Source organism: Yeosuana marina (assembly GCF_011762485.1).
Taxonomy (GTDB): domain Bacteria; phylum Bacteroidota; class Bacteroidia; order Flavobacteriales; family Flavobacteriaceae; genus Yeosuana; species Yeosuana marina.
The window spans coordinates 1-115,343 of the sequence record NZ_JAAKGI010000007.1 but is presented as its reverse complement, the minus strand read 5'-3'; the positions used below and the strand labels follow the sequence as shown (position 1 = coordinate 115,343).

Genomic DNA, 115,343 nt, shown 5'->3' with positions numbered 1-115,343 from the left:
TATTGGATTATCTCTCTTTGCAATATTTAGAGATATTCTAAATTAGAATTTGATATTTATTTCTTAAATTGTATAAGACTTTTTTTAGACTGAAAAGACACTCAAATTCAATCTATTAAATAAAAAATAGTAAAAGATGAAACAGATTAATTTTACTTTAAATGGTAAGCCCGTTTCTTTAGAATTGCAAGGCCAAGAGTCTTTACTAACGGTGATTAGAATATATTTAGAACAAACAGGTACCAAATATGGTTGTGGTTTGGGAGAATGTGGTGCATGTACAGTATTAATCGATAATGAAGCGGTACGTTCGTGTATGATACTTGCAGAGGATATAGAAGGGAAAGAAATTATATCGATAGAAGGATTAAGTTCCGATGGAGAATTACACCCCATACAGAAAGCATTTATTTCTCATGATGCCTTGCAATGTGGTTTTTGCACTTCTGGAATGATTATGAATGCCTACGGTTTTCTGTTGCAAAACCCAAATCCAAGTAGGGAAAAAATTATAGTAGGAATGGAATCCAATTTATGCAGATGTGGTGCTTACAATCGTATTGTTGATGCTATCGAAACAGCAGGAAAAGAAATGCCTAAAAAAGTAAAATTATGAAATCAGCGATAAAAAGCGAAGCTGCATACAGCAGAAGAAGATTTATAAAAAATTTAGGTGGTGGTGTGGTGGTTGTGTTTTGTTTAGGTGAAGTGTCCTTTAGCTCCCTTTTTGCTCAAGATGGTCAGCCACTTGAAGAACTTGATTTCAATGCCTACCTACGAGTTAAAGAAGATGGAAGAATAGACTGTTTTACTGGTAAAATTGAAATGGGACAAGGAATTATTACATCATTGGCACAGGTAGTGGCAGAGGAATTGGAAGTTTCAATTTACGATGTGGATATGATTATGGGCGATACAGAATTGTGCCCTTATGATGCTGGTACTTGGGGATCTCTAACCACACGTTTTATAGATCCAGTGTTGAGAGCTGCCGCTGCAGAAGCACGGGAAGTATTATTGGATCTTGCTGCAGAACATTTTGGTATGAACAAGACGTCACTAGAGGTCATACAAGGGGTCGTTTCAGTAAAGAATGATTCCTCTAAAAAAATAACATATGCAGAATTGAGCAAAGGCAAAAAAATAGTTCGAAGTTTGACCAAGAAACCTGAATTAAAAAAAGCCAAAGATTTTAAGTTAATTGGTAAACCTATTAGAAGTCTAGATGCAGAAGCAAAAGTTACGGGAAAAGCCAAATATTCAGGAGATATCTTTTTACCTGGAATGGTACATGCAACTATTGTGCGACCAGAAGTATTTGGTTCTAAAAAAGTAAAAGTAGATGCTTCAAAATTATCTGATTTTGCTGGAGTGCAGTTGGTTGAAAAAGACGATTTAGTAGCAGTAGTACATAGTGATCCAGAAGTATCGCAACGAGCGGCTAAAAGTATTAAAATAGCATGGGAGGCTCCAATAGCTAAAGCAAACCAAGAAACCATATTTCAATATTTAGAAGATACTATTCAAGACAACAAAGTATTTGAAAGTGAAGGGAGTTTACAATTAGGGGAAGAAACATCAAAAGTTTACCGTAAAGCAACCTACCACGATGGGTATAAGGCACATGCATCTATCGAAACTCATGTGGCTACCTGTTATTTTGAAGGGGATAAAGTCACTATATGGGCTTCCACGCAAAGTCCGTTTGGTACCCGATCTTCTGTAGCGAAAGCATTGCAAATGCCTTTAGAAAAAGTACATGTGAAGCAAATATTTTTGGGCGGTGGTTTTGGTGGAAAATCAAACAGCCAACAATCTATTGAAGCGGCTACTATAGCGAAGTTATGCGGTAAACCGGTGCAGTTGGTGTGGAGTCGAAAAGAAGAGTTTATGTATGATAATTTCCGTACTGCAGCAGTCGTAAAAGTTGCAGGAGGCACAGATAACAATGGGAAATTAAAAGTTTGGGATTTTGATATTTATTGTGCTGGAACGAGGGGTACAGAATTGTTTTATGCCATTCCAAATAAACGAATTAGATCATTTAATCAAGCCGGTGTACATCCGTTTGGAACAGGTGCTTGGAGAGCTCCTGGAAATAACACGACCACTTTTGCGCGAGAATCCCACATCGATGTGGTGGCACATGCAGCTGGAATGAATCCTTTAGATTTCCGATTGAACAATCTGGAAAATAAAGAAATGATTGCAACATTGCAACTGGCTGCTAAAACGTTTGGATATGACAAAGAAAAAAAACCAGGCCATGGCTATGGTATTGCTCTCGGACAAGATGCTGGCACTTTGGTGGCAATGATTGCAGAAGTATTTGTTGATAAAGAGACAGGAGAAGTACAACCTATTAGGATTGTTTGTTCACAGGATATGGGACAAGTAGTAAATCCGCATGGAGCTACCTTGCAAACCGAAGGAGGAATTACAATGGGTATAGGATATGCTTTATATGAAGAAATAGAGTTTAACGGAGGCGAAATGAAAACCACTAATTTTAATCGATATGAAATTACACGGTTTTCAAAAACACCAAAAATTGAATGTGTCTTCATCGATAAAATGGATGCCAAACCACAAGGTGGAGGTGAGCCAGCCATTATTTGTGTAGGTGCGGCAATTGCGAATGCTATTTTTGACGCTTGTGGTGCAAGGGTATATCGTATGCCAATCACACCAGAAAGAATATTGGACGCACTGTCATAAGTCTAAAGGGAACCGTTATATATCAAAACAAGCTTCCTATTTATTTCTAAACAAAAATAATAGATCCTACAGGAGTAGATCCCTAGCTTTTTATTTTGTAATGATTAGAATGATTAGTGTAAAAATTTGTTTTTAATGTGGCTCAAACGTTGTTAGCCTTTGTATGTCTTAAATATTAATCTCTTTCCGTTATTATGATTTAGAGATAAGATTATTTTAAAACATCCGTCACTTTTCCATATAAACGAAGAAACCACCAGAGGCAAACTGTCCATTCCTGACTCTAACTACCAATTGATTCTTTCCTTTTTTAAGGAAAATGTTCTTTTGCCGGCCTTTATGTTGAGGATTTTTCCAGAAATCATACCAGGCATTCCAATCATTATCTTTTGAAATATAGCCATCCCTATAAACTCTTCCTGAATCTTTTCCATTCAAATAGAGTGCCAACTCATCTGTTGTTGTAAAGTGCAATGTCACAGTTTTATCTTTTTCAGCATCTAAAAATGTACGAAAATAAGCAACCGTGTTTTCTCCTTGATATTCAGTTATTCTACCCGTAATTAATGCGCCTCTTGCATCTGTTTTAAAATTTTCCCAAGTAATGCTTTCCCCATTTATATCCAATGAAACATCATCATCATCATTTACAGCTTGTTCAATTACCAAATTAGGCTTTGTTAAAGGTCCAAACGCTTCCCATTTTGTTATTAATGAATCTGGTTCATATCTAATAGCAGGAACATTTTGTCCCTTATAATTAAACTGTTTAATTGATGTTACTTTGATATCGTCAATCCATACTCCTCCGCCAGTAACTCTCGGCTGAAACCCTATTTTACCTGATTTTAGTTCAAAGAGATCAAAGGTTATTTTAGGCCTTTTCATATCATTAATGTATAAATGACAGGTTTCGTTGATGACTTCCATTTTAAACGTATGCCATTTCCCAATTTTAATAGCCTGATCTTCTTTTAGATTTATTTTATACTCTTCGTATAAAAGTCGAGAAACATTCCCATCTCTCCAAGGATTTGCTCTTATATAACTTCCATTTCCTTTGACGTACAAAAGACCAAAGTCTTCCCTTTTAGTTGTTTTTTTATAATTATAAATAAAGCCCAAATAGTTATGCTCATTTTTAGGAAATAGCATTTTTCCTTCTACTCTTAATGCACCCCATTGATTGGAATTCTTGATTAAAGCCGAAACATTACTATTAGGTGTCAATGCAAGAACCTTTCCCTGATTAGGATCTTGAGAATCAATTATTTTTACCGATGTAGAATTATTTAATTCCCAGCCTGAAAGATTTCCTTCAGAATTATCTTTAAACATTATTTGAGCAGAGCAAATTATCGGTAAAAATACAATTACTATAAGGGTTCTAGCTTTTAATATCGTCATGTTTTTCTATTCAATTTTAATACGGTTGAATTCAAGTTAACGGTTTAGTAAATGAGGCGTTGTAACCTGAAGGATGCTATGATTTCGTATACATTGTTATAAAGCGTATCATTCCAGTTTTGCAATTAAACCCCAACCGTTTGCTTTATCTATAACAACACAGTGAATTTTATTTGCTCCTTTTTCAAGCGGCAGGTATAATTTATTAGTATTAATGTCAATATGCCCCATGTATTGTATACCTTTGGCTCTAAAGGCATTATTACCTTTAAAAATCGCTTTGCCGTTTAAATAGACAATTATTCTGTCACTATAATCAAACGAAAAAAGTTTTGTTTCGTTATTGCTGGTATATACTGTTGTAGATGCAACAATATAGTCCTCTACATTCTGTTCAAAGTTACCAGAAGAAGACTTTTTTATGTATTTTGAAATAGGTAAAAGACCTGACGCTTCAGTTTCAACCGTGATGTATTCTTCCTTTAAAAAGTTTTCAAAATGTAACTCTTCTGATTTGTAAGGTTTTGATTTCGTGATTTCCCATTTCTTTATAATAGTAGAATCAATAGGAATATTGCTATCTTTTTTGGTGTTTTCCACTGCATCCTTGGGCGTAAATCTAAAGTTTGAAAACCTATTTGAGAACAAAGTAAAAAGTCCAATTTCTCCACTATTTTGGTCCGTTCTTAGTTTGTCTATAGTCATGATTTTTTCATCGTTTACAAAAACCTCGGCACTTTTGTTGTTTACCTCAATTCGCAAGCTATTCCATCCATTCTTTTTGAATGAAACCATTGCTTGGTATTCTCTAAATAATTGCCAATTCGACTCATTATTAAAAATGGGGGTATATTGAACTGCATCTACTTGGTTCGATTTATGAAGTCTCATATATACCTCTTCCATATTGTTATTTTGCTTTCTGAAAGTAATACCTGCAAAACTTCTGTTTGAGTTGGCGTACACATCTACTTCAATGGTTCCGTTTGTAAATTTATGATTTTTCACTGTGACCCTTCCACCATTTAGAAGTAGGGTTTCCCTATTATCAAATCTTTGAAATATAGCTTCTGGTGAAACATTCCATTTAGAAGCGACCATGTCGATTTTTGTTTCGGAACTTTGAGCGATAGATAGTTGAAAACTTAATACAGCAATGATCGAATAAATAGTTTTTGTCATGATTTTGAGTTTTTATTCATTTACAAAAAAAACGATTTAATAACTTTATTATCGTATCACTTTATCAATAATTAATATCATTTTGGTAAATTTCCCTGTACTTGGAAGGGTTGACTCCTTCCATTTTTATAAAAAACCTTGTCAAATTATTAGGTTCACTGAAATTTAAGTCATGTGCTATTTCGGATATTGTTTTATGAGAATAGCGGAGTTCCGTTTTTATCTCAAGTAGTAGTCTGTTGTTGATAATTTCTTTTGTAGTGTGTCTAGTATGCTCTTTTACTATTGCATTAAGCTGATGACGGTTTACATGTAATAAATTACAATATTCTTCTACCGAATGCGAATTGCGAATATTCAGTTCAAGTAGTTCCTTAAATTTATAAATTATTGAATTTGATTGTGTATTGGGTGAAATGTTGTACCACTTTGAATACAATCGATTAAGCTTTGATAAAGAGAAATATAGAAGAGAACGTAATATATGAGGACTATCATTTTGATAATTTTTTATCTCAGCGATAATTTCATTTAAAGCCAATTGTATGATATTGTAATCTTCATTTTCCAGTCGCAAATATTGAGGGTGTTGAGAATTATAAAAGTATTGCAGCCGGTAAGTGAACAATTTATCATCAAAGAAATCTGATAAAAAGTCATTTTGAAAAACGAGGTGAAAACCTTTAACGCCATTTAGAGGAATTTTACAACATTTTTTTTGAAAAGGACAAATGAAGAAAAAGCTGTTCTCACGAACTTCTAATAACTGTCCGTTTAATTCAATTGTTCCACTTGCTTTTTGAAAAATCATAATTTCGAAAAAATCACATGTATGCGGAGTAGGATCAAAAAAAACGTTTGGATTATTTTCAAACCTGTGCAAATCCATCAACAGTTCAAAGCCGTACTTTCTTTTTTCAAAAATAAATTTCCTCAAAGTTTAGTTTTATTTTGTCTGTTTTGTAGTTGGCCACAACTTAGGTATATAGTTACTAGGAATTATATCTTCTATATGTGTCCTAAGATAATAATTCTTTAGCTACTTAAAGGTATTTGTGGGAACTCGACTTTATACTTTTAATATTTTGGTAGAAATTGGTCTATTAATCAAACCTAAAAAGCAATAAGGTAACTGAACTATGCGCTTTTAAGTGCTATTTGAATAATGGTCAAAAACGAAAACACCTAAGAGACATAAATGTAGAATTACCGACCGATTATCAGAAAAGCTAAAGAACAACGATTAAAAAGGTGTTATCTTTACGTATAGTGAAATTATATTTTCTAACCTAATTTACCAGAATATGCTACAAAATGTTTTATTAGAACGCGAAATATACGCATCAGAAGAACATAAAATGATGCAAAAAATGATTCAAGATTTCATCAATAATGAAATTATTGATTACGTAGATCAATGGGAAAAAGATGGCATGGTGAGTCGGGAAATCTGGGAACGTGCCGGAGCATTAGGTTTACTTTGTATTGATATTCCCGAACAATATGGTGGTAGCGGTTTAGATTTTAGCTATAACGCCTTATTTATTGAAGAAATGGCAAAAGAAGGAATTAATGGTCCGGGTTTTTCATTGCATTCAGATATAGTTGCCCCTTATATCTTAAAGTATGGTACAGAAGCTCAAAAGCAAAAATATCTTCCATTAATGGCAACTGGAAAAATGATTACATCCCTTGGTATGACTGAACCAAACTGTGGCAGTGATCTTCAAGCCATCCAAACATCCGCTGTAGATAAAGGAGACTATTATTTGGTAAATGGACAAAAAACCTTTATCACTAATGGTTATATGAGTGATATGTCCATAGTAGCGGTAAAAACCAATTCTGGAACAGAAAAAGAAGGTGTGTCTTTATTGATTATGGAAAGTATCTCAGAAGGTTTTGAAAAAGGAATCCCTTTTAAAAAAATAGGAATGAAAGCTCAGGACACCTGTGAATTATTTTTTGATAATGTAAAAGTTCCGAAAGAAAATTTATTAGGAGAAGAAGGGTTAGGTTTTAAAATTATGATGAAAGAATTGCCTAGAGAACGCTTGTCAGTAGCTCTTAATGCAATTGGCGGGGCGGAAGGAGCTATAGAGAAAACTATTGAATACACATCTACAAGAACCGCCTTTAATCAACCTATTGCTGGATTTCAAAACACACAATTTAAGCTTGCCGAATGTGCTACACAATTACAAGTCCATCAGGCTTTTATAGATCGTTGTACGCAATTATTATCAGACCATAAACTAACTGCAGAAAGTGCCTCTATGGCAAAGTATTCTGCTACAGACATGCACGGCAAGGTAGTAGATGAATGCCTGCAATTATTTGGTGGTTATGGTTATATGTGGGATTTTCCAATTGCCCGTATGTATGCCGATAATAGGGTAGCCAGAATTTATGCAGGCACTAATGAGATTATGAAGTTGTTGATAGCTCGTGGGTTGTTTAAAGAATTGTTTCAACAAATGAAAGCAAAGCAAAAAAAATAATGTCATAACAAAAGATATTTGTACCTGAGCTTAAGTCAAGTCTGCTTAGCTAAACTTGTATATTTGAAGATGTTATTATTAATAATATATGGTGGAAATATTGTATATTAGTTAATCAATAGTTTCAAAATAGTTTTATTATGGTCGCAATAATTATCTTATTAGGTATTGGTTTACTCTTTGTTTTATTCCTTGTTAGTATTTTCAATCGTTTTGCTAAAAACAGGAATTTGGTAAAAGATGCTTGGAGCAATATTGATGTCGCTTTAAAACGACGCTATGATTTAATTCCTAATTTAGTTGAAACCGTTAAAGGCTATGCTAAACATGAAAAATCTACTTTTGAAGCTGTAATCAATGCCAGAAATGCAGCCATGCAAGTACCAACGGGAGATATTAATGCCCAGATAAAAGCAGAAAACCAACTGCAGCAAAGTCTACGCAGTATTTTTGCTTTAGGTGAAGCTTATCCAGATTTAAAAGCCAATACGAATTTTCTTGATTTACAGGAAAAACTAAATACCATTGAAGAAAATTTAGAACGTAGCCGTCGATATTATAACGGATCGGTACGTGAAAATAATACCTATGGAGAAAGTATCCCGGGTGTTTTGTTTGCCAATATGTTTAAATATCAACATTTCGACTTTTTTGAAGCCGATGAAACCAGCAGAGCTAATGTTAAGGTAGATTTTTCATAATGAAGCGTTTACGTCTTTTTATGCTCACACTCTTTGTTATTTGCAAAGGGTATTCTCAAGATTTTACTGTAACTAATTATAGTGTAGACATTACAATTAATGAGAAGGGATATTTCGATGTCGATGAAAATTACGATCTTAACTTTGAAACCTATAAACACGGCATTTATAGAACTATACTTACTGAATACAACCTTACCAATTCAAACGGAACACAGGAAAAAAGGAAAATAGAAATCGATCATATAAAGGTACCTAACTATAAGTTTGATGCGCCGTTCGGATTCATACAAAAGCTATCCAAAAAAATTGACATCAAAATAGGGGATAAGAACAGAACCTTAATTGGGCCACAACATTATGAAATTAAATACCGTGTTAATAATGCCTTTCTTTTTGAACAATCTCAAATTCGTTTTTATTGGAATATAAAACCAGACGGATGGACTGCAAATTTTCATAAAGTCAGCTTTAAAATTGAGGTGCCTGATAACGTACAACTTAGTAAAGAAAACTGTTTTGTATATTCTGGCGATGCCGATAATACAAATATCAGCACTGACTTTGATTTTCATTTTGAAAATAATGTATTGATTGGTACCAGTAAGAACGACTTTGTATCTTACCCCGGTCAAAGTGTGACGGTTTTAATAAACTTGCCTTTAAATTCTATAAGTGAAATAAAACCTCTGTGGCCTTTTTGGGATCAATATGGATGGGTGTTTTTAATTGGGGCCCTGATAGCTTCGTTTTACGCTGTATGGGATAAATATGGTAAGGATCAAAGAGTCATAGCCACTACAAGTTATTATGCGCCAAATAATATAGATCCTGCAATGGCTGGTTTTTTAATTAATGATATGGAAGATACATCTGATCTAATTTCTTTAATACCTTATTGGGGTTCAAAAGGCTATATAAGAATAGAGGAGATTAAAAAGAAATGGCTTTTTGGTGCAAAGGACACAAAAATTATTAAGCTAAAACCGTTGCCTGATGATTCTCCTTCGTATGAATTGAAAATATTTAATGGCCTTTTTGCTAATAATTCAAGTGCCCAAAATGAAGAAGTTTTGGTAAGTAGCCTTAAAGATACATTTTATACCACTATGGCAAGTGCTGCCAAACTTTTAAAAGAAAATGCTCAGTCTTATTATGAGGCTAAATCTAAAAAAGTACAAACCATAACTTATGTTGTATTAATGCTATTAACCATACTATTAACCTTTGTCTCTTTGACTTTTTGGGGATTAATAGCTGCAATTGTTTCATTTGTTTCCTGTGTTATATTACTGTTTGTAAATTTCTATATGATAAAAAAGAATGCTGTTGGCAATCAATTAATGTCAGAATTAAAGGGGTTTAAACGATTCATTAAAGTTGCCGAAGAAAATAAGATAAAAATGCTATTAAAAGACGATCCCGGTTATTTTGAAAATACTATGGGTTATGCACTAGCCTTTGGTTTATTTGAAAAATGGGCCCGAAAATTTGAAGCATTAAATGTAAAGCCTCCAAATTGGTACACTTCTACTGGAAATAATGCGCTTACTATGCACAACTTCTCGCGTTCATTTTCAAACACCATTGAAGGAACACAATCTAATATGGTAAGTTCTCCAAAAAGTAGCGGCGGTTCTGGTGGTGGTTCATCTGGCGGTGGCTTTGGCGGTGGCGGTGGTGGTAGCTGGTAAACTTGATTTATGGGACAATAGAATTAAAAAACATACGATTAAAATGATAATGGAGTGTACTTTATTGAATATTTTAAATTCAAAATATTTAATGATGAAGTGTTTTTTTAAATTCCGATTAATAGTTGACTAAAACAGAATACAAAAAACTTCAACTACTATTTAAATCAAATAGCGAAGAAAAATCTATATGTTACATAAAAGAAATCACCGTTAAACCGAGCCTGATATAAATTCTAAAAAACTACAATATTGATACATTAATTGACTCTGCTAATGTGACTGAGAGCTATGTCGGACTCATGCATTTTATTAGAGTACACTCTTTTAGCACCTTGAATAGTTAGATACATTTTATTTCCTGATTCAGAACTTTTATTAAAGAAAATTACTAAAGTGCCTTGCTTTTCTATGTCTCCACGAACATGATATGTGTTCTCCAAAACATCTTTCATGATAAGATATTTACCTAACTCCGATTCATCTTCTCCAATAGAAAATAATTTCATAGCATTAATGTCACCTTCTGTATTTTGGAATTTGATTTCTAATTCTTTATAAAAATCATCAAAACTAATGGAAACGTCTTTTCCAAAGAGTACTTTTTTTAATTCTTTTCCTTGGTTATTTAGCAACCCAACATAAATGCCATCAGATTGATATTCAGCGATGTATCTGTTAGATTGAGAGTGTAGGTAATTAAATGTTAAGAATAATGCAATTAGTAAAAGGTAATTTTTCATAATATCAGTTTTTCTATATAGTTGCATAGAGGGATAACACTATATGATTAATACTAAAATAGATACGTCTATTATTAAATTCTAAACGAACTGTTATAAATTCTATAGATAAACTAAAGGTGTATCTTACAGCGTTTCAGTACGTTTATGTCCGAAATGTACTTAAAATATCAAGTGGATTTATCTTAGTACTATGGTTTTCGTTCAAGTGATGAAAATAAACGATGAGTATTTTTTAGGTTTTCATTTCATCGTGAAAATGTGCATAAAAAATTAGTTGAGAGGAAGTTGGATAATGTTATATAAGAATAGCATTTAGAATGCAAATAAAAGAATTTTGCTAAGAAGATTTGATAAGTGAGCCTATTGTATTGGAGTGTGAGAAGTCGGATTAAATTGCTTTCAGCACTGCGATTGCGTACAATTTTCTATCAAGGCATCCAAAAAATTAAAGTGGGCCAAAACCTTTTCATACCAATGAAGCTCTTATTGACTATACCGCTTTGTTATCAACAGTATGAATTTTTAAGTTAATAATTTAAAGTTGTTCGATTCGAGTAAATCTAATGTGTTTTTACTAATAAATTTGCTTGTGTTTAAAGTTGTTTTTTTCCTTGGAGTTCAATTTTAGCATAAATTGGAGAATTTCCTTCTTCGTTTTGCTTATCTGTTTTAAGATAGAAAAATGTTTTAATCATAATATTACAGTTTTAAATTTTTGTAAAATTATCAGTAAAACATGAGGATTACGAGGAATTCCCAAGGATTCCATATTACATTTAGTTAACCTGTTTTTCTCAATTTCAAGGGTAACCTATAGGATAACCTAACTTTGATATATAATATGTATTTTGACTATATACCAAAACATTCTAATTACCAGCATTGAACAACAATTCGTTGATAGTCGTTTTTATTTTTTCTTCATCAGGGTTCAGTTCTGTTTGTTTTGTTTCGGTAGGAACATTTTTAGATAACTTGGAAATGTCTTTTTCTTGTTTACAACTTAAAACAGATTTACCAATTGCGATAAATGATAATATTAAATATCTAAATTTTCTATTCATAGATTGGTTTTCTTTAATTGCTGCCAACGGTTTTATACTTCTTTGTTATGTGCTGGCATTACTTTATCAAAATTCAAATTATCCTTTTCTATATTTTCTGTAAGTAGTATTATTCTCCATTTTATTCTAAAAGTTGGGTTCTATTTTGATATTATATTTTGTTAAAAGTCCAACTACAGTATCTAAAGTAAATTTTGCTCCTTTAATTTTATTGTTTTCAGGGTCAATTGTAAAGTTAGAAGAACTTCTGAAATCAGCATTTTGTAAGTCTGTATTTTTGAATATTGCATTTTGTAAATCACAATCGTCAAAAACGGATGAACTCAAATCACATTCAGTAAAATCGACTTCTTGAAGTTTGGTTTTGTTAAATGAAATTTTTGAAAGTTTTCGTTTAAAAAATGACGAATGATTTAATTGGCATTTGTTAACTTTTATTAAAAATCCAAAGTTGTTACATTTATCGAATTGTAAACCTAACATTTTACAATCTTTAAAAAGTACATTTTGAAACCCTGTTTGTAAAATATGAGCTGTACTTAAATTACAGTCATAAAATTCGCAGTCTATAAACCTAATTTTAGACAAATCAGAATTCGAGAAATTACAATTTAAAAAAGTGCATAATTCATATTCGCCTTTTTCAAGTCTATTTTCCGAAAAGTCTCTTTTTTTAAATGTTTTTTCTTCTATAAATTGTTCTGACATTTATTCTCGATGTTTTTGTCACGCTTGCACATAATGTGATTGTCTAAAGAAAGTTGCGTGTTTGTGAGCGAGGATTTTCCGAAGGAAAATAAGTAGCTAGCAAATGAGCAATTAACTTTGGTTTAGCTAAAACTAGCAATTTTTTTTATACGGCTTGTTATGCGTTCGTTTTTTATTCCTTAATTAAATGAGGCTCTATCAAATCCAACAGTGTCTCTATACAATTGAGGAGATACTTCGGCATTTTTCTTGAAAAACCTACTAAAGTAATATTCATCATTATAGCCTAGTTCAAATGCTATTTCTTTTACAGTTTTGTTAGTTAAATAGAGTTCTCTTTTAGCTTCTATAATTATACGTTCAGAAATTAAATCGGTTAGTGTTTTGTTAAAGTGCGCTTTGGTTAACTTGGTAAGAGCTTTGGGTGTTATTGCAAGCATATCAGCATATTCACTGGCAGAGTGTTTGGTTTTATAATGTGTTTCAATGTAGTTTTTTAAATTTTGAAGTATAAACGGTTCTTCAGTATCACTACTTTCTTTTTGTAGTTCAGACTGTTGTTCGGTTTTTAACCTTGAGGCAGTAATCAAAAATATCTTTAAGTAAGAAACTAACAGCTCATATTGCGCTAAAGCAGGATTTTGCATTTCAGTTTTAATTTGTTCTACTACCATATTAAAATTGGCTTGCGCTTTAGCACCTACCTCTACCAAAGGAGGATTGTAAATATTATTGAACAATACGCCATGGCAAGCAACTTCTTTATGGTGTTTATGAATACAAAAGAAATCTGGATGAAAATTTATCACCAATCCACTTAAAGGACTGTTACTTTCAAGTAAAAAAGGTTGATGAGGTGAAAACGACAGCAAGGTGTTTGATGTAAACGTATACGTATTAAAATCGGCTCTTATGATTCCGCTGCCTTGTTGTATCCAAATAAGGGAGTAATAGTTATGTTTGTCTATATGGTCAAAAGGATTGTTACGTTCAAAATAACATAGTTTGAATGCTAAATTTCCTGTTTGTGGATTTGTGAGTGTAAAACTATCTCTTTGTTCCATAATTGTTTTGCTTTTGGTTGCTAATGTATCTTTAAAATTACTCTATCTATTATTTGTTTTGCTGTGCTAATATGTGAAAGATCTTTGTAAAGCTTGCCATTTTTTCCTGAATGATGTCCATGACCTATAAGTTGCATTATTTTATACATATTGTCTTTAATGTTTTGAGGCGATACTGCTGCTGTATAAATTAAAGATGGTTGACCTACTTGACCAGAACCAGAATATATTTCATCATCAGGGAATTTATCTTTGGTGTAATAGCTATTCCAGTCATAAGATTGATTGACTTCTAGCATGACGTTATAATGTTTTAAACTATTCATGTCGCTTTTAGATTTAATGATAAAATTTCCAGTTGGCGTTGCGCCTGAAACAGCATCAAGATCTGTAGCGTTAATAAGTGGCACATATAAACCATCAGGCGCTTTTATACCGCGTTTATGAGACCAATATGGTAAAGTTTCTGGACGCCTTTTTACAGCAGATTGCCATTTGCCGTCAACGTTTTTACCAAAATCAAATGTGCTGGATGCTATCACTCTAGAAATATAAAGTGTTTCCATATAATTACCAAGACTATCTTCTAACCATATTGCAAACAAAGGATATTGAAAAGCATCACCTTTTTTTAATTCTACTTCAAAATGTTGCTGTCCATTAGCATCAGGTAGTTTTATTATTTCATACTCAAAATGTGTTTTCTCTTTACCTAGCTTTTGATTCCTTAACTGATTGCCAAAATTATATACGCCATTTAATATTGGAACATTAAAATACAGGCCAAAAGCGAGTGCTACAATAATGCTAAAAATCAATGGCGCTTGAAGTTTTTGAAAACGTGGTTTTCTATTTCCCGTGATATAGTTAAAGAGTGGTTTTTTGTTATTGATTATATGGAATACCATGGCTAATACAAACAAGAAACCAAAAACAGTATGCAAAGAAGCAAGACCTTTACTAAATGGCACGAGGTACATTGCCATTCCGGAACCTAATAAAACAACAAGTATAATAATTAATATATTTCCTATAAGCCTTCTATTCATTGTGCTGTTGGGTGTTAATTTTTATAAACGTCTGTTGCTTTCTTCAATTTTTAAATCATTTATGCTTGCGTAACGCTTTTGCATAAGCCCATTTTCGTCAAATTCCCAAAGTTCATTTCCATAGGCTCGATACCATTGGTCGTCATTGTCTTGAAATTCATACTCAAATCTTACAGCCATTCTGTTTTCTTTAAAGCCCCAAAGTTCTTTTTTTAGTTTGTAATGTCTTTCGTTATTCCATTTTTCGGTTAAAAACTCAACAATTTCTGCTCTTCCGTTAATAAATTGTGTTCTATTTCGCCATTCAGAATTTACAGTATATGCTTTGGATACTTTAACAGGATCTTTAGAGTTCCAAGAATCTTCAGCCATTTGAACTTTTAATTTTGCTGTTTCTTCATTAAATGGCGGCACTGGGTGTTTTATTTCTGTTTTCATTTCTACTAATGTTTTATTAACAACCTTTTTCATTGTGTTTTTTAAAATGAAAAAGGTTGTTTGTGTAATAATGGGTTTGCTTTAATTATCATCAGGCTTTAATAGTGGCTTTACTGCTTAATTCTTGTTGTTGAAACTTGTGGATAAAGAACCATAAAGGCACACCGTAAGCTAAATGTCTCACCATTGAAAGTATTGGTAGCATGGCACCAGCTTCTAAACCAGCAACGCCAGCACCTAAAAGCGGAAACATAAAAAACCAAACGAGTGCTATGGTTTCTGCAATTACAAATATTTGAGCTCTTAACCAATTAGGACCAATTAATGAAGGTGCTATTCCTGCATATAAAACGGCTAGTAATATACCGTTAGAGTAATGGCCAAAAACGCCATATGCTAATCCTAATCCTGTTTTTTCTCCTATTATTCCGGCAATATCCCACCATGTTCCGGTGAATAAAGTCCTGTCAAATCAAATGCTAAAGTGCCTGTAATACCAGCTATAATGGCATTTCGCCAATTAATACTATGTGTTTTCATTGTGTTTTTTTTTGAATGTAATTAAATACTTTCAGCAATTGGAAAGTCTACAGGTACTTTAGTTAAGTTGTGTAAATAGTTCATTGCTGTTTTATCACTTACCTGAAGTATAACATCTACAAGATTTTCTTTGGTGTAACCTTGAGCAAAGAAATCAGCAACACTTTCATTACTAGCGTTTCCTCTGTTTTCAGTGATATCAGCTGCTAATTGCACTAAAGCGTTTAGTTTAGCATTATCACTTGTTCCTTTTCTAATATCAAGTAATTGTTCGTCGCTAAATCCATTCATTTTACCAAGTACTAAATGAGCACTTTGGCAATACACACATTCGTTTACCTGACTTACAATAAGGTTTACAGCTTCTTTTTCTTTGTTGTTTAAAGACGTTTTAGCGTTTTGGTAGTCTAAAAAGCGTTTTAAACCATTGTCAGAATATGCTATTGTAGCATAAAGATTTGGGACAAAGCCTAGAGCTTTGTTTAAATTGTCAAAAATTTCTTGATTGTTTTGTGATACTTCTTCTCGTGTAGGAACTTTAAATTCCGTTGCAGTTAAATTTTCCATTTTTTTATATTTTAAATTGTTTGTCATTATTGACTCTGCAAATTTGAAGAAGAAAGCAATATGTTAAAATGGACAATTTTCGTTAATGGATGGATGATTTTCTTGAAGAGGATTAAATGACGCATAACGTGATTGTATAAGAATAGTGCGGTTTTTTGTGCGAGAATTTTCCTTCGGAAAATCAGAAGCAAGCAAAACGCACTAACCTTTGATTAAGCACTAAACTAAACATTATTTTTATACGGCTTGTTGTGGTGTCGTATTTTTATTCATTAAACTCTTTCGGATATTCAACCATTCCATTTACTCCTTTCAGTCCATTTTCTACTAATTCAATTACCATACAATTCTCTTTCGGAACTTCAAATGGCAATTCTATTCCGTACTTATCCACTTGTTCATATCCGAATTTTGGATAGTATTTTTCGTGTCCTAAAAGAACGATTGATTTGTACCCTAATTCTTTTGCCTTTTTGTGCGATTCAAGTATTAGTTTGCCACCAATTCCTTTTCCTTGAAATTCAGGTAATACAGAAACAGGTGCCAACGCCAATGAATCGAATTCAGTAGACTCATTCTTGATTTTAAGTTTCGTCAATAGAATATGTCCAACTACATTTCCATCAATTTCTGCTACTATTGATAGTTGAGGAATGAAAGCGTCCGATTTTCTTAATCGTTCGACTAAAAACTGTTCAGTGTGGTCTGCAAATTCAGCGTTTTTAAAAGCACTTTCAATTACGTTGAAGACTTCTTTGTAGTCGTTTCTAGTTTCTTGACGTATTATCATTTCCGTTTTTATATGCACCACAACGGTTTCGGCTCGTATGTTTACAAAGCCTTAATTAATTAGCTTAAAAATAGTAAATTTATGACTAATAATACAAGCAAAATAGAAGGGATAGAGAGGTCTCGGCTATGGTTTCGTTGCGGAATGGTTCGGCAGAACTATTTCGCCGTAAACCAAAGTTAGCAAATACGCTGGAATTTCCGAGAGGAAATTCCGCCGCAATTAACTGTAGGCGTTGTTAGCCTTTCGTTATTTTATTTCATTTTCAATCAACTCAATAATAGATTCCAAATCCTTCATTAACGGTTCGTAATGTGCTTTTTCCATTGCGTTAGTTGTTAGAATAAACATCAAGATATTATTTTCGAACTTTCTTGATTTTAATAGATCCAGATTGCTAACACTTTGCTCCATTTTTTGTAAACCTATTTCTTGGCTTATACCGGTTAGGTCAAATATGGTTCTTAAACTGTTTTCATTTGTTCTAAAAATATCAAGAACTTTTTCTCTTTGAATTCCAAGTTCGCTTTCCTGCTTTGAGACATCTTCTATAGTTGAAATCCAATTTGTTAATTTTATTCTTAAGGTCGTATTTGAAATATCTTTTAAACTTCCAGAGCTTATCATTTCGCTTAAAAGTGAGTTGTTAGGATTAAAAGAAATATCAGAGGAAAATGTATTGAGCAATAATTCAGAAAATTGTTTTTCGGATGGTGATTCATTTTTATTAGAAATATCTTCTAATAACTTTTTTGCTCCGTAGAAATTACTCTTGTTTATTTTAATCAATTCACTTAATTTAAATTTGCTTGTTTGAAATTCTGCTTTTAAACCATTCAAATAAGTTTGCTCTTTTTTCTGAATAACTCTATTTTGATTGCTGTTATTGATGGCAAGTGCAATTAAAATTCCAATAACAACAAGAATAATCTCTCCGATTGCATAAATCAGATAATTACTGAATTTATTTTCAATCAGCATTTTTTGTCTAATTTTTCTAAAAAATTTTATCATTGGTCAATGGTTGGTCATAATGAAGGCTAACATGATTGTATAATAATAGGGCAGTTTTGTGTTCGAGGATTTTCCGAAGGAAAATCAGAAGCTAGCAAAACGCACTAACCTTTGATTAAGCATTAAATTACGCATTATTTTTATACGTCTTTGTTGTACCACGTATTTATTTAGTTTTTAGTCTCAATTTCATTAAAAAACTTAATTAATTTTTCTACCGTCAAACCCTGTTGTTTGGTTAAATCAATTTCGGCAGTATTGTCCGTTAACAATTTCCCTAAATACCCAAATTGAGAATGATTTCCACCTTTAATTTCTATTAAGTTGGTGTTTTTTGGCAACTTATTTTTATTTTCCATCACTTCTGAAACACTCGCTAATCCGTCCAATTCTCCGTAAAGTTTTATAGTAGGCAAAATTCTGTTCGATAAATCAAAATCTCTCGGATGAGAAGTTCCTAATAAGAAAAGTCCCTGCATCAAATCGGGATTTTCATAAACGAATTGAGATGCCATTTTTGCTCCTTGTGAATGTCCGCCAATTATATATTTTCCATTTTTTAGGTCGAACATAGTCTCAATTTTTTTATAATCCCATTGAGGCATTCTCCAATTCATTTTTATAAGGTGACAGGTAAATCCATTTTCGGCAATTTTTCGGCAAAGTGGTGCATATGCCTTTGGGTCCGTCAACCCTCCTTGAAAGAATATAATTTCGTTTTGATTTTTTGAATTATTTGCTAAAAACATAATTTCATCATTCGAATTTTCTACGTATACTTTATTGTCGTTTTTAAAAGTGTCTTCTGGTAAATTCCGTGATTGATAAGTTGTCCATTGCCAAATGAAAAATATAGTAACTAGGCTAAACCAAATTAACCTGAAGATATTTCGCTTTTTTATTTTCATAAGTTTACATTAACAAAGCCATTCCTATACCAATTAGCAATAAAGATGCAATTAATAATGTTTGCAATGATTTTGTTTTTCCTTTTTTTGAAAGCCAAATTCCTAACATAATTTCGTTTTTTTTGATTAGTATTCCTTTTTTTATATGTGGCACAACGGCAGTATGTCTCAAAACTACCAATTGGAATTTAAAAATAGATTAAAAAGTGAAATACCCTAGGTTTTGAGAAAGTCTGACGGTCTTGTGTATGAAACGTAGCGCATAAATAAACGCTAACTTTTCGGATTTAGCACGAGCCGAATTTTTAATTTTTATGTTTAATTTTCTTTTCTAAATATAACCAAATTAAAAATTTAGCGTACTTGATAAATATACAAAAACTTTTCGGAAAGCCTTTAATAGATATGTTTTTTACACTGTGTTATCATTAGTTATTTATCATTTCTTCAGCATTAGTGTTTTTCGGGTTTAGTTCTAAAGATTTCTGATAGTTAGTTTTTGATAATTCAAACTGATTATTTAAAAAATAACTTTCCGCTAAACTATCATATGCATTCGCAGAATTTGGATGTTCTTGAATATTTAATTCAAAAATTTTAATGGCATAGTCGATGTTCTTTTATTGGATAGGGCGGACAAATTGAGCCACCCTCGGCGGGTCAAACTGAGCATAGTAAACTAAGTGCTCAAAATCGATTCATTTGTGGTTAAATTTACTGTTATTTTTTTAATTTTTTACGCATCGATTCTCCTTTAATATCGATACGGTGAGCTGTATGAACAAGCCGATCCAAAATAGCATCAGCAATAGTTTGTTCTCCTATGAGTTGATGCCAGGTCTCTACCGGTAATTGCGAGGCAATAATGGTGCTGTGTTTACCATGCCTGTCCTCAATGATTTCCATTAAGGTATGTCGATTAATAGTATCCAGTACTTTAAGTCCAAAGTCGTCCAAGATCAAAAGATCTTGTTTTTCCAGTTTACTAATCAGTTTTAAATAGGAACCATCCGCCTTAGAGGTTTTTAATACACTTTTTGATGTTTTGTAGAAACTAAAAAGTCCCGTAAACATAGTGTTTACAGGACTTTGGTGGAAATTGAATAAATTTAAGCGGAGAAAGAGGGATTCGAACCCCCGGAGGTGTGACCCTCAACAGTTTTCAAGACTGCCGCATTCGACCACTCTGCCATTTCTCCTGTAGTGTCTCTTCAGGTTTGTCCTGATTGCGGGTGCAAATATAGAAACCTTTTTTGTATCTAAAAAACCTTTTTTCTTTTTTTTATTTTCTTCTTTTAAATTCATTTTTAGACTGTATTTTTGTAATATGGAACATTGGTATTACTATGTGCTTTTAGTGGTAGTAGGCATTGTAGTCGGAATTATTAATACCATGAGTGGTGGTGGGTCTTTACTAACGCTTCCGGTACTCATTTTTATTGGTTTGCCTTCCAATGTTGCTAATGGCACCAACCGAATTGCGATTGTTATACAATCTATTTTTAATATTGCAGGATATCAAAGCAAGAAGGCTATTGATAAGTCTTGGTTTCCCATTTATTTGTCCATTTCAGCGACTATAGGTGCAATTATTGGCGCTAAATTGGCCATTGATATAAAGGGAGAGTTGTTTAATAAAATATTAGCGGTTGTTATGGTGACGGTTGTTGGATTTATGGTTTTTAGACCTAAACAGAATTTTTCTCAATTGGCTGATAGGATTACGGGCAAGTATTTAAAATATAGTGTCATTGCTTTTTTCTTTATTGGTATTTATGGCGGATTTATTCAAGCGGGCACAGGTATATTTATTTTATTATTATTGTCTTCAATAAATCATTTAACCTTAATTAAATCGAATATTATAAAAGTAATTGTTATGTTTATTTATACATTGGCAGCACTTTTTATGTTTGGAATGAATTTAAAGTTAGACTGGATTGCTGGATTAACATTAGCATCAGGGCAAGCAGTAGGTGGTTGGTTTACCAGCAGATGGTCCGTAAATAAAGGGGATGGCATTGTAAAAGTATTTTTAGTAATCATGGTTATTGGTATGGCCATAAAATTATGGTTCTTTTAAAAAAATAGTATGGGTAAAATTATAGAGCATTTAAATTGGCGTTATGCCACAAAAAAGTTTGATTCATCAAAAAAACTTTCAAAAAATAAAATTGATATTATAAAAGAGGCTTTTAATCTCACGGCGACGTCTTTCGGGCTTCAAACAATAAGTTTGGTAATCGTCTCGAATGATGATTTGAAAGCGTCTTTGGTTCCTCATGCTTACTATCAGAATCAAGTGTCAGAAGCTTCACACTTATTGGTAATTTGTATTCAGGATGATATTTCAGATTCCGATGTAAATTTGTATTTTGATTCGGTAAAAAACATCAGAAATACTCCAGAAAACATTTTAAATCCATTCAGAAAAAATTTATTAAAAACAATGCAAGGTAAATCTGTTGAAAATCGTCAGTTATGGTCTAAAAATCAAGCCTATATTGCGCTTGGAAATTTAATGACTGTCTGTGCTGTTGAAGGTATCGATTCTTGTCCTATGGAAGGGTTTATTCCAGAAAAGTATGATGAAGTTTTAGAATTGAATAAAAAGGGACTTAAATCGGTGTTACTTTTACCTATTGGATATCGCGCAGACGACGATATGTTTGCGACCTTAAAAAAGGTTAGAAAACCGTTAAACGAAACAATTATAGAAATTAAATAATATTATGCCAGGATTTGAATTATTTGGAGAAACAGAACGTAATGAAGTAAATGATGTATTAAAAAGTGGCGTATTAATGCGTTATGGTTTTGACGGTATGCGGAATGGCCATTGGAAGGCAAAGGATTTAGAAATGGAACTTCAAAATCAGTTTGAAGTAAAATATGCACAATTAGTAAGTAGTGGCACAGCAGCGGTATCCATGTCTTTAGCTATAGCTGGAGTTGGAGCGGGCAATGAGGTAATTATGCCATGCTTTACGTTTGTTGCCAGTTTTGAAGCTATTATGATGCTGGGAGCTATTCCAATATTAGTTGATATTGATGACACGTTAACTTTAGATATAGAAGAAGTTAAAAAAGCGATTACCCCAAAAACCAAGGCTATTATGCCGGTGCATATGTGTGGTAGTATGGCAAATTTACAAGCGTTAAAAACTATTTGTGATGACCATAATCTCGTGTTAGTTGAAGATGCTTGTCAGGCTATCGGAGGAACATATCAAGGGAAAGCCTTAGGAAGTTATGGCGATGTTGGTAGCTTTTCTTTCGATTTTGTAAAAACAATTACCTGTGGTGAGGGTGGTGCTATTATTACCAATAATGATAAATATGCTCAATTTGCTGATCATTATTCAGATCACGGGCACGATCATGTAGGGAACGATAGGGGTGCAGAAACACATCCGTTTTTAGGATATAATTTTAGGATATCAGAACTTAATGCAGCTGTTGGTTTAGCGCAAGTGAGACGATTAAATGATTTTATTGCTATTCAAAAAAAGCATTATACCATTTTAAGGGATGCTTTATCTGATATTCCAGAGGTTGTATTTAGAACCGTTCCAGAAGGAGGTGAAGAAAACTATTCGTTTTTAAATTTCTTTTTACCAAATTTAGAGGTGACCCAAGTCGTATCAAAGGCTTTTAAAGAAGAAGGTATAGATGGATGCTTTCATTATTATAATAACAATTGGCACTATATTAAAGAATGGAATCATCTAAAAAATTTGAAAACACTTTATCCAGTTTCAGAAGAAATGAAAAAAGGTTTAGAGTATCTAAAAACTAAATCTTTTGAAAAGTCTGATTATTATATAGGTCGTAACTTATCTTGTTTAATAAAACTTTCATGGACAGAAGCAGAAGTCAAGGAAAGAGCAGATAAAATGGTGAACGTAATAAAAACTGTATTAAATTCTTAATAATTCACATAATCAACAATTTCTAACCCATAACCAATTAAACCAATACGCCTGGTTTGTTTAGAATTTGTAATTAATCGTAATTTATGGATGTTAAGATCGTGAAGTATTTGTGCTCCAATTCCAAAATCTCTAGTATCCATATTAATTCTCGGTGCTTTAGATATTGTGTTGGAGATTTGATTTTGTCTTAAAAAATCCAATCGGTTTAGTATATCCATAGATTGTGATTCTTGATTTATAAAGATAATAGCGCCTTTGCCTTCATCATTAATCACTTTAAACATCGCATCAAGTTGTTCGTCAACGTCATTGGTAAGTGTTCCCAAAATATCATTGTTAACTAAAGTTGAATTTATTCGTGTAAGAACAGATTCACTATCTTTCCATTGTCCTTTGGTAAGCGCTATATGAATTTGGTCATTAGTTGTTTGCTTATAAGCTCTCAATCTAAAACTTCCAAAGCGCGTTTCAATTTGAAAATCTTGTTTTTTCTCAATTAAAGAATCGTGTTGCATTCTGTACGCGATTAAATCTTCAATAGAAACAATTTTAAGATCCAGCTTTTTAGCAACTTCAACAAGTTCAGGAAGTCTAGCCATGGTGCCGTCTTCATTCATGATTTCAACAATAACACCAGCAGGTTTTAAACCCGCTAATCTTGCAAAATCAATAGCAGCTTCTGTATGCCCTGTTCGTCTTAAAACTCCTCCTTCTTTGGCTACTAATGGGAAGATATGACCTGGACGAGATAGTTCAAATGGTTTTGTATTAGGGTTAATAAGAGCTTTTACAGTTTCAGCTCTATCGCTAGCAGAAATACCTGTGGTAACACTACCTCCTCTTAAATCTACAGATACAGTAAAAGCTGTTTCCATATGGTCGGTATTATTACTCACCATCATATTAAGATTCAACTCTTCACATCTGTTTTCTGTTAAGGGAACACAAATAAGCCCTCTACCGTGGGTTGCCATAAAGTTTATCATTTGTGGTGTTACTTTATCAGCAGCAGCTACAAAATCGCCTTCATTCTCTCTATTTTCATCATCTACAACAATAATAACTTTACCATTTCTAATGTCACTAATAGCTTCATGAATGGTATTAAGTTTAAATTGTTTTTTTTGAGTTGGTGTTTTCATTTCTGTTATCATGATGCAAAGATATTGCTTATTTTATACTATCGATACAATTTTGTTTTAAGTCATCGCTAATTTTTCTTTTTAAAAGAAAATAGGATAGAAAATATATGGGCAAACCTAGTATGATTAATATTACGTTCGGTTTTCTTTTTGGCTTTTTAATGGTATTGTAAAATGAGGATATATTGAGGTAGCCTTTTATGTAATATATGACATATAAAAATAGAGAGATAATCCCAATTTGTACAGATGCAGAAGCTAAAGATGGTAGTTTATTATTTTTAAGAACAAAAAATAAAATAATTAGAATAGCTCCAATAGAATAAAGGATTATTGAGAATTTTGAATGATCAATAAAATCGTCGCTAATTTTTTTTGAATTAACATACTCTTCTTTTATTTCAATATGTTCTTTGCGAATAGCTTCTAAATCTAAACCTCTAAAGTTTAAAATTTTAATTGCTTCGTATTTTATTTCTGAAGTATGACCCAGTTCTTCATAATTTTTTATGACTTCAAATAGTTTGTCGTTTGTAAATGATATTAAAAACTTGTAATCTAAAGCTTCTTTATCTTTAATACCAAATAATTTTTTAATGGGTTCAACAAAGTTACCAAAGCCAAATAACCCTTTGTCTTCAGTAGCTCTTTTAGTTAGAAAAAAGCCCAGGGGTAGCATGATTAATGTTGAAAACCAGGTTGCTATTACAGGATTTAAACCGCCACTTTTCGCACTATTTGTCGCAAAAATACCTATAAAGTGATACGTTAAAAATAGTAAAATAGCAATAACCATAGGCAATCCAATACCTCCTTTTCGTATTAAGGCGCCAAGAGGAGCACCAACAAAAAATAAAATAATACAAGCAAAACCTAAGGCAAGCTTTTCGTGTAATGCGATGATGTGTTTATTAAAATTACTTTCTGACAGTTTAAAGGTGTTTTCCCTTCTCGTGATGTCTAAATTTGAACTTTTAATAGAATTTGTTGCAATTCGTAATATTTGAGATTTATTTTGAGTTTCAAAAAGATCTAAAATATTTCCGAAATACATAGAATCATTTTTTGTAGTATCAACTTCTTTTAATATCGGCTTGTTTGACTTTTGTTTTAATGAAGGGGTTATACTGCGGTTATACAATCTTTCAGAAAAATCCTTGTATTCTTTATCATATTGTTGCGATAATGAATCAAGTGTGTAATTCAAATCGCTAATATTAAGCATGTTGTACTTATTTGTGATAGACTTATCATCTAAATCATCTTCATTATTAAGAGACGATATATCAATGTTAATTATATATTTGTCAAATTTACTTTTTGCAAAAGGTACTTTTTTCCTTGCAGCGATACTTTTTGGGTGCATATCACTATAATAATTACCATCAAAAAGTACAAGTTTCATAACGCTTGAGGTATCGGCTGAAATAAGTTCACCTGTTTTTGATTTGATGGTTGTTGCATTGATTAGGCCATCATCTCCTTTGATATGAATAATGACATCTTTTAGGTTAATTGTGTGAATAGCAATATTATTAACATAACGATCTGGACTCTCACTTTTATCATTAAATTTAATATTGTAGTTTGTTTTGGGTATTTTATTGAATTGGTCTTTAGCAAGTAACATAGCAGGTTTTTTTTTGGCTATATTGGTTCTTAGGTTAAACGAGTTGTACTCCGCCCAAGGAATGACATTATTAGAAAAGAAAAATATCATAATTCCTAAAATAACAATAAAAATACTTAATCCAGACATGGCTCTCATTAGTGAGATTCCTGTGGATTTCATGGCAGCAAATTCATAGTTTTCAGCAAAATCTCCAAATACCATTATTGATGATAACAAAATGGTTAGAGGTAATACCAACGGAATAAGCTTTGGCATGAAATAAATTAAGAATTTAAAAATGATCATAATATCCAAGTCCTTTCCAGCTAGTTCACGTATGTATAGCCAAATGGTCTGTAATACAAAAATCAGCATGAGTATTAAAAACACGCTGATAAAAGTTTTAAGGTAGGAGGTTAGTATGTAACGGTCTAATATTTTCAAGTGCTACCTAATCTAGTTTATTTATGTAATAATCTTTGTATTTAGCAGCGTCAAAGTTAAATAAGGTTTTTGATAAAGGCTCATTTGTTTTAAAAGAATTCACAGTAAGCGTTGTTTTAGTGCCGTTTTTTCCTATTTGAATCAAATTATAGATATGCTTTGTTTGCGAATCTATTCCTAGTAGAATATATTTTATATCGGAATTAGAATCAATGGGAATTAATTTTACATATTGAATTTTTCTTCCTTTCACATCTTGAATGATATCCATACTACTTGTATACCCATTTTCATAAAAAGACAACATTTTACTCGGCGCTACAATATCGTCATCGTCGTCGTGTTTTGTTGAAATGGTGACTTCTTCATCTTCAGGACTTATGTTATAAAGAGTTTTTCCATCAAATATACGTGTTATACCAAGAATGTTTAACTTATATTTATCTCCTTCTAAAACAACATCACCTCTTGTTTCTTGTTTTATATTTTCCTCAGTGTTTTCAAGTACATATTTAAAGTCGATAGATATATTTTCATAACTATTAACTTTATCAGAGACTTCTTTTAACAATGTTTTTCCACTTTTTTGAGCAAAACTGTTAATGCTAAGTAATACAATGAATGATACTATTAAATGCTTCATTTTTGATTTAAATTATTTTATACGTTTTCGTTTTTTAATAGATTATCTAATGATGTTAAATCTGGCACCAATACCTGTCTTGCTTTGCTACCTTCAAAAGGACCAACAATCCCAGCGGCTTCCAATTGATCAATCAATCGTCCGGCTCTATTATATCCTAATTTAAGTTTTCGTTGTAATAATGATGCAGACCCTTGTTGGGCAGTTACAATAACTTCTGCAGCTTCCCTAAATAGTTTGTCTCTTTCTGAGATATCTATATCAAGACTTGTGCCGCTTTCTTCACCAACATATTCTGGCAAAATAAATGCTTCTGGATAGGCCTTTTGAGAGCCAATAAATTCCGTTATTTTTTCAATTTCTGGTGTGTCAACAAATGCACATTGTACACGAATTAAATCGTTACCTTGTGTAAATAGCATATCACCTCGTCCAATAAGTTGATCGGCGCCAGAGCCATCTAAAATGGTTCGTGAATCTATTTTAGAAGTTACTCTAAAAGCAATTCGAGCAGGGAAATTAGCCTTAATAATACCTGTTATTACGTTAACAGATGGACGTTGTGTGGCTATGATTAAATGGATACCAATGGCACGCGCCAATTGTGCTAAACGGGCAATAGGAGTTTCTACTTCTTTACCGGCGGTCATAATCAAATCGGCAAATTCATCAATTACTAAAACTATGTATGGTAAAAATTGATGACCATCGTTTGGGTTTAGTTTTCGTGCTTTAAACTTCACATTATATTCGGCAATATTTCGGCATAATGCGTTTTTAAGTAGCTCATAGCGATTATCCATTTCAATACATAATGAATTCAATGTATTGATTACTTTGGTGTTATCTGTTATGATAGCATCCTCGCTATCCGGCAATTTTGCGAGATAATGACGTTCAATTTTATTAAAAAGTGTTAACTCTACTTTTTTAGGATCTACTAAAACAAATTTAACTTCAGCAGGATGTTTTTTATATAGAAGTGAAGTCAAAACTGCATTTAAACCCACCGATTTTCCTTGCCCTGTAGCACCAGCCATCAATAAGTGCGGCATTTTAGCAAGATCGACTACAAATGTTTCGTTACTAATTGTTTTTCCTAAGGCAACAGGTAATTGCATTTCAGAACCTTGAAACTTTTTAGAGGCAATAACAGAACGCATAGAAACAATAGTGGCATTTTTATTAGGAACTTCTATACCAATGGTTCCTTTTCCAGGAATTGGCGCAATAATACGTATTCCTAAGGCAGAAAGCGATAAAGCAATGTCATCTTCTAAATTCTTAATTTTTGAGATTCTTACACCAGCATTGGGCACAATTTCGTAAAGAGTTACAGTTGGCCCTATGGTTGCTTTAATACTTGCAATACCAATATTATAATTGTTTAAGGTTTCAACAATTTTATTTTTGTTATTTTCTAATTCCTCTTGATTTATGGTAATACCCTCAGAATCGTATTTTTTTAGTAAATCTAGATGCGGAAATTGATAGTTACCTAATTCTAAAGTAGGATCGAATAGTCCATAGTCTTCAACCAATTTATTTGCTAGATTATCCGTTTCAGAAAGTTCTTCAGCTACTTTTTCAACAATCATTTCTAAGTCATCATCTTCTTCTTCCTCCTCAACTGGTTTTATTTCTACTTTTAAATCGGTTTTTGGTTTAGATTCTTTCTTTTTGTCTTGAGAAGAGTCGTCAAGAGAAATTTCGTAAGCAGATTTGATAGCTTCAGCTTCTAAAGATAAATCGTTATCTAAAGCAATATTGTATTCTTCATTATCAGTATCAAATTCATTTTTGATGTCCTTTTTAGCCGATTTAAACAATCTTGTAAAACTATCTGTTGTAATTTTAAAACGAACAGCAAGAAAGGTAATCAAAAGAAAAAGAAGTAAAAATGACGTTCCAATTTTTCCTAAATAATCTTGTAAAAAGGTATTGCTTTCAAAACCAATGGTGCCACCAAGCGTATCATTATAAGAAGTGAAAAAACCAAAAAAAACAGATAACCAAATAATAGTTAGAATACCCCAAAACCAATGTTTTCTCAATTTAGCTTTATTAGTGTCTAAAAGAACATAAACTCCAGAAAGCATAATTAAACCTGAAAAAATAAAAGACGATATGCCGAATCCGCGCTGGATAAAAAAGTTACTTAACCACGCACCAGATTTGTTCAACCAATTGCCGGCTTTTATTTTTCTTGATGTAAAATTAGAAAGGGTACTTTGGTCTATATCTCCTGTAAAGAAAAAAGAAACAAATGCAATACAAAGTAAAATACCAAAAATGACTAAAAAACTACCCAAAATTAATTTTTGTTGGTTGGATAGTTTTAAGCTAAATGGTTTCTTTTTTTCTTTTGGAGTCTTACTAGTTCTCGTTTTCTTCTTCGCCATTAATGCGCTGTTATTTTAAACAAAAATACAAATTACTAGCATTAACGAAACTTTATTTTAAAAAATTGCAGAACTAGTTGTTTGTGAGCAATTAATAAAAATGGCATTGAGAGGATTTTATGTTTTATAATACTAAAAAAGTTTAATAATTTTTGGAATATATATGATTAAGCCAATAATAATAGCCGTAAGCGACGTTATTAAAACGGCACCAGCAGCAATATCTTTTATAAGACCAATTTTGTTATGTTTTTCTGGATGTATAAAATCGGCCATTTTTTCAATAGCTGTATTTATTCCTTCCGTGCCCATCACCAATCCTATAACAAGAAACTGAAGCATCCATTCTATATTTGAAATATTAAAATAGAAACCCATTGCTGTAACGAAAACAGAAATTGCAATTTGGATTTTAATATTTGTTTCTGTTTTTAGAAGGCAAACAACTCCTTTAAAGGCAAATCCTATACTTTTTAATCGATTGATAAAAAAGGATTCCTTTTCATTCATATGTTATCGGTACTATGCTTACGCTTACTTTAAAGCTTCTAATGCAGCAGAATAATTGGGTTCATCGACTGTTTCACTTACTTGTTCTGTATAAGTAATAACACCATTTTCGTTAATTACAACCACAGATCTTGAAAGTAATGCTTCTAAAGGCCCTGTAATAAAATCAACGCCATATGTTTTTCCAAAGCTTCCATCTTTATAATCAGATAAGCTAATAACATTGTCTAAACCTTCAGCGCCACAAAAGCGGCTATGAGCAAATGGTAAGTCTTTAGATATACAAATTACTTTAGTGTCTTTAAGTTCACTAGCTTCTTTATTAAACTGTCTTACAGATTGCGCACAAGTTCCTGTATCAATACTTGGGAAAATATTGAGTACTATTTTGCTGCCTTTAAAATTGCTTAAAGTTTTTGTGGATAAATCTGTTCCTGTTAATTTAAAATCAGGTGCAGTAGTACCAACTTTAGGTAGGTTTCCTGATGTTTCAATTGCGTTTCCTTTAAGAGTTACTGTTGCCATAATAATATATTATATAGCTGTAAAAATATGAATAAATCGCAAATGTTTTAAGTATTGACCAAACGAATATCTTTTTTTTGACTAGTTTTTGTTATTAAGGGTATTCTTTTTTAGTTAAAGTTATGATAAACTGTTATTTTGTTTAATAAATCATTATATTTGTTAAACAAAATATATAAGCTATGAAAAAAGAAAAATTATTTAAAGCAGTTCTTATTGCTTTTACTTTAGTTGCAAGCAACTCTTTGTTTGCTCAAACAAAAAACATTGTTGAAACTGCTATGACTTCACAAGATCATACGACTCTTGTTGCAGCAGTTAAAGCTGCTGACTTAGTAGGGGTATTGTCAAGTGACGGACCTTTTACTGTATTTGCACCTACCAATGAAGCATTTGCTAATCTACCAGAAGGAACATTAGATTCGTTACTAAAACCAGAAAATAAGGCTACACTGCAAGCTATTTTGAAATATCACGTAGTGTCAGGAAAATTTATGGCTGCAGATGTTATTGATTTAATTAATAAGAACGATGGAAAGGCAACCATTAAAACAGTTAATGGTGAAAGTTTAACCGCATGGATGAAAGATGGAGCTGTTTATATCAAGGACGCAAAAGGCAATTCGGCAAAAGTTACAACGGCAGATTTAGATACGACTAATGGCGTAATTCATGTTATTAATTCTGTATTATTGCCCATGTAATTGAGCAATGTAACAATTGTTTGATTAAAAAAACCTCTTCATTACGAAGAGGTTTTTGATTTTTATAACTTAAAACTTAAGTATCAATTGGTCTTATAACCCATTTCATAAAACTATATAGAATGTTATTTTTTTTATAAAATTTGATTCTATTCTTTCTTTTGATAAGTAATTCTTAACTTTAGTAATTAAGAATTAAGACACTATATATTTAAGATTATGAACGATTCAAAAAAAGGAAAATGTCCTGTAATGCACGGGGGAAACACTACTACAGAAAAGTCCGTTATGGATTGGTGGCCTAATGCATTAAATCTTGACATTTTACATCAGCACGACACAAAAACCAACCCATTAGGGAAAGGGTTTGATTATCGAGAGGAATTAAAAAAATTAGATGTTGAAGCTCTTAAAAAAGATCTTCATAATTTAATGACAGATAGCCAAGATTGGTGGCCTGCAGATTGGGGTCACTATGGCGGATTGATGATTCGTATGGCTTGGCACGCTGCAGGATCTTACAGGATTTCAGATGGACGTGGAGGCGGAGGTACAGGAAACCAACGTTTTGCACCACTTAATTCATGGCCAGATAATGTAAGTTTAGATAAAGCAAGACGATTACTTTGGCCAATCAAGAAAAAATATGGGAACAAAGTTAGTTGGGCAGATTTAATCATTTTAGCAGGAACTATTGCTTATGAAAGTATGGGCTTAAAAACCTATGGATTTGCTTTTGGACGTGAAGATATTTGGGGTCCCGAAAAAGACACCTATTGGGGGGCGGAAAAGGAATGGTTGGCTCCGAGTGACGAACGTTATGAAAATGTAGATAATCCAGAATCGATGGAAAATCCATTGGCAGCTGTACAAATGGGATTAATTTATGTAAATCCTGAAGGTGTAAATGGTAAGCCGGATCCATTGAAAACCGGAGCTCAAGTGCGTGAAACCTTTAAACGTATGGCTATGAATGATGAAGAGACTGTAGCTTTAACAGCTGGAGGTCATACGGTAGGAAAGACTCATGGTAATGGTGATGCCAGTATTTTAGGACCTGCGCCTGAATCAGCCCCAGTAGAAGAACAAGGACTTGGATGGGTAAATCCAACAAGAACTGGGAAAGGACGTGATACAGTTACCAGTGGATTAGAAGGTGCCTGGACAACACACCCTACTAAATGGGATAATGGCTTTTTTAAAATGTTGTTTAATCATGAGTGGGAATTGCGTAAAAGTCCGGCAGGTGCTTGGCAATGGGAGCCGGTAAACATTAAAGAAGAAGATAGGCCAGTAGATGTGGAAGATATGACTACACGTCATAATCCAATGATGACCGATGCAGATATGGCGATGAAAGTGGATCCTATTTATAAAGAGATTTCTTTGAAGTTCATGAATGATTTTGATGCGTTTTCTGAAGCTTTTGCACGGGCATGGTTTAAGTTAACACATCGAGATATGGGGCCAAAAGAACGCTACTTCGGGCCAGACGCACCGAAAGACAATTTAATATGGCAAGATCCAGTTCCAACTGGTAGGAAAGATTATGACATAGAAGCAGTAAAAGCAAAAATAACAAATTCTGGTTTGAGTATTTCGGAAATGGTTTCTACTGCTTGGGACAGTGCAAGAACGTTTAGAGGATCTGATTTTAGAGGAGGTGCCAATGGTGCACGAATTCGTTTAGCACCTCAAAAAGACTGGGAAGGAAATGAACCCAAAAGATTATCAAAAGTATTATCTATTCTTGAGCCCATTGCAACTAAGTTTGGAATTAGTGTTGCAGATACTATAGTTTTGGCAGGAAATATAGGAGTAGAACAAGCAGCTAAAAATGCAGGTTTCGATATTACGGTTCCCTTTGCCCCTGGTCGTGGTGATGCTACTCATGAAATGACAGATGCCGAATCTTTTGAACCACTAGAGCCTTTAGCTGATGGTTACAGAAATTGGCAGAAAAAAGATTATGTGGTAAGTTCGGAAGAATTAATGCTTGACCGCACTCAATTAATGGGACTCACAGCACCAGAAATGACGGTGTTAGTTGGAGGTATGCGTATGATGGATACCAATTATGGTGGCACAAAGCATGGCGTGTTTACAGAGAATAGGGGAGCGTTAACGAATGATTTTTTTGTAAATCTGACTGATATGAATTATAAATGGAAACCAACTGGAAATGGTCTTTATGAAATTTGTAATCGAAAAACAGGTGAAGTAAAATGGACGGCAACAAGAATAGACCTTGTGTTTGGTTCTAATTCTATTTTACGTGCATATGCCGAGGTCTATGCTCAAGACGACAGTAAAGAGAAATTTGTCAACGACTTCGTAAATGCTTGGGTGAAAGTGATGAATTCAGATAGATATGATTTAGCTTAAAAAATTCTGAGACATATATTAAAAGAAAAGCCACTTTTCAAAAACTGAAAAGTGGCTTTTTTTATATTAATTAAATATTATTTGTCTATTGATCCTAATACTCGTTTCATAAACGTATTAAGAGCTTCCTTTTTAGGAGTACCATCTTTAATCATTTTATTAACTTCAACAGCACCATATAAATTGGAAATAAGCTCGCCAATAACATCTAATTCTTCATCTTTTAATGACGGAACTTCTGTTAATGCTTCAAGAGTTTCTATAGTTTCTATAATAAAATCTTCATCGTTTTCTTCTATAAATTGAGTAAGATGTTTAATAACAGGTAATTTCATAATACGTTGTTGTTATTGCTTATAAGGTGTTTTTAAGATAAGTTTTGATTAAAAAACCCCATCAACCAATTCTTTTAAAACTTCAAATTTGTTGGTTTGAACCTGATTTACAAAAGTTCCGTTTTTAAAGGTAGCAAACGTTGGTAAATTATCAACGGTTGCCATTTTACGTGATTCTGGAAATTTTTCAGCATCAACAATTAAGAAACTTGCATCTTCATGTTCTGATGCTAACTTTTTGAATTTTGGTTTCATAATTCTGCAGTTACCACACCAGCTAGCAGCATATTGCACGACTACAACATCATTTGATGAAACTAATTCATTTAAATTATCTTGATTTAATTCTTGAAACATAATTATTATTTTTTATGGTTACGAGTTATACGATAAAGAAGCAATCTTTATGTCTTTTTAAAAGATTGCTTCATTTTACATATTCATAACAATTTTTAGTGCGTAGCTAAATATGCAGCAGTTCCTTTAGCGTTTGCAGCCATAGCATCTTTACCTTCTTCCCAGTTTGCAGGACAAACTTCACCATTTTTTTGAACGTGTGTTAAGGCGTCAATGATACGTAAAAACTCATTTACATTTCTACCAATTGGCATATTATTGATGCCTTCATGTTGAACAACACCATCTTCGTCAATAATGTAAGTAGCTCTATATGTTACATTGTCACCTTCAACAGTTACAACACCAGTTTCTTCATTGTATTGCTCATTAGTAATATCTAAAATACCTAATGTAGACGCTAAATTTCTGTTTGAATCAGCTAAGATTGGATACGTAACACCTTCAATACCACCATTATCTTTAGGGGTATTTAACCAAGCGAAGTGAACTTCTGGAGTATCACAAGATGCGCCAATTATAATTGTGTTACGTTTTTCAAACTCGCTCATTGCTGATTGAAATGCGTGCAATTCAGTTGGACAAACAAATGTGAAATCTTTTGGATACCAAAATAAGATTACTTTTTTATTGTTGTTAACAGCTTCTTCTAGAACGTTTACTTTAAAAGTATCACCCATTTCGTTCATTGCGTCAACGTTTAAATTTGGAAATTTTTTTCCTACAAATGCCATGTGTTTTTATATTTAATTGTTAATAATTTTCGACAACGCAAATATAATATACAATGCAAAATTTTAACTTATAGAAAATTTTTAATTCTTATATTATTATAGTTTTTAATTATGACAATCTGTTTTTTGGATAATTTAATTCTATTTAGAAGTGAGTTTTCTGATTTTTATATTAAAATAAGCGAAGATTAATGTCATTATCGGACTTATTAAGTTGAAAAAAGCATAGTAAACATATTCCCCAGTACCAACGCCTAATGTTTTAGATTGATAGGCGCCTCCAGTATTCCAAGGGAATAAAATAGACGTTACAGTTCCAGAATCTTCTAGAGTTCTACTTAAGTTTTCGGGAGCAAGACCTTTGTCTTTAAAGGCTTTTTGATACATTTTTCCTGGAACTACAATGGCTAAGTATTGGTCACTTGCCGTTCCGTTAAAGAAAATACATGTAAATGTTGTACTTGCAAATAGCCCAAATGTAGATTTTGCGATTTTTAATATGCTATCACTTATTTTTTGTAAGGCACCAATTTCTTGCATGATACCACCGAAAAACATAGCACACAGAATAAGCCAGATAGTTGATAACATTCCACTCATTCCACCAGAAGAAAATAATTCGTTTTCATCTAAAATAGCATTTCCGGACGGTATATATATACTGTTGGTCATGGCGTTCATAACTCCTTTATAAGCCGAATTAAAATTAAAAGTATCACTTTCTGCTACTTTCATTATAATTTCTGGTTGGAAAATAACAGCAAAAATCCCAGCTAAAATGGTTCCGATAAACAGAGCAGTTAAAGGTTTAGCTTTTCTAACAATTAAAACTATAACGACAATAGGAACTATAAAAAGCAACGGTGTTATGTTAAACGTATTTTGAATACTGTTAATTAGTGCAAAGTTGTCCTGCAGTTCTGCAGCTTCATGTTGAAATCCTAAGACAAGAAAAATAATAAGTGTAATTATTATAGTAGGTATAGTGGTGTATGCCATGTATTTTACATGTGTAAAAACATCGGTTCCAGCCATGGCCGGTGCTAAATTTGTTGTGTCACTTAAAGGAGACATTTTATCGCCAAAATAAGCTCCCGATAAGACAGCGCCAGCTATCATCCCTAACGGAAATCCTAATGCTTTTCCTATCCCCATGAGTGCAATACCAATTGTTGCAGTTGTAGTCCATGAACTTCCTGTAGCCAATGAAATAATACAGCAAATAACTAATGCCGCAGCTAAAAAGAACGTAGGATTTAAAATTTTAAGCCCATAAAAAATCATGGTAGGTATAATACCACTTATTAGCCATGTGCCAGCCAATGCGCCTACCATCAATAAAATAAAAATGGCAGAACCAGTTGACTTTACGTTGTCAACAACGGCTTCAAGCATATCGCTGTAACTTATGTTTTTTATAAATCCAATAACGGCAGCAACGACACCAGCAAAAATTAAGGCAAATTGATTAGGTCCGCTGGTAGCATCATCTTTATAAATATATACGTTATACGCTAATAAAATAACTAATACAATAATCGGGATAAATGCTTCCCATAAGCGAAGTCTTTTGTTTTTATGAAGTTTTATATTGTCTGTTTTGATGTCGAGAATATCATTCTTTTTTTGCATTGGAATTTTTTTTCAGGTTGTAATGTTACGCTTTTAGAATAAAAATAGCAAATACAAAAAAAGCCAAAATGAATATTTTGGCTTTAAATAATATTTATTAAGAAAGTTTTTTTAGCTCAAAATATGAAGTTGCTTCATGCACTGGTTCATCATTTGATACGTTCTTTCTATATCATCATCTAATCCAATAGAAAATCGTATTAAACCGTCGCTTAATCCCATTTCTTTTTGTTCTTCTTCAGGAATTTCACTTGATGTTGAACTTCCTGGAGCACTAAATAATGTTTTGTAAAAACCTAAACTTACCGCTAGATAACCAAGATTGTTGTTTTGCATCAGTTCCATAAGCTCATTGGCTTTATCTAAACTACCAACATCGATAGTCATCATTCCACCAAAACCAAACTCATCATTTATCATGCGTTTGTAAAGGTCATTCGAGGGATGCGATTCTAAACCAGGATACACAGTTTTTAAACCATCTTGTTCAAATTTTTCAGCTAAATATTTGGCATTTTTACTGTGTTGTTTTACACGTAAATGCAACGTCCTTAAGTTTTTCATAATAGAGGCTGCTCTTAAACTATCCATGGTTGAACCTAGTAACATACAGGCACCATCATTGACACTTCGTAATTGATTGATAAATTCTGTAGTGCTGCAAATAACACCACCAACAGTGTCATTAGTGCCGTTAATAAACTTAGTTAGACTATGGATGACCACATCGGCTCCTAATTTTGCTGGAGATAATGTTAATGGAGAAAACGTATTATCTACGACTAATTTTATATGATGTTTTTTAGCAATTTTTGACAGTTCAGCAATGTTGGCAATTTCTAATAAAGGATTACTAACAGATTCGCAATAAATCATCTTTGTGTTCTTGGTAATAGCAGCTTCTACAACCTCTGGTTTTGTAATATCTACAAAAGAGGTATTAATATTAAGTCGTGGCGCAAAGTTTTTCAAAAACGCATAGGTTCCGCCATAAATGGTTCTGCTACTCACCATATGGTCGCCTGCACCACAAATTTGAAACATAACAGGAGTAATAGCTCCCATACCAGATGCCGTTACATGAGCCATCTCAGTTCCTTCCATGGCAGCAATAGCTTCACCTAAATATAAATTACTAGGCGATGAATGTCTGGAATATAAATAACAACCTTCTGCCTTACCTTCAAACGTGTCGAACATTTTTTTAGCAGATAAGAATGTGTACGTGGCCGAATCTGAAATTGATGGATTAACACCACCAAATTCGCCAAAGTGTTGTAGATCCTGAATATTATTTGCGGGTTTAAAAGACATAGTTTTAAGTTTTGAATTCAATCAAATATCAATAAATTTAGATTAAAATACAATAGATAGTCTTATATTTAGATAATAAAACTATATATTAGCATTTTTATAGATTATAAATAATAAATAGTCCGTTTTATCGTTTTATTAATGAAAATTTTTCAACTATGGTATTAGATGCAATTGATGCGCAATTATTAGGCTATTTACAGCAGGACTCTAAACAAACTAACAAGGAACTGTCTAACAAACTTAACCTTTCGGTAACGGCTGTTTATGAGCGAATTAAAAAGCTTGAAAAAGGAGGCGTCATTAATAAATATGTTGCCTTAGTTAAAAAGGAACAGATAGACAAAGCCTTTGTGGCATTTTGCCATATTAAACTTATTCAGCATACGCAGGAGTATGTGGTTAAATTTGAAAAGGAAGTTGCTACTATTAATGAGGTGTTAGAGTGTTATCATATTAGTGGCGATTACGACTATTTATTAAAAGTATTGGTTAAGGATATGCACGCTTTTAGAGAATTTATGGTTAATAAATTAACAAGCATTAATCATATTGGGAGTACGCATAGTATGTTTGTAATTAATGAAGTAAAGCACACTACAGCAATAACTATTTGATATGTTATCAAGAAATTATAAAGGTATTGAGTTAGGCATTATTTTTTTTATATTACCAATAAGTTTTGCTTTTCCGTTTTCTATTTGGATAAAGTTGAGCATTGGTTTTATAGGATTTATTTATATCCTATATATGTTGCTAAAAGTTGAGCATAATACATTTAAAATAGCTCCTAATTTAAATTGGAAAGTGTTTTGGAAAGAGACTATTATAAAACTTTTAATCATTTCTGTGTTAACGAGTCTTTTTGTTTGGTTAACCAATAAAGATGCGCTTTTCAATGTGTTAATCAATAAACCAAAGTTGTGGGTTTTTATTGTATTTATTTACAGCGTTTTTTCAGTGTATCCTCAAGAATTAATTTACAGAACATTTTTCTTTCAACGCTATGAGTCATTATTTAAAAGTAAAAACCAGTTACTATTTTTAAACGCTATTGTGTTTTCATTAGGCCATATTTTTTTTAGAAACACTCTCGTTCTTGTGTTAACATTTTTGGGAGGTTTATTGTTCGCGTTCACTTATAATAAAACAAAATCGACACTTTTAGTTTCAATAGAACATGCCATTTACGGAAGTTGGTTGTTTACGGTGGGTATGGGAGCTATGTTGGGATTTCCAAGTTAGTCTTCTTTAGGTCTTTTTATCTAATGTTTTTTATTATTTTTATGAAGAAATAATTACCAAATTAGACAATGAAAAAAACGAGTTTATTTTTATTAGGAATTATTATAGGTGCTTTTGCAACTTATTTTTTTTGTCCCAGACAAGTTGATACACATGTTGAAAAAATTGTAAAACCAAAAGGGGTAATTAATCAAGAAACTGCTAAAGAATTAAATGCAAATTGGACCCTCCATAGAAAACAGGCAGTAGATTCTGCAGCCCAAAAGCAAGGGAGAAAAAAAGATGATCGTTCTGTATGGTGGTCTTTAGAAGATGTAGAAAATTATTTAGCTTATGCTAAAAACCAAGCGGATAGTTTAGGCTATGACATGAATGGTATTCGCGTTTATCTTGGTGTTTACGGAAAAAACGCGGGGCAAGCTAAAAAAGATTTAACAACTATGTTTTTGGTTCCAACGGGTAAAATTTCTAAGTCTCAAGCGAGTAGTATTATATTATCTTTTTCAGACAGTGATTTACCAATCGACCCTCTAAATGATGGTACAGGTGGATCAGACGGTTATCCACAATAAAACTAATGGGCGAGTTTTTACAGAAAAATTATTCATTACTTATAGGCCTTCTTGAGTTTATAGCTGCTGTAACTGGATTATTAGTTTATAAAAAATTCAAACTAACTAATGCTAAATATTTTATTTGGTTTTTAGTCTATATAAATGTTTGTGAATTTATTGCCACTTATAACTCATTTATTCAAGACGGTAAATTTCTAAATTTTCTTAAAGGTACAATCATTGAAAAAAATTATTGGTGGTCAACGTTATTCTGGAAAATTGGAGCCATTGTTTTTTTTGCTTTTTATTATAACAAAATATTAGAAAATAAGAAGTTTAAAAAAATCATTAACATAAGTACTACAGGTTTTATAATTTTCTCAGTTATTTATATTTTATCGCATTGGCGGGCATTTTTTAACACCTTTTTTCCTATAATAAGCGTATTAGGTGCTATTGTTATTTTTTTATGTACCGTTTTTTATTTTATTGAACTTTTAAACAATGATAAATTGTTAATCTTTTATAAGTCTATAAATTTTTATATCAGTGTAGCTATTTTTATCTGGTGGTTTATTATAACTCCCATAGTATTTTATGATAATTATTCAGCTTATAAAGTAGGTGTTTATGAAAGAGATTGGGCTTATATTGAATTAAGAAGGTATATCTATATATTTTCAAATATATTTATGTATTCAACTTTTGTTTTTGCTTTAATATTTTGTGAACCAGAAGAAGACATGTTGATTTAAAATAGCAATGGAGGAGTTTTTTAGACAGAACTATCTAATTTTAACCTATAGTACTGAGATTTTAGCGACCCTCACAGGTATAATATGCTATAAAAAGTACAAGTTTTCGAATGCAAAGTATTTCATTTGGTTTTTAGCCTACCTTGTGATATGTGAATTTTTAGGGGGATATACTCGATTTGTTCGTGATGATAGATTTTTAAATTTTCTTAAAGGAAGTCTAATTGAAAAAAACTATTGGTGGTCAACGCTATATTGGAAGGTTGGTGCTATTATGTTTTTTGCTTTTTATTATCGAAAAATTATAAGAACAAAATCTTTTAGTGAAATTCTAAAATATGTTAGTTATAGTTTTTTTGCTTTTTCAATGATATATATTTTATGGCATTGGCAAGAATTTTTTGTAAGTTTCTTTCCCATATTAAGTGTTTTAGGTTCGATAGTCGTTTTTTTATGTTCTGTTTTTTATTTTATAGAAGTTCTACAAAGTGATAACATTTTAACCTTTTATAAATCATTAAACTTCTATATTAGTGCAGCAATTTTTATTTGGTGGCTCATTATTACTCCCATAGTTTTCTATGACAACTATTCTGCTTATGAAGTCGATGTTTATGTGAGAGATTGGGACTATATTGAGTTAAGAAAACTCATTTACTTATCAGCAAACATTTTTATGTATTCAACATTTACTTTTGCTTTAATATTTTGTAAACCACAATTAAAAAATGATTAACTTTTTATATCTGTTTTTAACTCAATCAAAGTTGGTTTCAACAGCGTCAGAACGCTATTTGTTAGTGTATATGATTGCTGTTTTAGTAATTATTACCTCTTTGGTTATTATTTTCTTTATTGTCTTTCAAAAACGAAAAAACAAACTACTACTTGATAAAATTAAACAACAACAGATTTTTGAAGAAGAAATAGCGCAAGCACAAACAGAAATTCAAGAGCAAACCTTAAAGAATATAGGCTGGGAATTACACGATAATGTGGGGCAATTATTAGCTTTTGCCAGTATGCAATTAAGTATTTTAAAAATGCAAGTATCTGATGATGTAAAAGATAAATTTAAAGATACGTCTGAGGCCCTTAAAGAAAGCTTGAAAGAAGTTCGGTCGTTATCAAGGTCTTTAAATAATGAAGTGGTTTTGAATATTGGTTTTGAAAAATCAATCAAAAATGAATTAGACCGATTAAAGAAAATGAAATTTGCTTCGGCAAAAATGAAGGTTAAGGGAGACAAAGTAGATTTTCATAATAAGAAAGATGAAATTATTATTTTTAGAATCATTCAAGAATTTTTATCTAATTCTGTAAAATATTCTGAAGCCAAACATCTTAAAATAGATCTTGAATATACGTCAGATTTATTGAAAATTATGGCGTCAGATGATGGAAAAGGATTTAACACAGATACCGTCGATAAGGGTTCCGGATTATTAAATATGAAAAGTAGAGCCGATTTAATTAAGGCTAAATTAAATGTGATTTCTAAACCAAATGAAGGTGTTCAGTTACTAATTGAATATCCTTTTAATAAGAACTAAAAATATTTCAGAAAAAACTTCGCAAGTTTTGTTTTGCCTCTGTAAGGAGCATAACGCATAGGAACATCTAACCAAGTTCCTCTTTTTACCACTGGTTTTTTATGTGAAAATGTATAAAACGTGTGTTTTCCGTGATAGGCGCCTAGTCCGCTAGAACCAACACCACCAAAAGGAAGTTTAGGATTTGCAAACTGCACAATCGTATCGTTAATAGCACCACCACCAAACGAATAGGTGGATATCATTTTATTCGCAAATGTTTTGTTATTACTGAAAACATATAATGACAGTGGTTTGTTATAGGTTCTGATGATTTTATTAATGTCGTCTTCGTTGGAATAACTCAAAATTGGTAAGATAGGCCCGAAAATTTCATCTTTCATAACCTCACTATCTGTACTTGGCTCATCAATTACAGTAGGAGCGATGAATAAATCGTCTTCATTAGTTTCTCCACCAATAACTATATGTTCATTATCTAGCATGTTAGCTAAACGCTTAAAATTTCCAGTATTAATAATTCTAGCAAAGTCTTCAGATTCTTCTGGGTTTTTGGAATAAAACAGTTCTATTTCGTCACGAAGCGCCTTTGTAAATTCTTGTTTTACAGAGTTGTGAATCAATATATAATCTGGTGCAATACAGGTTTGACCTGCATTTAAAAATTTGCCCCAAGCTATGCGTTTTGCAGCCAGTTTTATGTTTGCCGATTCATCAATAATACAAGGATTTTTTCCACCTAATTCTAAAGTAGTTGGTGTTAAATAGTTTGCAGCTGCTTGTGCTACAATTTTGCCAACCTTTACACTTCCGGTAAAGAAAATATAATCCCAGTGCTGTTTCAGTAATTCCTGAGCAATTTTAGCATCACCTTGAACGATAGCAACGTAATTTTCGTTAAACACATTTTGAATAATGGTTTCAATGATTTTGGAGGTATTTGGTGTTAACTCACTGGGTTTTAAAACGACCGTATTTCCTGCGGCGATAGCACCAATAACAGGTAAGATTGCTAATAGATACGGGTAATTCCAAGGTGCCATAACCAACACGGTTCCGTAGGGTTCGTAATAAATTTTATCAGTTGATGGAAAATTTAAAAGTGAAGGAAACACGCGTTTTGGTTTCGCCCAAGCGTTTAATTTTTTTAAAGTTAAATCAAGTTCGGAAAGGACGATGGCTGTTTCAGATAAAACCGATTCAAATTTTGGTTTTTTAAAATCAGCATACAAGGCATCAATAATGTGTTCTTCTTGATTAATAAGTTCAGATTTTAAACGCAATAGCATCGTTTTTCTGAAGGCTAAAGATTTAGTTTTTTCAGTTAAAAAATAAGTTTTTTGATTATTTACAAGCTTTGAAAACATAGACGATGGATTATCGTAAAGCTACGAAAAAATTATAAGCAAGCATCCCAAATAACATCATTTGGAAGTGGAGCGGTAATTTCTATGGGTTCGTTTTTTACCGGATGTATAAACGATATATGTCTAGCGTGCAGATGAATACTAGCATCATCATTACTTCGGTTAAAACCATATTTTAAATCGCCTTTAATTGGAGAGCCAATATTTGCTAGTTGCGCACGTATTTGATGATGTCTACCAGTTTCTAAAGTGACTTCAAGTAGGTAATAATTATTGAGTTCTTTCAAAAGATTATAATGAAGAATGGCTTTTTTAGCGTCTTTAACTTCTTTATTGTAAACGTAAGATTTATTGTTTTTGGGATTCTTCTTTAACCAATCAAATAAGGTGTCTTTCTCTTTTTTTGGTCTATTTTTTACAATGGCCCAATAGGTTTTGGTAATGTCTTTTGAAACAAAAAGTGCATTAAGTCTTGGTAAAACCTTACTTGTTTTTGCAAAAATAACTAAGCCCGTTGTTGGTCTGTCTAATCTGTGAACAACACCTAAATAGACATTGCCAGGTTTGTTATATTTATCTTTGATATAAGATTTGACAACCTCACTTAAAGGTTTATCACCTGTTTTATCCCCTTGAACTATATCGCCAGCCCGCTTATTAACAACAATAATATGGTTGTCTTCAAAGAGTACTTGAAGGTTGATTTTATTGGAAAATATTTTTTCAGCCACTAATTCACGAATATTTTTGACTAACTAGTATTGTTCCGAATCACTAGGGAAGTCCTTGCTTTTTACATCGGTTACATATTGAGAGATGGCATCCGTCATTTCTTCATATAAATTCATATAACGTCTTAAAAAACGTGGATTGAATTCATGTGTCATACCCAACATATCGTGAAGCACCAAAACTTGACCATCAACACCATTTCCCGCACCAATACCTATAATAGGAATACTGACACTTTCCGCTACTTCTTTAGCTAACTTGGCAGGAATTTTTTCCAATACAATAGCAAAACAGCCAATGCGTTCCAGCATTTTAGCATCTTTAATTAAGTCTGCTGCTTCTTGTTCTTCTTTAGCACGAACCGTATAGGTGCCGAATTTATAAATTGACTGTGGTGTTAGTCCTAAATGTCCCATTACAGGAATACCAGCATTTAAAATACGTTTTATAGATTCTTTGATTTCTTTTCCACCTTCCATTTTAACCGAATGGGCTCTGCTTTCTTTCATGATTCTTATCGCAGAGCGCAGGGCTTCTTTTGGGTCGCTTTGGTAACTTCCAAAAGGCAAATCAACAACAACTAAAGCACGGTCTATAGCGCGTACCACAGAAGAGGCATGATAGATCATTTGGTCTAATGTGATAGGCAATGTTGTTTCATGCCCCGCCATTACATTACTAGCAGAATCACCCACAAGAATAACATCGATGCCAGCACCATCAACAATTTTCGCCATGGAATAATCATAAGCAGTTAACATCGATATTTTTTCGCCATTGGCTTTCATATCAACCAATGTTTTTACGGTAATTCGTTTGTATTCTTTTTTAGCTACAGACATAATTTGTTTGTTATAAGAATGTAAAAGTACTAAATATTATGAAGGTAGAAATAATGTTAAACATTTCTTTAAGGCTATTTGAAGTGCTTCATTTAGAATAGAAAAGAAATTAAATTAACAATCTGATAAATGCACGCCAACAGCCAAACCACCCTCCGAGGTTTCTTTGTATTTAGAATTCATGTCTTTGGCGGTTTCCCACATGGTAGCAACCACTTTATCTAGAGGAACTTTTACATTTTCAGGATGTGTGTCTAGTGCGAGTTCTGCAGCATGAATGGCTTTAATAGCACCCATAGAATTACGCTCGATACAAGGTACTTGAACCAAGCCACCAATAGGATCGCAGGTTAAACCTAAATGGTGTTCCATGGCAATTTCGGCAGCCATTAATACTTGCTCTGTGGTACCACCAAGTAATTCGGTTAAAGCACCAGCAGCCATGGCTGATGATACACCAATTTCTGCTTGGCAACCACCCATTGCAGCCGATATGGTAGCACCTTTTTTGAAAATACTCCCAATTTCGCCAGCAACGAGTAAGAATCTTTTAATGTGACTAAAATTAGCCTCGTGATTTTCAATAACCATATAGTACATTAAAACCGCAGGAATAACGCCAGCACTTCCATTTGTTGGAGCTGTGACAACACGTCCTAAAGAAGCATTAACCTCATTAACACTCAATGCAAAACAACTTACCCATTTTAATATTTGTCTGAACTTTACTTCTGTGTTTCGAATGCTTTCTAACCATTCTTGAGGATTGCTATATGGTAAATCACTGATTAGGGTTTTGTGAATGTCGTTAGCACGCCTTCTTACGTTTAATCCGCCAGGTAGATTTCCTTCGGTATGGCAGCCTATGTACATACATTCTAGCATGGTGATCCAAATACGCTGCAATTCGTAGTCGATGGTTTCGATGGAGCGAATCGACTTTTCGTTTTCTAATACAATATCTGAAATAGACATATTTTGCTCTTTACAATATGCCAAAAGTTCGGTTCCTAATTTTATAGGATACGGAAAAGTGTTGTTAAAAATCTCTTTATTTCGTTTTGAATTTTTTCGTTCTTCTTTCACCACAAAACCACCGCCGATAGAGTAGAAGGTTGATTTTTTATTTTTGCCATTGATGCAAGCTGTAAATATTAAACCATTGGCATGAAAGGGCAAAAATTTTCTATTAAAGACAATGTTTTTTTCAGGATTAAAATCAATGACTTTCTCGTTATTAAAAACAATGGTTTTATTGGTTTTAATAGTAGTAATAATATCATTAATTGATTCTACAGGAACGGTTTCGGGGTTAGCACCACTTAAACCAAGTAGAATAGCTAAATCTGTTGCATGACCTTTTCCTGTTAGCGATAGTGACCCATATAAATTTACTTGAATGCTTTCAACATCGTTAAAAATCTTAGCAGTTTTTAATTCTTTTATCCATCGTTCTGCTGCGCGCCAAGGACCTAATGTATGCGAGCTAGAAGGCCCAATACCTATTTTAAGCATGTCGAAAACAGAAATACACTCCATAAAAGAAACTTAAAGTTCGAAACAAATATAGAGTGTTTTTTTGTTGATTGTAATTCTTTTGGTTTAATAGTTTGTTGAATATTGAACGGTTTACGCCTCTGCGCAAGGGATAGCAGCGGAAAGCCCACAGCAACGTGATTGTTATCGGGTTTGCGAGGACTTGTAGCGTATAGCCCGACCCGACAGGGTTGCGCCATAATTCGCTTTAATTATATAGAAATTTCAAGATTAATATGACACTGTGTCATGCTTTTTGGGTTGGCATAATCATTGACTTTAACACCATGAATTTAAAAATGAACTTTCAACACAATAAAAAATAAATTATGAGTAAAATTATTGGAATAGATTTAGGAACAACCAACTCTTGCGTTTCTGTAATGGAAGGTAACGAACCTGTTGTTATCCCAAATGCAGAAGGTAAACGTACCACACCGTCTGTAATCGCCTTTGTAGAAGGTGGCGAAATTAAAGTTGGTGATCCTGCGAAACGTCAAGCGGTGACAAATCCAACAAAAACGGTTTCATCTATTAAACGCTTTATGGGAAATAAATATTCTGAATCGAAAAACGAAGCAGAACGTGTACCATATAAAGTTGTAAAAGGAGATAACGATACGCCACGAGTTGATATTGATGGTCGTTTATATACGCCACAAGAATTATCGGCTATGATTCTTCAAAAAATGAAGAAAACAGCTGAAGATTATTTAGGAACCACTGTAAGTGAAGCGGTTATCACTGTACCAGCTTATTTTAACGATTCTCAGCGTCAAGCAACCAAAGAAGCCGGAGAAATTGCAGGTTTAAAAGTTAGAAGAATTATAAACGAGCCTACTGCAGCGGCATTGGCTTATGGATTAGATAAAAAAGGAAAAGACCAGAAAATAGTGGTATTTGACTTTGGTGGAGGAACACATGATGTGTCTATACTTGAATTAGGTGATGGTGTATTTGAAGTATTGTCTACCGATGGAGATACACACTTAGGTGGTGATGATGTTGATGAAAAAATCATTAATTGGTTAGCTGACGAGTTTAAAGCTGAAGAAGATATGGACTTACGTAAAGACCCAATGTCTTTACAACGTTTAAAAGAAGCTGCTGAAAAAGCTAAGATTGAATTATCATCTTCTAGTCAAACAGAAATTAATTTACCATATATTACAGCAACTGCTAGCGGTCCAAAACACTTAGTAAGAACGTTGACAAAAGCTAAGTTTGAGCAATTAATTGACGATTTAGTAAAACGTACTATTGCACCATGTGAGTCGGCTTTAAAATCAGCAGGATTATCAAAAAGTGATATCGATGAGATTATTTTAGTTGGTGGTTCAACACGTATCCCAGCAGTTCAAGCAGCTGTTGAGAAATTCTTTGGAAAAGCGCCAAGTAAAGGAGTGAATCCAGATGAAGTTGTATCATTAGGAGCTGGAATTCAAGGAGGTGTGTTAACAGGCGATGTTAAAGATGTATTGCTTTTAGATGTAACACCATTATCTCTTGGTATTGAAACTATGGGTAATGTAATGACCAAGCTTATTGAAGCGAACACTACGATTCCAACTAAAAAATCGCAAGTATTCTCAACAGCAGCCGATAATCAGCCATCAGTAGAAATTCACGTATTGCAAGGTGAACGAGCTATGGCAGGCGATAATAAAACAATTGGTCGTTTCCATTTAGATGGTATTCCACCAGCAAGACGAGGAACACCACAAATTGAAGTAACGTTTGACATTGATGCTAATGGTATTATACATGTAACAGCTACAGATAAAGCAACAAATAAAACACAAGATATTCGTATTGAAGCATCTTCTGGTTTAACCGAAGAGGAAATCAAAAAAATGAAAGCAGATGCTGAAGCGAATGCCGAAGCTGATAAACAAGCTAAAGAAAAAGCTGAAAAATTAAATGCTGCCGATGCGATGATTTTCCAAACAGAAAGTCAGTTAAAAGAATTTGGTGAGAAATTATCTGATGATAAAAAGAAACCAATTGAAGAGGCCTTAGAAGAATTGAAAAAAGCTTACGAAACTAAAGATGTTGCTGTTATTGAGCCAGCTTTAGAGAAAATAAACGAAGCTTGGAAAGTTGCTTCTGAAGAAATGTATAAGGCACAAGCCGAAGCACAACAAGGTGGTGCAGAAGCAGGTCCTGATGCAAGTCAAAACGGACAATCAGCAGATGAAAGCAGTGATGTTGAAGACGTAGACTTCGAAGAAGTTAAATAACAGTTTATTTGTTCTGAACATATGTTTCAGAATCTCAATAAAAAAACGCAACTAATTTTAGTTGCGTTTTTTTATGTTTGAGTTTTAAAAATTTATAGGAACAGACCTTTTTCGTCCGTTTTTATATTCAATACTTTATCCTCATTTTCTAATCTAATTTTATACAGTTTTTTAGTTAAACCTTTATCGCAATGAAAACTAACGAGGTAGGTGTTTCCTGCAATTGACCAATTGGGATAATTAGTGGCAATATTTTGTAAAACTTCTAACGGTAATCTAATATTTTCATATTTTTCAAATGTTCTTAGTATTTTTCCTTCGTTATTAAAAGCTGCAACAATGCGTCCTTCAGGAATATAGAAAGACACACAATACTCACCATTGTCATCAACAAACACATCGGTATTATCCTCATTACAAGCTAAAAGTTTGTCGACTAACTTCTTAACCGGAACAGCAGCCTCTTCAGATTGGGTGGCATTTAAATATTTGTAATTTACTGAAAGCTCAACTTCTGATAGTTCTATTGTTTGAGCATTGATTTGAGTGGTTAATCCAAAAAGAAATAAACCTAAAAGTATTTTTTTCATTTTACAATTTGTTGTTTAATAGGTATAAAATTAACTATGCATGCATAATAAAAAAATGATAAAAGTCATATTATCAATGATTTAAGTGGTTTTAAATAGTGTGAATATATAATATATTGATTATCAGTTATTATGCATGCATAATAACTGATAATATGTTTTGATTCTAAACTAATTGAAGAAAAATCGAATATGAATTTAAACCCTTTTTTGATTTAATTAAAAACAGTGTCTTTATTAAAAGTTGTTTTTATGTAAAAACATTTTATTTATAACTATCGAGTGTGGAAATGTTAGAGCCGCAATAAAAGAAAATAATATTGCATAAAGGGATTGTTGATTTTTAAAAATAAAAACAACAATTGCAAGCCCTAATAGGGATATTAACCAATACGGAAAAGCTTTTTTAGTATAGCGTATAACGTGTTCTTTTTTAAAACTTCCATAAATAAAAGTTATCTGTTCAAATAATGAAGGTATACTATGCCAAAAAATAAAATACATCGTAAATCCCCAAATAAGAGTAGATACTTTAAACACAACTGAAAAGACCAATAAATAAAACAATTCTTTGAGGTAAATAGATTTAAAAGTTTCAGATTTGTAAATAAGATTTATGGATAAAAGTATTAGGATAGCGGCTGTTATTATAAAACTATATACTATAAAATCTTTGGTAAGGGTATAATTTGCAATAGATTTAATTACATCTATGACTTCTTGTGAATTAAAAACAAATAACAACATTAAGACAAAAAGACCATAAAAAAAATAATATAATTTATTGAATGATTTAAGGTTATTAGATATTTTATGTTCCCAGTGCTGTTCTCCAAAATGAAAAGCACTTGAAAATATAAAAAGAATTAGTGCTATTAAAGGCATAAAATAAAAAATGCAAACAGCAGTAAAAACAGATATTACATAAATAACTACAATTTTTAAAATAGGATAATGAGTTTTTTTATTGGATATGTTTTCAATTAATAAAATATCGTTTGAGCCATGTAAAATACCAAAAGAAAAGATCAAAATAAAGCCTAAAGCTATTTCATAATTTTTTGGAATGCTAGAGTTTAACCATAAGCCTAGAAAACTTAGCACAATTGATAAATTATATATTTTTTCCATGATTACTTAGGATATTGCCATTTCAGATAAAAATTTTTTGATAAAAATATAATTAATAGTTTAATTATTTGTAGTTTTGTTTAATAAAAATAAAAAATAATTAAACAAAATTCTATGAAAACCATTTTACTTTTTTCCGGGGTGGTATCTAAATTAGACCCCACAGACTACACAGGATTTACTTTTTTTGTAGGTTCTATGGCTATGATGGCTGCATCAGCTTTTTTCTTTTTATCATTAAATCAATTTGATAAAAAATGGAGAACATCAGTATTAGTTTCTGGACTAATAACTTTTATTGCGGCTGTGCATTATTTCTACATGAGAGATTATTGGGAAACTAATATGGAATCTCCAACATTTTTCAGATATGTAGACTGGATATTAACTGTTCCCTTAATGTGTGTTGAATTTTATCTAATCCTTAAAGTAGCAGGAGCAAAAACGTCTTTATTATGGAGATTAATTGTGCTATCGGTAGTTATGCTAGTTACAGGCTACTTCGGAGAGGCTGTATTTCCAAACCAAGCTGCGCTTTGGGGAGCAATCTCAGGTGTTGCTTACTTTGTAATTGTCTATGATATTTGGTTGGGTACTGCAAAAAAATTAGCTGTTGAAGCTGGAGGTGATGTTTTAAAAGCTCATAAAATTTTATGTTGGTTTGTTTTAGTTGGTTGGGCAATTTATCCTCTAGGTTATATGTTAGGAACCAATGGTTGGTATACAAACATTATAGGATCTGGAAGTGTTGATGTTGCATATAACATTGCTGATGCCATAAATAAAATAGGCTTTGGGTTAGTTGTCTATACATTAGCCGTTAAAAAGAATGAAATTCTTAATTAGTTAGTTAAAAAAATCACTCAGTTAAAGCGTAGTTATATAACTACGCTTTTTTTATTCACTATTATAAACTATGTGTACTGAATAAATTAATATTTATATTTGTTAAAATATGTTTTAACTATGCAGACTGTACTATCCCAAATTCTTAAAATAAATCACCCAATCATTCAAGCTCCTATGTTTTTAGTTTCTAATACAGCGATGGTAATAGAAGCCATGAAAGGAGGTATTGGGGGTTGTATACCAGCATTAAACTATAGAACGCTTGAAGAATTGCGAGCTGCATTGAAAGAGTTAAAAGCAGCTAAGGTTGAAGGAGGTGCTTTTGGTTTTAACTTGATTGTCAATAAGTCAAACCTTAAATATAAAGGACAATTAGAAGTTATTTGTGAAGAAGGCTGCGATTTTATTATTACCTCTTTAGGAAGTCCCGAAGAAACTATAAGACAAGCCCATAAAGCCGGTATTAAAGTGTTTTGTGATGTTGTCGATTTAAAATTTGCTCAAAAAGTTGAACATCTTGGTGCAGATGCTATAATAGCTGTCAATAATGAAGCAGGAGGACACCGAGGCAGTAAGAATCCAAAAGAACTTATAAAAGACCTAGTTTCTAATTGTAAAATTCCTGTAATATCAGCAGGTGGTGTTGGCTGTAAAGCAGATATAGATAGAATGTTAAGTTATGGGGCTGCTGGGGTTTCAGTTGGAAGTCCGTTTATTGCTTCTATTGAGGCAAATGTTACAGATGAATACAAACAGGCTTGTGTCGATTATGGCGCAAAAGATATTGTGGTGACCGAGCGAATTTCTGGAACCCCATGTACCGTAATAAATACACCCTATGTTCAAAAAATTGGAACCAAACAAACTTGGTTAGAAACTATTTTAAATAAAAATAAAACGCTTAAAAAGTGGGTGAAAATGATTCGATTTTCGATAGGCATGAAAGCTACTCAAAATGCGGCAACCAAAGTAACTTATAAAACTGTATGGGTGGCTGGCCCCAGTATTGAGCATACAAATGCTATATTGCCTACCAAAGATATTATCAAAAATCTTACTGAGTAAAATCCATTAAACCGATAGTCATAAAATTTATATTATTTTTTGAGTAGTTCAAAAATGTTGAAATAAGTATACCTTTTTGAACGTTTCTTTAAGGATTTTTTTTCTATTCAATCCTTAATATAAATAATCATGCATTTTTTTAAAATAACCTTGAAAAGATATTCATATCTCCCATATAAAAAATATATTTACAGTTTTCAATGATAAAAAATATATTTCTAACTAAAACTATTATAAACTAAGATTATGAATTCTGAAAATTCACCTACCAAATGGGGCCAATTTATTCCTTTAGCCACTGTTTTCTTTTTTTGGGGATTTGTTGCTGCAAGTAATGATATTCTTATCCCTGTATTTAAAAAAGCATTTGATTTAACCCAAGGCGAAAGCCAATTAGTTTCTTTTGCGTTTTACATAGCATATACCGTTGGATCCCTTATTTATATGGGAATTTCTATTTTAATTAAAAAGGATATTGTCAATACCATAGGTTATAAAAATGGTTTGGTGTTAGGACTTGGTATTTCAGCTTTAGGAACCTTATTGTTTTATCCAGCAGCCAACACAGGCTCTTTTGCTCTTATGTTGTCGGGTTTGTTTATAGTAGCTTTAGGGTTTTCATTACAGCAAACAGTTGCCAATCCATTAGCTATTGCGCTTGGTCCAATTTCAACAGGGTCTCAACGTTTAACATTAGCTGGAGGTATTAATAATTTTGGTACAACTATAGGACCTCTTATTGTGAGTTTCGCGATTTTTGGAACACCTCTTGCAGGAGCCGCTTCCAACATGAGTATTGAAAGTGTAAAGATTCCTTATTTGGTGCTTGGTTTAGCCTTCTTACTTGTTGCTGTTTTATTAAAATTTTCATCTTTGCCAGATAAACCCAAAATGATTGCAGAAGAGGAGGGTAGCACTAAAGAGAAAGCTAAAACATCAGCATTAAAATACCCTCAGTTGGTTTTAGGAATGATAGGTATTTTTGTATATGTAGGTGTTGAGGTATCTACCGCAAGTAATTTACCAGCCTATATGGAGCATAACTTGAATTTTGCAATTTCTGATATTGCACCTTATATTTCATTGTATTGGGCCAGTTTAATGATTGGTCGTTGGACAGGTGCTGTTGAAGCCTTTACCGGTGATGTCAATCTGCGAAAAATATTACGCTTTGTAGCACCATATCTTGCCTTTGGTGTATTTTTAGCTGTCAATGCTATAGCAAAACACGACTTAACTCCTTTTTATATTTATGCCCTAGTAATTTTAGTGTTAATTGCCGCGGACATTGCAAGTAAAGGAAATCCTGCCCGTATGCTATTGATATTTTCTCTTTTAGGAATTCTAGCTTTGGCAATAGGAATGACTACTGATGGAATGGTTAGTGTATATGCGTTTACAAGCGTTGGGTTATTCTGTAGTACCTTATGGCCTTGTATTTTTACGTTAGCCGTTAGTGGTTTGGGTAATAATACAAGTCAAGGAAGTAGTTTTTTAATTATGATGATTATGGGTGGTGGTGTTATAAGTGTATTACAAGGCTTAGTTTCTGAAAGTATAGGAATCCAAGCAAGTTATATAGTAGGAGTACTTTGTTTTGCTTATTTAGCTTTTTATGCATGGAGAGTTAAAGGTATTTTAAAAGCACAAGGTATTAGCTTTGATGAAAAGATAGCTGGAGGACATTAAAAATTTTATTTAGTTGATATAAAGAAAATCCTAATGTCTTTCATTGGGATTTTTTTATAATGAGCTATAACTTTTATAAATAGAAAACGATTAACTATTATGAGGTATTTTAAATTATTTTTATTAAGCATTATTTTACTTTTTATTAATCAGAATTTATATGCTCAAGATTGGGCGAATATGAACAAGTTTCAAAAGGCAAATACGGAATTAATGAATTCAAATATTACAGGAAATAGAGTTGTGTTTATGGGGAACTCCATAACTGAAGGATGGTCAGTTCATCATCCTGAATTTTTTAAAAACGAAGCATATATAAACAGAGGGATAAGTGGACAAACAACCCCGCAAATGTTGTTACGTTTTAGACAAGATGTTATTGATTTAAACCCCTCTGCTGTCGTTATTTTGGCAGGAATCAATGATATAGCCCAAAATACAGGACCAATTTCTATAGAAATGATTTTCGGTAATATTAAATCTATGGTAGAGCTGGCTAGAGTAAACCATATAAAAGTGATATTGTGTTCGGTACTTCCAGCGAATTCTTTTCCTTGGAGACCAAGTATAATGCCTACAGAAAAAATAATTAAACTTAACGATCTTTTAAAATCATATGCTTTAGCCAACAATATTATTTACGTAGACTACTTTTCGGCTATGGCAGATGCATCTAATGGGTTAAAAAAAGAATTAGGAATTGATACTGTACACCCAAACAAAGAAGGGTATTTAGTAATGGAACCACTGTTAGAGGAAGCTTTAAAAAAAGTTTTAAATTAAAAATATATAAGTTGCTAAAAATTAGTTGTTTTTATAGCATACCATTCTTCTTTTAAAATGCCATAACAACAGGTATTCCGTTTAAAGCCATCTTTTAAATATACGTTTTTACGTAAAACACCTTCCAATGTGGCACCAAGTTTTTCAACCGCTTTTTTGGAGCGAATATTGCGTTCGTCAATTCTAAATTCTACCTTTTCAAAGTTTAAGGTTTCAAAAGCATATTCTAACATTAAAAATTTTATTTGTTTATTTAACCCAGTTCCTTGAAATTCTCTGCCAATCCAAGTGGAACCTATTTCTAAAACTTTATAGTTCCAATTCATATTCATATACCGAGAACTTCCTGCATAAGTGTTTTTTACTTTATCGAAAATAATGAAAGGAATAGCTGTTTTATGGTAATAGTGATCTACCGCAATTTCAACATAGTTTTTTAATTTTTCAGGTGATGAAATATCACTTGGCGAATATTGCACCAAGTTTTCTTGTTGCGCTATGGGCAACAAATGCTTGTAATTACTTAAATCCAATAAGGATAGTTTTACACGCTCATTTTCTAAAGCAGGAGGTTTCATGGTTCTATAATATGATTAATAATCTCTTTATTTACATTATGGTTTCCTTCAAAAGGAACGATTTTTACATTATCGCCAAATAATTCCTGAGCTCTATTTGTTTCATAGATCATTCTGTCGTTGTCTAAATACTCATCGTTTATTCCATAAATCAGCTGCACTTTTGTTGTTCCTCTTAAAAACTCAAAATCATTTTTTGTTAATTCTTTTGGGATGCCGCCAGACATCAATATGAGTTGATGGCATAACAATTGTTGTTGTGCTACATAGCGCATTGCTACAGAAACACCTTGTGAATAGCCTAAAACAATTAATTGATAATCTTTTGGTAATGACTCTGCTTTAAACACAGCATCAAAATAACGCATGATGTTTTCAGTCTCTGATTCAGTTTCTTCTTTTGTGAGCCAACTGGCACCTACATGTTTAAAGTTAGGAGAAATATAATATTTGCTTGGCGCTTGTGGTGCAATAATATAGTGTTCCTCAGGGTTTAATACATCAAAATATTTTAAGAAATAACGACTTAAATACCCCATACCATGACAAACAAACCAGATATATTTTGTTTTGCTGGTTAACGTATTTAAGGTTGAATAGGTATTGGTAACTTGAAACGATATTTCTCTTTCAGTTGAATTCATTTTAAGCTTTGGTTTTGTACTTTTACAGTTCGACTTTAAAAATACATTTTTTCTATGCAATTAACTAAAGAAGCTGTTTTAGCTCAAGCAAATTTAGTGAGTAAAAACACCTTAATGGAAACCTTAGATATTGAAATGATAGACTATGGAAATGATTTTTTGATAGCCAGAATGCCAGTAACACCAAAAGTGCATCAACCAGACGGTGTTCTTCATGGAGGAGCTACTGCTGCTTTAGCAGAAAGTGTAGGTAGTTTTGCATCTCATATTTTTATTGATACAGAAGAATTTTTTGTTCGAGGTATAGAAATTACAGCAAACCATTTAAAAAGTGTTACAAAAGGTTTTGTCTATGCAAAAGCAACTTTTTTGCATAAAGGAAAAACCACACAATTATTAGATATTAGAGTGACTGATGACGACGATAATTTAATCTCTATCTGTAGATTATCAACCATTTCATTACCCAAAAAGAAATAGATTTGACTACTTCAGACCAGTTTTTTGAAACCATTCAAAAACACTATAACCAGCAATTACCATTTGTAGCCTATAGAAAACCAAATTCTTCTACAGTTAAGGGATTATTACAATCAGACAAGAAACTGCATTATGTTGAGGATTATAAAACATCTGGTTTTGTTTTTGCACCGTTTGATGACAGTCAAAATAGTGTTTTAATTCCTTTAGAAAATTCTGAATCTATTGAAATTAACAATTATACGCGTACAAATAAGACAGCTGTAAGAAATGACTATTTTTCCGTTGCTAATAAAGAAAAGCAACAACATATTAATTTAGTAGAAAAAGGGGTTAAAGCCATTGAAAAGGGTGCGTTTCATAAAGTAGTTTTATCACGACAAGAAACGGTAAAACTTTCTGAGTTTAATCTTTTTCAAACCTTTGAAAAGCTACTCGTAAATTACCCATCGGCCTTTGTATATTGTTGGTATCATCCCAAAATTGGGTTATGGCTAGGTGCTACTCCAGAAACGTTAATGAAAATTGAAGGCAATCATTTTTCAATGATGGCATTAGCTGGAACTCAAGAATATAGTGGACATATGGATGTTGATTGGAAAGATAAAGAACGAGCAGAACAGCAAATAGTAACAGATTTTATTATAGAAAACTTAAAACCGTTTGTTGAAAATTTAAAAATTTCAGATGTTGAAACAGTAAAAGCTGGAAATTTATTGCATTTAAGAACCATGATTTCGGCTAATTTAAAGTTAGAGCATTTTAATTTAAAAGACCTTATTTCTAGGTTACATCCAACGCCAGCAGTCTGTGGTCTTCCTAAAATGGCAGCAAAAGAGTTTATTTTAGAACAAGAACAATATAGCCGCGAGTTTTACTCAGGATACTTAGGAGAACTTAATTACGATTCCATACTAAAACCGAGATCTAGTAAACGGAATATTGAGAACAGAGCATATGCAATTACCAAAAAAAGTACACAACTCTATGTTAACTTACGCTGCATGCAAATTAAAGACCAAAGCGCTCTTATTTATGTAGGTGGAGGCATTACAAAAGCTTCTAATACAGAATCTGAGTTGGAGGAAACTATTAAAAAAGCACAAACTATGAAATCGGTTTTAAAATAAAATAGCTATTTATTTTAATTAATCTCTTTCAGCAATTCTTTAACGGCAGCTTCAATCTGGTCGTCTATCCCATTGGTTATATCATCAAAATTATTTTTAACTAGAATATCAGGTTCTAATTCTTTGTTTTCTAACACATCACCAACAATATCAGTCACCTGCATATTCGGAATACCAAAAACAATTCCATTTTGAATACGTTCCCACCAAACAAAACTGCAGGTTCCTGGAACTGGCATACCTACCAGTTTTCCTATTTTCAAATCTTTGTAGCCAACTGGTGTACAATGTGCATCAGAATAATTAGACTCGCCAACAAGCATAATACTTGGTTTTGTCCAACGCCGTTGTGATTCGATTCCAACTATCTTTCCAGCATTTTTAAATTCCATATATTTTGTACCACTTAAAAAGGTGGTGATATCATCAACAAGATCGCCACCTCCATTAAATCGGGTGTCAACTACAAGAGCTTTTTTATTAACTTCTTCTCCCATAACCTCCTCAAGAAACTCTCTAAAGCTTCCATCACTCATACTTCTTATGTGCATATAACCAATTTGATTATCAGATAATTGATGGACTAAATTACGATTTTTACGGATCCAACGTTGGTATCTTAATTCATTTTCTTCATTAATTGAAATAGGTTTTACGAGCTCTTTCCATCGTTTACTTGTTGCCGGATTATAAAAAGAAATTATAGTTGGCACATGGGCTTTTCTGTTTAGTAAGGTGTAATAGTTCATTTTAGGCGTAATGGTAACATTGTCAATAGCTTCAATAACGACCCCAGAAACGACTTCTTCTTTTCCTTGGATTAACGGACTACCTTCCATAATCTCTGCTATTTTAATACCGTTACCCATATAATTTTCTTCAGTAAAAATTCCCAAAGATGCTGTTTCGTCTCCCTTTTCATTTTTTTCTTTAAATCGAGCTCCAGTATGGGACGCATTGAGTTCTCCAAGTAATTCACCCAACACATCTTTAAAATCTATATCATTATTGATATTTGGCACAAACTTCTTATAATTTTTAGAAAGCTCCTTCCAAGGTGCTCCATGTAGATTGGGGTCTAAAAACTTTTTCTCAACCTGACGCGTTACATGATCCATAAGGTACAAACGTTCAGCAGTTAGATTAAAGGGCATTTCAGCTTGTAACCCAACAGGTTTATTTTTTTTAGTTTTTAAATCGACATTGCTTATTTTGCCATCACTTAAAACAAATATGTTTTCATCATTTTTATCAAATTCAATACTTCCACCATCTCCAAATTGACCTAAAGATTTTATTTCTTTAGAATTTAAATCGAGTTGCCATAAGTCAGCTTTGTCCGACGCTTTGCCTAAGTAGTATAAGTATTTTGATTTACTGTCTATCAGAAAATCAGTGAGACGCGTTGAAAACAGAGAAAGTTTTTCTTTTCGTTTATCCAATCTATTAAATTCAATTGTAATGGACTTTGTTTTTTCTTTGAGTTTTTCTTCATCCGTTTTAGCGTTTTTGTCATCTTCTTTTTTATCCGTATCTTCTTCTTTATCATCTTTAAAAAGAAAGAATTCATCCTTACTTAACTTGAATTCGTCATAGGCTTTTTGTGTTAAAAACACGCCGTATATATCCAGTTCAGAAGGACCGGTTTTGGCAACACTGTGCATACCATTTCTATCCGAAGACCAGTATAAAATGGTTCCATCTGGCGACCATTTTGGAGATGAATCGTCAAATCCGCTTTTAGAAACGTTAACTAGTTTGTTTTTTCCTTTGGAATCTATAATACCAATTTCTCCATGCCAATATTGGTCAGGATAAAAAGTGATTGCTAACCATTGACCGTCTGGGCTCCATTGAAAATCTTGATCCCCATCTTGATAAGAAAAATGTTTTTCCCCGTTATGAATGGTTGTTATGGCTTTAGTTTTTAAATTGATGGTCTTAAGCTTTATTCGTTCTTCAATAAAGGCTATTTCTTCTCCAGTAGGTGAAAATTTTGGTTGAAATGTTTCAAATTCATTGGCCAACAAAACATCTTCTTTTAGTTCTATGGCATTAGTAAAATAGTTGTCATCTTTATTGGGGATAGTTTGTGTGTATAGATTCCAACTGTTGTTTCGTTCTCCTGCATAAACAATGGTTCTTCCATCTGGACTTATATCAATGCTTCGCTCTTGTTCAGGGGTATTGGTTAATCTACGTGTTAGATTTCCTTCAACGGTAGTTACGAAAACATCACCTCTATATATAAAAATCAGCTCTTTTTCGTTTGGAGAGGTTTTAAATTCGCTAACATCACCATTAACAAATAGCAATTCATTTTGTAAGATAGATTCATCACCTCCAATAGTAAAACTAACTAGTTTTGGTTCCTCATTCTCTTTTTGAGTATAAATTTTCCCATTATAATTATAGCATAAAATTTGATTGTTAGAAATTGATAACTGCCTAACAGGATTCGTTTTAAAATTTGAAATTTGGGTTACAATGTTTGGATTTGAAAATGAAGATTTCTGCACATTAAAACTTCCAGAGGCTTCTGATAAGTAGTAAAAGGTATCGTCTTTTCCAAAAACAGGGTTTCTGTTTTCGCCTTTGTACCCTGAAATTTTTTGATAATTTCCAGAAGTCTTTTTTATCCAAATATCCCTCGTTACTGATGATGTATGATGTTTTCTCCACTGGTCTTCATAGCCTTTAATTTCCTCGAATAGAATATCTCCTTTGGTATTGTTTTTAGCCTCGTAAGCAGGAATGCTTAAAAGTTGTGTAGGCATATTTGGATTTAGTGATACACTATATAATTCGCCTAGTTGATGAAATAATAAAGAGTTTTGAGCGTCTAAACGAATTGAGTTAAACCAAACGGCATCATCATTATTTGAGAAATCTGTTGGCCAGTCATCGGCTGAGTGAAATGTTAATCTGTTAACGTTTGTACCAACAGACGACATGACAAACACATCAAAATTTCCATATCTATTTGATGCAAAGGCTATTTTGGAACCATCATGAGACCAAACGGGTTTTGTATCGTAAGCGCTATGTGTGGTTAGTCTTTTAGCAGTTCCGCCATTAGTTGGAACTACATAAATATCGGCATTAAAGGTAAATGCAATTTGACTTCCATCTGGGGAAATACAGGTGTTTCTAATCCATAGATTTTCATCTGTTTGAGAGAAAGAATCATTAAAAGATAAACAGCATACTAAACATAAGAGAGTTAATAATTTCATGTGAATAAAATTTATTTTCAGTCTTACAATTTAGGAAATATATTTCTTTAATTTTTTTAAATGAAGTTGAATTACTATTCTTTAATTTTGCTTTCTGAAGCACATAAAATTTGGTAACTTTGAACCATATGAAATACCCTAAAATTCCTCTCGCTCAAACGGTGATTCAACTGTGCAAGGCAAAAAAAATAGAGCATATTGTAATTTCTCCTGGAAGTAGAAATGCCCCATTGACCATTGGATTTACGAATGATGATTTTTTTAAATGCTATAGTATTGTTGATGAACGTTGTGCTGGTTTCTTTGCATTGGGGATAGCCCAGCAATTAAACCATCCAGTAGCATTAGTATGCACTTCTGGTAGTGCCTTACTTAATTATTATCCTGCAATTTCAGAAGCCTTTTATAGTGACATTCCATTAGTAGTATTGTCTGCAGATAGACCAAAACATTTAATTGATATAGGCGATGGGCAAACAATCAACCAAAAGTTTGTGTTTGCAAACCATATTTTACATTCGGCAAATCTTAAGTTAGATTTAAAAGATGAAAATAACATTCCGATTACTGAAGATTTGCCCATTATGAAGACCATTGAAGGTAAATTGGAGCGCTTTTTAGGATTTCAAAAAGATATTCAAGAACATAATGAATTTGAAATAAATACAGCTATTAATATAGCAAATACCAATAGCGGACCAGTACATATAAATATTCCTTTTGATGAACCACTTTATGAGACTGTTGATAAGCTAAGTGTGGCACCTAAAGTTATTGATGTTACCACTAAATCTAAGGACATAGAAGCTTATACGCTTCAGGAGTGTTTGGAATATTGGAATTCATCTTCAAAGAAAATGATTTTAGTAGGCGTTAACGGCCCTCGCAAAATAGAACAAAAATGGTTGGAAGAACTCTCTAAAGACGATAGTGTAATTGTTTTAACAGAAACAACTTCTAATTTACATCATTCTACTTTTTTTCCTAGTATAGATCAGCTTATAGCCCCCTTGTCAGTAGAAGAACATAAACAATTACAACCCGATATTTTGTTGACGTTTGGTGGTTTAATTGTCTCAAAAAAAATAAAAGCTTTTTTGAGAAAATTTCAACCTAAACACCATTGGCATGTTGATAAAAAACGAGCTAATAACACGTTTTTTTGTTTAAGTATTCATATTGAAGCAACGCCTAATCAATTTTTTGAAAACTTATTGCCAAAAATCACTCATTATGTAAAGAGTGATTATAAAGACACTTGGTCTTTGGTTAAAGAAAACCGATTAGAAAAACATGCTTTGTATTTAAAACAAATACCATATTCCGATTTTAAAGTGTTTGATTTGGTGTTAAAATCTATTCCAGACAACTCTGTTTTACAAGTAAGCAATAGCTCAGCAATTAGATATACTCAATTGTTTAATCTTAACAAAACGCTTGAAGTTTATTGTAATAGAGGCACAAGCGGTATAGATGGTAGTACAAGTACATCTGTAGGTTGTGCTGTTGTTAATGAAAATCCAACCGTTTTTATTACGGGTGATTTAAGCTTTTTATATGATAGTAATGGTTTGTGGAATAATTACATTCCTAAAAATTTCAGAATTATTGTGATTAATAATCAAGGAGGAGGAATTTTTAGAATACTTCCAGGACAAAAAAACACAGAAAATTTCGATAAATTCTTTGAAACTAAACATAACTTAAATGCCAAATATTTAAGTAAAATGTATGGTTTTGAATATACTAGTGCTACTTCAGAAAAGCAGATTAAAAATAAATTAGAAGTATTTTATAATGCCTCTGAAGGACCAAAACTACTTGAAATTTTTACGCCTAGAATCATAAATGATGATATTCTTTTGAAATATTTTGAATTTATAGCGTAAATGATTTAAAAAGTATGTGACTTTTAGTGTAATTTGTGTCTTAATTAATATCTTTAGAACGCAAAAATTTAACATAAAATAAACAAAAACCTTTAATTATGAGTAAAAGAGATGAATTAATTGCAAAATATGCTGCCGATTTAAAAGACAAATGCGGTGTTTCAGCAGACATGGATTTATTAACTAAAGTAACCATTGGTTGCGGACCATCAATTTACAATGCAGATGCTGCAACTGTTTCAGGTTCAGATGAGTCTGAATTAGCAACAGTTAAAAATAATTTCTTAATTAAAAAATTAGGTTTAAAAGACGGACCAGAACTAGATAAAGGTTTAGATTCAGTGATGGAAACTTACGGAAAGTCTAACAGAAATAAATACAGAGCGGTGGTTTATTATTTACTAACAAAACATTTTAAAAAAGAATCTGTTTATTAATAACCCATTAATTATAGTATCATTTTAAAGCGTTGCAATATTGCAGCGCTTTTTTATTTAAAAAAGGCTAATATCATTACCTTTGCAGCATGATACATTTAGGAAAAACAAATACTTTAGAGATTATAAGAGAAGCAGTACAAGGACTTTATATTGCCGATGAAGAGGGGAATGAAGTGTTGTTGCCAAACAGATATGTTCCCGAAAATTTTAAAATTTGGGAAAAAATAGATGTTTTTGTATATCTTGATAATGAAGAACGACCGGTTGCAACTACAGACAAACCCTATATTCAACTTGATGATTTTGCTGTGTTACGTTGTAATCAAGTCACCGATTATGGGGCTTTTTTAGATTGGGGATTGGTAAAAGAATTATTTTGTCCGTTTAAAGAACAAGCCTTTAAAATGAAACCTGGAGGTTGGTATCTGGTCTATTGTTATATCGATGAAAAAACGAATAGGTTAGTGGCTTCGAGCAAAACAAATCGGTTTTTAGATAATAGAGAACTTACGGTAAAAGAGTTTGATAAGGTTGAATTAATAGTCTCGCACCCTTCTGATATTGGTATGAATGTAATTGTAAATAAAATCCATTCGGGATTAATTTATAAAGATGCCATTTTTCAAGATTTGAGTATTGGCGATAAATTAGAAGGGATTGTTAAAAAAATTCGTCCTGGAAATAAGTTAGATATTTCTTTAGGTCAAATTGGGTATCGAAATATCGAGCCCAATGCAGACCGAATCATGAAAGAGCTGCAAGACCACGAAGGTTTTTTAAATCTTACAGATAAATCGAGTCCCGAAGATATTAAAGAGCAGCTTCAAATGAGCAAGAAAAACTTCAAAAAGGCAGTTGGCTCATTATACAAACAAAAACATATCGACATTAAATCAGACGGAATTTATTTAGCAGAATAAATTATATATGATTCATCAAGATACCATTGTAGCGTTAGCAACACCTTCAGGAGCAGGTGCGATTGCTGTTATTCGATTGTCTGGAAGCGACGCTATAAAAATAGCTGATTCCTGTTTTCAATCAGTTACCGCTACAAAGTCATTGAGCAACCAAAAAACACATACTATTCATTTAGGTCATATTATTGATGATAGCAAAACGATTGATGAGGTTTTGGTGTCAGTTTTCAAAAATCCAAATTCATATACAGGTGAAGATGTAGTCGAAATTTCATGCCATGGCTCTAATTATATCCAGCAGGAAATTATTCAATTATTTCTTCGGAATGGTTGCAGAATGGCAACGGCTGGAGAATTTACCTTGCGCGCATTTTTAAACGGAAAATTAGACTTAAGTCAGGCTGAAGCAGTAGCCGATTTAATTTCAAGTGACAATGAAGCATCTCATCAAATAGCCATGCAACAAATGCGAGGTGGTTTTTCATCTGAAATTGCAAAACTGCGCGAAGAGCTTTTAAATTTTGCATCTTTAATTGAACTTGAATTAGATTTTGCTGAAGAAGATGTTGAGTTTGCAGATAGAACACAATTTAAAGCACTAATAGAACGCATAACATTTGTTTTAAAACGACTCATAGATTCTTTTGCTGTTGGTAATGTAATTAAAAACGGCATTCCTGTTGCTATTGTTGGCGAACCTAATGTTGGGAAGTCAACACTGTTAAATGCGCTTTTGAATGAAGAACGTGCGATTGTTTCAGAAATTGCAGGAACAACCAGAGACACCATAGAAGATGAAATCTCTATTGGAGGTATAGGATTCAGATTTATTGATACTGCCGGAATTAGAGACACCAAAGATGTTGTTGAAAGTATTGGTATTAAGAAAACATTCGAAAAAATAGACCAAGCGCAAGTGGTTATTTATTTATTTGATAGTACACAATTTGAAGCGTTAGAATCGCAATTTATAGTTGAGCTTGAAAAAATTAAAAATAAGTATCCGCAAAAACCACTGATTGTTATTGCAAATAAGATTGACCAAATCGACGACACTCAGATTGCGGTCATGCAAAAAGACATTCCAGAAATTCAACTACTCTCCGCAAAGACTGGTTTTGGTGTTGAGCAATTAACCAATAAACTCTTAAATTTAATTAATACTGGAGCTTTAAGAAATAACGAAACGATTATCACCAATTCACGTCACTACGATTCGCTTTTAAAAGCTTTTGAAGAAATTCAAAAAGTAAAATATGGTCTTGATACAGATTTATCGGGCGATTTAATGGCGATTGATATCCGTCAGGCTTTATATCATTTTGGGGAAATCACTGGTGAGATTACGAATGATGATTTGTTGGGAAATATTTTTGCTAATTTTTGTATCGGTAAATAGGTTAATTAATTGATTATAAGTATTTTATAGTTATTTTTATTGAATATAATTAATTCAAAAATTTTTATTTCTTCTGAAAAAAATTATCTAAATTGATTAATCACTTTTGATAGTAAAATTTGTTCCTATTTTGTGTCATTTTTCTTTAAATAGATAAAAATAGGGGTGAGGTAATTTATGTATCAATACTTTATTTAATAAGTTCTATGGTAAGGTAAAGGGTTAAGGAACATGAATTTAATAAAGGCATACTACTTTTAATTATGCTTTTATGTTATCACATTTGAAAATTTCAAGTCCAGTTCCTTCTACAGGTAGAACCTTCAACCTTTTTTGGTTAAAATTATATTAAATAATAGAACTATTATATCTAATTATTTTCTCTATAAAAAATATACAATCACTATAATTGCATGTGTTTTTAAATAATCAATTAAAAACAAGCAATCTTTTTGTAAAATTCGTATTCTTGTATGGAGGGTATGACAATTGACTGAAACGTTGTTTTTTCTTTGTTTACTTAAGTTTTTAATCTATAAAATTTCGATTTGGAATCCAGTCAATTACTAATAGCAATTATTTTTTTATCAATTATTGGTTGTGGTAAAAAGCATGAACAAACTGCATTAAATATTTTACCAAAAAACATAATAGAGCAGCCTTCTTTTAAAGACACCTATATTGATAAATCAAATTCTTTTGATGTTAAATATTCCACTGAGCAATTAGATAATACAAATGGGCTTTCCAATAGTTCTGTAAATGTCATATTTCAAGATTCTCAAAATTTATTATGGATTGGTACTTGGGATGGTTTAAACAGATATGACGGTAATAGTTTTAAGGTTTTTAGACCGGAATTGAATAATGAACATAGTCTTACCAACCAAGTAATCCTTAAAATTGACGAAGATAATACTGGAGATATATGGGTATTGACTGTGCACGGCTTAAATAGATACAGCAAAAAATCAAACACGTTTAAGAGATATTATTTTTCTAGAAAAGACAAGCCTCCTTTTTCTGAATCTGAATTTAATATGGCGCTTGACAGCAACAAGACAGTATTTTGTGCAGTTAAAGACTGGGGTATTGGATACTTTAATGGGGATAGTTTTCAATTATTGAAAATTAAAAACCTACCTAGTAGAGCTATTAATAAGATGGTATTCACACAAAATGGCGAATTACTTTTACTATTAGATAACAACGAACTTTATTCCTTAAAACTAAAAACCAATAATAAAGGTAAAAAAACAGTTTCTCAATTAAAACAGATTATAACTAATGTGAAAGATTTTGGGATTCTGTCTCAAAACAAAATGTGTTTTATTGCGGTTTCTGGGAAGCCTGTATTATATTCTTTTAATGACAGAACTGAGACGAAAATAGAAAATAATAACATTCATGATGTTGTATCAAGAACTAAAGATGGGCTCTTGTTATATAATGATTCAGGGTATTTTGTTATTGATAGTTTAGGAAAAACAATAAATAATGCATGGACTAAGAAACTAAAAAATCAAAAAATAACAACATTGTTACAAGGAACTGAAAATGTTATTTGGACAGGAACCGATGGCGATGGGCTTTTTAAAATGTCCCCACAAAAAAAAGTATTTAATTTAGTTTCTAAAACGCAAGTACCTGAAATAGATGGAGGTATTGTAAGAGCTTTTTTAGAAGTAGAAGGGAATTCATTTTGGGCAGGAACTAAAGGAAGTGGATTATTCCGCTTTCCTTCTAAATTCTATTTAAACACTAACAAACCAATAACATATCAAAACTTTAATGAGAGTAATAGCTCCATAGATAATGCTGTGTTTTCACTTTGTAAAGGACAGGAAGATCTTATTTTTATTGGAACAGATGGTATAGGAATTAATGTTTTTGATTTAAAAAAATCAAAACTTTTTGCTTGGTCAGATATTATTGGAAGTGAGCTTTGCTCATATTTTAAGTCTACCTATGCAATTTATCAAGATGAAGATGGTTTTATTTGGCTGGGTACTAATGGATATGGAATGATCCATTTTAAAATTTCACGTTCAGGAGAAGCATTAAAAATAACTGACTTTAAACAATATCTAGCTGCAAATGGAGCAAAGGAATCTTTAAGTAGCAATATTATTTTTTCAATAATTCCAAAAAGCAATAATGAGCTTTGGATAGGAACTAGGCTAGGTGGGCTAAATCTTTTTAATAAGATAACTAATACATTCAAAACATTTAAAAACAACAAAAATGATCCACAGAGTTTATCAAACAACGATATTTTATGTCTTCATACAGATATAGCAAAAAGACTTTGGATTGGAACAAGTTTTGGTTTGAATGTTCTAGAAGAATTTAGTGATGGTAAAGAACCAAGGTTTAAAAACTTTACGGTAAAAGATGGCCTTCCAAATAATACAGTTCACGGGATTGTTTCAGATAATGAATCTAACCTATGGATAAGTACAAATTTTGGATTATCTAATTTTGTATTTAAGGAATCAAAATTCATTAACTATACTAAAAGTGAAGGGTTGCAAAACAATGAATTTGCAGACGGGGCTTTTTATCAAAATAATAGTACAGATTTTATTTTTATGGGTGGGATTAAAGGGTTTAATTATTTTTTGCCATCTAAAGTAGAAGAATCTCAAGTTATACCAGATATTCTTATTGATAAAATTAGTGGTCAAAATCAAGAAATTCCATATTACCAAGGACTTGTTGTTTCTCCAAATTCAAAAACATTTCCATCTATAGTTTTACAACACAATCAAAACTTTTTTGATGTAGAATTGGCAGCTTTAACTTATATAAACAGTGAAAAATGCCAATATGCATATAAACTAAATAATTTTGATCAAGATTGGAATTTCATTAATAATAGAAGAATCATTTCTTTTACTAATGTACCAAAAGGGTCTTATTCTTTATGGATTAAATGGTCCAATAGCGATGGTATTTGGAGTAAAGCTGTTCATGCTATTGATATTGAAATAAAACCTATTTTTTGGCAATCAAATGTGGCCATATTCGTTTATTTTATTTTACTGTTGCTTTTTCTCCTTTTTGTTTGGAGCTATTTTAACAAACAATATAAATTGAGGCAAAACATTATTTTTCAAAAGAGAGAGGAAGAAATCCACCAAAATAGACTGACGTTTTTTACAAATATTGCCCACGAATTCCAAACACCTTTAACTTTAATAGTAGGGCCTGTACAAAAGCTTGCTGAATCTGAAAATTTAGGAGAGCGAAGTACAAAGTTTATAAATATGATTCAGAGAAACTCTTCTAGGCTCCTTTTTTTAACACAACAATTACTTGAATTCAGAAAAGCTGAATATGATTATTTGGAAGTTACAGTAAAGCAGTTTGATTTGGTCAATTTGGTTGAACAAATAGCAGAGTTATTTGATGAATGGGCTTTAGATAAGAATATTGAGTATAATTTGGAATTGCCAACAGAATTAGTTGGTTGGTATGATAAGGATAAAATTGAAAAAATAATTTTCAACCTATTATCCAATGCATTTAAGTATACTCCAAAAAATGGCAATATTAAATTAGAGCTCAATATTCAGGGCAATGAAATAAAAACGCTTTCTATTAAAGTATCCAATACAGGTAAAGGAATTTCAAAAGAAAAACTAGACTCTTTATTTGATAGGTTTTTTTTAACGGATACAGCAGATAAAACAGATACTGATTTGTTTAGAACAGGAATAGGTTTAGCATACATTAAAAAATTAGTAACTGTGCTAAGAGGAGATATTGATGTGTCTAGTAAGCCTAATAAATTAACCATTTTTTCTATCATGATTCCTTGTAGTAAAGAATCATTTAAAAGCAAAGAAATTGATATAGAAGGAAGTCAAATTTTAATTTCAGATTACCTTAAAAATATACTTGATGAAAGTCCCAATGACTCAGACGGTGTCTTAAATAAAATGTCATCACTTGAAGCTTTTTTAGAACAACGCAAAGTGATACTGATTGTTGAAGACGAAAGAGAGATACAATTGTTTTTAAATGAATTATTAAAAGAAAAGTACAAAATTATTATTGCAAATAATGGCTTGGAAGCAATTGAAAAGATGAAAGGTGACCTTCCTGATATTATTATCAGTGATGTTATGATGCCAGAAATGGATGGTATAGAGTTGTGTAAAAAAGTTAAAAGCGATGATAGAACTTGTCATATACCTGTTATAATGCTGACTGCTAAAAGCTCTATTTTACACCGCATTGAAGGACTTGAGAGTGGAGCGAACTCATATATTCCAAAACCATTCCATCCAGAGCATATCCTTATTAGGGTTAAAAAACTTTTACAAGAGCGGGAACTTATTTTAAAACATTTGGCTCAAGATACGCTTATTGAAAACATTAAAGATCTTGAAGTACATAATGATGATAAAGAATTGTTAAGAAATGTTATCGATTTAATTCGTAATAACATAGAAAATGATAATCTGCAAAGCTCGTTTATTGAAGAAAAGCTAGGCATTAGTAATTCACAATTATATAGAAAAATTAAACAAAATTTTGGTTTTTCTCCAGGAGATTTAATTCGAACCATAAGGTTACAGTATGCAGCCGAATTATTGAAAAAAAGTAATTTTACGGTCTCAGAGATTTGTTATCGATCAGGTTTTAATAACCGATCTTATTTTTATAGGGAGTTCAAAAAAATGTATGATCATACACCTAAAAATTATCAAATCAAAAATAATTCCAGAATAAATCAAGAATAACTCATTTTAATTGTCTTAAAAAGAGGTTGTTAACAGTTAGTGTACACTTTTGATGATATAGTGTACACTATTTGCTGTACTCTCAATCTAAATTTATCATCAGGTTTTCAAATCAGATTTGATAACATATTAACTCACTAAACTAATTTATATCATGAAAAAAAGTACTCAAATTATTAATCAATTTAATTCTCTTTTATTATGAAAAAGCGCTTTATGTATAACCTATATTTTATAGGAGTTATGTTATTTGGAAGTGCGTTGTGTGCACAAACCGTAACGGGAATTGTAACAGATAACAAGGGCCCCATACCTGGAGTAAATGTTATTATAAAAGGAACATCATCAGGGACAGCAACTGATTTTGATGGAAATTATACTTTAGAGAATGTAGCTACTAATTCTGTCCTTGTTTTTAGTATGGTAGGCTATTCAACACAGGAAGTCAATTTTAACGGACAATCCCAAATTAATATCATGTTATCAGAAGATATGCAGGCATTAGATGAGGTTGTTCTTGTGGGATATTCATCAAGAAAAAAGTCAACCTTAACAGGTGCTGTTTCGGTTGTGGATATGGGAGATCTTGAAAAAACAAGGGTAGTAAATGTTACTCAGGCCTTGCAAGGACAAATTGCAGGTGTACAGGTAACATCTAGTACTGGAGCTCCTGGTGATCCTATTGAAGTGCGTATTCGTGGATTAGGAACTATTGGTGACAATAATCCATTATATGTAATAGATGGTATTCCTACAAGAGATATCGGTTTTTTAAATCAAGCTGATATAAAATCAATGACTGTTTTAAAAGATGCGTCTGCTGCCGCTATATACGGTTCAAGAGCTTCTGGTGGTGTAGTGTTAATTACAACAAAAAGTGGAAAAGAGGGGAAAATAACTTTTGATGCAAACTATTTTACAGGATTACATTATGCCTCTAACTTACCAAATATGCTCAATGCAGAACAATACATGAATACTGTTGAAAAGGCATGGAATAATTCTGATAGAACTGGTGTAAATCCTTATACTGCTGACAAAGGAAGAAGTGATTTCTCTGATACTGATTGGCTCGATCAATTATTTGAAACCGGAAAATCACAAAACTTGCAGTTTACAGCAAGTGGAGGTAGCGATAAAGTTCAATTTTTAATGTCATTAGGCTATTATGGTCAAGATGGTATTGTAATATTTGATAATGATAAATACAAGAGATTAACTTATAGAACCAATCTTAATGTTGATTTAACAGATCGTTTGAAAATTGGAACAAATCTTCAATTAACATACTCAACACAAGATAAATTATCTTCAAAAGGTGATGCTCCTGGTATTATTAGACATGCATTATTGAGACCACCTGTTATTGGAGTTTATAAGGATGTTAATGATCCTACATATTCTCAAAGAGACCCATTTACAGATTTGCCTTTTTATTTGAATAATGATAGAGATAATGGTGGATGGGAAAGTGATAAGTACGAATGGTCACAAAACCCTATAGCATTAGCTTATTTTACAGATGATGTAAGAAAAGATTTTAGAACCTTTGGAAACATATATGCCGAGTATTCTTTTTTAAAGGATAAAGAACTAACTTTTAGAACCAACGTTGGAGTCGATTTATCATTTATTCATAATAAAACATTTAACGAGAATTTTGGTGATGACGACGGCGGAGGAAATGCCACTGATCAAGGATTAGGAAGACAAAATCGTCCAAATAATTTAAGTGAAGAACGAGGTGAAGCACGTACTATTACATTCAATAATACATTAAATTATGCAAAAACCTTCAATGATAAACACGATATCAGTGCATTAATAGGAATGGAGTACATTGATAATTATAGCTCTTCAATTGGAGCGAGTAGATCGCGTTTTGATAATACTGATAATACCTTTAGATATATTGATTACGGAGCAACAGAAGCAGATTTATGGAATGGAGGAAGTGCTTCAGAATGGGCATTGTTCTCTTACTTTGGATCAGCGTCGTATGTGTTTGATAGCAAATATATGGTTACAGCTAATATGAGAGCAGATGCATCTTCAAGATTTTCAGAAAAAAACCGATGGGGTTATTTCCCTTCAATTTCTGCGGGATGGAAAATTTCTGATGAAGACTTTTTAAAAGATGTTAAATGGTTATCAAATTTGAAGTTAAGAGCAGGTTGGGGTAAACTAGGAAATCAAGAGATTGACAACTATGCCTTTTTAACTTTAATTAGTCAAACAGATGGTAAAGTTGTTGTAAATCGTTATGGAAATGAGGATTTAAAATGGGAAAGTTCAGAATCAACAAACATAGGTGTTGATCTAGGTTTGTTAAACAATAAGCTAACTTTTTCTGCAGAATATTATGTAAAAAATACATCAGATATTCTATTACCAATTGGTTTGCCAAGTATTGTTGGAGATGTTTCTCCTACAATTGTAAACGCTGGTGAGGTGAGCAACAAAGGATTTGAGTTTTCATTAAACTATCGAGAGTCAAGTAAAGAATTCCAATACAGCATAAACGCAAACATAGGAACTGTAATAAACAATGTTGAGAAATTACATCCAAATGTGCCTAATCTAGTTGGGGAAGTTACAAGAACACAAGTTGGTCAACCACTAAATGCATATTACGGTTATAAAATGATTGGAATTTATCAAAATCAGACAGAAATTGACAGTCATTTAAGTGGAACCTTAAACCCTAGTGTAAAACCAGGGGATATTAAATTTGAAGACATAAATAATGATGGAATTATCAATTCTGATGACAGGAAATTTCTAGGAAGTTCAATACCAGATTTAACATATGGAATTTCATTTTCATCATCATATAAAAACTTTGACTTTTCATTCCTTTTTCAAGGTGTAGAAGGTGTTGATAGATATAATGATTCTAAGAAAATATTAGATTATGATACACGACCATTTAATTATACAACCAATATTTTAGGTGCATGGGATGGAGAAGGTACTAGTAATACAATTCCAAGAGTAGCATTTGAAGATAATGGAAGTAGTAAAGTGTCAAGTATTTTTGTTGAAGACGTATCTTATTTACGTCTTAAAAATGTTGAGCTTGGATATACCATAAATCAAATAAAAGGAGTTCAAAATATCCGTCTTTATGTATCTGGTCAAAATTTATTTACAGCAACAAAATATACTGGTATGGATCCTGAATCAACAGATTTAATGGATAGAGGAACCTATCCATCATCATCATCCGTTTTGTTGGGTTTAAATGTTAAATTTTAAAAGCATTAATTATGAAATATATATATAATACTTTAATCGCAATATGTATCATCACAACTTTTGTTAGTTGTAATGATGAACTAACAAAAGAGCCAATCGGTCTTCTTACATTGGATCAAATTGATACAACTCCAACAATAACAACTTTGGAGTCTTCTGTAAGCTCTTCTTATCAACTTCTTTCAAGCACCTTGAATATTATAGGTGAATGGGGATGGGATGACGGAACTGTACTTAGAAATGATTTTATTTTACAGGACATTGCTTCTAATGATATGAATAAGAAATGGAATCCAGACGGTGATCAAGCCTGGATGGATGAGTTTAGTGCTTTTAGTTTTACTTCGGATAACGGTGGGTTTAATGGATTATGGCTTTATGATTATGAAGGCATCAATAGAATAAATCTTGCCATAAGTTATTTAACCAATTCAGAAGTAACTCAGGAGGTTGGTATTGCTGATGCCCGTAAGAATCAATTATTGGGAGAAGCTTATTTTTTAAGAGCTTTTTATTATTTTGATTTAGTCAATAATTTTGGAGATGTACCACTTTTAACGGTTCCATTAAAATCGTTTGAAGAAGCTTTTGATGTTGCAATTCGAGTACCAGCTTCAGAAATTTGGGGACAGATAAATTCAGATTTAACAGAAGCAAAATCGTTATTACCAAATTCAAAGTATCCATCTCCCTCTGAACCATGGAGAGCTTCAAAAGGAGCAGTCATTGCATTGCAAGCCAAAGCTGCCTTATATAATGAAGATTGGGCGACAGTAATTACCCTTGTCAATGAATTGGATGCTCTTGGTTTTTATAGTTTAAACGCTAATTATTTTGATAGTTTTGATGTAACTAAAGAGTTCTCTGATAGCGAGGTTATTTTTGCCTACGATCATGTATCAGATCAAAACCCAAGAAAAGGTAACGGTTTGTGTGCTTTGGTAGGATGGGGCTTTATAGCACCAAGTACTGACTTTATAAATGCTTTTGAACCTAACGACCCAAGATTGTTATATACGGTAGATGTAGCCAATCAAAATGTCTCAAAATTATTGGGCAATACAGTTGGTGACTACAAAGGAAATGATGATGCTCCTAGTAATAAAATTTATATTCGTTATGCTGATGTGCTACTTTGGAAAGCAGAGGCTCTTAATGAAACAGAAGATTATCCTGGCGCTATTGCAATTATAAATCAAGTAAGAACAAGAGCAAGAACTACTGCAACTGCAGATGGTTCTATTGTTCCTGTAGGGACTTTGGCAGACAGACCAAGTTCTACTGATCCAGCTCAAATAAAAGGATGGTTGATGTCTGAAAGAAGAGTTGAATTAGGTTTTGAGTCTCAAAGATTTAATGATCTAAAAAGATGGGGAACTGCAAAATCTGTTTTAACAGGTCTAGGAAAGAATTTTCAAGACAAAAATTACTTATATCCAATTCCACAGGGAGAAGTAGATAAGTCAGGAGGAACTATTACCCAAAATCCTGGTTATTAATTTGCCTTTTACAATAGTTAATTTTTGAGTTTAGTTGTTTAAAGAGAAGTAGTTATTAGTTTGCTACTTCTCTTTTAATCAAAAATTATGTGGATTTCATCTTTATAATGATCTAAACTTTTTTAAGTACACTCATAACTATTTGACTAAGCAATAACTACAAAAACACAAATTTGAATACATGATATTTATGTTTAAAATAAATACCCATCTTTTAATTATGTTGCTTTTGGTCTTTTCATCATGCAATGATAGTAACACCACTTTTCCTGATAAGGCACCTACAGAAAGCATTTCAAATCCTGATATAGAAATTATTCCTTCTGAACCACTACCAAATGGAGCAATAAATTTTAGTCATTTTAACCATCTTTATAATGAGATTAATTTTAATGGTAAAAAAGTTGGGATTATTAATATCTACAGTGAATATCCAAATTATGTTTATGCAATTGAACCAAATGAGGGTTTTGCTTGCGTAGATGATGTGTCAAGGGCTATTGTGATGTTAACCAAATATTTAGAATTATATGGTGATAATGTAATAGCATTGGAAAAGCTTAAAAACCTTACTGAGTTTGTTTTACAGATGCAAAACCAAAATGGTTATTTTAATAATTTTATATGGAATGACCTTACTATAAACACGAAATACAGAACATCAATTGCCGTTCTTGATTGGTGGTCATTTAGAGCTTTATGGGCCATAGAGTCTGCATATCCTTTTTTGAAATCTGATGTGGATATGTCAAATAGGATAGCAATTGCTTCGGAAAAATTGATAATAAACATTAAAAGAGACCTTCCAACATCTTATTTAACTACAGAAGTTATTAATACTATTGAATTGCCAACATGGTTGCCTGGGAAATCAGCTGCAGACCAATCAGCTATATTGATTCTGGGATTGCTGAATAATTATATAAGAACTGGAAATAACGATTCTAAAATATTAATTGATCATCTAGTCAAAGGTGTTATGCTTATGCAAAAGGGTGATGCTGAGAATTATCCTTATGGAGCTTTTTTAAGTTCTGAAAATTTATGGCATGCTTGGGGAAATAATCAAGCATATGCACTTTTAAGAGCAGGTCAAGCATTTAATAATCAAGACTATATTGATAGTGCTCTCATGGAGATTGAAAATTTTTACCCTTGGATGTTACAAAATGGGTTTGCGGAAGCTTTTTGGATACATAAAGCAGATAATAATTTTGTTGAAGTAGAGAGGAATAAATATCCTCAAATAGCCTATGGAGTTAGACCCATGCTTTGGGCAGCCACCGAAGCATATCGTTATTCAAATGATGATAAATATTTGACCATAGCTAAAGAACTAGGATTATGGATATCGGGTAAAAATGATGCTAATAAGGCTATGTACAATCCAAGTACAGGAGTTTGTTTTGATGGGATTACTGGTCCAAATGAAGTCAATAAAAACTCAGGTGCAGAATCAACTATAGAATCGTTGCTTATGCTATTGGAAATTGAAAAAATAAAATAGCAACTATACCATTTTAAACATATTATTTTTTGAAAATATAATTCTAAATTTTTATGAAAGATATATCACAAAGAAGCAGTCAAAATCCTCTTCTATCCCCAAAAGATTTAAATCCTAGTAATAAAAATATGATTATTGAATGTCTGCTTAATCCTGGAGTGTTTGAATTTAAAGGAAAAATAGGGCTTCTAGTGCGTGTGGCAGAACGTACTGTTCAAAAAGAAGGATTGTTATCTGTGCCCATATATAATTCTGTAGGTAACCTTGAAATTTTAAAATTTAATCTTGACGATCCAAAACTAGATGACTCAGATGCTAGAGTTATTAATTATGATGGAAAGGATTATTTAACAACAATATCACATTTGAGATTACTTTTTAGTGATGATGGTGTAACCTTTAAAGAAGACAAGGCGTATCCGTCACTCTTTGGTGAAGGAGACTATGAATCTTACGGTATAGAAGATTGTCGAGTTTCAAAAATAGGTAGTATCTATCATCTTACATATACTATGGTATCAGCTAATGGCGTAGGAGTAGGGTTAAGAACCACAAAAGACTGGAAAACATTTGAAAAGAAAGGAATGATTTTTAGCCCTCACAATAAAGATTGTGCCATTTTTGAGGAGAAAATAAATGGCAAATATTTCGCTCTTCATAGACCAAGCAGTCCAGAATTGGGTGGAAATTATATGTGGTTAGCAGAATCACCAGATGGTGTCCATTGGGGTAATCATAAGTGTATTGCAAAAACACGACAAGGAAAGTTTGACAGTAAAAGACTTGGAGGAGGAGCAGCCCCAATTAAAACGGATAAAGGTTGGTTAGCGATCTATCATGGTGCTACAGAAAAGAATAGATATTGCTTAGGAGCATTGCTTTTGGATTTGAATGATCCATCTAAAGTCATTGCACGTTCCGAAGGCCCCATTATGGAACCCATTTCAACCTATGAACAAACGGGATTTTTTGGAAATGTAGTGTTTACAAATGGACATATAATTGATGGAGATACCATTAAAATGTATTACGGAGCATCAGATGAACATGTATGTTTAGCTAGCTTTTCAATTAACCAAATATTAAAAACACTAAGACAATCATGTTAGATTTAGCAAAAGTAGGGTGGAAAGATTTTACAAGAAGCGCAAAAATATTGATCATTACCAATGTTATTTATGCCTTTGTTTTACCCGTAATAGAGATTTTTGTAGCTTCTTATATCATGCGGAATTCCAATGATCCTTCCAAAGTAATTTTTTATCAAATGGCTATTTATACTGGGATACCCATTACCTTTTTTATTAATGGCTATTTGTTAAACAGAATTAATATTAAACGGTTATTTTCTTTAGGCATGCTATTAAGTGGCATTTCTATGGTTTTTATGATGTCCTTAAAAGAAATAAATTATTTTGGACTAGTTGGAGCGGGTTTAATTATGGGAATGTCTTTTGGATTGTATTGGGCTAATAGAGACTACCTTGTGTTAGCAACAACTAAAGATAGAACAAGGAATTTTTACTATGGCTTGGAAACTTTTTTCTATACCATCATAGCGTCTATTGTACCAGTCATAATTGGATGGTATTTGATGAATGGAAATGGCACTTCTAATGCAGGTGTAAACTCGGGGTATAAAGTAGTTACTATAATAGTTTTTATTATAACAATTATTGCCTCAATAGTATTTCATTTTGGAAAATATGAAAAACCAAAAAGTGAGAAGTTCCTTTATTTTAAATTTCATAAACTTTGGAAAAAAATGCTTCAATTAGCGTTGTTAAAAGGGTTGGCACAAGGGTTTATTGTAACCGCGCCAGCTATGTTAATGATGAAGTTTTTTCATTCTGAAGGTGCGCTTGGTTCAGCCATATCTATCGGTGCTGTAATTGCAGCAGTAATTATGCTTTTTTTGGGAAAATACTCAAAACCTAAACATCGCTTAATAATTTTTAGTACTGGATTAATATGCTTTTTTATGGCTTCTTTTTTTAACGGATTACTATTTAATTCCGTTGGGGTTATTATATTTATGTTTTTGTTATTAATAGCCAAACCTGTGCTTGATATTGCTTATTTCCCCATTCAACTTAAAGTTATTGATGTTCTTTCTAAAATTGAAAATAGAAATGAGTTCTCTTATATTTTGAACCACGAATTTGGATTATTTGTAGGACGGCTTATTGGCGCTGGAACCTTTTTGGTTATTGCGTTTTTTATAAATGCAGACATTGCATTAAGATATGCTTTATTGATTATAGGAGTACTTCAGTTACTTTCCATAATTATTGCTAAACAACTTTTAAAACAACAAGAAATATTAGAAAATGAAAATGCATAGAATAAAATATTTAATGGTTTTGTTGGTTTGTATAGGTCTTTATTCTTGTACTACCAAACATTCTAAATTTGTCATAGAGAACCCAATCAATCAGATTCAACTGAGCCGCATCGATTCTATGCCCAATCTACCTAAACCATTTAAAATAATGGATTTTAAAAATTTAGCCAAAGGATTTGATTCGTTGGTTTTTGATGACACCCAGACAGGAGACTATTGGCCATTAATATGGAAGGATAATTCTCGAAAAAATTTCAACCAGGAAACTTTTGGAATCTATACAGCTATGGGAGACTTAAGACAAGGGGCAGAACATAATAATGGCATTTTTCATGAATCACTAGCCACTATAGGTTCTGTATTCGGAGCAACTCTTGTAGGAATTGATAAGACAAACCAAAAGGGTAAAAATTATGTTTCCATGTTGAAAAATTATTTTAATTCTGATACCAACTGGAATATTGTGATGAATAATACCTGCCCTGAAGTAGCATTGCTAGGAGGTGGCTATGCAAGAGATTGGTGGTATGATGTATACCCAAATGTATTATTTTATGGACTTGCAAATTTTTACCCTGAAGAAAAGGACTATTCAAAAATCATGCGTTCAGTTGCAGATAAATTTTATAAAGCAGATTCTGTAATGGCTGGGAACTATGCGCATTCCTATTTTGATTATGCCAAACTAGAGCCTCAAGATAATTGGATTTGTAAACAAGAAGACGCAACTGCAGGTCATGCTTATGTTTTGTATTCTGCCTATCAAAAATTTCAAGACCCAAAATATCTAAAAGGAGCCAAATCTTCTTTAGAGGCTCTTTTGTCACAAACTGATAATAGATTTTACGAAATATTAATGCCCTTTGGAGCTTATGTGGCGGCTCGTTTAAATGCTGAAGAAGGAACAAATTATGATTACAGTAAAATTCTTGATTGGACTTTTAATGGAACGCCAGAATGTAGAGAAGGCTGGGGTGTTTTAGTTGGTAATTGGAATGGATATGATGTATCTGGAATCGTAGGAAGTACCGTAGATCATGGTGGTTTTGGGTTTTTAATGAACACATATGATTCTATGTGGCCACTAGTGCCCATGGTTAGGTATGATCAAAGATACGCCAGTACTATTGGAAAATGGATGCTGAATGCTAGTAATGCCTTGAAATTTTTCTATCCTTATGAAATGACCGATGAACACCAAACGATTCCAGAACAAAAAAAATATACCAAAGGTGTGATAGCTTATGAAGGATTGATAAAAAAAGCGCATTTCGAAAAATATGAACATATAGAAGCACCTGTTGCTATAGGGGATGGCCCCCATTGGGTAAAAGGAAATCCAGATGTGTCCCAATTTAGCGTTTATGGAAGCGGACATGTGGGAATTGCAGGCTCTATTATTTCAAAAACAAATGTTGAAAACATCCTTCAATTAAATTTATTGGCAACAGATTTCTACCGGGATGATGCTTTTCCTTCTTTTTTATATTATAATCCTAATCCAGAAGCAAAAGAAGTCGCAATTTCTGTGGGAGAAAATAGCTTAAAAATTTATGATGCCATAAAAAGAGCATTTATCGCTCAGAATGTAAAAAATAATTTCACATTTACTATAGCAAAAGAACAGGCTTCGTTATTAGTGTTGGTTCCTCAAGATGCAGTTATATCTGTAAATGACGGCAAATTATATGCGAATGACGTTATAATAGATTACAGATATTCTTCTTTAAAGTAATACCTAAAAAAATGACTGAATTAAATAAAAAAATTAGAACAATACTTTTGATTCAATTGTTCTGTTTCATTGGAATCAGTGGATGGAGTCAAAACATCAATCTTAAAGTAGTTGGAACTGCAGAAGAGGGTTTTTATTTAGATATTTATAATGGAACCCAATTATTAATTCATAACACGGAAGAATTTAAACTTAAAGTCGCCAATTTAGATTTAAGTGAAACAACCGAAATTAATAATTGGAAAGGTTCAGAATGGACAGGAGATGAAACCATTGTAAAGCTCTCAAAAGAGACTTACTTATCGGATTTTGATTTGAATTTATCAATTATCGTAACCTATGAAGTAGTAAACTCTAATGTAGTTAAAAAGAGTATTGATTTATTTCAATCGGGTATGCCGTCGCTATATTATACTATTGAAGAAAATTTTAAGCCTTCAGAAACACCTTCTAAATATGTCACTTTTGAGTATGATAATTTTCCAGGTGGTTTTGTTCATGAAATGTTTCCATCCGCTGGTTTTGTTACACCAAACAATCAATTGGTTGGAATTCTAATGGATGCTGGCTATAAAAATCATTATACCAGAACAACGCGGCGCAGGTTTAATGGTCATGGTGGCGGTTTTGTTGGTATGAGAAAATTACCTGACCCTGAATTAGTTTCAGTGGCTACATTAGAAGAAAGAGCAAAAGGACAACAATATATCCAACAAAAGTTTGGAGAAATGCACAACCTCGATGCAGGAAAAGAATTATCATTAAAAATTAGTGACCAATTTAAAAAAGTTGGCGCTGTTGAATTTAAAAAACAATCTGGGCTAATTACACTAGACTGTGAACCTTCAAATAGTTCAGGGTTTGAAATAATTGCACCTTTTAAAGACCAAAAGACTTATACTATCTCATTTCTTTCTAAAGGGAATTCACCTATAGCTCTTAAGCTTTTCAGAATTAAAAATGGGCAAAAAACCATTGAATTGGAGCACGGCATCAAATATGTTGATCAATTTCCCATAAAAGAAAATGAGTGGACGCTTTTTAAAGGGAGTGTTTTGGTTCCATATATCGAAAATGATAGTGTATCTATGTTTCTAGGAACACAGTCAGGAAAAGAAGCTACTATACAAATTAAAGATTTAAAAATTGTAGAAAACCAACCTTTAAGCCAGCCTTACAATAGAATGGATATGGGTGAAAAGGCTACCAAAACAAGCTATATATTTGTGGAACCTTGGACCAATCATCACGATTTTGTGGTGTCTTCTCAATCACGTCTTGCCGAAGGAAAAGGATTTAAAGGGGCTTTGATAGAAAAAATGTTATATGCAAATTTCAACATGTTAACATGGATAACATCAATTAATGATTTTACACCTTTGAATGTTCCTAACCTGAACTATGCTCCAGATATGTACAATAGGGATTCGTTTTTTTCCATTGTTTCTAGTTATAATGAAGAATTAAATTTAAAAATATGGCAACAATGGGCTAAAACCCAAAATGCTAATGGTGCCGTTGCGACTATTATAACACCTTATATGGGAACTATAGAATGTAAGGATAATGAGGCCACTATACAATTTTTAATCTGGGCTATGATGAATAAAAGACGTTATGGTGTTACGTTACCAAAAGACAAAATTGACAAAGCCGTAAATTATGTTTTAAATGAATTTGATGATGACCGAGATGGTATCTGTAAATCGCATTTTACATTAAGTCAAGTTGATATAAATAAATATGAACCTAAAACTGATAAACTGGCAGTAAACCAAGGTATGTTTACTATTGCACTAAAAACTATTAAGGAATTAGGGTATGAGATATCTGATGCATATATTGAAAAAGCCGAAGCTGCCTATCTTAATTTTTATGATGTACAAAGAAAACATTTGTTGTTTGATAGGGATTTTCCAGATGTGATTACAATGACCGATTTAGAACCTGAATTTTTCTCTTTATGGTTGTTTAATAAACCGATGCTAACCGATGAAATGGTCATCAATCATTTAGAGCAAATACCAATACTAAATAAAGTTTCAAATTCGCCACACCCCGAATATGGTACAACCGCTCCTGTTTGTGTTCGATTGGATCAGAGTGAAAAGGGGTATTCTTATTTAACTCCAGATTATCAGCCTTTCAGAGAGTTTGGAGAAGTGAACTATAAGGATGGCGCAAGAGATGGCTTTTATTACAATGGTGGGAGCTGGATGCGACCAGAATATTGCGGTTATGTAGTTGGACTTCGACATGGATGGAAAAAAGCAAAAGCATTGATGGAGAATAGGGCATGGGCAGAAATTAATCTTAATCCGAAATGGCCCTACAGCAAAGAATTTATTCCAACAAAATGGATTACAACAGATACTTGGTGGGAATCAACTAGAGGCCTGTGTTGGAATGTGTTTATACTCATGGCCGATGAAGTTGCAGGATTTCGAAGTCCAGAGATGGATCCTGACTTCAAAAAATAGAAATCCTTTTTTAATTAAAGTCTTGATTCAAGTTCAAAATAATTTTAAAAATGAAACTATTAAAAAAGACATTATTAATTGTGATTGTTTTTTGCTTAGCTTCTTGTAAAACTGAAAAAGATGCGAATAAGGAAGGAACTTGGTGGAAAGAAACGGTGTTCTATGAAATTTATATGCCCAGTTACAAAGATAGTAATGGAGACGGTAATAGCGATTTTAAGGGGCTAACTTCAAAATTAGATTATATTCAAAACTTAGGAGTCAAAGGGATTTGGTTAACACCTTTTTTGAAATCACCAAAAGTAGATAATGGATACGACATTTCAGATTGTTACCTTGTAGACTCAACTTATGGAACTTTAGAAGATTTTAAATTTTTCTTAGACGAGGCACATCAAAGAAACATAAAAATTATCATGGATCTAGTTGTAAATCATACATCAACAGAATCTAAATGGTTTCAAGAGACAAAAAAATCTAAAGACAATCCTTATAGGGGTTATTATATATGGAAGGACAATTCCAACAATTGGGAATCTTTTTTTGGAGGCTCTGCTTGGGAGTTTGATAGTATAACTAGTCAATACTACTACCATAAGTTTGATGTGAAAATGGCCGATCTTAATTGGCAAAATCCAGAGGTGGTTGAAGAAGTTAAAGATGTATTAAGGTTTTGGCTAGATTTGGGTGTTGATGGATTTCGACTAGATGTCATCAATTTTTTGACAACTGATGGAATTACTCTTGATAATCCAATTGATGAAAAAGGAATTCAAGAACACCTAAATGATATTAATCAAAAAGGTGTTAAGGAAGCCATGAAAACTATCAGAAAAACCGTTAATGAATTTGATAATCGTTTTATAGTTGGTGAAATAGGAAGTGATAAAATTGAAGTGCTAAAACAATACCAAGGAACAGAATTATTAGATGTGGTCTTTAATTTTAATTTTGGGAGCATAAAAGAATTTTCAGCACAACGAATATTTGATGAGTTGAAAAGCATGGAAAACAATATGAGCAATTATCCAACCTTGTTTTTTGGAAGTCATGATATGCCTCGCATTGTAAGTCGTTTAGCAAAAAACAATCCAGAAAGGGCTGAGGCTCTGGCCGCTTTAATGCTTACCGCAAAAGGAGTTCCTTTTATATATTATGGTGAAGAAATTGGAATGGAAAACATTGAAGCCGATTCTTTAGACGAAATAAAGGATATTCAAGGGCGTACACATTATAATATGGCTTTGAAAAATGGAAAAACTAAAGAAGAAGCACTTAAAATAGGAAATGAACATAATAGGGATAAATCAAGAAGCCCGATGCAATGGGATGATACTGAATTTGCTGGGTTTTCAAATAAAACTTCTTGGATTAAGGTTAATAAAAACTCTAAATTTTTAAATGTTGAAAGTTTAGAAAAAGATAAAAAGTCATTACTGAATACTTATAAGAAACTAATCGTTTTGAGAAATTCGGAGCCAATTTTGCAATATGGGGAATATATCAATTTAAGCTTTTCAGATGGGTTAATATCATTTTCAAGAACATTTAATGGAGCGTATATGACTTGTTACTTTAATTTTAGTAAGTCCTCGCACGACATAATTTTAAATAAAAAAGAGAAAGTTATAATTGGTAAATTGAAATTAAACCCTAATAATTATACAATTATTAAAGGAGATAATTAATATCATTAAAGTTTTAGAAAGCACTAAATTTCTCTAATTCTGAAATCAGTAATGATTTCTACATTTTTTTTGTTCGTTCTACTTATAGAACCTTCAACCTTTTTTGGTTTGAGATTTTTATCTTTGCTATTTTTTTAATGACAATGTCATATTTGAATATTATTATTGATTTTTTAATCAATAATACAGTGTAAAGAATTCTTGATTTACTTTAATTTATTTGCATAATAATTGTACCATTTTTGTGCCTTTTATATTTTAACCTTTATAAATAAAGAAAAGTTACTTTCTGTATCCGAATCTAATAAATTCAATTCGTTAAATGTTTCACTATTGTTTCACTCTATTATTTTAAAAGCTTGGGTTATACTGTAAATAATGAATTTTAGTAACTAGGTTCAGACCTTTGGGTGGTCAAAATATTTAAGAGATTTCCCCACTCCCTAACCTAATAAACTTCTATTAATAAAATAAGTGATTTTTGGATTTTAAATACGGGAGTGTAACTAAATGGGTAATTAAATATTTATCCCCAAATGTAATATCATGGTTCGAGTCCAGTTCCCGTTACAAGTAAAATCTTCAACCTTTTTAGTTGAATATTTTTTGTTTTCAAATATTTTTGATTAATTTATATTTTAAGTAATTAGCAGGTTCTATATTCTTTTACCACCAAAGACATTTATTAAAAATACTTCCTATCTATATACAATTTGTAATACCTTCAATATTGCGGTGACTTTCTAAAGTAATAGGTAGCATCCTCAGGAATATTGGATACTATTGTATGAACGTGCTTTTTATATCTCGACCTGTCTTCTTCGGGAGCATTTGGGAATGCATATTTGCCAATGACTTCGGTTTTTACCAAATTCCATCCTGGACTAAAACTAAGGTTATATGTAACATGAGTTTCAACTATTAAAGGTGTACCGGTATTGCTTAAATCGCCCTTCCAATTTTCATTAGCTTCAATTTCACATGCTTCTTCAGCATAAACCCATGACAACATATATCCTTCATCACCAAAATATAAATCTCCTGGTGTTAATAGGTTTAGGGTTACTTTTTCAGAATTTCCAATGGTTAAGATTCCAATTTTTATGTCATTTTGATACACTAATAAATAGGAGTTAAGCTTTATGCCCGAATCTTCATTGCTATATTGATAAGACTCTGGATTATGAATATCAAAAAAATTGTTATTATCCTTAAATTCCTTTAAAGGTTTTAGTATTGGCACTTGGTATGTAGGATTCAATTTAATAGTACCATCTGCTTTAATTACACCAACTTGAACATATTCTACTTTATCTTTTCTTGAGTCATAGTGATAGTTGAAAACAAGATTAGCTTCTCCATAGTTCCAATTTTTTAATTTATTATCGTAATCGCTGGCTAGCGTATTTTTCCAATATTTGTCTTCGCTTTTGCTAGCTTTTGGGATTGGGTTTGTTTCACTTTTATTTGTTTTTTTAGCTGATTCAGTTCTTTTTTCCTGAGCATTGGCTTGCTGTAACATCTCTTCAATAGTTATGCATTGCATGATACTATCTCGCATTTTCAAAGCTTTATCAATCATTTTTTGCTGTTCTGGAGTTTGAGAAAAGCCAATGCCAGAGACCGTTAAAAGAAGTATGAAAATAATTTTAAGTTCCTTTTTCATGATATATAATTTTTATAATCCAATACTTATGCTTTTATCAATGGGCAATGACACACTTTTTAAAGGTGTGTAAGTAAATTTTAAATTTAATGGACTTGAAATTTGTTTCTCGGGTATATAGAAGTTTAATTTACCTTCTTCCATATAGATATACCCCAAATTATTAATAATGTTCCCAGAGTTATCTACCATATCTATTGCTTTTACAGCAACACCTATGTCTGAGTTTTGCAAGGAATATCCAATATTTCTTTCATTATTTTCATTATAAGAACTCGATCCATTTTTAACCATAGTAATAGACTTGCCTTGCCAATTGGCAATTTCATTATCTGGTGTAAAATCTTTAATTATTATGCTTTGTTCTGGGGCAGATGCATCTTCAGTTAAGTATGCAATGAGTGCTTTTATATGTAACTCTTTAGCGTTTTCGGCTGGCAATACTAAACTAGAAAGCAGCAGTTTAAAACCAATAGCGCCAGTTATATCACGTGTATTTTCAAGATCAATTATGTTTTTGTTATTTACATAAAAGTTGAGATAACCATATTCCTTCTGTTGTTTTTCATAATCAGAAATAGCTTTTTGATGTGCGGTTAAAATATTAGTTCCTAAATCATCTTCAAATAGGAGCATTTTAGTCTTGGTAGTATCAAGACTCATAAATTTGTTTTGGTCTTCAATCCAAAATTCTAATTTAAGGCCTGTATTTGGAAAAGTTTCTTCTGGGATTTCCCTTTCTATTTCTAGTTTTACAGGAATTACATTTTGAGCTATGGCAAAATGCCCGATACAATACAATGCCAGTACCAGAATTATTTTTGTGTTCTTTTTCATTTTATAGAATTTTATTGCTTATTTATTTTAGATATTAAATGTTTATCTTTTTAGAGGTATGAGGAGTTTATAAAAAGCGCCACACAACTTTAAAAAATAGTGGTTTCAATAATTTGATTTATAATTTTTCTAATACTTCAATGCGTTTTGTTAATGTATCTATCAAAACTTGTTGTTCTTGTATGGCTTTAACCAAGGGAGCAATGATATCGTTATAACGCATGCTATACATTTTTTGATCATCAACTGTAATGATGCCTGAATTGCTTACATTATTTTTTTTAAGTACTTCTTCTACTTCTTGAGCAATAAAACCATATTCTACTTTTTTATTTTCATCATTGCGTCTTGTATACGAAACGGGGTTTAATGCATTAATAAAATTTAAGCCTAATGCACTTTCCTTAATATTATCTTTTAGTCGTTTATCTGAAGTAATGGTCCAGGCTACTTGTATCCCTGCATAGGTAATTGCCGTATTTCCAATACGTACTTGGTTACTTCCTGTAGCACTTGGTACTCGTGCATCATAACCAATGCCTATATTATTACTACCTGTATTATTATTAAGAGCAATATGACCTACTGCAGTATTATAAGACCCTGTACTATTACTATAGAGTGCCTGTACTCCATTCGCGGTATTATAAACGCCTGTAGAATTAATTACCATTGCACCACTTCCAGTGGCTGTATTACCATCCCCTGTAGTATTATATCTTAGTGCATTTACTCCATTAGCTGTATTATTACTCCCTATTGTATTTGAATAAAGTGCTAAATACCCATTGGCTGTGTTGTCAATCCCTATTGTATTAGAATAAAGTGCTGAAAACCCATTTGCTACATTTTCACTTCCTGTAGTATTAGAATAAAGTGCTGCATACCCATTTGCTATATTGCCCAACCCGGTAGTGTTGGAAAACATTGCTTGAGCTCCAATTGCTGTATTATAAGCCCCATTATTTGATGATAAGGCAAAATTTCCGAAAGCTGCATTGGTGTCTCCAATTAATCCTGAGAACGCATTGTTTCTTTTAAAAATAACATCGACAGCATCCGTAGTACCAATAAAATCAGAATTAATATTTGTACCCCCATTACCCGTTAAATTCCAGCCGCTTACACCAGATGTGCCGCTTGATGCCGCATACAATGCATAAGGCACACTCATTAATTGGCTTGTGCCTGTAATGGTATAGGTTGAACCACCATTTGGATCGGTTTCTGTTTTAATAAAATAAGGGCCATTTGCCCAATTAATACCTGAAAAAGTACCTGTAACTGGGGTGCCTGTTCCTATTTCTATAGTTACCAATCCGTTTATGTTTGTTGGTGTAGCGTTAAAGGTTTCTTTAAAAACCTCTGTTCCTGCAGATGTGCCTTGTAAAATGCTTACGCGCATACTTACATTTGTGTTTGAAATTAGGGTATTACTCGCGTTGCGAATTACCGCTTGGTAACTCATTTTTTGAGGTGATTGAGCAAGTACATTCTGTAGTGACAATAAAACAGCTATTGCAATGAATGATTTTTTTATGGTTATAGTAAATGTTTTCATAACTAATTATTTTTAATAATTTTAAATGTTTTTAATGTTTTGTTTTGGTCTAAAACCATTAGAAAATAAGTTGCCATTGGAAGATGATTTAATGAAATTTTTGAATCAGTTCTAACTATTTTTTTGGACATAAGTTGTTGTCCTCGTAAATCATACATCACATATGTTAGATCTTTAGAATTATAGTTTTCTATTTTTAAAGTCACTTTTGATGTTGTAGGATTTGGATACACCAACATATTTAAGGTAATAGCTGGAAAATTATCTACACCAAGTGTTGATATTTCAAAAGCATGTTGCAGACCTTGGCTAGCTGAACCTTCTGCACTGTTTACATTGTTATAATCTATTTGTCCAATGGTGTAATTTACCAAACCTCCACTTCCAGCGGCATTACCTCCAGATACAACTGTATTACTTTGTGCAAAACAATATTGAATTCCGAAAAAGATATAAGCATAAAAAAGTCTGTTCATTTTTTTTATTTAAAGAGTTAAAAATATTTACCAATCCATTTAGTATCTGGTGGTGTAGATTGTGATGAGGTAACTGTTATTTTACTCGGCTTCGCTATTTTAATAAATACATTTTCCTCATACATACTTGGTATCTCATGTTCAACAACGCTTTCAATTTTATATTCAATAAAATTAAATCCACCATTTAATTGCAGATTATAGTTATAAATGGTTTCAATGGTATCATTTTCTGTATTGGTAACCGTTGCGGTACATTCGCCTTGATAATTAAAATCATTTTCCACATATACTAATTCAAAATATGATGCTTTAACCGCATTATTTGAGTACGACTCTTCTAGCCAAGGCACCAAATTCTCATCAGTAACCATAAAGAGCAAACCTGAATACAGATTTTCTTTTGAGCTTAGTGAAATGTAACCGGCATTGACTGCTTTAATATTTTCAGTTTCGGTTAGTATATCATAATTGTTATTACATTTTGGAAATAAAGTGAAAGCGGCGTCTGACATAGAGTTTTCTATTGCCACTTCTGGTATTGAATTTATATTATTTGGAAGTTTGAAATTAAGTTCACCAGAATCGGAAATAGTTCCAATAGTTATTGGATAATCCATACCGAAGACAAATACTACCAAATCCATAGCTTTTAATGGATAGTTTTCTGCTTTAGGTTTGGTTTGGGCTATGCATATCTGTAGAGATAAAAGCATTAAAAATAAGAGTGACTTTTTCATGACAGTGTTGTTTTATGGTTAGTTAAAAAGTGTAAAAAACTTAGCTAAGTTTTCTTTAAAAAAAGCAGGAAAGAAAAAAGATAAAAACGTTAGAATAAAGATTAAAAGCATGAGTATAAATACATTTACTATGCCTTGCTTTTTACCTGGAACCAAGGTTGATATTTTAGGATTTAAAGGGTTATAATAAACAACAACAACTTTCCCTTGTGAATATTTTTCTATTCTATCTTTATTACTCACTATGATTTTACTGGTGGTCGAAAAAAAAGGCTTTTTTCGTTGATACGACTTCCCTCTTACTTCATATTCATATAAAAACGTGTCGTTTGATATTCCAAATTGCATGCCCCTAGATACAATTCCTTTAACCTTAGGCCATAAATGTGATTGATTTGCATATCTCCAATACTTTAGTGATAGGATAAGCGAAAACAGTGATATTAATTGTGCAATAATATTAACTATTTCATATTTGCTTAGTGATGAAAAATAATCCATTTTTATATGTATTATTTGTTAAAATCCTTGAAACGATCCAAGTTATTTATCTCCAAAGCATCCCAAAGTTTATCGGAATCCATGTTTTTACCTTCTAGTGTTACATAAAATCGATTGTCGTAGAGAAACCTAATTTCTGATTGATAATCTGCCTTCGTATCTTCATCTCGATCCGTACCAAAGGTTAATATTCCATTACGCTCTTTTTTTGAATATCTAATGGTATTGTTATTCTCTGAAGTTATTTTGTTTAGATGTAACATTTTTAAGGGTATAATGGCGCCAATAACATTTTTACCAGCAGCATCTAAGATTTCCATTTGTACAGCATCTCCGCCAAAACTTCCTTTTACGGTTTCACTTGACGTAATTCTAGCTTCATTTGAGTCTAAGTTTAAGCTGCCTAATTTTTTTGGGAAGACTTCCAGTAATTGTGCATCGGTTAATAGCGTTTTTGTTTTCAAATCTTCCATTAACAGTGCATATTTTTTGTCTATATCGACATTTTCACCTGTTACTTCGTCAATTAAGCCTTCTATAACCTTAGATTCAGACGAATCTGATGATTTTGGAGAATCTTTACAAGAAATCAAAAGTATAATCACTAATGTGAATTTTAATAGATTTTTCATTTGTATATCATTTAATATTTTTAATTGTTATATTCTAGTTAATAAATTGAAATAGTTGATTCAAGCTTTTTTGCAATGTTGATTTTATAAAACGAGCCACATAGCATCTGCCGGAATTTCGTCTATCTTGGTAACTTCCATTTTTGTCAAAACGGTTTTGCCAGTTTGTGTTGTAAAAGTTTCAGTAATATTATATTTAATCATATTCCATCCTTTTTGAATTTCAAGGTCATAAAATGTGGTATCGGTATAATTTTCATCATCATTACCTGTATAAACTGGGATACTGATAGAACCTTTTACTGAAGCGGTATCTTCTGCAAAAAACCATCTTAAATAATACCCCTTTGCAATATCACTTTGTCCGTAATTATATAGCCAATTCGCTAATTCAGGGTTACTGGTGCAATAGATATAACCAAATTGGGCAGTTCCATCTTCACTAGTAGCTTCTAAATCTGGTAAGCCTATTAAAATAGACGCGGCATTTTCATATATTATGCCTTTCTCGCCACTTCCAAAAGTAGATTCTATGGTATTGAATTTCATTTCCCAACCCTGAGGCGCTTTTTCCTTTGCTTTTTCTGCTGCTATTTTGAAGTTGGATAAAAAATTAGCCTCAAGCGGAATAGTCATATTTCCGTCTGATGCAATATTTCCCATTGTGATTTTTTCTCGTGATATATAATCGGAAAATAGCAATGGAACTTCTCCATTAGTCCAATTTGCAATGCTTCCTGTAATGAAATTTTGAGCATTAAAAGTCAGACTAATAAAAAATAATAAAGTCATTATTGTGATACTGTTTTTTAAATTTTTCATATGAATTAGTTTAGTTGTATTGATCTAGTTTTTTTAAATTTTCAAAGTCGATATACGTCCACAACACATCTGCGGAATCTGGGCCTTCCAAAGTGATTCTGAATCTATTATTGTAAACAAATCGAATATCATTACGTTTAATGTTTGGTTGTAAAAACGCAATAGTTTTATAACCAGCTCTTTCTACATAGACGTACTCGGTTTGTGGAGGTCCTTGGGATTTTATTTTATAGCTGTCAAAAAAATTGCGAATAATAGCACTTGAACCTACGCCATCTTGAATAAAAAAATTATAGCCCTTTTTTCCAATAGGCTTATACATACCTGATACTAATTGACTACTAACCTGAAGGGCATAATCACCAATTGGTTTATTGCCATGAATATCTTTAGGTAAGATTGCAAACAATTGATCGTTGGTTAATGGTGTTTTCTTTTTTAAAGCTTTATAAATGTCTTTTTCACTTTTGGTAATTTGTAAGGGGTTAGTCAATACTTCTTCATCCGTATTTTGAATAGCAGAAGAAATTGTTGTTTTGCTTTCTTCTTTTGGGCTGTCCTTACATGAAACTATAAGCATCAAAAGGCTTAGTAAATAAAATTGCGTTTTCATAGAGTCCTATTTTTTTAATTGAAAGATGGCATACTAAACATTTTTGCGTTTGGCATTGTTATGTTCTGTTCTTCATAGTAATAATGTATACTTGAAGATCCTTCAACTAAGGATTCGAGCCTTTTTTGACCATCAAAAGTTATGGTGACACGGCCATCTGCAATAAAAACTGTTTTTTCATTACCATTACCGCCGCTTATTTTCTTAGCCCTAGTCTCCTTTTCCAATTTAGAAATGGTCACTTCTGCTGCAAAGGCTGCTATTTTATGCATTACCGATCCTTTGGTGGATTCCAAAGCCATAAAATCAATATCCATTGGAGCAAGTTTGGCTACTGCACCAAGCATTTGGCTCATTTTGGTTTTTATCCAGCCTTGCTCTGGGGCGTTCATATAAATATATCCTTCTTCATCAGAATACATTGTTACATTTTCAGCGGGATGAGTCATTTTAAGCCCATAATTATCGGCATCAAAAAACATATTAATTGTCCCGTCGGGTGACTTCATGACGATGCGCATATCAGAGCTTCCTGTACTTACATGAATCCTTTGATAGCCATAATTTTCTTCGCTAAAATGAAAGAAGGCTTCCAGTTTTACCGAACTGTTTTTTTTCAGGTCTTTTTTCAGTTTCACGCCTTTAAAAGTAACTCGGGTTGTTTTTTCGTTTTTACCTCTTGTAACTTCTATTGGATCGTAAGGATCGTTATCTGGTAAAAAGGCAACATGATCAAGAACAGTAGTACCATCTACTTTTAATGAAAAGCTCATGCTTTTTTCCTCTATTTCTTGAGCGGTGTAGCCCAAAAATTCTAAGGTAAAACTAGCTTCTTCGGGTCGGTCGTCTTCAAAAACACCTTCAAAAGGATATACCGTACCTTCTTGCAACTCCTTCTTTGTTTTTTCATCTAAAAAACTAACAGGTTCTATAATATGCATGGCATTGCCTTTGGTTGCCATTTTTAAATAGGTATTAAGCTCAATAGAGTCACCTCTTTTTTCTTCGTTTTCGAAAGTTTTTAAATTCTCTTTAAGTTTATATGGAGTGTTTTTAAAGGCTAAAGGGGCTGTTTCCCCAAATTGTAACATTCTATCATACATATAAGAAAAAGCATTTGTTGCGTCATCAGTAAAAACAGTATTATGCCAGTAAAAAAGTTGACCATTTTGCAGAATATTGTTAAATGTGGTTTCTACATCTCCCCGTTGTCCTAATTGACAAGCACTAAAAATAATGAGCTTATTGTTTACCTCTGGATAAGCATTGGAGAAAAACTCAGGTCTTAAATATATCTCATCATCACCAAAAGCAATTCCTGTGACGTTTTTTGAGGCAAGCTTATTTTTAAGATCTTTTATTTTTTTTGTGTCAAATTTTATTCCTGTTGATATAAATGAAAAACATAAGCTACTTATTTCTAAACTCCCTTTTATTATACAAGTTTTTGAGCCATGGGAACTTAAATAAACCATGTCATACTCCTTAAATGACAAGTAATCATCAATAGTAATGGTTTGTGAAGTTTCAGTTTTATTGGATTTGTAATTTACATTTCCTTTATAATTTCGATAATTTTTAAGTTTTGAATAAGGAACTTTCGCATCATCATTTTCAAAATCCCATTCATAAGGTGCTAGTATCAATGCTTTTTTATTTTGCCTGTTTTCTCCGCGTTGTGCACCAACAACATTGGCAATGTTTTCTTCTTCTCTTATAGGATTTAGTATCATCATTGGGGGCATAACAGAACTACTTGTGCCTCCTTTAGTGATGGATGAAAACTCTTTTAGTTTTATCAACATGGTTGGCCCATTTTTAAGTCTAAAACTCAACAATTCGTCTCCTACACCAATTTCTTGGAGTTCTGGAATTTTCCTTAGTTCTTTTACCAATGCATCTACTGGTTTAAGTTTTATGGTATCTAAAATGGCAAAGCCTTTTTGAATGACTGAATCTGGCATTTTTGAGAAATCCTCTAAAACACCATTAACAAAGACGTCTTTTTCTTTTTTGCTATCATTGCACGAAAGCAAAAAAAAGGAAATTACGATTAGGAATAGGAGACGCATAGTTTTATAATTTAGTACGCGTTCATGTTTGGTTTTGCAGAAGAGGTTCTGTGACCTTTAACATATACACTTTTAGGTGTATGCTTAACTTGAGATTTAAATTCTTCATATGTCATGTCATAATCCATATAGCCCGCAAAATCATTGTCTGTAGGATTACCAAAATAAAAAAGAAAACTTCCTTTGGCTCCTTGACTATCCAAGAAGGTGCCATTGAAAATCTTATTGTTAGTTATTCCCCTATCGTTAGTATTGTTTCCTGTTACATCAGCGGTAATTAAAGCGCCATCTTTGGTATATGAAAATTTACCTACTATTTGTTGGTAACCTTTTACCCATACTTTAAATGTGCCAATATTATCGGTCTCCCAAGTACCAGTCCAATTTATCACAGGGTTATTTTTCACATAGTCCTTTAAAACCTTCTTTTTTTTATTCATTTCAACCTGTTGAACCAATGTTGGTACAGCCGGTCGTTTCCCATTCCAGTTATCAGGTTGCCAATCATCCTTACCTTCTACTTTATAATAGCCAACATATGATTTTTTATCGGTGGCAATCACAAATCTAAATTCCCCCATTTTACCCATGCCTGTTCGGTCTAAACTATTTACAGTTCTTGTATAAAAACCTTTTAAATCACCATCAGAATTTATCTTTCCAGATAATTTGCCGTTTGGAAAAACTCCAGTATAAGTACCTCTAGATTCTGTAATATTTAAATCTCCTAAAGTATTGTTCCAAACAAGTCTTGTGTTCCATTTTCCAGTCCAATCATTTATTTGTGCCTGTGTTGTAATAGACATTAAGATTAGAATCCCAAATGCCGTTAAAATTTTAATTGATTTTTTCATGAGTATTTATATTTATGTTAGTATTGAATTTTGTAGTTGAATATTGATAATAGTCAGTCTATTGGATATAAAATGATGTTTAGTTTTACCTAAATAATTTAATCTTTTTGAAATTTAAAGCTTAAGTCACCTGCATAATAGTCTAAATTGAATGCCGTTGGCAATACTTGAGCAGTTCCTCCTGCATAAGCATATCCCGTAATGCTAATATCTCCAACTGAAACAGGGTACGTAATACCTGTCCCATCTGTTCTCTCCCGGTTATACCAATCATTACTATTAAAAGTTATCATATATTCAGTACCCGCAGTTAGGCTTAATTGGCTAATAGCTTTTGTAACCTCAACACCAGCGCTTGCAATATCAATTGACTCTGTTCTTATTACAGTGGCTGTTGTTTTATTCCAAATGGTAACTCTTGTTGCTATATGAGTATCAGGGATCTTTGCTGTAATAGCTGTGATTTTTCCATTTACAGCAGGAATAAATGTGATTCCAAATTCATAATCTGCACTATCTATAATCTCATCAGTTACTTGGTTAAATCCTGTTACGGTTAAATATTCTGCTAATGGGTTAACTTCTGGGTTTGGTATGGGGTTATCGTCATCTTTACTACAATTAGTTAATGTAATTGTTAAGGCAAAAAATAATGCCATTTTTAAAATAGTTTTTACTGGTGTTAATGTAAAATGTTTCATATATTTTTGTTTTTATAAATAATTATTGTTCACAATTGATATTTAATAGCCCTAAAGTTTACTAAGGCTAACTTTTAGGAGTTTTTATCTTATATGTTTTATTAAAACGAACTTATTAGGACGCATCATCATTTTTTGCTACAAGAAAATGTGAAACTTATAAGGAGTAAAAGACCCTAGAATTTTAAATTTGTTTTCATCTTTTTAATCTTTTTGATTATTTAATTTTTAGTCACAAAAACAGATGTAACACGTGCTTCATTGGAACCATCAGATAAATTAGTTGGTTCGCCATTTTTCCAATATTTTGCAATATCAAATTCATTTCCTCCAACGTAAACATGGGTTCCTGAAACATAAACAGATCTTGCCGTGGCGCTTGTATTAGAGTTAAGTTCTGTGGCAACGCCATTTTTCCATATTTTGGCAATTTGATTGTTGTTAGTATCGCTATTAACTCCTGCAACATATACATCTGTACCAGATACAAAAACGTCCATTGCTATGCCTTGTTTATCGCCGTTTGTTAAATCGGTAGGTACTCCGTTTTTCCAAAGAACAGCAATGCTAGCGCCTGAATTTTGTCTATACCCAGCTACATAAACATCTGTGCCATTTACAAAAATTGAAATAGATCTATTTATCTGAGAACTGTTATCAAAACTTTGTTCTACTCCATTTTTCCATAACTTTATTTGATACGAAAATGTTTCTTCGAAGTATTCTTCACCTACTACATATACATCGGAACCCAATACGAAAACATCATAAGCACTAGAGTCATTTGTTCCTGTAGATAAATCGGTAGCAACTCCGTTTTTCCATAATTTTGCTATGGTATGGATCTCTCTATTAATTACTTCAGATTGTTCGTTTCCCACAACATACACATCACCTTCAGAAACAAAAACTGAATTGGCTACTGCAGCTTTTTTTCCATCGGTTAAATTGGTGCCAACCCCATTTTTCCAAAGTATGGCTGCACTATTATAACTTGTTTCTGCTTGCCCAACTATATACTCGTCTGTACCTGCCACAAAAACTGAATTTGCAATTGAAGTACCTGCTGCATTGGGAAGACTTGTTTGAATTCCATTTTTCCATAATTGTGCATAGGGTTTGTCGCCGTCTCTTTCATAGCCTACCATATATAAATCAGTAGTTTCTGTTGTTGGTGTTGGATCAATCGGACCTAAAGGGTCTGGTTCTTGATCTTCTATTTCTATAGCAATTTCTTCAGAGAGATCTTCATTTGACTTGTCGCATGAAAAATTAAAAGACATTAGTAGCAATACGATAAATAATTTTATTTGTGTTTTCATAATTTTTAAGTTTTAAATATTTTTAAACCATTCTTTATATTTCTCTCCTAAAAAAGGCACTGCCTTTTCTTTACCATTAATGGCATTCATTAATCCCATAATCCACATATAGAGGAGCACAAAAATGCCTATGATGTTTATTATCCAACCTAAAATGGGGATCATGCCAATAACCCCTAATGCTAATCCTGTAAGCGCCAACCCCAAAGATTGTTTAATATGATAGGACGCGAAAGGTTCTTTTTTTTCATTGTTCATCACAAATGCGATGATTAATCCTATGAAGGTGATATAGGCTATAATGGCTATATTTTTACCTTCGCTAACTACTGCAGTTTTATTTTCTGTTGTTTCCATTTTTACTAGTGTTAAATCTTAATGAATTCTACTCTTCTATTATTTGCTCTACCTTTTTCAGTGGTATTATCATCTAAAGCTTCTGTTTCGCCTTTACCCATAAATTGTAATCTATCTTCACGTATCCCAAATTCTTCAACAAGTAGCTCCTTTACTGCTGCTGCTCTTTTTTCGGAAAGTGTTTGATTATAATCTTCTGCTCCTTGATTATCAGTATGGCCAATAATTTGTAAGTTGATATCGTCATTATCGCGAAGCATATTTGCGATGTCTAATAATATTCCGTAGGATTCCTTTTTTACAGTTGATGCAGCGGTATCAAAATAGATTCCTGTAGTACTAAATTTTCCATTTTTAATAAGAAGTGAACGTAAGTCTTCAGTAGACTCTGCAATTTTGAAGTTCGATATACCTACAAAATGTCCTTTTTCAGGCAGGACATCCATTGCTTGTATAATAAAATACTTGCCAATGTTGGCCTGTAATAAATTTGGAGAGTCCACCATTTTTTCCTCATTTACCCACATTCGAAGCCTTTTTTTGTTCACTGCAATCGAAATATGAACCGTATTATTTAAATAATCTGTCATTTCTCTATCTATACGGCTACCAATTTTTACTTCAACTTCTCCTCCAAAATTTTCAACATTGCTTACTTTAAAACCATTATTGGAAAGCAAGATTTCGATATCTGCCACGGAACCTCCTGCTCCCATACTGTATGCTTTCTTAGTTAAGAATGCGAAAAACAGTTTGCTGTTAGGTTTGCCACTACCATAACCATTGTTGGCCAAATCAAATTCTATAGTATAGTTTTCAGGAAGTTTGTTTTCTATCGTTGGCATGTATCCAGATCGTCTTACCATGGAGAGCCATTTGCTTTCGGATGTATTGGTGGTTACAACTTCACCAGAGCCACCCGTTTCCCAATTTGCAGGAAAATCTCCTATCGCATCAGCTGCAAAGTCGTCATAAAACAAAAGTTTGTTTCCAGGAACGAAGGTGAAATTGCTATAGACTCCAAACCCATTTTCTTTGGTATCATTGTTATCAGATTCGTCTTGTTTGTATATTTCGTCAGAATCACTTTCATCATTTTTAGATGATTTCTTCTTTTTGTTTTTCTTTTTACTTCCTTTATTACCATCTAAAATGGTATCCATGGCTCTTTCGGTTTCGCGGTTCACCTTATCTTCAGATTTTCTAATTACTGCTTCCTTGGCGGCTTCTTCTGCGCGATTTTTTAATTTTTTTAGAAATTGGGCATGACTTGTTTGTGTAAATACCAATAGAATTAGCAATACAAATAAGATTTTTACATTTTTCATTTTATAACGTTTTTAAAATTAATTCACCTTTATTTCTAGATACCACTTTTGTCTTGATACTGCCAAAATTTATACTTTCTTTAAGCGAAAACTGATCCTCAGAAAAAAGTTGTTTATCAGTATAAATAGTAATGATAGCTCCGCTTTTAGGTTGGACTGCGTTTTTATCTAGTTCATAATTTCCTTTAAGTATCCCTAAATAAAATTTATTGCCTGGATACTTTTTAGGAAGTGTATTTTCGGAATTTTGTGTTTCAAACAATTCCAATCCTGAAATCTCGTTTGTTTTTTGACTCACTATTAAGACAACCTTGGTTTCTTTAGTGCTCCTTGTCTGTGCGTTAAAAAAACAGACATTAAACAACAATAAGAGGAACAAGTAACCTGCTTTCGATTTTAATAAGTTTTTGTTCATAGTTATTTTATTAATAACCCAAAACTATCCGAAAGCATTCAAAGTGAATACCACGTATGTAACAATGTATGGAAGATATGTAACAGACTTTGTAAACCCTTATTTTATAAGGGATTGCAGATATTCTGCAGGTGTGTTGTTATAAGTTTCCTTAAAACATTTAATAAAATATGAAGGTGTATTAAAACCAACCATATAGGCTACTTCATTTATTGTAGCATCAGAAGTATTCAAAATATGGAGTGCTTGTTTTAATCTTTGTGACCTTATAAATGCCGAAGTAGATAAACCTGTATAGACTAATAATTTTCTATGCAGTTGCATTCTGCTCATAGCAACCTCTTTACTGAAATATTCAGTATTAAAATCTGGGTTAGACAAGCTCTTATCTAATATTTGCTGAACTTTATTTAAAAACACTTCATCTGTTGGGGTAATTGAAATATCTTTCGCCTTTAGGATTAACTCCTGACTGTATCGATTTCGAAGTGCTTTTCTAACTTCAATAAGGTTTGCTATTCTTTTTTCAAGAATTCTTAATTTGAAAGGTTTTATAATAAAATCATCAGCTCCTGATTGTAATCCTTTTAGCTCATTTTCTTCACCTATACCAGCCGTTAATAAAATAATAGGAATATGACTTGTACGTTCGTCATTTTTTAAAGTATTACAAAGCTCAATGCCACTACATTTGGGCATTCTAATATCAGAAATTATAATGTCGGGTACTATTTCAAGTGCTACCTTTATTCCTTTTATGCCGTTTTCTGCCTCAAAAATCTTGTATTTATGTTTTAATGCCAATTTTATGAATTGACGTATTTCAACATGATCTTCTACCAACAATAATATCGGAAGTTCATTGTCCACTTTTGTTTCTAAAAAAACATCTGGTGAAGTATCTATGTTATTAGATATACTATTCCTTATTGTTTCTTGATTAATCGATGGTTCAATTATATAATTTTTATTGAAAGATGCTTTATCTATTGGCAACGTTATGAGAAATTGAATGGTATTTTCATTTTCAAGATTTGCACTTATTTCACCATGGCATAATTGAACCAGTTTTTTTACTAAAGAAAGTCCAACTCCTGCACCCTCGGCATATTCGTCTTTTTGATAAAATCTAGTAAAGAGTTTTTCTATTTGTAACTCTGAAAGATTTTCTGCAGTATTTTTTGAACTGATTATTATGTTATTCTCACCTTTAGTCACACTTAAATAACACATACCTTGTTCTGGACAATATTTAAATGCATTGGAAAGTATATTAGTTAAAATCTTTTCAATAACATCTTCATCATACCAAGCATTTGTGATAGGCTCTATACTAATATTGTAATTAATTTTTTTTATGTCTGCTTTGTAGTCGAATGAGGAGACAATAGTATGCAAAAACAAACCTAGGTTTCCTTTTGTAATCTTTAATTTTAATTTTCCTTTATCGAGTTTAGCCAAGTCTAGTAATTGATCTACCAGAGATAGTAATCTATTAGTATTACGCTTAATCATGGAGAAATTGGCGTAATCGGAATCCGATATGTTACCTTCACCTAACTTTGAATCAATAGGCCCTGAAATAAGTGTTAGTGGCGTTCTAAATTCATGGGAAATATCAGCATATAATTTTGATTTAAAGTCATTGAGTTTTCTAAACCGTTCAGCTTCTTCTTCCTTTAGTTTTAAGTCTAGTTGCATCCTCCAAAGCCATTTTAAATAAGAATATATACCAAAAATTATGGCTAGTATTAAAAGCAAATAAACAACTTTAGCCAAGTTGGTTAAGTACCAAGGTGATGCTATTGAGAATTTAAATGTTTCAGGAATTTTATTCCAAAGACCATCATAATTACTAGATTTTACTTGAAACTCATAATCTCCTGGCGGAATTTGAGTATAACGTGCAAAATTATTATTTCCTGCATGCACCCAATCATTATCATAGTTTGATAATTTGTATTGATACATATTCTTTTCAGGCATTGAATATTGCAAACTGGAAAAAATAAAGGATAAAGTATTTTGATTGTAATCTAATTTAGTGCCTTGTTTTAATACTTGCGATTTACCAAATACTTCAAAACCTGTAATAGTTGTTTTAGGAAGAATTTTGTTTTCCGCAATATGATCTGGCTGAAACCAATAAAAACCATCCAATCCACCAAAATAGAGATTCCCTTTTGAATCAGAAAAATATGCTCCAGTATTGAATTCTGTAGCTAAACCATCATAATTGTTATAGTTTACAATGCTAGGAGTTTTACCTAAAGTGTTTTCAGGCGTGAACTTCGAAATTCCTTTGTTAGAACTTAACCATAAATTCCCTTTTTTATCTGGTAGAATACCGTAAATAACGTCGTTAGCAAGTCCGTCTTTTGTGGTGTAGTTATGAAAATAATTCTTTTTAATATCAAGCTTATTTAAGCCACCGCCTTTAGTGCCAACCCATAATATCCCGCTGGGGTCATAATACAATGATTTTACTTTGTTGTTTGATAAAGAATTTTTTTTAGGATATGATTTAAACGATGTAAAAGTTTCATTTAAAATATCAAATAATACAATACCATCTTCTTCTGTTCCAAGCCATAAATGATTGGAATCACTTTGAGTAATTACTCTAATATTATTACTAGATAAATTATCATTAGTGGTGTATCGCTTGATTTCACCTCTCCTTTTATCAAATTGAATTAGCCCATGCTCTCGAGTGCCTAACCAATATTTATTGTCACTCCCTTTAAAAATGCACCAAATTGTAGTGGCAGATAAAGAGATTTTAGATGTATTTGAGTATTTTTTAATATGCCCTTTTTGATCAAGTATATTAAGCCCTCCTTCCTGTGTCCCTATCCATAGTTCATTTTCATGATCTATTAATAGACTCATAATCCTATCAGAAGAAATAGTATTATTTGTAGTACTTTCGGTATTAAATGTTCTCCAACTATTTATCGCTGGTTCATATTGTGTTAATCCTTTTCCAGAAGTCCCCAGCCATATATTACCATTATCACTTACTGTTATTGCTCTAATTACGTCAATGTTTATGCCATACGGGATCTGAAAGCTTGTATAGGAATTAAATTTCTCTAAATATTCATCATAATAGCTAAGTCCAGCACCATCAGAGCCGAACCATAACGTTCCAGAATAGTCTTCATAAATACTTAGAATATCATTATAATGTAGAGCTCTGGGGTCATGTTTTTCGGGGGTAAAATGAGTTATTTTAAAGTTTTTTAAATTAACCAAATACAATCCGTTTCCATAGGTGGCTATCCACAACCTTTCTTTACTATCAATATGCAGTGCTATAATATTAAGATCCTCAGGTAAGGTATTTAAAAATAAAAGCTCTGATATCCTATGAAAAAATTCATCTTTCTTATCTTTAAAATATAGGCCATTACCATAGGTTCCAAACCATTGTCTTTCTGAATTATCAATTACGACTGCACTAAAATTTTCATTAATTGCTTCTCCGTATTTAGTTTTCGGATACTTCTGAGTGGCTTTTAATGATTGAGGATTAAGTTCAATAATTTTCTTATTGGTAGTTAATATAATTGTACCATCTTTTCTTTGGTTTATTTCATAAATGGGGCCATTAATTTCTTTTGCTTTTAAAACAAGTTTTGATTTAAAAGTAGCTGAATCTAATAGATAAAGTCCTTTGTTGTATGTGCCTACCCAATAATTATAATCTTCATCCTGATATAAAATGCTTACATCTTTTATATCAGAAATGGGTTTAAAAGTATCGGAGGTACTATCATATTTATGAAGTATTTTATTTGTAGGAATAATCCATACATTTCCGTTTCTATCGGTATAAACTTTTCCTAGATTACTATAATTTGACTTTGTTATGTCTAAAAAATCAAAAGGATAAATAGTAAATCGTCTTCCATCATACTTATTTAGCCCATCTTGTGTTGCGATCCATAAAAAGCCAGTTTGATCTTGGGTTATTGAAATTGCAGAATTTTGTGATAATCCTTCCTTTATGGATAGCTGTCTAAAGGAAACTTGGTTTTGGGAAACTAAAAAACTACTAGATAAAAATGTTATCCTTAACAAATAAAATTTAATATTTTTAGTATTGAAGCTAATTAGAATCATTAATTTATCAAGTAAATAACAAAAGGCATAAGATCTCGTAGCATACTTTTTTCTAGTATTTTAATATGGCATCTTTTTCATTAAAACCTTTTTTATAAAAATCTAACGTTTTATATTTAACAAAATCCGCTAATTCATTATCATATCTAGGAGCTGTAATAAAATGTAAACCTTGTTATAAATTGTGATAAGTCCATCTAATACGTATTAAAAAAAGTCAATAAAATAATTTTCAATTTTTGTTTTGAATTAGAATGATTTATATTTAGTGGTAGAAAAAAATGTAATGTTAACATTGCTTTAAAAAAATCCCCAAATTTCAATGGAACAACATTATGTTGATGCCTTAAAAACTGAAAATCATTTTTTAATAAAAGAGCTCTATAACACCAATAGGAATGCTTTTTTGAACTTTGCTAAACAGTATTACATCGCTGAAATGGATTCTATTGATATTTATCAAGAGGCATTTATTTCATTGAGAAAACATGCTATATCAGGCAAACTTTATGATATAAAATGTACCTTAAAAACCTATTTATTTGGAATTGGAAAACATCTTATATATAAAAAGATTAAAGAAAATTCTTTGAGAACAAATTTTGATTCAGCAATCTATAAAGTCAATGATGTTTATGATGAAATTCAGATTGAAATTGAAAATGAATTAACAGAAGAACAGCTAATTCTTCAGTATTATTTTAAACAATTAGGAAAAAGTTGCCAGCAAATGTTAACATTAAGTTTTTACAGAGGACTAACTAATGAAGAAATAGCAACTTTAGAAGGTTACGAAAGTGAGGCTGTCGTGAGAAGTCAAAAATCACGATGTTTAAAAACTCTTAGAGACCTGATAGGAAAATACCCAAAGAAATGATTGATAACCCGCTAATAGAAAAATATTTTAATAATACGCTCAACGAAAAGGAACTTGATGAGTTTAATTCGTTGTATAAAACAAACTCGAATTTTAAAAGCGAAGTAGAGTTTATTAAGAATTTGAAAAAAGTAACAGAGCATCAAGACAACGAAAATTTTAAAAAACAATTACAATCTTACGACAAGGCTTTATCAAATAAGCATAAGAAAAAGACATGGTTAAAACCTTTAATGGCATCAGCAGCCATTATTGCTGTTATAATTTGTATTTCGTTTATCTTTAATAATTCAATTAATGAAGACGCTCTTTTTAGCAGTTATTTTGAGCCCTCTAAAAATGTAACCTTTCCAATAGTAAGATCAGATACTAATGTTGGTTTACAGAATGATGCTTTTATTGCCTATAGTGAAAACAACTTTGAAACTGCTCTTAATTTATTTGAAAGCTCTTATAAAAACACTAATAATTCTGAATTATTATTTTATGAGGGAAATGCTTTATTAGCCCTGGGAAAGACAAATGATGCCATTTTAAAATTTAAAGAGCACCTAAACTATTCTGACAGATTATCCAATAGAACCCATTGGTATTTGGCATTGGCTTATGTGAAAAATAAAGATTTAAGAAATGCAAAGCTCCAATTGCAATTATTACTTAAATCTAAAGAGTCTTTTAAAAATAAAGAAACAAAGCAATTACTTGAAAAAATTGAATAATTTTTTTCTTAAAAAGAAGAGTAATAAAATTAGAATTCCAAAAGCATAAAACCAATAATGGTGGTTTTCAATAAGAGCATCGGTATTACCAGTTAATACAAAACCAGCCCAATAATAAGGATGTTTCAGCAATGGGTCATCCGTGCTCTTTAAATAATCTAATTTAGCATTTTTTAGAGCATCATCTTTAGTTTCCCCTTCATTTAAATGCTTGTAAAAAGAGATCATTATTTTTTCCGTTGATTCATCATCAACCTTCCATAAACTCATTACTGTACTTGGTATTCCTGCGTAATTAAAGGCCCTAGATAAACAAATAACGCCTTCGCCATTTTCATAAAACCCATTTCCTGTATCACAAGCACTTAGCACCACCATATTAGCCTTAAAGGTTTCGTTGTAAAGCTCTGAAATAAACAATTGATTCTCTTCTTCACCATAAAAGTCTAGAGAAGAAAACTCTGGATGCGTTTCGTTAATTTTAGAATGCATAGCTAAATGCAATATATTAAACTGATTTGCATTTTTTAGAAACTCTGTTTTCGAGGCATTTAAAAACATGTTTCCATCAAAAATATTTGCAACCTCTTTTACTTCATCCGATGCCTTTAGTAACTTAGAATTAACGTTTGAAGCTGAAAACGCTCCCACTTTTACTTCATTAAAATAAGATGGAATTGTTTTTTGTTCTTGATAAAGCAATAAGGACAATGCATAGCTAGTTGCCGGCATATCTTTTTCTAAAAATAGCGATTCAAAAGGAAAATAGTGTAACGCACCATCGGGTACAATGGTTAGTTTTTTATACTTTTTGTAAACCATACTATTAAAAAACAAATCGTTAAATTCGTTTAATGATTTTTGATAATCGTTACGTCTGTTTTTTAAGCTATTTAGACATACTTTTAGATTATTATAAACTTTGGCCTTGTCTGCTGTCGGTTGTAGTTTAATAGTTTGATTTGAAATTAAAAATGAATACAACTTTGTTTCTGTTTCAACATATTTTAAAACAACCTCCTCATCTTCTAAACCCTCTTGAAAACTTGTAATATCAAATTCCATAATATTAAATTGATAGTAGCTCTTGCTTTCTTGCTTTATAGAATCCTGAATTTTTGAGAGTTCATTTTGTAGTTCAAAAATCTTATTCTTCCAAAGTGTTATCTTATCTTCTGAAATGGATTTGCCATTGAACAAGGCTTTTTGATAAAAATTAAGTTGCGACTTAATACCGTCTTCTTTATTAATTAATCCGTCTGGAAGATCTAATTGTTGTCGTTGGTTGTTAAATACAAACTTTGACCATGTAAGCTTTGAGCCATTATTTTCAATATTATTTATAACCTCAGTTAATAAATTTTCATTGCTCGTAGTTTCTAACACATTAAGCAATCGTTCATTAATTGCATTATAAGAAGTGTATAATCGCTTATTATAATGTTCCCCTAGGTACAATTGATTATAAATTTTAGAAGCTAACAGATACCGTCGCATGGCTTTCTCTAAACATGGTTTTTTATTTTCTTCTTTAAATATCTCCTTATAAAAATCACCCATAGCTAAAAAACCATCAATTACAGCAAATGATACTAAGGGTTTTAAATTATTAATTGTAGTTTCTTCTAAATTTGAATCATCATTTTTTAAGAGCTGAAAAGCTTCATCAAAATTATATTGAGCTTCGTCTGTTTTATTAAGTTGCTGTGCCATTTTTGCTTTTAAAATGGAAAGCTTAAACTTTTGTAAAATTTCTTGATTTTTACTGACTGTATCTAATTGCTTTAACAATAATTCTGCTTCAGAGGTTTTCTTAGATTTAAGTAATAGGTCAACTTTTTCTAATAAAAACGGAAATGCGTTTGTATAATAAGTTCTATTATAGTTTTGTTGAATAGCAATGGCTTTATCCAATAATTGTAAGGCCTTTTCTTGGTTTTTTTCTTTTATAAAAGAAGCATAAAACTTTAAAGTAGCACTCAATATACTGGTTTCAAAATTGAGTAATTTTTTATCTGTTTGAACTGTTTTTATAATATTTTTTGCATAAAATTCTGTTTGTAAAGTGTCATTTTTTCTAGAATAGTGAAGCATTAAGTCGTACCACTCATGAAGTTTATCTTCATAAATTTCTTCTTTATTCCTTATAAACCCAGCTTTTTTAACAAGTTCTTCTTCTCTTAATTGTTCCTTTTTTAAAATGTATTCTTCAGCTTTATCAAAATCGCCGTAATATGAATACCAATAAAACAGATTACCATAACAACTATAAATAAAATGCTTATCGGTATCTGCATTTAGTGTTTCCCAAATTGTTTTAGCTTTTAAAAGTGACTCTAACTCTTTGTTGTGTAAACCAAGATTTCGATATTCTACTGCAATGTTATTATAAGCTTGGGCAACATCTGTATTGTTTTCACCAATAATACTTTTATATAAATCTAGAGATGTTTTATAATTATCAACAGCTCTTGAATAATCTCCCAATTCACTGTAAATAAATCCTATATCATAAATTAAATCTACAAAGGTTTTGTCTTTTTTTGATAAGGTGTCTTTTAAAAATTGATATCCTAATTGGGCTTGCTCTAAAGCATATTTCCAATTTCCTAAATACGCCGTTTGGTGATATATCCTATTTTGAATATTGTACTGAAACTTTCGATCGGGGTTTTTAATCTGAATATACAAATCTCTTGCCTTTACAGAATATTGTAGAGCACTATCCAAATATTGCTCATGCACTTTTTTAGTAATGGCTTTATCAGGATTGTGATAGTTGTAGCTTTTATCCTCCAATAAGCAAGAATTAGTATGGAAATATTTTGCTTTTAAATATAATTTATAATCTCTTGAAGCATCTTTATTTGAATTTATTGCTTCTTTTCTTAACAGAATGGACTCATCATAGAAACCTTGAAGATGTAAGGAATCTGCTAGAATTGTTAAACGGTCCTTTTGAAAAAAGCTTTGGCTGTAACCCAAATTAAAATATAAAATAAAGAAGGAAACTACATATTTAAAAGCCATTCTTGTTTTCAATTATTTCAGTTTTATACAATGATAAAATAAAAAAAGGAGTATTTAACATGTTTTTAGAGTGTTATGTTTATTTTGAAAATCTTGCTATAATCTTTTCTGGATGTTTTTATTAATTGTTGGTTTAAATTAAAATTGATTTATTTTGGTATGAAACTTGGTTTTTTTAGTGAAAATTAATTAACTAAGTTACATTTAATGTTAACAATAATCCGAAAACATAAACTGCATAGGGTTTTATAATTTTAAGGTCTTGTGAGCCCAGTAAATGTGCTTAAAACATGATAGTTAAAGGGCTCATAACTAGAAGGGCACTAGTTCGAGTCAAGTTCCCACTAATTAATAAGACTTAATTGTTTTACAGATATATACTTAATAAATTTTGAAAAAATGCATATTTGAATTGGTAATGAAAAATTGATGTTTCACTATTGTTTCACCAAAATATAAACATAAGCTGGTAAGGCAATAGACATAAGGGTTAGGGCAAAAAGTTCGAATCCCTTCGCGGTCAATTGATTCGTTTTCATTTTATTTAATTTCTTTTTAGTGCTCAGTTTCTATGATAAATCTAATTTCTGTAATTAAAAAGAAAGGTTTCTTGATGACTGATTTAGTTTGATTTATTCTGAAATAATTTGATATTATTTGTCTCATATTTGTGCCTTTATAGGTAGAATCCTTATTATTGTTGATTAATTACTTTATGTATCGGTAAATAGGTTAGTCTATTAATTATTTGTTAAGTAGAACTATTACTAAAATTTAGTTTCGTCTAAAAAAACTACCATAAATTGTATTGACCACTTCCCATAGTGAAATTTGCCCTATTTTATGTCATTTTTATTTAAATACATATAAATAGAAGTGATTTTTTTATGTATCCGAATCAAATTTTACTGAGTTTTATAATAAGCCCAAATGAAGAAATACAATAGAGTTTTAATATGGATTTGTTATTTCCTATTCTAAGAGTTATAAAAGTTCGGGTCTAGTTCCGATTACAAAATAAGGCCAATTTATCTTTTGTATTTAGATGTCTATATTCTTTATAGTATAACTAGTTTTAAATAAACTACTTAAATCTAAGATTATTTGGAGTTTATTGGTTAGATATTTCTTTTTCAACAAAAATTTAAATCTTTAAGAAATATGAAGTTTTGTAAAACTCGTTTATCTATATAATTTAAGTACTTATTGAATTTACAAAGGAAAGAACAAACAATGGTAAAATACAATCCTTAGCAGATTAGGCTGTGCATAGAGTAGGGGGCAATGCCTATATTTTTTAATAATTCCTTAATCTATTGAGAGTACAACAAATTCACTTCGTCGGTTAGCCTGATGTTCTTCTTCTGAACATTTAACGCCATCTGAACAATGATTCACTAATTGACTTTCTCCAAAACCTTTAGATTGTAATCTGTTAGCTTGTATACCATTTTTAATAAACCAATCTTTAGTAGCTTTTGCTCTTTTATTTGAAAGCGTATAATTGTAGTCTTTGGTTTGTCTGCTATCTGTATATGAACGGATTTCTATTTTCATACCCTTATTATCTTTCATTATTTCAACTATCTTTTGAAGCTGAAATTCTGCATCGGTTCTAATTTTCCATTTATCCTTATCAAAATAAATTGAAGACATATTTAAAGTGCTAGCTAAATCGCTTCCAACACTTACAGGCTTTAATCGTTTTTCTAAATATATTGGCATATTAATTGGCATTGAACTGCTTGTTGAGATGGCTGCCTCTTTCGTTTCATAATCTTGCTTTGCATACCGCACATAAAATACTTTATCGGCATCTAAATCTACTTTATAAAACCCTTTATCATCAGACTCAATAGTATCAACTAACTTATAATTATTATCAAACACCCTTACTTTTGCGTTTGGTAGTATTTGATAGTCATCTTTATTAAACACATAACCACTAACTGTACAAGTAGTATTCAATGTCTTGATTTCTTTGAATCTATAAATATCATCTTCGCCTTGCCCGCCTTCTCGATTCGAACTAAAAAAACCATTACGTGATTGGGTATTCATATAAAAAGCGAAATCATCTTGCTTGCTATTTACTGGTTCTCCCACATTTTGAACGTCGTTAAGAGATTTTAAAGAGGTTACAAAAATATCTAATCCACCAAGTCCTAAATGTCCATTACTGGAAAAATACAACTCATTATCTTCCGATATAAACGGAAATGTTTCGCGCCCTTTCGTGTTAATAACATCTCCTAGATTTTCTGGTGTTCCAAAAGTCCCATCATCATGGATTGCAACTTTAAATAAATCTGATTCCCCTAAGGTTCCTGGCATATTTGAAGCAAAATACAATGTTTTTTCATCCAGACTCAATGCAGGATGTGCACAACTGTATTGGTCACTATTAAATGGTAACTCTATAACGTTATCCCATTTACCATCTTGCATTGTCGCCTTATAAAGTTTTAATAACGTAACTTCTTTGTCGTTGCTGCCGCGCTTTCCGTTTAAAAAATTATTTCTAGTAAAATACATGGTTGAACCGTCTTTTGTGAATACAGCCGAAGATTCGTTAAACTTGGAGTTTATTTCATTTTCAAAAGGAGATGGTTCACTTAAACTTTCATCAGCTTTTATATTTGATTGATATAGATTTGAAAAGTATTTATTAGTCCATAAAAACACGTTTTTTGATGGACCAGAAATTCTTCTAGCCGACGTAAAAATGAGCTTATTATTATATACAAAAGCACCATAATCTGAGAATTTAGAATTTACTTCGGCATTATAAATAAGAAATCTTCCTGAGTTTAATTTTATTTGATCAATATAATCTGATTGAGTCTTTTCTGAAACCTTGTTGTTGCCTGATTTTTCATTAAACTTTTCAAGCATTAAATTAGATTTTTCATAATCACCTACAGATTTTAATGTTTGAGAATATTTAAAATAATATCCCGGTTCTTGATCACTATTTAAAGCAAATAGTTCGCCATACCATTTATTAGCTTTTGCAAAATCTGCATTAAAATAATATGAATTTGCTAATTTCTTAAACATATCTTCATCTTTGTAGCCCTTCTCTGCAACACGTTCGTATATGTTAATAGCATCTATATATGCCAGCTTTTCATAATCTTTTGTTGCTACTGCTATTCTAGCATTTTGAGCATGAAGTTGAATTGCAACAACACTAAATATAAGGCTTAAAAAAAATGTTTTAATTGTCATAATGATGCGCATTTAGAAGAATCTTGGAGATGTTATTTTACCAATTTTATTAAACAATTCAAATCTTAAAAAGATTTCATGAGTACCGTAACTGTATTCAGCCAAATCTGTTGTGGCCATATCATAAGCATAGCCAATAAACCATGAATCAGAAACTTGAAATCCTACCATTGCACTTGCAGCTGCACTAAGTCTGTATGCAAGTCCTAAACTAAACTTCTCATTAAATAATACATTTCCTGAAATATCTAACTGCCATGGAGCACCTGTTACTATTTTTGATAATACCGAAGGTTTAAATTTTATATTACTACTCAAATCGAACACATGACCCGCCATCATGTAGTAATGTATTTTTTCTTTAGCGATCCGACTATTTGATCCAATATTGTTATACTTATCAAAATGCGTGGTTTCTAATAAATTAGGTGCAGAAAAACCAAAATATGTTTTATCTGAATAGTAAAATATCCCTACACCAATATTGGGTGTAAATTTATTGTCGATATTGGTTTCAAAAATATAATCTCCGCTGTTATATTGATTTAGCTTCGTAAAATCTATATTTAATAAATTGGCCGAAGCCTTAATACCGAAAGAGAGTTTGTAATTATCTGAAGGACTAATTGTATATGAAAAATCTACGGCGATATTATTTTCATCAGAAGGCCCAATTTTATCATTCATTATGGACACTCCTAAACCAACATTTTTTCCGACAGGAGAACTTATTGATGCCACATTGGTAACCGGCGCACCATCGAGACCAACCCATTGTGTCCTGTGCATTGCGAAAATACTCAACATATCTCTCGATCCAGCATAAGCCGGATTAATATTGATTGTATTGTACATATATTGCGTAAACTGCGAATCTTGCTGAGCATAATTGGCACTTGAAACAAGTATTAAAACCAATATAATTAAACTATTTCTTATCATTTTTTCAGCTTTTAATCTTGAGGCTTCTGTTGTTGAAGCCTCAAGAATTTGGTTGTTCTTTTTTTATTTTCTGTTGATGTATAAATACCCTGCCTTTTCGTGGTTTGCACCATTAAAGTCTTCATATTTCAATACATAATAATAGGTTCCTTCTGGTAATTCTTCGGATTTATTAACAGTTACACGTCCTTCAGAAATTCCTCTAAAAGCTCTATCACTATTATTATATTGATCTCTTTCAAATACTAATACACCCCAACGGTTATAAATTTCCACTCTATTTTTTGGATAACATTCTAATCCGCGAACTAAGAATACATCATTATCACCATCGTTGTTAGGAGATACTGCGTTAAAGACTTCTATAACACAACCTGATAATGTGGTAATGGTAGTGTTATCTCCAGCAGTACTTGAATCGTCTGACAAGTCTTGAACGTCTGTTCCGTCAGGAGCTGTACCAAATACAATAGCTTGGTTAGAAACACTTCCTAAATTAACATCGTCTTGCGTTAAGGTATACGTTGCAACAAAACTTGAACTATCAGATTCTCCAGCATCTAAACTAATTGGTCCGCCAGTTAATTCTACACCTTGTAATGGATCTGATATCGTGATATTAGTTAAGGTTACATTTCCTGTATTTGTAACAGTGAAGCTATAACTAATCGTTTCGCCTGCTTGCGCATAACCATCGCCATTAACATCGTTAAAGGTTCCTGTTTTTACAATGGCAATATTCATTGATTGTGCTAATGCCACTACTGTTGGATTATCATCGCCATCATTTACATTTCCATTATCAGAGATGTCTGCTACAATCGTATCAAATAACATATCTACTGCAGAAACGATAGCTGAATTAACAACACTTCCTGAATCAATATCAGCTTGGTTTATCATATAATCCGCTGATATTGTTGTTGATTCGCCTGGTTCAATAATTCCTGAAACCACAATTGGTTTAATTGAAAGCATATCATCTTCTATTTCAATATCAACTAAAGGAACATTACCTGTATTATTAATTGTAAATGTATATGTGATAATGTCTCCAACAACACCTTCACCACTTAATGATGCGTCTTTTATCAATTCTATTGACGGAGCTGCAATATCATTATCTGCAATGGTTACGGTAGCATCATCTGGTGAACCAATTACTATTGGAGAATCAGCACTAACTATAGTTAAAATTACACTTTCTCCACTAGGTTCAACTATAAGATCATCAATAACTACTACCGGAATAGTAATGCTGGTTGTATTTGCTGGAATAATTATGGTTGTTCCTAAAGATGTATAATCTACATCTTCAGTAGCTGTTCCACTTACCATAAACGTAACCTCAGTATCAATACTAATTGGCTCGGTTAAGGTTAAGGTAAACTCACCATCTAAATCAGGTTCACTTGCCTGAATTGTTGCCGAAATACTTAATATTGAAGCATCATTATCTGTGATGATTACAGTAGCTTCGTTTGTTGAACTTACCGTAACCGAAGAACCTGTTCCTGTCAAGGTTACAATGACGGTTTCATCACCTTCAACAATAGTATCATCAATAACAGCGACATCTATTACTGCTGAATTTGTATTTGCTGGAATAATAACTGAACCCGATAAGGATACATAGTCTGTTCCTTCGGTAGCAGTTCCAGAGACAGTATAATCAACTTGCGTATCTACACTGACACTATTATTAAGTGTTACAGTAAATATTCCATTGAAATTAGGTTCTCCAACATTTGTTGTTGTTGCAATGCTAACTTCTGAAGCATCATCGTCACCAATGGTTATAGTTGCTGTATCTTGAGTGGCAATATCTACTCCTGAATTTGTACTTAGCAGAGTTACAATCACTGTTTCTCCTCCTGCTTCAACAAAATTATCATCAATCACTTCAACAGGTATTGTAATACTTGATGTATTTGCTGGAATCGTTACAATTCCTGTTAACGCCGTGTAATCTGCTCCGTTAGTTGCCGTTCCAGAAATACCATAACTTACTTCTGTATCTACACTTACTACATTATTAAGGCTTAGCGTAAATAAGCCATTTGTACTTGGCTCACTTGCTTGGGTAGTTGCTATAATACTCACTTCTGTAGTATCATTATCGACTATAGTCACAGTTGCAATATTAGTTGTACTTACCGTTACTGCTGAATCAGTTCCTGTTACGCTAATTACAACTGCTTCAGTTAATTCAACAATACTATCATCAATGACTACAACTGGTATGGTAACACTTAAGGTATTTGCTGGTATAATAACCGAAGTACCAATAACTTCATAATCAACACCTTCTGTAGCTGTTCCTGTAATAGTGAAGTTTACTTCTGTATCAACACTTACTATATTACTTAAAGCAAATGTAAATAGTCCATCATTATCAGGTTCTGATGCCTGATTTGTTGCAACAATACCAATACTTACTTCCGAAGCATCATTATCGGCTATAGTAACTGTTGCAGTATCTTCTGAAGCAATTGTAACTGCTGAATCTGTAATGGTTAAAATCACAATCACAGTCTCGCCGCCGGTCTCTACAATGGTATCATCTATTACATCAACACTTATCGTTGCTGAAGTAGCGCCTGCAGGAATGATAACACTTCCGGTTAAGGCGGTGTAATCTGCATCTGCTGTGGCGGTACCTGATACCGTGTAACCTACAGTAGTATCAACTGATAACGCATTTGTTATACTTACAGTGAACAGTCCATTGAAGTTCGGTTCGCCTGCTTGCGTTGTGGCTGTAATGCTTACTTCTGAGGCGTCGTCATCGGTGATGGTAACAGTCGCTGCGTCAGTTGTGCTTATCGTTACTGCCGTGTCTGTT

General features: G+C 32.1%; 93 protein-coding genes, 1 tRNA gene and 1 pseudogene. 38 read left to right on the top strand and 57 right to left on the bottom strand.

Annotation, left to right across the window (positions count from 1 at the left end):
* The first annotated feature begins 136 nt into the window (after positions 1–136).
* Entirely contained in the window at positions 137–616 is a 480-nt protein-coding gene (locus G5V56_RS09195; protein ID WP_166964133.1) for a (2Fe-2S)-binding protein, read from the top strand.
* A complete protein-coding gene (locus G5V56_RS09190) occupies positions 613–2,718 on the top strand; it encodes a xanthine dehydrogenase family protein molybdopterin-binding subunit (protein WP_166964131.1) in 2,106 nt (701 codons plus the stop codon). The genes G5V56_RS09195 and G5V56_RS09190 overlap by 4 nt, the downstream gene beginning before the upstream one ends.
* A 228-nt stretch (positions 2,719–2,946) precedes the next feature.
* Here G5V56_RS09190 and G5V56_RS09185 read toward each other — a convergent pair whose 3' ends face one another.
* From G5V56_RS09185 to G5V56_RS09175, 3 genes are all read right to left on the bottom strand, one after another.
* Positions 2,947–4,125 carry a LamG domain-containing protein gene (locus tag G5V56_RS09185; protein WP_166964129.1) on the bottom strand — a complete coding sequence of 393 codons (1,179 nt, stop codon included), beginning with the start codon at positions 4,123–4,125 and terminating at the stop codon, positions 2,947–2,949.
* A 108-nt stretch (positions 4,126–4,233) separates the two neighbouring features.
* Complete coding sequence (locus G5V56_RS09180) at positions 4,234–5,307, bottom strand: family 16 glycoside hydrolase (RefSeq protein WP_166964127.1); 1,074 nt, start codon at positions 5,305–5,307, stop codon at positions 4,234–4,236.
* 64 nt (positions 5,308–5,371) lie between these two features.
* Entirely contained in the window at positions 5,372–6,244 is an 873-nt protein-coding gene (locus G5V56_RS09175) for an AraC family transcriptional regulator (protein WP_240911273.1), read from the bottom strand.
* 367 nt (positions 6,245–6,611) lie between these two features.
* Between G5V56_RS09175 and G5V56_RS09170 the strand changes: the two genes are divergently transcribed.
* From G5V56_RS09170 to G5V56_RS09160, 3 genes are all read left to right on the top strand, one after another.
* Positions 6,612–7,808, top strand: a complete 1,197-nt coding sequence (locus tag G5V56_RS09170) for an acyl-CoA dehydrogenase family protein (protein ID WP_166964124.1) — start codon at positions 6,612–6,614, stop codon at positions 7,806–7,808.
* Between the two features lie 140 nt (positions 7,809–7,948).
* Positions 7,949–8,509 (top strand): LemA family protein, encoded by a 561-nt coding sequence (locus G5V56_RS09165; RefSeq protein WP_166964122.1) that lies wholly within the window; start codon positions 7,949–7,951, stop codon positions 8,507–8,509.
* Positions 8,510–8,529: 20 nt separating this feature from the next.
* Positions 8,530–10,203, top strand: a complete 1,674-nt coding sequence (locus tag G5V56_RS09160) for a DUF2207 domain-containing protein (RefSeq protein WP_240911272.1) — start codon at positions 8,530–8,532, stop codon at positions 10,201–10,203.
* A gap of 260 nt (positions 10,204–10,463) precedes the next feature.
* On the opposite strand, the gene G5V56_RS09155 is transcribed toward G5V56_RS09160, so the two are convergent.
* The 13 genes and pseudogenes from G5V56_RS09155 to G5V56_RS09095 form a co-directional block, all read right to left on the bottom strand.
* Positions 10,464–10,946: a hypothetical protein gene (locus G5V56_RS09155; protein WP_166964118.1), complete on the bottom strand. Its 483-nt coding sequence runs from the start codon at positions 10,944–10,946 to the stop codon at positions 10,464–10,466.
* Positions 10,947–11,818: 872 nt separating this feature from the next.
* Positions 11,819–12,040, bottom strand: coding sequence for a hypothetical protein (locus G5V56_RS09150; RefSeq protein ID WP_166964116.1), 222 nt, complete (start codon positions 12,038–12,040; stop codon positions 11,819–11,821).
* A 99-nt stretch (positions 12,041–12,139) separates the two neighbouring features.
* Positions 12,140–12,721: a pentapeptide repeat-containing protein gene (locus G5V56_RS09145; RefSeq protein ID WP_166964114.1), complete on the bottom strand. Its 582-nt coding sequence runs from the start codon at positions 12,719–12,721 to the stop codon at positions 12,140–12,142.
* Between the two features lie 179 nt (positions 12,722–12,900).
* A complete protein-coding gene (locus G5V56_RS09140; RefSeq protein ID WP_166964113.1) occupies positions 12,901–13,785 on the bottom strand; it encodes a helix-turn-helix domain-containing protein in 885 nt (294 codons plus the stop codon).
* Between the two features lie 20 nt (positions 13,786–13,805).
* Positions 13,806–14,834 (bottom strand): hypothetical protein, encoded by a 1,029-nt coding sequence (locus G5V56_RS09135; RefSeq protein ID WP_166964111.1) that lies wholly within the window; start codon positions 14,832–14,834, stop codon positions 13,806–13,808.
* 21 nt (positions 14,835–14,855) lie between these two features.
* Complete coding sequence (locus tag G5V56_RS09130) at positions 14,856–15,272, bottom strand: nuclear transport factor 2 family protein (protein ID WP_166964109.1); 417 nt, start codon at positions 15,270–15,272, stop codon at positions 14,856–14,858.
* A 91-nt stretch (positions 15,273–15,363) separates the two neighbouring features.
* Entirely contained in the window at positions 15,364–15,525 is a 162-nt protein-coding gene (locus tag G5V56_RS18965) for a hypothetical protein (RefSeq protein WP_206285886.1), read from the bottom strand.
* Positions 15,526–15,833: 308 nt separating this feature from the next.
* A complete protein-coding gene (locus tag G5V56_RS09120; RefSeq protein ID WP_166964107.1) occupies positions 15,834–16,379 on the bottom strand; it encodes a carboxymuconolactone decarboxylase family protein in 546 nt (181 codons plus the stop codon).
* 265 nt (positions 16,380–16,644) lie between these two features.
* Positions 16,645–17,169: a GNAT family N-acetyltransferase gene (locus tag G5V56_RS09115; protein WP_166964106.1), complete on the bottom strand. Its 525-nt coding sequence runs from the start codon at positions 17,167–17,169 to the stop codon at positions 16,645–16,647.
* A gap of 249 nt (positions 17,170–17,418) precedes the next feature.
* Positions 17,419–18,183 carry a DUF6090 family protein gene (locus G5V56_RS09110; RefSeq protein WP_166964104.1) on the bottom strand — a complete coding sequence of 255 codons (765 nt, stop codon included), beginning with the start codon at positions 18,181–18,183 and terminating at the stop codon, positions 17,419–17,421.
* Positions 18,184–18,353: 170 nt separating this feature from the next.
* Positions 18,354–19,091 carry an alpha/beta hydrolase gene (locus G5V56_RS09105; RefSeq protein WP_166964102.1) on the bottom strand — a complete coding sequence of 246 codons (738 nt, stop codon included), beginning with the start codon at positions 19,089–19,091 and terminating at the stop codon, positions 18,354–18,356.
* Positions 19,092–19,811: 720 nt separating this feature from the next.
* A pseudogene (locus G5V56_RS09100) lies at positions 19,812–20,120 on the bottom strand (ATP-binding protein); the annotation flags it as partial.
* Positions 20,121–20,205: 85 nt separating this feature from the next.
* Positions 20,206–20,290: transfer RNA gene (locus G5V56_RS09095), tRNA-Ser, on the bottom strand.
* 128 nt (positions 20,291–20,418) lie between these two features.
* On the opposite strand from G5V56_RS09095, the gene G5V56_RS09090 reads away from it, so the two are divergent.
* From G5V56_RS09090 to G5V56_RS09080, 3 genes are read left to right on the top strand one after another with little or no spacing between them, the layout of a single operon-like run.
* A complete protein-coding gene (locus G5V56_RS09090) occupies positions 20,419–21,174 on the top strand; it encodes a sulfite exporter TauE/SafE family protein (RefSeq protein ID WP_166964100.1) in 756 nt (251 codons plus the stop codon).
* Between the two features lie 9 nt (positions 21,175–21,183).
* The gene (locus G5V56_RS09085; RefSeq protein WP_166964098.1) at positions 21,184–21,819 is read left to right on the top strand and encodes an NAD(P)H-dependent oxidoreductase; all 636 of its coding nucleotides are present in this window, start codon (positions 21,184–21,186) and stop codon (positions 21,817–21,819) included.
* Between the two features lie 4 nt (positions 21,820–21,823).
* The gene (locus G5V56_RS09080) at positions 21,824–23,023 is read left to right on the top strand and encodes a DegT/DnrJ/EryC1/StrS family aminotransferase (RefSeq protein ID WP_166964096.1); all 1,200 of its coding nucleotides are present in this window, start codon (positions 21,824–21,826) and stop codon (positions 23,021–23,023) included.
* Here G5V56_RS09080 and ribB read toward each other — a convergent pair.
* From ribB to tpx, 6 genes are all read right to left on the bottom strand, one after another.
* Positions 23,020–24,180: a 3,4-dihydroxy-2-butanone-4-phosphate synthase gene (gene ribB / locus G5V56_RS09075; protein WP_240911271.1), complete on the bottom strand. Its 1,161-nt coding sequence runs from the start codon at positions 24,178–24,180 to the stop codon at positions 23,020–23,022. The two genes, G5V56_RS09080 and ribB, sit on opposite strands and share 4 nt — an antisense overlap.
* 16 nt (positions 24,181–24,196) lie before the next feature.
* Positions 24,197–26,224 (bottom strand): LptF/LptG family permease, encoded by a 2,028-nt coding sequence (locus G5V56_RS09070; protein WP_166964094.1) that lies wholly within the window; start codon positions 26,222–26,224, stop codon positions 24,197–24,199.
* 7 nt (positions 26,225–26,231) lie between these two features.
* On the bottom strand, positions 26,232–26,867 hold the full coding sequence (locus tag G5V56_RS09065; RefSeq protein ID WP_166964092.1) for a LolA family protein: 636 nt from the start codon (positions 26,865–26,867) through the stop codon (positions 26,232–26,234).
* 17 nt (positions 26,868–26,884) lie between these two features.
* A complete protein-coding gene (locus tag G5V56_RS09060) occupies positions 26,885–29,269 on the bottom strand; it encodes an FtsK/SpoIIIE family DNA translocase (RefSeq protein WP_166964090.1) in 2,385 nt (794 codons plus the stop codon).
* 132 nt (positions 29,270–29,401) lie between these two features.
* Entirely contained in the window at positions 29,402–29,779 is a 378-nt protein-coding gene (locus tag G5V56_RS09055) for a diacylglycerol kinase family protein (protein ID WP_166964088.1), read from the bottom strand.
* A gap of 24 nt (positions 29,780–29,803) precedes the next feature.
* Positions 29,804–30,304, bottom strand: coding sequence for a thiol peroxidase (gene tpx, locus G5V56_RS09050; protein WP_166964086.1), 501 nt, complete (start codon positions 30,302–30,304; stop codon positions 29,804–29,806).
* A gap of 182 nt (positions 30,305–30,486) precedes the next feature.
* On the opposite strand from tpx, the gene G5V56_RS09045 reads away from it, so the two are divergent.
* Positions 30,487–31,008, top strand: coding sequence for a fasciclin domain-containing protein (locus G5V56_RS09045; RefSeq protein WP_166964084.1), 522 nt, complete (start codon positions 30,487–30,489; stop codon positions 31,006–31,008).
* A gap of 219 nt (positions 31,009–31,227) precedes the next feature.
* The gene (gene katG, locus G5V56_RS09040; RefSeq protein ID WP_166964082.1) at positions 31,228–33,393 is read left to right on the top strand and encodes a catalase/peroxidase HPI; all 2,166 of its coding nucleotides are present in this window, start codon (positions 31,228–31,230) and stop codon (positions 33,391–33,393) included.
* Positions 33,394–33,470: 77 nt separating this feature from the next.
* Here the strand turns inward: katG and G5V56_RS09035 are convergent, their stop codons facing one another.
* From G5V56_RS09035 to G5V56_RS09015, 5 genes are all read right to left on the bottom strand, one after another.
* Positions 33,471–33,728, bottom strand: coding sequence for a DUF6952 family protein (locus G5V56_RS09035; protein WP_166964080.1), 258 nt, complete (start codon positions 33,726–33,728; stop codon positions 33,471–33,473).
* Positions 33,729–33,776: 48 nt separating this feature from the next.
* Entirely contained in the window at positions 33,777–34,085 is a 309-nt protein-coding gene (locus tag G5V56_RS09030; RefSeq protein ID WP_166964078.1) for a thioredoxin family protein, read from the bottom strand.
* 95 nt (positions 34,086–34,180) lie between these two features.
* Positions 34,181–34,819, bottom strand: coding sequence for a peroxiredoxin (locus tag G5V56_RS09025; RefSeq protein WP_166964076.1), 639 nt, complete (start codon positions 34,817–34,819; stop codon positions 34,181–34,183).
* Between the two features lie 141 nt (positions 34,820–34,960).
* Positions 34,961–36,451, bottom strand: a complete 1,491-nt coding sequence (nhaC, locus tag G5V56_RS09020; RefSeq protein ID WP_166964074.1) for a Na+/H+ antiporter NhaC — start codon at positions 36,449–36,451, stop codon at positions 34,961–34,963.
* A gap of 111 nt (positions 36,452–36,562) precedes the next feature.
* On the bottom strand, positions 36,563–37,765 hold the full coding sequence (locus G5V56_RS09015) for an aminotransferase class I/II-fold pyridoxal phosphate-dependent enzyme (protein ID WP_166964072.1): 1,203 nt from the start codon (positions 37,763–37,765) through the stop codon (positions 36,563–36,565).
* A gap of 158 nt (positions 37,766–37,923) precedes the next feature.
* Here G5V56_RS09015 and G5V56_RS09010 point away from each other — a divergent pair, with 158 nt between their 5' ends.
* The 6 genes from G5V56_RS09010 to G5V56_RS08985 all read left to right on the top strand — a co-directional run bounded on the left by G5V56_RS09010 (position 37,924) and on the right by G5V56_RS08985 (position 41,872).
* Entirely contained in the window at positions 37,924–38,382 is a 459-nt protein-coding gene (locus G5V56_RS09010; RefSeq protein WP_166964070.1) for an Lrp/AsnC family transcriptional regulator, read from the top strand.
* 1 nt (position 38,383) lies between these two features.
* Positions 38,384–39,010: a CPBP family intramembrane glutamic endopeptidase gene (locus G5V56_RS09005; protein WP_166964068.1), complete on the top strand. Its 627-nt coding sequence runs from the start codon at positions 38,384–38,386 to the stop codon at positions 39,008–39,010.
* A gap of 68 nt (positions 39,011–39,078) precedes the next feature.
* Positions 39,079–39,582, top strand: coding sequence for a hypothetical protein (locus tag G5V56_RS09000; RefSeq protein ID WP_166964066.1), 504 nt, complete (start codon positions 39,079–39,081; stop codon positions 39,580–39,582).
* A 5-nt stretch (positions 39,583–39,587) separates the two neighbouring features.
* On the top strand, positions 39,588–40,319 hold the full coding sequence (locus G5V56_RS08995; RefSeq protein ID WP_166964064.1) for a hypothetical protein: 732 nt from the start codon (positions 39,588–39,590) through the stop codon (positions 40,317–40,319).
* 367 nt (positions 40,320–40,686) lie between these two features.
* Positions 40,687–41,055, top strand: a complete 369-nt coding sequence (locus G5V56_RS19055) for a hypothetical protein (protein WP_240911269.1) — start codon at positions 40,687–40,689, stop codon at positions 41,053–41,055.
* A complete protein-coding gene (locus G5V56_RS08985; protein ID WP_240911267.1) occupies positions 41,048–41,872 on the top strand; it encodes a sensor histidine kinase in 825 nt (274 codons plus the stop codon). Before G5V56_RS19055 ends, G5V56_RS08985 begins: the two co-directional genes overlap by 8 nt.
* Here the strand turns inward: G5V56_RS08985 and G5V56_RS08980 are convergent.
* From G5V56_RS08980 to G5V56_RS08965, 4 genes are all read right to left on the bottom strand, one after another.
* Positions 41,869–43,239, bottom strand: a complete 1,371-nt coding sequence (locus tag G5V56_RS08980; protein WP_166964060.1) for an aldehyde dehydrogenase — start codon at positions 43,237–43,239, stop codon at positions 41,869–41,871. The genes G5V56_RS08985 and G5V56_RS08980 overlap by 4 nt on opposite strands.
* A gap of 32 nt (positions 43,240–43,271) precedes the next feature.
* Positions 43,272–43,970 (bottom strand): RluA family pseudouridine synthase, encoded by a 699-nt coding sequence (locus tag G5V56_RS08975; RefSeq protein ID WP_166964058.1) that lies wholly within the window; start codon positions 43,968–43,970, stop codon positions 43,272–43,274.
* Positions 43,971–43,994: 24 nt separating this feature from the next.
* Positions 43,995–44,813, bottom strand: a complete 819-nt coding sequence (panB, locus tag G5V56_RS08970) for a 3-methyl-2-oxobutanoate hydroxymethyltransferase (protein ID WP_166964056.1) — start codon at positions 44,811–44,813, stop codon at positions 43,995–43,997.
* 114 nt (positions 44,814–44,927) lie between these two features.
* Positions 44,928–46,352 (bottom strand): L-serine ammonia-lyase, encoded by a 1,425-nt coding sequence (locus tag G5V56_RS08965; RefSeq protein WP_166964053.1) that lies wholly within the window; start codon positions 46,350–46,352, stop codon positions 44,928–44,930.
* A gap of 326 nt (positions 46,353–46,678) precedes the next feature.
* On the opposite strand from G5V56_RS08965, the gene dnaK reads away from it, so the two are divergent.
* Positions 46,679–48,589 (top strand): molecular chaperone DnaK, encoded by a 1,911-nt coding sequence (dnaK, locus tag G5V56_RS08960; RefSeq protein WP_166964052.1) that lies wholly within the window; start codon positions 46,679–46,681, stop codon positions 48,587–48,589.
* Between the two features lie 92 nt (positions 48,590–48,681).
* Here the strand turns inward: dnaK and G5V56_RS08955 are convergent, their stop codons facing one another.
* The gene (locus G5V56_RS08955; protein ID WP_166964050.1) at positions 48,682–49,179 is read right to left on the bottom strand and encodes a nicotinate-nucleotide adenylyltransferase; all 498 of its coding nucleotides are present in this window, start codon (positions 49,177–49,179) and stop codon (positions 48,682–48,684) included.
* Between the two features lie 237 nt (positions 49,180–49,416).
* Positions 49,417–50,310 carry a Brp/Blh family beta-carotene 15,15'-dioxygenase gene (locus G5V56_RS08950; RefSeq protein WP_166964048.1) on the bottom strand — a complete coding sequence of 298 codons (894 nt, stop codon included), beginning with the start codon at positions 50,308–50,310 and terminating at the stop codon, positions 49,417–49,419.
* Between the two features lie 114 nt (positions 50,311–50,424).
* Here G5V56_RS08950 and G5V56_RS08945 point away from each other — a divergent pair, with 114 nt between their 5' ends.
* The 4 genes from G5V56_RS08945 (at position 50,425) to G5V56_RS08930 (ending at position 54,696) form a co-directional block, all read left to right on the top strand.
* Positions 50,425–51,156: a bacteriorhodopsin-like gene (locus tag G5V56_RS08945; RefSeq protein ID WP_166964046.1), complete on the top strand. Its 732-nt coding sequence runs from the start codon at positions 50,425–50,427 to the stop codon at positions 51,154–51,156.
* 120 nt (positions 51,157–51,276) lie between these two features.
* Positions 51,277–52,224: an NAD(P)H-dependent flavin oxidoreductase gene (locus G5V56_RS08940; protein ID WP_166964044.1), complete on the top strand. Its 948-nt coding sequence runs from the start codon at positions 51,277–51,279 to the stop codon at positions 52,222–52,224.
* Positions 52,225–52,470: 246 nt separating this feature from the next.
* Complete coding sequence (locus tag G5V56_RS08935) at positions 52,471–53,913, top strand: MFS transporter (RefSeq protein WP_166964042.1); 1,443 nt, start codon at positions 52,471–52,473, stop codon at positions 53,911–53,913.
* 99 nt (positions 53,914–54,012) lie between these two features.
* Positions 54,013–54,696, top strand: coding sequence for an SGNH/GDSL hydrolase family protein (locus G5V56_RS08930; RefSeq protein WP_166964040.1), 684 nt, complete (start codon positions 54,013–54,015; stop codon positions 54,694–54,696).
* 14 nt (positions 54,697–54,710) lie between these two features.
* On the opposite strand, the gene G5V56_RS08925 is transcribed toward G5V56_RS08930, so the two are convergent.
* Positions 54,711–55,274, bottom strand: coding sequence for a GNAT family N-acetyltransferase (locus tag G5V56_RS08925; RefSeq protein WP_166964038.1), 564 nt, complete (start codon positions 55,272–55,274; stop codon positions 54,711–54,713).
* Entirely contained in the window at positions 55,271–55,918 is a 648-nt protein-coding gene (locus G5V56_RS08920; protein ID WP_166964036.1) for an alpha/beta hydrolase, read from the bottom strand. The genes G5V56_RS08925 and G5V56_RS08920 overlap by 4 nt, the downstream gene beginning before the upstream one ends.
* 54 nt (positions 55,919–55,972) lie before the next feature.
* On the opposite strand from G5V56_RS08920, the gene G5V56_RS08915 reads away from it, so the two are divergent.
* Complete coding sequence (locus G5V56_RS08915) at positions 55,973–56,398, top strand: PaaI family thioesterase (protein WP_166964034.1); 426 nt, start codon at positions 55,973–55,975, stop codon at positions 56,396–56,398.
* A gap of 2 nt (positions 56,399–56,400) precedes the next feature.
* Positions 56,401–57,528 carry a chorismate-binding protein gene (locus G5V56_RS08910; RefSeq protein WP_166964032.1) on the top strand — a complete coding sequence of 376 codons (1,128 nt, stop codon included), beginning with the start codon at positions 56,401–56,403 and terminating at the stop codon, positions 57,526–57,528.
* A 14-nt stretch (positions 57,529–57,542) separates the two neighbouring features.
* Here the strand turns inward: G5V56_RS08910 and G5V56_RS08905 are convergent, their stop codons facing one another.
* Positions 57,543–60,764, bottom strand: coding sequence for a S41 family peptidase (locus G5V56_RS08905; protein WP_166964030.1), 3,222 nt, complete (start codon positions 60,762–60,764; stop codon positions 57,543–57,545).
* A 128-nt stretch (positions 60,765–60,892) separates the two neighbouring features.
* On the opposite strand from G5V56_RS08905, the gene menD reads away from it, so the two are divergent.
* The 13 genes from menD to G5V56_RS08840 all read left to right on the top strand — a co-directional run bounded on the left by menD (position 60,893) and on the right by G5V56_RS08840 (position 84,674).
* Positions 60,893–62,653, top strand: coding sequence for a 2-succinyl-5-enolpyruvyl-6-hydroxy-3-cyclohexene-1-carboxylate synthase (menD, locus tag G5V56_RS08900; protein ID WP_166964028.1), 1,761 nt, complete (start codon positions 60,893–60,895; stop codon positions 62,651–62,653).
* 98 nt (positions 62,654–62,751) lie between these two features.
* Complete coding sequence (locus G5V56_RS08895) at positions 62,752–63,090, top strand: DUF2853 family protein (protein ID WP_166964026.1); 339 nt, start codon at positions 62,752–62,754, stop codon at positions 63,088–63,090.
* 89 nt (positions 63,091–63,179) lie between these two features.
* The gene (locus G5V56_RS08890; protein WP_166964024.1) at positions 63,180–64,013 is read left to right on the top strand and encodes a CvfB family protein; all 834 of its coding nucleotides are present in this window, start codon (positions 63,180–63,182) and stop codon (positions 64,011–64,013) included.
* Positions 64,014–64,020: 7 nt separating this feature from the next.
* Positions 64,021–65,412 carry a tRNA uridine-5-carboxymethylaminomethyl(34) synthesis GTPase MnmE gene (gene mnmE, locus G5V56_RS08885; RefSeq protein WP_166964022.1) on the top strand — a complete coding sequence of 464 codons (1,392 nt, stop codon included), beginning with the start codon at positions 64,021–64,023 and terminating at the stop codon, positions 65,410–65,412.
* 548 nt (positions 65,413–65,960) lie between these two features.
* On the top strand, positions 65,961–70,163 hold the full coding sequence (locus G5V56_RS08880) for a hybrid sensor histidine kinase/response regulator transcription factor (RefSeq protein WP_166964020.1): 4,203 nt from the start codon (positions 65,961–65,963) through the stop codon (positions 70,161–70,163).
* Positions 70,164–70,364: 201 nt separating this feature from the next.
* On the top strand, positions 70,365–73,421 hold the full coding sequence (locus tag G5V56_RS08875) for a SusC/RagA family TonB-linked outer membrane protein (protein ID WP_166964018.1): 3,057 nt from the start codon (positions 70,365–70,367) through the stop codon (positions 73,419–73,421).
* Between the two features lie 11 nt (positions 73,422–73,432).
* A complete protein-coding gene (locus G5V56_RS08870; RefSeq protein WP_166964016.1) occupies positions 73,433–74,920 on the top strand; it encodes a RagB/SusD family nutrient uptake outer membrane protein in 1,488 nt (495 codons plus the stop codon).
* A gap of 190 nt (positions 74,921–75,110) precedes the next feature.
* Positions 75,111–76,427 (top strand): hypothetical protein, encoded by a 1,317-nt coding sequence (locus G5V56_RS08865; protein ID WP_166964014.1) that lies wholly within the window; start codon positions 75,111–75,113, stop codon positions 76,425–76,427.
* 53 nt (positions 76,428–76,480) lie between these two features.
* Positions 76,481–77,536 (top strand): glycoside hydrolase family 130 protein, encoded by a 1,056-nt coding sequence (locus G5V56_RS08860; RefSeq protein WP_166964012.1) that lies wholly within the window; start codon positions 76,481–76,483, stop codon positions 77,534–77,536.
* Positions 77,530–78,771, top strand: coding sequence for an MFS transporter (locus G5V56_RS08855; RefSeq protein ID WP_166964010.1), 1,242 nt, complete (start codon positions 77,530–77,532; stop codon positions 78,769–78,771). Before G5V56_RS08860 ends, G5V56_RS08855 begins: the two co-directional genes overlap by 7 nt.
* Positions 78,764–80,506 (top strand): hypothetical protein, encoded by a 1,743-nt coding sequence (locus G5V56_RS08850; RefSeq protein ID WP_240911265.1) that lies wholly within the window; start codon positions 78,764–78,766, stop codon positions 80,504–80,506. Before G5V56_RS08855 ends, G5V56_RS08850 begins: the two co-directional genes overlap by 8 nt.
* 11 nt (positions 80,507–80,517) lie before the next feature.
* A complete protein-coding gene (locus G5V56_RS08845) occupies positions 80,518–82,986 on the top strand; it encodes a hypothetical protein (protein WP_206285885.1) in 2,469 nt (822 codons plus the stop codon).
* A gap of 50 nt (positions 82,987–83,036) precedes the next feature.
* Complete coding sequence (locus tag G5V56_RS08840) at positions 83,037–84,674, top strand: alpha-glucosidase (protein WP_166964008.1); 1,638 nt, start codon at positions 83,037–83,039, stop codon at positions 84,672–84,674.
* A gap of 724 nt (positions 84,675–85,398) precedes the next feature.
* On the opposite strand, the gene G5V56_RS08835 is transcribed toward G5V56_RS08840, so the two are convergent.
* The 17 genes from G5V56_RS08835 to G5V56_RS08755 all read right to left on the bottom strand — a co-directional run bounded on the left by G5V56_RS08835 (position 85,399) and on the right by G5V56_RS08755 (position 103,699).
* The gene (locus G5V56_RS08835; protein WP_166964005.1) at positions 85,399–86,340 is read right to left on the bottom strand and encodes a hypothetical protein; all 942 of its coding nucleotides are present in this window, start codon (positions 86,338–86,340) and stop codon (positions 85,399–85,401) included.
* 12 nt (positions 86,341–86,352) lie between these two features.
* Entirely contained in the window at positions 86,353–87,177 is an 825-nt protein-coding gene (locus G5V56_RS08830; protein WP_166964003.1) for a hypothetical protein, read from the bottom strand.
* A gap of 118 nt (positions 87,178–87,295) precedes the next feature.
* Complete coding sequence (locus G5V56_RS08825; RefSeq protein WP_166964001.1) at positions 87,296–88,738, bottom strand: tail fiber domain-containing protein; 1,443 nt, start codon at positions 88,736–88,738, stop codon at positions 87,296–87,298.
* A 2-nt stretch (positions 88,739–88,740) separates the two neighbouring features.
* A complete protein-coding gene (locus tag G5V56_RS08820) occupies positions 88,741–89,214 on the bottom strand; it encodes a T9SS type A sorting domain-containing protein (RefSeq protein WP_166963998.1) in 474 nt (157 codons plus the stop codon).
* Between the two features lie 17 nt (positions 89,215–89,231).
* The gene (locus tag G5V56_RS08815; protein ID WP_166963996.1) at positions 89,232–89,954 is read right to left on the bottom strand and encodes a hypothetical protein; all 723 of its coding nucleotides are present in this window, start codon (positions 89,952–89,954) and stop codon (positions 89,232–89,234) included.
* A gap of 18 nt (positions 89,955–89,972) precedes the next feature.
* The gene (locus tag G5V56_RS08810; RefSeq protein WP_166963993.1) at positions 89,973–90,455 is read right to left on the bottom strand and encodes a DUF3592 domain-containing protein; all 483 of its coding nucleotides are present in this window, start codon (positions 90,453–90,455) and stop codon (positions 89,973–89,975) included.
* An 11-nt stretch (positions 90,456–90,466) separates the two neighbouring features.
* Entirely contained in the window at positions 90,467–91,087 is a 621-nt protein-coding gene (locus G5V56_RS08805; RefSeq protein WP_166963990.1) for a hypothetical protein, read from the bottom strand.
* An 84-nt stretch (positions 91,088–91,171) separates the two neighbouring features.
* Positions 91,172–91,909, bottom strand: coding sequence for a hypothetical protein (locus tag G5V56_RS08800; protein WP_166963988.1), 738 nt, complete (start codon positions 91,907–91,909; stop codon positions 91,172–91,174).
* 10 nt (positions 91,910–91,919) lie between these two features.
* Positions 91,920–92,522 carry a hypothetical protein gene (locus tag G5V56_RS08795; RefSeq protein ID WP_166963985.1) on the bottom strand — a complete coding sequence of 201 codons (603 nt, stop codon included), beginning with the start codon at positions 92,520–92,522 and terminating at the stop codon, positions 91,920–91,922.
* Positions 92,523–92,536: 14 nt separating this feature from the next.
* Positions 92,537–94,594: a hypothetical protein gene (locus G5V56_RS08790; protein ID WP_166963982.1), complete on the bottom strand. Its 2,058-nt coding sequence runs from the start codon at positions 94,592–94,594 to the stop codon at positions 92,537–92,539.
* Positions 94,595–94,605: 11 nt separating this feature from the next.
* Positions 94,606–95,448: a hypothetical protein gene (locus tag G5V56_RS08785; RefSeq protein ID WP_166963979.1), complete on the bottom strand. Its 843-nt coding sequence runs from the start codon at positions 95,446–95,448 to the stop codon at positions 94,606–94,608.
* Between the two features lie 98 nt (positions 95,449–95,546).
* Entirely contained in the window at positions 95,547–96,149 is a 603-nt protein-coding gene (locus G5V56_RS08780; RefSeq protein ID WP_166963977.1) for a DUF4082 domain-containing protein, read from the bottom strand.
* A 221-nt stretch (positions 96,150–96,370) separates the two neighbouring features.
* Complete coding sequence (locus G5V56_RS08775; protein WP_166963975.1) at positions 96,371–97,471, bottom strand: hypothetical protein; 1,101 nt, start codon at positions 97,469–97,471, stop codon at positions 96,371–96,373.
* Between the two features lie 12 nt (positions 97,472–97,483).
* Entirely contained in the window at positions 97,484–97,828 is a 345-nt protein-coding gene (locus G5V56_RS08770) for a DUF4870 domain-containing protein (protein ID WP_166963972.1), read from the bottom strand.
* Between the two features lie 11 nt (positions 97,829–97,839).
* Positions 97,840–99,156 carry an OmpA family protein gene (locus tag G5V56_RS08765; protein ID WP_166963970.1) on the bottom strand — a complete coding sequence of 439 codons (1,317 nt, stop codon included), beginning with the start codon at positions 99,154–99,156 and terminating at the stop codon, positions 97,840–97,842.
* A gap of 1 nt (position 99,157) precedes the next feature.
* Positions 99,158–99,571: a hypothetical protein gene (locus G5V56_RS08760; protein ID WP_166963968.1), complete on the bottom strand. Its 414-nt coding sequence runs from the start codon at positions 99,569–99,571 to the stop codon at positions 99,158–99,160.
* 99 nt (positions 99,572–99,670) lie between these two features.
* Entirely contained in the window at positions 99,671–103,699 is a 4,029-nt protein-coding gene (locus G5V56_RS08755; protein ID WP_166963966.1) for a two-component regulator propeller domain-containing protein, read from the bottom strand.
* 322 nt (positions 103,700–104,021) lie between these two features.
* On the opposite strand from G5V56_RS08755, the gene G5V56_RS08750 reads away from it, so the two are divergent.
* Together G5V56_RS08750 and G5V56_RS08745 are read left to right on the top strand one after the other, a co-directional pair.
* Complete coding sequence (locus G5V56_RS08750) at positions 104,022–104,576, top strand: sigma-70 family RNA polymerase sigma factor (RefSeq protein WP_166963964.1); 555 nt, start codon at positions 104,022–104,024, stop codon at positions 104,574–104,576.
* Entirely contained in the window at positions 104,573–105,295 is a 723-nt protein-coding gene (locus tag G5V56_RS08745; RefSeq protein WP_166963962.1) for a tetratricopeptide repeat protein, read from the top strand. The genes G5V56_RS08750 and G5V56_RS08745 overlap by 4 nt, the downstream gene beginning before the upstream one ends.
* Here the strand turns inward: G5V56_RS08745 and G5V56_RS08740 are convergent.
* The 4 genes from G5V56_RS08740 to G5V56_RS08725 form a co-directional block, all read right to left on the bottom strand.
* On the bottom strand, positions 105,275–108,337 hold the full coding sequence (locus tag G5V56_RS08740) for a CHAT domain-containing protein (protein WP_166963960.1): 3,063 nt from the start codon (positions 108,335–108,337) through the stop codon (positions 105,275–105,277). The genes G5V56_RS08745 and G5V56_RS08740 overlap by 21 nt on opposite strands.
* Positions 108,338–109,633: 1,296 nt before the next feature.
* Positions 109,634–111,556, bottom strand: a complete 1,923-nt coding sequence (locus G5V56_RS08735) for an OmpA family protein (protein ID WP_240911263.1) — start codon at positions 111,554–111,556, stop codon at positions 109,634–109,636.
* Positions 111,557–111,568: 12 nt separating this feature from the next.
* Positions 111,569–112,495 carry a PorP/SprF family type IX secretion system membrane protein gene (locus G5V56_RS08730; RefSeq protein WP_394366205.1) on the bottom strand — a complete coding sequence of 309 codons (927 nt, stop codon included), beginning with the start codon at positions 112,493–112,495 and terminating at the stop codon, positions 111,569–111,571.
* A 66-nt stretch (positions 112,496–112,561) separates the two neighbouring features.
* Positions 112,562–115,343: DUF7507 domain-containing protein (locus G5V56_RS08725; protein WP_166963954.1), on the bottom strand; the 2,782-nt coding region annotated here is incomplete at its 5' end.

Coding starts and splice junctions, on each gene's coding strand:
- G5V56_RS09195 (WP_166964133.1), top strand. CDS start 137: ATGAAACAGATTAATTTTACTTTAAATGGTAAGCCCGTTTCTTTAGAA.
- G5V56_RS08955 (WP_166964050.1), bottom strand. CDS start 49,179: ATGAAAAAAATACTTTTAGGTTTATTTCTTTTTGGATTAACCACTCAA.
- G5V56_RS08905 (WP_166964030.1), bottom strand. CDS start 60,764: ATGAAATTATTAACTCTCTTATGTTTAGTATGCTGTTTATCTTTTAAT.
- G5V56_RS18965 (WP_206285886.1), bottom strand. CDS start 15,525: ATGTTTCCGCTTTTAGGTGCTGGCGTTGCTGGTTTAGAAGCTGGTGCC.
- G5V56_RS08755 (WP_166963966.1), bottom strand. CDS start 103,699: ATGATTCTAATTAGCTTCAATACTAAAAATATTAAATTTTATTTGTTA.
- G5V56_RS08920 (WP_166964036.1), bottom strand. CDS start 55,918: ATGAATTCAACTGAAAGAGAAATATCGTTTCAAGTTACCAATACCTAT.
- G5V56_RS09005 (WP_166964068.1), top strand. CDS start 38,384: ATGTTATCAAGAAATTATAAAGGTATTGAGTTAGGCATTATTTTTTTT.
- G5V56_RS08805 (WP_166963990.1), bottom strand. CDS start 91,087: ATGAAAAATCTATTAAAATTCACATTAGTGATTATACTTTTGATTTCT.
- G5V56_RS09165 (WP_166964122.1), top strand. CDS start 7,949: ATGGTCGCAATAATTATCTTATTAGGTATTGGTTTACTCTTTGTTTTA.
- nhaC (WP_166964074.1), bottom strand. CDS start 36,451: ATGCAAAAAAAGAATGATATTCTCGACATCAAAACAGACAATATAAAA.
- katG (WP_166964082.1), top strand. CDS start 31,228: ATGAACGATTCAAAAAAAGGAAAATGTCCTGTAATGCACGGGGGAAAC.
- G5V56_RS08930 (WP_166964040.1), top strand. CDS start 54,013: ATGAGGTATTTTAAATTATTTTTATTAAGCATTATTTTACTTTTTATT.
- G5V56_RS08825 (WP_166964001.1), bottom strand. CDS start 88,738: ATGAAAACATTTACTATAACCATAAAAAAATCATTCATTGCAATAGCT.
- G5V56_RS09110 (WP_166964104.1), bottom strand. CDS start 18,183: ATGATAAAATTTTTTAGAAAAATTAGACAAAAAATGCTGATTGAAAAT.
- G5V56_RS09190 (WP_166964131.1), top strand. CDS start 613: ATGAAATCAGCGATAAAAAGCGAAGCTGCATACAGCAGAAGAAGATTT.
- mnmE (WP_166964022.1), top strand. CDS start 64,021: ATGATTCATCAAGATACCATTGTAGCGTTAGCAACACCTTCAGGAGCA.
- G5V56_RS08810 (WP_166963993.1), bottom strand. CDS start 90,455: ATGGATTATTTTTCATCACTAAGCAAATATGAAATAGTTAATATTATT.
- G5V56_RS09045 (WP_166964084.1), top strand. CDS start 30,487: ATGAAAAAAGAAAAATTATTTAAAGCAGTTCTTATTGCTTTTACTTTA.
- G5V56_RS09015 (WP_166964072.1), bottom strand. CDS start 37,765: ATGTCTTTTAAACCCGCAAATAATATTCAGGATCTACAACACTTTGGC.
- panB (WP_166964056.1), bottom strand. CDS start 44,813: ATGTCTGTAGCTAAAAAAGAATACAAACGAATTACCGTAAAAACATTG.
- G5V56_RS08965 (WP_166964053.1), bottom strand. CDS start 46,352: ATGGAGTGTATTTCTGTTTTCGACATGCTTAAAATAGGTATTGGGCCT.
- G5V56_RS09000 (WP_166964066.1), top strand. CDS start 39,079: ATGAAAAAAACGAGTTTATTTTTATTAGGAATTATTATAGGTGCTTTT.
- G5V56_RS08760 (WP_166963968.1), bottom strand. CDS start 99,571: ATGAACAAAAACTTATTAAAATCGAAAGCAGGTTACTTGTTCCTCTTA.
- G5V56_RS09130 (WP_166964109.1), bottom strand. CDS start 15,272: ATGAAAACAGAAATAAAACACCCAGTGCCGCCATTTAATGAAGAAACA.
- G5V56_RS09090 (WP_166964100.1), top strand. CDS start 20,419: ATGGAACATTGGTATTACTATGTGCTTTTAGTGGTAGTAGGCATTGTA.
- G5V56_RS08915 (WP_166964034.1), top strand. CDS start 55,973: ATGCAATTAACTAAAGAAGCTGTTTTAGCTCAAGCAAATTTAGTGAGT.
- G5V56_RS09085 (WP_166964098.1), top strand. CDS start 21,184: ATGGGTAAAATTATAGAGCATTTAAATTGGCGTTATGCCACAAAAAAG.
- G5V56_RS09035 (WP_166964080.1), bottom strand. CDS start 33,728: ATGAAATTACCTGTTATTAAACATCTTACTCAATTTATAGAAGAAAAC.
- G5V56_RS08875 (WP_166964018.1), top strand. CDS start 70,365: ATGAAAAAGCGCTTTATGTATAACCTATATTTTATAGGAGTTATGTTA.
- G5V56_RS08750 (WP_166963964.1), top strand. CDS start 104,022: ATGGAACAACATTATGTTGATGCCTTAAAAACTGAAAATCATTTTTTA.
- G5V56_RS08780 (WP_166963977.1), bottom strand. CDS start 96,149: ATGAAACATTTTACATTAACACCAGTAAAAACTATTTTAAAAATGGCA.
- ribB (WP_240911271.1), bottom strand. CDS start 24,180: ATGATAACAGAAATGAAAACACCAACTCAAAAAAAACAATTTAAACTT.
- G5V56_RS08925 (WP_166964038.1), bottom strand. CDS start 55,274: ATGAAACCTCCTGCTTTAGAAAATGAGCGTGTAAAACTATCCTTATTG.
- G5V56_RS08855 (WP_166964010.1), top strand. CDS start 77,530: ATGTTAGATTTAGCAAAAGTAGGGTGGAAAGATTTTACAAGAAGCGCA.
- G5V56_RS08995 (WP_166964064.1), top strand. CDS start 39,588: ATGGGCGAGTTTTTACAGAAAAATTATTCATTACTTATAGGCCTTCTT.
- G5V56_RS08770 (WP_166963972.1), bottom strand. CDS start 97,828: ATGGAAACAACAGAAAATAAAACTGCAGTAGTTAGCGAAGGTAAAAAT.
- G5V56_RS09170 (WP_166964124.1), top strand. CDS start 6,612: ATGCTACAAAATGTTTTATTAGAACGCGAAATATACGCATCAGAAGAA.
- G5V56_RS08985 (WP_240911267.1), top strand. CDS start 41,048: ATGATTAACTTTTTATATCTGTTTTTAACTCAATCAAAGTTGGTTTCA.
- G5V56_RS08835 (WP_166964005.1), bottom strand. CDS start 86,340: ATGAAAAAGGAACTTAAAATTATTTTCATACTTCTTTTAACGGTCTCT.
- G5V56_RS08765 (WP_166963970.1), bottom strand. CDS start 99,156: ATGAAAAATGTAAAAATCTTATTTGTATTGCTAATTCTATTGGTATTT.
- G5V56_RS09145 (WP_166964114.1), bottom strand. CDS start 12,721: ATGTCAGAACAATTTATAGAAGAAAAAACATTTAAAAAAAGAGACTTT.
- menD (WP_166964028.1), top strand. CDS start 60,893: ATGAAATACCCTAAAATTCCTCTCGCTCAAACGGTGATTCAACTGTGC.
- G5V56_RS08840 (WP_166964008.1), top strand. CDS start 83,037: ATGAAACTATTAAAAAAGACATTATTAATTGTGATTGTTTTTTGCTTA.
- G5V56_RS09120 (WP_166964107.1), bottom strand. CDS start 16,379: ATGGAAAATTTAACTGCAACGGAATTTAAAGTTCCTACACGAGAAGAA.
- G5V56_RS08865 (WP_166964014.1), top strand. CDS start 75,111: ATGTTTAAAATAAATACCCATCTTTTAATTATGTTGCTTTTGGTCTTT.
- G5V56_RS08785 (WP_166963979.1), bottom strand. CDS start 95,448: ATGAAAAAATCAATTAAAATTTTAACGGCATTTGGGATTCTAATCTTA.
- G5V56_RS08890 (WP_166964024.1), top strand. CDS start 63,180: ATGATACATTTAGGAAAAACAAATACTTTAGAGATTATAAGAGAAGCA.
- G5V56_RS08745 (WP_166963962.1), top strand. CDS start 104,573: ATGATTGATAACCCGCTAATAGAAAAATATTTTAATAATACGCTCAAC.
- G5V56_RS19055 (WP_240911269.1), top strand. CDS start 40,687: ATGATATATATTTTATGGCATTGGCAAGAATTTTTTGTAAGTTTCTTT.
- G5V56_RS08895 (WP_166964026.1), top strand. CDS start 62,752: ATGAGTAAAAGAGATGAATTAATTGCAAAATATGCTGCCGATTTAAAA.
- G5V56_RS09030 (WP_166964078.1), bottom strand. CDS start 34,085: ATGTTTCAAGAATTAAATCAAGATAATTTAAATGAATTAGTTTCATCA.
- G5V56_RS09180 (WP_166964127.1), bottom strand. CDS start 5,307: ATGACAAAAACTATTTATTCGATCATTGCTGTATTAAGTTTTCAACTA.
- G5V56_RS09010 (WP_166964070.1), top strand. CDS start 37,924: ATGGTATTAGATGCAATTGATGCGCAATTATTAGGCTATTTACAGCAG.
- G5V56_RS09080 (WP_166964096.1), top strand. CDS start 21,824: ATGCCAGGATTTGAATTATTTGGAGAAACAGAACGTAATGAAGTAAAT.
- G5V56_RS09105 (WP_166964102.1), bottom strand. CDS start 19,091: ATGAAAATAAAAAAGCGAAATATCTTCAGGTTAATTTGGTTTAGCCTA.
- G5V56_RS09025 (WP_166964076.1), bottom strand. CDS start 34,819: ATGGCATTTGTAGGAAAAAAATTTCCAAATTTAAACGTTGACGCAATG.
- G5V56_RS09135 (WP_166964111.1), bottom strand. CDS start 14,834: ATGAATAGAAGGCTTATAGGAAATATATTAATTATTATACTTGTTGTT.
- G5V56_RS08935 (WP_166964042.1), top strand. CDS start 52,471: ATGAATTCTGAAAATTCACCTACCAAATGGGGCCAATTTATTCCTTTA.
- G5V56_RS09055 (WP_166964088.1), bottom strand. CDS start 29,779: ATGAATGAAAAGGAATCCTTTTTTATCAATCGATTAAAAAGTATAGGA.
- G5V56_RS08795 (WP_166963985.1), bottom strand. CDS start 92,522: ATGAAAACGCAATTTTATTTACTAAGCCTTTTGATGCTTATAGTTTCA.
- G5V56_RS08945 (WP_166964046.1), top strand. CDS start 50,425: ATGAAAACCATTTTACTTTTTTCCGGGGTGGTATCTAAATTAGACCCC.
- G5V56_RS08850 (WP_240911265.1), top strand. CDS start 78,764: ATGCATAGAATAAAATATTTAATGGTTTTGTTGGTTTGTATAGGTCTT.
- G5V56_RS08735 (WP_240911263.1), bottom strand. CDS start 111,556: ATGACAATTAAAACATTTTTTTTAAGCCTTATATTTAGTGTTGTTGCA.
- G5V56_RS09140 (WP_166964113.1), bottom strand. CDS start 13,785: ATGGAACAAAGAGATAGTTTTACACTCACAAATCCACAAACAGGAAAT.
- G5V56_RS08800 (WP_166963988.1), bottom strand. CDS start 91,909: ATGAAAAATTTAAAAAACAGTATCACAATAATGACTTTATTATTTTTT.
- G5V56_RS09060 (WP_166964090.1), bottom strand. CDS start 29,269: ATGGCGAAGAAGAAAACGAGAACTAGTAAGACTCCAAAAGAAAAAAAG.
- G5V56_RS09065 (WP_166964092.1), bottom strand. CDS start 26,867: ATGAAGCATTTAATAGTATCATTCATTGTATTACTTAGCATTAACAGT.
- G5V56_RS08940 (WP_166964044.1), top strand. CDS start 51,277: ATGCAGACTGTACTATCCCAAATTCTTAAAATAAATCACCCAATCATT.
- G5V56_RS09160 (WP_240911272.1), top strand. CDS start 8,530: ATGCTCACACTCTTTGTTATTTGCAAAGGGTATTCTCAAGATTTTACT.
- G5V56_RS08980 (WP_166964060.1), bottom strand. CDS start 43,239: ATGTTTTCAAAGCTTGTAAATAATCAAAAAACTTATTTTTTAACTGAA.
- G5V56_RS08775 (WP_166963975.1), bottom strand. CDS start 97,471: ATGAAAACACAAATAAAATTATTTATCGTATTGCTACTAATGTCTTTT.
- G5V56_RS08845 (WP_206285885.1), top strand. CDS start 80,518: ATGACTGAATTAAATAAAAAAATTAGAACAATACTTTTGATTCAATTG.
- G5V56_RS08860 (WP_166964012.1), top strand. CDS start 76,481: ATGAAAGATATATCACAAAGAAGCAGTCAAAATCCTCTTCTATCCCCA.
- G5V56_RS08790 (WP_166963982.1), bottom strand. CDS start 94,594: ATGCGTCTCCTATTCCTAATCGTAATTTCCTTTTTTTTGCTTTCGTGC.
- tpx (WP_166964086.1), bottom strand. CDS start 30,304: ATGGCAACAGTAACTCTTAAAGGAAACGCAATTGAAACATCAGGAAAC.
- G5V56_RS09155 (WP_166964118.1), bottom strand. CDS start 10,946: ATGAAAAATTACCTTTTACTAATTGCATTATTCTTAACATTTAATTAC.
- G5V56_RS08950 (WP_166964048.1), bottom strand. CDS start 50,310: ATGGAAAAAATATATAATTTATCAATTGTGCTAAGTTTTCTAGGCTTA.
- G5V56_RS08820 (WP_166963998.1), bottom strand. CDS start 89,214: ATGAACAGACTTTTTTATGCTTATATCTTTTTCGGAATTCAATATTGT.
- G5V56_RS09115 (WP_166964106.1), bottom strand. CDS start 17,169: ATGATAATACGTCAAGAAACTAGAAACGACTACAAAGAAGTCTTCAAC.
- G5V56_RS08870 (WP_166964016.1), top strand. CDS start 73,433: ATGAAATATATATATAATACTTTAATCGCAATATGTATCATCACAACT.
- G5V56_RS08815 (WP_166963996.1), bottom strand. CDS start 89,954: ATGAAAAAGTCACTCTTATTTTTAATGCTTTTATCTCTACAGATATGC.
- G5V56_RS09185 (WP_166964129.1), bottom strand. CDS start 4,125: ATGACGATATTAAAAGCTAGAACCCTTATAGTAATTGTATTTTTACCG.
- G5V56_RS08830 (WP_166964003.1), bottom strand. CDS start 87,177: ATGAAAAAGAACACAAAAATAATTCTGGTACTGGCATTGTATTGTATC.
- dnaK (WP_166964052.1), top strand. CDS start 46,679: ATGAGTAAAATTATTGGAATAGATTTAGGAACAACCAACTCTTGCGTT.